Below are 115343 nucleotides of genomic sequence, written 5' to 3'. Positions count from 1 at the left end.
TCGGTTTTACCTGCTTGAATTAATTCATTGATTTGTTCCTTATAAACCTTGTCAAATTTGACATAGTAATTCCCAACCAATTTATCTCCTTTTAAACCTGTACTTTGGGGAGTTTCTCCGTTTCCAAATTTTTCCCAGGCCAACATCGATTTACAGATATGAATTCCTCTGTCGTTTATAATTTGAGTTTTATATACTTTTTTACCAGAAGCTTTAATAATCTCTGCAACTGAATATCCTAACAAATTGTTACGAACATGTCCTAGGTGCAATGGTTTATTTGTATTTGGAGAAGAGTACTCAACAATAATTGCTTTATCTGAAGGATTTGGTTCTACAAAACCATATTTTTTTCCATCTTTTATGCTATTAAAGAAATTCACATAATAAGTATCTGCGATAACAATGTTTAAGAAACCCGAAACCACATTAAAACGAGCTACCTCTGGAAGGTTTTCTACAAGATAGTTCCCTATTTTATTTCCTAATTCAACAGGATTGCTTTTAATCACTTTTAATAAAGGAAAAATAACCATCGTAATATCTCCTTCAAACTCTTTTCTAGTAGTTTGAAATTCGATTTTATCTACAGCTACATCAAATAAGGCTTGTATTGCTTTTTGTATAGAAGGCGTAAGAATTTGTGATAATGACATGTAAACTTAATTTTAAAGACTGCAAATATACTGCTTATTCATCAATTACAGAAAATGTAAAAGATTTAAAATCTAAGAATATCATGCACAATTAATACTGAAACAATTAAAACATCAACAATTTATTCAACTATAAATCATTGAAATACAAAGCACACTTCATATTTTTTCTATTTTTTTCAAAAATCCTGTAACATAAAACCAAAAGAATAGTCTTAATAGAAACTTTAAATAAATTTTAAACGAGAATAATCAACTTGTATTTAAAGATAAATCATCAATCAAAAAACAATTAACCTATTCTAACAAAATCAAATCCTATGAAACTTAAAATTATCATGTTATTGCTTATCGGAGTAATAACATCGGTACAAGCTCAAAATTCTGGAAGTATTTCTGGAAAAGTACTAGAGAAAGCCACTAATTCTCCAATCTCTTATGCTACCATTGCCGTAAAAGAAGAAGGTAAAACAATTGCAAGCGGAGTAACTGATGACAAGGGAGATTTTAACATAAAAAACATTCCTTTAAAAAATTACCTTTTAGAAATTCAATATATTGGTTTTAAATCATACAAAGCCAATCTTTATTTTAATGAATCAAAAAAAGAATACACTTTTAAAGTTGCTCTTGAAGAAGAAGCTACACAACTTAAGGGAGTAAACATCGTTAGCGAACGCTCGACTATTGAACAAAAAATCGATAGAAAAGTAATTACTGTTGGTAAAGACCTTACTACTGCTGGTGCTTCGGCTTCAGATATTATGAATAATATTCCTTCGGTAAATGTAGATCAGGATGGTAAATTATCATTACGTGGAAACTCTAATGTACGTGTATTAATTGACGGAAGACCATCTAACATTGATCCTGCTCAATTACTTAAGCAAATTCCATCTACATCAATCAAAAAAATTGAGTTAATCACTAACCCAAGTGCTAAGTATAACCCAGAAGGAATGTCTGGAATTATAAATATCGTTTTACATAAAAATGCCAATACTGGTTTTAATGGAAATTTCAATGCTGGAATAACTTTTGGTGAAACAGCTAAATACAATAATTCATTAGATTTGAATTACAAAGTAGGAAAGGTAAATTTCTTTGGAACTGCTGGGCGCAACTTTGGAGTTTATGCTAATGGCGGTCAAATTAATAGATTAGACAGAGATTTAACTCAAGGAATTGATGTTACAAGTGATAATGATTCTCACCTTTATAAAATTGGTATGGATTATTACATCAATGACCACAATACTATTTCTTTTTACACGAATCAAAACTCATTTGATGGTTTTACGAATGTAAATACTGATATTAATTATGGTGTAGGTACTACAAATGGTTTTCAAAAATCAAAGTATGACAATAAGAACAATAACAATACCTATAATTTAGCATACAAGCATCTTTTCAAAAAAGAAGGCCATACTCTTGACGTTGAAGGAAATTATAATGATTTCAAGCAACCTCAAACTGCTTATTTCGATTCAAAAAACATTAACAATGTAGAGTCGTCAATTTACAACGATTACATAAAAGATGCTAGAAAAAATAGTACTATAAACGTCGATTATGTTAATCCGTTAAATGAGAAAACAACATTTGAGGCTGGTGCCGAAGCAAGAATCACAAGAACAACAAATGATTACGCTACAGAAAATCCTCTAATTGTTCCTGCACAGCGAGCTTCAAATTATACATATGATATTGATATTTATTCAGCTTATGTAACTTTTGGTCAAAAATTCAAAAAATTCAGCTACCAATTAGGAGCACGTTTTGAAAGTTATAAAGTTCAGGCTAACTTAAATCATAATCAATATAAATTTGACGATGATTATATCACGCTATACCCATCGGCTTATTTCACTTATAACCTTAATGAAAATAACACATTCCAATTTAGTTATAGCCGTCGTGTAGATCGTCCTAGTTTAGAACAAACAAAACCAATCCGTGAATTTTCTACCCCATTGACAACGTCTTTAGGGAATCCAGAATTAAGACCACAATTCACTAATTCGGTTGAAATAAACTACACTAAACTTTTTGGCAAAAGTACTTTTACAGCAGGAGTTTATGTAAGAAGCATCAATGATCAAATTAGCCGTACGCTAAAACCTGATGACAGTGATCCAACAAATCAGAAACAAATTATGACTTATGCCAATTTCGACCGCAATACTGCGTATGGATTCGAAATGTCAGCAAATTACAAAGCTACAAAATGGCTAGACGTTCAACCGTCTATCGATTTCTCAAGTATAAAACAACAAGGAATTGTTTTTATTATTGACCCAGTTACAAACGCTTCAACAGCAATCGATAAAAAAATTGATGCTAACTCATTTAACGCTAGACTTAATGCAAACTTTAAAGCAAATAAACGTTTGAGTTTCTTATTATTTGGATTTTACAGAGGCCCTGTTGATGGAATACAAAACAACAGTCACGATATGTACAAAATGGATGCTGGTACTCGCTACACCTTGCTAGACAACAAAATGACTTTAAGCTTACGTTTTAACGATATCTTCGATACTATGAAATATGCTTTCGATGCTACAAACCCTTACCCTCAAAACGGAGAGTTTACATGGGAAAGCCAAACCGTTTATTTTGGTCTTAGCTACAACTTTGGTGGTGGTAAAAACAAAAGCTTACAACGCAAGCAAAGAGAAGACAACACCAATAAAGGTGGTGGGGGAATGTTTTAATCTATCACCCTAATTTTAATTTTTGAATTATTTTAGTAGTAAAAGCCCAGAGAATTGCCACTCTGGGCTTTTTTATTCAAAGGGTTTACAATTGCGCTTTTAAAGCATTAATCTCAATTGCACTTGCTGTTTCTCCTGAATCAGTAATTGCTGATGAATGAAAAAAAGTATTTCCTAGTTTTTCTTTTAGCAGTCCTATATTTGAAGATCGAAGCCCTCCGCCTGGCATAATTACTATTCTATTATTTGCTTTTTGAACAACGTCGATAAGAACATCAATTCCTTCAACCACATTTTTTCCTTGCCCCGATGTTAAGATTGTTTTAAAACCACAACTAATTACATCTTCAAGAGATTTAGCCACATCTGAAACAACATCAAAAGCACGATGAAATGTACAAGGTAGTGGAGCTGCTAAATTAACTAATTCAATGTTTTGCTCTAAATTGACACTTCCGTCTGCATTAAGATTCCCAAATACAAAACCATCAACCTTATCGTTTTTATATTGGATTATACTTTCTTTCATCTCCTGAAATTCAGCATCACTATAGACAAAATCTCCTCCACGAGGTCTTATAATAACATTCAAATCAATCGCTGCTTTTTCTCTAGCAGCTTGAACTAAACTCAAATCAGGAGTTGTTCCTCCTTCTTTCATATTAACACATAACTCAATTCTGTTTACTCCATTAGCTTGAGCAATTTCGACAGAATCAAGATTAAAACACGCAATCTCTAATTGACTTTTTTCCATTTTAAAATTATACTTAAACAATTATAGTCTTCGACTTGAATACATTTGAACAAAATCAAACAAACTCTATCTGATAATAAAATTATGTTGAACCGAAATTAAACAAAAAAACCTATTCAGTACTGAATAGGTTTTCTTAAAAAACAAAATATTTTAAATTACCATTTGATAATTGCGCTTCCCCATGTAAATCCACTACCAAATGCAGCAAGAACTACAGTATCTCCAGATTTAATCTTTCCTTTTTCCCATGCTTCTGTTAATGCAATAGGAATAGATGCTGCTGTTGTATTACCGTATTTCTGAATATTGTTATATACCTGATCATCATTCAATCCAAATTTCTTTTGAATAAATTGAGAAATTCTCAAGTTTGCCTGATGAGGAATCAACATATCAATATCTGAAACCTGCAAATTATTGGCTACCAAACCTTCATTTATAACTTCTGCAAAACGAACTACCGCATTTTTAAATACAAATTGTCCGTTCATATAAGGAAAATAGCTTTCATCGTTCGGATCATTATCAGCTAAAATATCTGTTACCCAACGTGCGCCCATTCCAGGTGCGGTTAGTGATAATTCTTCAGCATGTTGCCCTTCTGAGTGTAAATGTGTAGATAAGATTCCTTTTGTAGTATCTTCTTCTCTACTTAAAACTGCTGCTCCTGCACCATCTCCAAAAATCACAGAAACACCTCTACCTCTGGTAGTCATATCTAAACCTGTAGAATGCACTTCTGAACCAATTACCAGAACATTTTTATACATCCCAGTTTTAATATATTGATCCGCTACAGAAATAGCATATACAAAACCTGAACATTGATTTCTTACATCTAATGCTCCAACAGTTTTTAATCCTAAATCACGTTGTACCAAAACTCCTGGTCCTGGAAAATAATAATCTGGACTTAATGTTGCAAAAACAACAAAATCGATATCTTCTTTTGCTACTCCAGAACGTTGGATAGCTATTTCAGCAGCTTTTACTCCCATTGAAGTTGTAGTATCTTCTCCACGAATAATATGTCTGCGTTCTTCGATTCCTGTTCGTTCTTGTATCCACTCGTCGTTAGTATCCATTATTTTTGACAAATCGTCATTGGTAACTACATTTGAAGGGACATAATATCCTAATCCCGCTATTTTTGAATGATACATATTTTTTTATTATTCGTTAAAAATTTGGATTGCAAATCTAAACATCTTTTAAAAATCATGTACACAATTTAGTCATTTTTTCGTAATTAACAATTCGATATACTATTCTCACTGACTTCATATTACAACTTCATATTAAATCATAAGAAAAATACCTTTATATTATAAAAAAACATATCTATATTCTCTTTCATTATTATAATGTAACAAGTTTAAACTACTTTAGACAAATTATAACAATCCTTAATTATAAAAGTTTCAATCATGAAATTAAAAATTATCTTACTCCTATTTTTAAATCTTGGCTTAGTAGCTTCCGCCCAAGAAAACCTAACGTATCAAAAGCCTTCAAAATCAATTTTGGATTTAGCTGATTACGAAAGAGCTCCCACTGTATCAATGGATACAAAAAAAGAATACATGCTGTTAAGCTACAGAAACACCTATAAAACCTTAGATGATTTAAGCCAAGAAGAACTTCGTTTAGCTGGTTTAAGAATTAATCCTATAACTAATATTTCGAGTACAATAACGTATGCTAAAAATCTCAAATTGAGAAAAATCAGCGATACTAAAGAAATAGAAATAGCAAATCTGCCAACAAATCCACAAATTAGCTATACTTCATGGTCACCAAATGATAAGAAGATTTTATTTACCAATACCACAAAAACTGGAGTAGAACTTTGGATTATAGATGTTGCTACAGCAAGAGCAACTAAACTAACCGATGCTACATTAAATGCTAATCTTGGAACTCCATTTAGCTGGTTTAATGACAATGAAACTATTTTAGTAAAAATGCTTCCTAAAAACAAACCAGCATTATTAGACTCTAAAAAAGATTTACCTACTGGTCCAATTGTTTCAAATGCCGATGGTTCTAAATCACAAAATAGAACCTATGCTGATATGTTGAAAAACAAAAACGACGAAATCAATTTTGAAAACATCATTACTTCTGAAATCTATAAAGTAAACATCAACAATGGTACAGCTACTTTATTTAAAAATGCAGCAATGTATTCTTCTGAAAGAATTTCTCCTGACGGAAACTACATAATGCTTACAACAATTCAAAAACCGTTCTCTTATATTGTTCCATTAAACAGATTTCCATCAAAGGCAATTGTTTATGACAAAAACGGTACTGAAATAAAAACCGTAAACGAAGTACCTCTTTATGAAATTATGCCAAAAGGTTTTATGGCTGTTCGTAATGGAAAAAGAGAAATGTCATGGAGAAATGACAAACCTGCAACACTTTCTTATGTGGTAGCTTTAGATGAAGGAAATCCAGCTAATAAAGTTGATTTTAGAGATGAAGTATTTCTTTGGAATGCTCCATTTAACACCGAAGCAACTTCATTAGTAAAAACACCTCAACGTTATAATGGAATTATTTGGGGGAATGACAATACAGCAATCCTCTCAGATGAGTGGTATGACACACGCAATACTAAAACTTATTTAATTAATCCAGCTGAACCTACTCAAAAACCAAAACTGCTTTTTGATAGAAACTCACAAGACATCTACGCAGATCCAGGTAATTTTGAGTACAAGAAAAATCAGTACAATAAATATGTTCTTGCTATAGAAAACGACAATGCTTTTCTTCTTGGAGAAGGATTTACAAAAGATGGTCAATTTCCTTTTATTAACGAACTTAATCTTAAAACATTAAAAACAAAACGTCTTTATACTTCATCATTTAAAGATAAAAAAGAAGAAATTTTAAGCATTGAAGATTTTAAAACAGGAAAATTTTTGGTACAAATTCAATCCAAAAATGATTATCCTAATTATTATTTCAGAAACATCAAGAAGCAAAATAGTTTAACTCAAATTACTTTTTTCAAAAATCCATTTGAAAGCATTAAAAATGTAAGCAAAGAGGTTATCAAATACAAACGAAAAGATGGTGTTGAATTATCTGGAACTTTATATTTACCTGCTGGATATGACAAGGTGAAAAAAGAAAAACTACCGTTGTTAATCTGGGCTTATCCTGCAGAATACAAAGATAAAAACAGTGCAGGACAAAGTAGCCAGAACCCAAATGAGTTTACATTTCCTTATTATGGATCATTTATATATTGGGTGACTAAAGGTTACGTTGTTCTTGACGATGCTTCTTTCCCTATTATTGGAGAAGGAACTACTGAGCCTAATGATAATTTTATAACACAACTTGTTGATGATGCTGAAGCAGCTATAGATGCGGTTGATGCTTTAGGATACATAAACAAAAAGAAAGTTGCAATTGGAGGACATTCATACGGAGCTTTTATGACTGCTAACTTACTTACACATTCTAATCTTTTTGCTTGTGGAATTGCAAGAAGTGGAGCTTACAACAGAACATTAACTCCTTTTGGTTTCCAAACAGAGCAACGTAACTATTGGGAAGTTCCAAATGTTTACAATGCAATGTCGCCTTTTATGCATGCTGATAAAATGAAAACACCACTGCTTTTAGTACATGGTGAAGCTGATAATAACCCTGGTACTTTTACTTTACAAACAGAACGTTATTTTCAAGCTATAAAAGGATTAGGTGGACCAACGAGAATGGTTATTTTACCAAAAGAATCTCATAGCTATGTAGCTAGAGAGAATATTTTACATTTGCTTTGGGAGCAAGATCAGTTCTTAGAGAAAAATTTAAAAAACTAAATTTTCATTAGACTATTTATAAAACAAACCCGACAGGTTTTTAAAATCTGTCGGGTTTATTGTTTTATAGGGCTAAAAAAAATTATCTAATTGCCACATTATCTAATTTACAGATAATTTAAACTTAAAAATATTTCCTGCTCCAGAGGCAAATCTATTTCACTTTCAAAAAAGATCAATTGCCTTTTATAAACTGTTTCAATTAAATAGTGATTCCCTCTAAAATAAGTTCTTCTAATCTTTACTGGCAAGTTAGATTCTACCACCATTTTTAATTGATGCGGATATACCAGCGTTTTATGCATTTCATCTTCATAAGAAACCAATAAATGAGTAGGAACTTCATTTACTTCCCCAAAGAGCGACGCTACATATCTAGTTTCAGGGTCTTCGTAAATTTTTGTTGGATTATCTTTAACAAGAACTTCACCGTTTCGCATTACAATTGCTTCATCTGCAAACGACAAAGCATCTGTACTATCGTGGGTAGCTATTATACAAGTAATTCCTTTTTGCTTTAAATATCTAAATAGGTTTCGGCGTAAAGCATTTTTACGAAAAGCGTCGATTTGGCTAAAAGGCTCATCCAATAAAATTACTTCGGGTTCTAAAGCCAGAACTCTTACCAAAGCTACTCTTTGTTTTTGCCCTCCACTCAATAAGTTTGCCTTTACATTAGAAAACTGTTCCATTTCTACCATTTCTAATAGTTCCTGAACACGTAGTTTCTTCATATTAGCAAAACCATTTGAAAGAAACTTACCTACATTTTCAGCAACTGTTTCAAAAGGAGACAGATCAAAATCCTGGGCTAAATATTTCATGTACGGCATCCCAGGAACCAAATTATATTTTGGACCTAAAATTGGCTTTTCATTATAAAAAATCTTGCCTTCATTTAAATCATATAACCCATATATTAATTTAAGAAGTGTACTTTTTCCACAGCCACTCTCACCAATAATAGCAATATTTTCACCTTTATTTATGGTAAAAGAAACGTTTTTTATTACAGGCTTTTCGGTATACGAAAAGGAAATATCTTGAACTTGAAGCATTGGTTGGCATTGAAAAATTGAGGATACAAAGATAGTTCCTTTACCAAAACTAAATCAGAGAAAGTTATTAAATTATCTACAAAAAAAAGCTGCTTTAAAAAGCAACTTTTTTTTATTTATTAAGATACAATGCTTATTTACCAGCTTTTGCGTCATTTACCATTTTGTCATTTGCAGTAATAGCAAATTCTACACGACGGTTCTGAGTTCTTCCTTCTGGAGTATCGTTTGTTGCAATTGGATCAACAATTCCCATACCTGAAGTTTTGAATCTGCTTGCATTTAATCCTTTTGAAATTAAATATGCTTTTACAGATGCAGCTCTTTGTCCAGAAAGTGTTAAGTTATATTCTGGCTTACCTGTATTATCAGTATATCCAAAAATTTCGATATTAGTATCAGCATACTCATTAAATACTGGAACTAATTTATCTAAATTAGCTTTTGCCTGAGGAGTTAAAGTTGATTTATTAGTATCAAAACGTACTGCATTTTCATTTAAAACTAAGTGAATTCCTTCTCCAACACGCTCTACATCTGCACCTGGTAAAGCTTGATCGATCTCTCTAGCTTGCTTGTCCATTTTGTTTCCAATAAGAGCACCAGTTCCACCACCTACGGCAGCTCCAATAGCAGCTCCTAAAGCAGCGTTCCCACCTTTTCCTAAATTGTTCCCTAAAATACCTCCTATAAGAGCACCTGCAGCAACACCTATTCCTGCACCCTTTTGAGTATTATTTGCATTTTTTACCGAATCGCAACTTGTAAAAAAACTTGTTAATACAAGTAAAGTACTCAAACCTAAAACTGTTATCTTTCTCATGTGTTTATATTTTTATATATTTTAATATTAATTAGCTCTTTGAAATTGATATGTTACATCCTTAACTTGTCCACCAACATTAATGTTATCAATTAATTGAAATGAATTTTCAGTTAGACCAGCCACTTTTAGTAAATATCCGTCTCTCACTTTTTTTGCCTTTACACCAGCATCAAGAATCTTAAGCACAAACATACCTTGACTATTGATACTCCACACAATAGGAGAAGAAAAAGCAGTACAACTAGGTGATGCTAAAGCCATCGACCCTTTGTTATTGTTTGAAATAAAATTCCAAGTACTACCAATAAAGCATTTAGAGTCAGCAAGATCAAATGAATTTACTTTAATATACTCTGACCCCGGATAAGAAACATTGGTTAAAATCCAATTTCCTTTAATTGCTACTTGAGAAGGCCTATCAAGTTTTGTAGAAAGTGGTTCAGCTCCGTTAGATGTAGCTGTTGTTGAGGCTGATTTGCATGCAAAAAGCGTTACGGCTATTATGCATATTAAAATAATTTTTCTCATCGTTTTAGCAAATTTAAAATTAATACTCCTACAAAGATACAATGCAAAAAAATTAAATATGTTTAAAAATTTATTTTTTTTATTTCAGAATTAACACTTACGACAATTTGTCACCCCATTTGCAATTGGTATTCTATTTGAAGAATCTGAAATGCATAATGTTAAACTTAAAATTTAAAAAATATGACAACAGGTAAAATTAATGTTTCAGTAGAAAACATATTTCCCTTAATCAAGAAATTCTTATACAGCGATCACGAAATATTCTTGCGTGAGTTGATTTCTAACGGAACCGATGCTACTCTAAAATTAAAACACCTAATAAGTATCGGTGAAGCCAAAGTAGAATATGGCAATCCAACTATTGAAATTAAAATTGACAAAGAAGGAAAAAAAATCCATATAATCGATCAAGGTCTTGGAATGACAGCTGACGAAGTTGAGAAATACATCAACCAAGTTGCTTTTTCTGGAGCTGAAGAATTTTTGGACAAATATAAAGATTCTGCAAAAGATTCAGGAATCATAGGTCATTTTGGTCTTGGTTTTTACTCCGCTTTTATGGTTGCAGAAAAAGTAGAAATTTTCACTAAATCATACAAAGATGAGCCAGCTGCTCATTGGACATGTGATGGTAGCCCAGAATTTACTTTGGAGCCAGCTGACAAAACTACACGTGGAACTGAAATCGTTTTGCATATTGCTGAAGATTCTTTAGAATTTTTGGAAGATTCTAAAATCCATGAATTATTGAATAAGTATAACAAGTTTATGCCTATTCCAATTAAATTCGGAACAAGAACTGAAACACTTCCTAAGCCAGAAGATGCTCCGGAAGATTATATAAATGAAACTATAGAAGTTGACAACATCATCAATAACCCAAATCCAGCTTGGACAAAACAACCAACTGAATTATCTGATGAAGATTATAAAAGCTTCTACCGTGAGTTGTATCCAATGCAATTCGAAGATCCATTATTTAATATTCACTTAAATGTTGACTATCCGTTTAACCTAACAGGAATTTTATATTTCCCAAAATTAGGTTCGGATATGCAAATTCAGAAAGACAAAATCCAATTATACCAAAATCAGGTGTATGTAACTGATAACGTAGAAGGAATTGTTCCTGAATTTTTAACAATGTTAAAAGGTGTTATCGATTCACCAGACATTCCATTAAACGTTTCTCGTTCTGGATTACAAGCTGATGGTGCAGTTAAGAAAATATCAAACTACATTACCCGTAAAGTAGCTGATAAATTGAAAGCATTATTCAACGAGAACCGTGCTGACTTTGAAGAAAAATGGAATGACATTAAAATTGTTTTAGAATACGGAATGCTTTCTGAAGACAAATTTTATGAAAAAGCTGGTGCTTTCTTTTTATATCCAACAGTAGATAATACTTATTTTACGCTAGAAGAATTAAAAGAGAAAATAAAAGAAAACCAAACTGATAAAGACGGAAAATTAGTTGTTTTATACGCTGGAAATAAAGATGCTCAGCACTCATATATTGAAACAGCAAAAGAAAAAGGATACGAAGTATTACTTTTAGATTCTCCGATCATTTCTCACTTGATTCAAAAAATTGAAGGAGATAATAAAGATTTAACATTCGTTCGTGTCGATTCAGACCATATTGATAACTTAATCAAAAAAGACGAAAACACAATTTCTAAATTATCTGACGAAGAAAAAGAAGCTTTAAAAACTTCATTAGAAGCATACATCCCTAAAGCGTACAGTGTACAATTGGAAGCTATGGATAGTCAAGCTGCTCCGTTTATCATTACGCAACCAGAATTCATGCGTAGAATGAAAGAAATGAGTCAGTCTGGTGGTTCTGGAATGTTTGGAATGGGTAATATGCCTGAGATGTACAACTTAGTAGTAAACACAAATTCTGATTTAGCTACTAACATCTTGAATACCGAAGACAAAACACATCAAGAACATTTAGTTAAACAAGCATTAGACTTAGCTAAATTATCTCAAAACTTATTAAAAGGTGAAGCATTAACTGCTTTTGTAAAAAGAAGTTTTGAAATGATTAAATAAGATTAAATTTTGGTTCTATAAACCAAACAATTACAAAGCCCTGCAAGTTATACTTGCAGGGCTTTTTGTTTAAAAGAATAAAAAATAGCTACTTATGTTTTTAGCACAAGCTATTTCCATAACTTTAAATAATCTTATTAAAATTCATCAAATAATGTAAAACATTAATCGAAATTTAATTATGCTGGTTAAAAAAATGAGCATACTAATAATTATGAATAAATCAAAATAACTTCATTTTGAGGTATTTTTAATAAAATATATAACTAGAACAACGTTCCAAATGCAATATCCAAACTAAAAGCGTTTTTTAAATCAATTACTAAAGACTATCTTTGCAGGCTTTATTTTTTAAAACAAAAAGCAGTAAATTATATAAAATGATAAAAAGTAACGTATTAAAAGGAGTATTTCTAGTAGCATTTGGCGCAACAAGTTATGGCATGTTAGCCACTTTTGTAAAAATGGCATACGATGAAGGATTCACTACAGCAGAAGTAACTACTTCTCAATTTATATTAGGAATCATTGGAATCCTAATCATCAACGCTTTTCAAAAAGCAAAACATAAAAATACAGTTGTTAAGGCATCTCCAAAAAACATTGCACAGTTAATGATAGCTGGAACTTCATTAGGTATGACTAGTTTATTTTATTACCTAGCTGTAAAATACATTCCAGTTTCTATCGGAATTGTTTTATTGATGCAAACGGTATGGATGGGAGTTTTACTAGAAATGATTTTAGAGAAAAAACTTCCTTCTAAACAAAAAGTAATCGCTGTAATTATTGTTTTAGGAGGTACAGTCTTGGCTACTAATATTACTCAAAACGAGATTCAGTTAGATTGGCGTGGTCTTATGTGGGGTTGTTTGGCCGCTGCATCATTTACCACAACCATGTTTACTGCAAACCGAGTTGCTACCGAAATTTCGTCAGCACAACGTAGTTTATATATGCTTTTAGGAGGAGCGGTTATTGTCTTTTCATTTGGAATAGCGACACAAGTAACTCCTTTTAACTTCGAAATTTTTACAAAATGGGGTATCATTCTTGCACTTTTTGGTACAATTATACCTCCTATGCTTATGAACGCAGGTTTCCCTCTTACAGGAATTGGACTAGGAAGTATCGTTTCGGCATTAGAACTTCCTGTATCTGTAATGATGGCCTACGTACTATTAAATGAAGAAGTAATATTTCTTCAATGGATTGGTATAATTTTAATCATACTTGCGATTATTATTATGAATCTAAATTTTCAGAAGCAGAAATAAACAATTCATGATACTTGTTAAAAATAATCAATATATCACACTAAATTACCAATTATTTCATAAATTCGTAATAAATAACTATTATGAATTTACCTTGGCATATCTATTTAATGGCTTCGCTTTATATTATTGCTGGGTTAAATCATTTTAGAAGTCCCAGAATGTATCTAAAGATCATTCCATCTTATTTTTCAAATCCAAAATTATTAAATATTTTAAGCGGTGTCGCTGAGATTATATTAGGATCGCTCCTATTAATCTCAGCGACATCCCATTTTGCGGCATGGGGGATTATTGCGTTATTAGTCGCAGTTTTCCCAACACATATATACATGTATCAAAATGAAAAAGCAAGTTTTGGATTACCTAGATGGATTCTACTATTGCGCATACCTTTTCAGTTAGTTTTGATTTATTGGGCTTATCAATATACTTTTTAACCTTTAGACATTAATTTAAAAACTTTTATTATGAAAAAACTTTTTGCAGAATTTTTCGGAACATTCTGGCTTGTATTTGGAGGTTGCGGAAGTGCAATTTTCGCGGCAGGAATTCCAGATCTAGGAATTGGATTTGCTGGAGTAGCTCTAGCTTTTGGATTAACAGTTTTAACAATGGCTTATGCTGTAGGACATATATCTGGTGGCCATTTTAATCCAGCTGTATCATTTGGACTTTGGGCTAGCGGAAGATTCCCCGCAAAAGAATTAGCACCATACATTATTGCACAATGTATTGGGGCAATTGCGGCAGCAGGAACTTTATTTACAATTGCATCTGGCAAAGCAGGTTTCATGATAGACAATACCAAAGCTGGTGCCTTTGCATCAAATGGTTTTGGAGCTTTTTCACCAGACGGATACTCCTTACAATCGGCATTTATAGCAGAGTTTGTACTTACTTTATTTTTCTTATTAATCATTCTTGGCGCTACAGATAAATTTGCAAATGGAAAATTTGCAGGAGTGGCAATTGGTCTAGGATTAACATTAATTCACCTAATAAGCATCCCGATCACAAATACATCTGTAAATCCAGCGAGATCTTTATCGCAAGCAGTTTTCGTTGGAGGTGAACCATTATCTCAAGTTTGGTTATTTTGGGTTGCCCCAATTTTAGGAGCAATTGTAGCAGGAATTATATATAAAACATTGTTACAAAATCATGACGCAGCTTAAATTATTATATTAAAATCGATTATTAATCCTTTAAACTTTTAAAATATGGAATTTTTATATTTCTTACTTATTGGAGCAATTTCTGGTTGGCTAGCTGGCCAAATATGGAAAGGCTCAGGTTTTGGAATCCTTGGCAATATTGTTGTTGGAATAGTTGGTGGACTTATTGGTGGATGGATTGCTGGAAAACTAGGTATCGGTGGTGGCGGTTTACTATGGCAAATTATAATTGCTGTTGGTGGCGCTTGGGTTTTATTATTCATTATTAGTTTAATAAAAAGAACATAAACTCCTTACCTACTTGTTGCATTTACAAAACACCAAACAAGTAATATCCTTTTATACAAAGAGAAGAAAATAAGTCTTACCACTTCATTTCTTCTCTTTTTACTTTATAGCAATCATGCTTTAATTACAATACTGAAAATCAAAATTTTAAGCCCCATTTTAATTTCATATCAACAAAATCATTAATTTTGAGTAAATACTTTCGTAATGGATGAAATTATTTCTTACTTCAGTACTATTCCATCTTCACACAGAAGTTTAATTCTCGTAAGCGGAATAACTTTTTTTTGGCTCATAGAAAACACTTTTCCTCTCTTTAAGTTCAGCTATAAAAAATGGAATCATGCTGGAATCAATTTTTTCTTGACATTAACTACAATCATCATCAACTTTGTTTTAGCTTTTGTCTTATTAAAAACTGCTGATTGGGCAATTAAAAACAATTTCGGCATTTTACAATGGTTACCCGAAATACCATTATGGTTATATACCATTATAGGATTGTTATTATTGGATTTAATAGGAGCGTACTTGGCTCACTTCACCCAGCATAAAATTAAATTTTTATGGCGTTTTCATCTTATTCATCATACTGACACCTGGATTGACACCACAAGTGGCAATCGACATCATCCTGGAGAAAGTATAATTCGGTTTATTTTTACAACTTTTGGTGTTTTAATTGTGGGGAGCCCCATGTGGATGGTTTTTCTATATCAAACATTATCTGTTATATCTACTCAATTTACCCATGCGAATATCTCTCTACCCGATAAAGTCGATTCTTTTTTGAGTTACTTTATTGTTTCTCCAAATATGCACAAAATACATCATCATTATGTATTACCCTATACAGATAGCAATTACGGAAATATTTTTTCTGTTTGGGACCGTCTTTTCGGAACATTTATGACACTACCAAAAGAAAAAATCATCTATGGAGTTGACACCCATATGAACCCTGAAGAACACAATAACTTGAAGAATTTATTACAAATTCCGTTTCAGAAACAACGTTCGCAAAAAAACGGTTAAAATCAACAAAAAAAATCTACCATAAGCGACGAAGTAATTATTTTTTTCATTAATATTGATATCTAAATTGAAAATCAATCTATTATTAATCATTAACCCCTATTTGAATTAATTTTCACGTGATGAAAAAGAGTAACCGTAAAGAATTGAACTGGGAACAAACAGAAAAACTTGTTACATTAGCCCTAGAAGAAAAGAATCCTTTTGAAATTATCAAAAAAGAATTTGGATTGGCTGAAAAAGAGGTTTTAGAAATTATGAAAAAGAAAATGCCCGCAGAGAAATTTGAAATGTGGAAAAAGAAAGCTATTGCTAACAAACCTAAGCCAAAACCAGTCAAAATAGATGATTTTGATGAAGATTTGGATGGTAAATATTACATAAAGAACAAATTAGACTAACTATAAAACTCCTGGAAACAGGAGTTTTTTTTTACACCTATAAATAAAATTAAAATGTTTTTGTAACTTACTTCAATCTATAAAGACCAATAGTAAAAATAAACTCATAAGTTATGAAAAGAATAATAGCCACATTAGCATTAGTAGCTGTATTTATAGGCTGTAAAACAGCTAGCTCAACGAGTAATACAGTTGCAAAACAAGAAATAGGGGTCAGTATAAATCTTACTGATGTAAAAGAAGACAAAGTCCTAGTTACGATTACAACCCCTAAAATCAATACTGATGAAGTAACTTACAGCATCCCTAAAACTGTTCCCGGAACATATTCTGAGGATAATTACGGTAGATTCATTGAGGACCTGAAAGCGTTTGATTCAAAAGGAACACTCCTTCCTGTAAAGAAAACAGATGACAACACTTGGTCAATATCTAATGCAAAAACATTAAAAACGATTACTTATTTAGTCAACGACACTTTCGATACTGAAAAAGGCACAGGATTTGGCAATGACGATATCTTCTCTCCAGCAGGTACAAATATCGATTCTGGAGTTAATTTCATGATAAACACGCATGGTTTTGTAGGCTATTTTCAAGACAAATTAGACATTCCTTACAAAGTAACCGTTACACATCCAGCATCACTTTGGGGAGCAACCTCAATGACTGATGAAGATGCTAGCAATACTAGCGACGTATTTACAACCTCTCATTATGCTGTTTTGGTAGAAAACCCAATCATGTACTCTAAACCCGATTACACCTCATTTGATGTAAACGGAATGGAAATACAAATAGCTGTATATTCACCAACAGGAAAGTACACCGCAGAAAGTATCACTCCTGAAATGAAAACAATAATGACTGCTCAGAAAAACTTTTTAGGAAAAATAAACTCAACTAAAAAATATACTGTTTTATTGTATTTATCAACCATGAAACCTGATGATGCGCATGGATTTGGAGCTTTAGAACATCCTACCGCAACAACCGTTGTTTTACCTGAAATGATGCCTAAAGATGAATTAATAAAATCAATGAAAGATGTGGTTTCTCATGAATTCTTCCACATTGTAACTCCATTAACCATTCACTCAAAAGAAATTCAATATTTCGACTATAATGCACCAAAAATGTCTGAGCATTTATGGATGTACGAAGGCGTTACCGAATATTTTGCAAATCTTTTCCAGATCAATCAAGGCCTAATTGACGAACCTGAATTTTATTCCCGTATTGCTGAGAAAGTAGAGCATGCAAAAAAAATGAACGACACTATGTCCTTTACAAAAATGAGCGCCAATGTCTTAAAGCAACCCTACAAAGACCAATACTTAAATGTATATGAAAAAGGAGCACTTATTGGCATGTGTATCGATATTATTATTAGAGAAAAAAGCAATGGTCAAAGAGGAATTCTAGACTTAATGCATAAGTTATCGGATGAATATGGCATCACTAAACCATTTAACGACAATGAACTCTTTGCTAAAATCACACAATTAACTTATCCTGAAGTTGGATCATTTTTAGACACTTACGTAGCAGGAACAACTCCAATCCCATACGATTTTTACTTAAGTAAAGTTGGAGTAACTAAAGCCACAGAGAAAGTTCCTGGAACAATTTTCTTAAAAGGCCAAGTTCCATACATCACTATAAACCCTGAGACTAAAGAAATTATGGTTATTCCAGAAATCGAATTAAACCCTTTTTTCAAAGCACTTGATCTAAGAGGAGGTGACTATATTTTATCTATAAACGAAAAGCCTTATTCATTGATAAACATATACGACATGATAACCGAAAGCCAATCATGGAAAGAAAACACCCCTATAACCATTAAGATAAAACGCAATGGTAAGGAACAAACTTTAAAAGGAGTAGTTAAACTTCCTTACGAAGAAAAAAATACTTTTAAAGCATCAGACAACTCCAAGCAAACTCTTAGAAACGCTTGGTTAAAAGGATAATAAGAAATAAAAACAAAGAAATCTCAATTTAGAAATAGATTGAGATTTTTTTACAAATTAAAAGTTTAGCTATGTTTATATTAAAACTATTTTCTTTATTTTGCACGAAAATCTATAAACAATGAAAAAAACTATTATTGCATTCGTTACCCTTGTTCTTTTAGCTTCTTGTAGCAAAAACGAATCAAAAACCAATTTGCATATTACAGGAAATATTAAAGGATTAAAAAATGGTACCTTATATATACAACGAATTGTTGACACCTCATTAGTCGCTATTGATAGTATTAAAATCGATGGTAATTCAACTTTCGAAACTAACATTGAATTAAAGTCTCCAGAAATGCTTTATTTATTTCTAGATCGTGGAGTAAGTAATTCACTAGACAACAATATATTATTCTTTGCTGAACCAGGCAATATAAACATCGATACAAATCTAGACACATACATCTCAGGCGCTAAAATTACTGGATCAAAAAACCAAGAATTATATGAGGATTACCGAAAAATAAGCTCACGCTTTAATGATTCTAATCTTGATCTTGTAGCGTTAAGGTTTAAAGCAATGAAAAGCAACAACCAGAAAACATTAGATAGCATCAACGAAAGACAAGAGTCAAATATCAAACGAAAATACTTATATGCTACAAACTTTGCTATCAACAACAAAGATTACGAAATAGCACCATATATTGCTTTATCTGACATATACGACATCAATATTAAATTCTTGGATACAATCCAAAAATCGATGACTCCTAAAGTAGCTCAATCTCTTTATGGAAAAAAACTTACCGAGTATGTTGCCAAAATAAAGAAAGAACAATAACATAGACTCTGATCATTACAACAATATCAATCCTGCTTTAATAAAAGCAGGATTTTTTTTTTGACTTTTTCAAATTACATTCTACAAATCCTATAATTTCATATCTTTCTCAGGAAACCTACAAAACTAGAACTTAATCACATTTAAAAACCAAAGCTTAAACATATCATACCTCTGCTAACGCATTTATCACCTCTTTAAAACACAATGTCAATCCAGTTAATCTTATTCTTACTTCACATTAAAAATAAAGATCTTTAAGCCTTAATTTTAAGAGCTGAGAAACACCAAATTCTTTTTTCTACAAGCTAACTAATAGCTATCAAGTTTTAGTATTGATCCGATAATAACAATAGAAACTCAATACAAGGCAAAAAAAAACCATCATATTTCTATGATGGTTTTAACTCTGAGCCGGCGGAGGGACTCGAACCCACGACCTGCTGATTACAAATCAGCTGCTCTAGCCAACTGAGCTACGCTGGCGACTCATTACGGGTGCAAATGTAAAGTGCTTTTTTGAATTTTCCAAAAAAAATTTTACATTTTTAATACAAATAAAAAACCATCCTTATCGGATGGTTTTATCTTGAGCCGGCGGAGGGACTCGAACCCACGACCTGCTGATTACAAATCAGCTGCTCTAGCCAACTGAGCTACGCTGGCGACTCATTACGGGCGGAAATGCAAGAATAATTTGGTTTACCAAAATAATTTCACACTTTCAATACTAATAAAAAACCACCCTTATCGGATGGTTTTATTTTGAGCCGGCGGAGGGACTCGAACCCACGACCTGCTGATTACAAATCAGCTGCTCTAGCCAACTGAGCTACGCTGGCGACTCATTACGGGTGCAAATATATAGCTGTTTTTTGAATTTCACAACATAAATTTGCACTTTTTTATAGTTTTTTCCGACTACAATTCGTTGATTTTAGCAATCAATTGATTAGCAGTTTCTTCCAATTCAACATTGATTTGTTTGAAGTGTGATTTTTTATTTTCTACGTTCTTTGCGTTCACTTTTGTGATCAAAGCATCAAAAGCAGCAATAGCCTCATCGATTAAAGCATTAGTTTCTGTAGATGGTTTCCCTGTAGTAGAAATTTCAAATAAGTAAACTGCTTCAATAATATCTCCTAAAACGTAGTTGATGTCTTTCTTTAAATTCTTAACGTTTGCCATTTTATTTTAATTTTAATTTGCGTTTGCAAAAATACACATAATCTTTGTATTAGTAGCTATGAAATGTAAATTTCTAAAATTGAAGCTTTTCCATTGAGAATGAATGCATTCATAGTAGCAGGAATTAACACAGTATCTCCTTTTACGTATATAAATTTTTCTCCATTATATTCTATACAAAAAGATCCTTCAACACACATATACACAGTAAAGCTCTCTTTGCTTTTACATACCTCAACCTGACCTTCTAACGGTATAAAATTTGTAGTGAAATAAGAGCAATCAACTACTCCATTAGATTTGTTTAGCTCTTTATCATATTTCTTATACGTATCTACTTTATTATAATTAATAGCATCCAACGCCAAATCTACATGCAATTCTCTTTTATTTCCTTTTGCATCTACTCTATCAAAATCATACAAACGATACGTAACATCCGATGTTTGTTGAATCTCAGCAACTACTAGTCCTGCTCCTATGGCATGAACTGTTCCTGTTTCCAGAAAAAAAACGTCTCCTGATTTAACTTTTACATCATCAAGAATAGAAACTAGCGAATTGTTATTTAGATTTTCAAGATATTCCTCTTTACTTGAATTTTCCTTAAAACCTACAATAATCCTTGCATCGGCATCAGCCTGCATAATATACCACATTTCTGTCTTACCAAAAGAATTATGTCGTTCTTTTGCTAGTTTATCATTAGGATGAACCTGTATCGAAAGATCTTCGCGAGCATCAAGATATTTAAAAAGTAATGGAAATTGTTTTCCAAATCGTTTGTAAACTTTTGTCCCCAAAATTTCATTTGGCAATTCTTCTATTATACCAGTAAGTGTCTTTCCTTTCAAACTTCCGTTTGCAACAATACTTACATCCCCTTCTACAGTAGATAATTCCCAGCTTTCGCCAGTAATCTTAGACGTAATTGGCTTATTTAATACGGTTTTTAATTTTTCTCCGCCCCAAATTCTCTCTTTCAAAATTGGTTCAAACTGAAAAGGATATAATTTTAGATCCATCTATATTATTTATTTTTCATACAAACTCATTCATTTAAGAAATCATGTATGATACTATATTTTTAAACTTATGATACTAATTCTTTAATTGCTTCAAGTGCTTTAGGAATATGCTTGGTAGCAACCATACTATCATAGATCAGGATTATAACTCCATTTTTATCGACAACATAAGTTACTCTTCCTGGTAACAATCCAAGTAGTCCAGAAGGAACTCCAAAAAGAGTTCTTATTCTTTTATCTGCATCTGAAAGAAGTACAAATGGCAAATGGTGTTTATGAGAAAATTTTTGATGAGAATCAACACTATCACTACTGATACCTATTACTTCGGCTCCTAAAGCTACAAAGTCTTCATATTGATCTCTAAAACTACAGGCTTCTGTTGTACAACCTGGCGTATTATCTTTAGGATAAAAATAAATAACCAAAGGTTTACGACCAAGCACATCTTTACTTTCAAACACTTCTCCATTAGCATCTTTAGCTGTAAAATTCGGGATAATATCTCCTACTTTTAATGACATTTTATTCTCCTTTATAGGTTACAAAATTACGAGCAGTTTCATATAACACGATTTCTAAATCAAAATCGGGATTTATTTTTTTTCTAATTTTATTCCATATCACTACTGCAATATGTTCTGCAGTTGGATTTAAATCTTGAAATTCTGGCACATCAAGATTAAGATTCTTATGATCAAATGGTAATTCTACTTCTTGATATATAATATCTGCCAATATTTTCACATCTATCACAAAACCTGTTTCTGGATCAACTTCTCCAGTAACACTAACAGTTAATTCATAATTATGACCATGAAAATTGGGATTATTACATTTCCCAAAAACGGCATCATTTTTCTCTGCAGTCCAATCTTTTCTATACAGTCGATGAGCAGCATTAAAATGTGCTTTCCTTGATATCGTTACTCTCATGTAGGTTTTGGTTTAAATTTTATGGTCTTCTAGAAAATGATAAAACTCGTCAAAAATTATTTTGAACCAAACAGTGTAAATTTCAGGATGTAATTGCATATCTGTTTTTACATCTTCTATTTTCATCCATTTCCAAGCTTCTACTTCTTCTGGGTTTATAGTAGGCATTCCATTATAACGTCCAATCATAACGTGATCCAATTCATGTTCTGTCAATCCGTTATCAAAAGGAGCTTTGTATATAAAATGAAAAAGTTCTTTAAGTGGCGTTTTAAACCCCATTTCTTCAAACAATCTTCGACTTCCTGCTTCGATATTAGTTTCCCCCTCTCGCTGATGACTACAACATGTATTAGTCCAAAGTAACGGAGAATGATATTTATGATGCGCACGTTGCTGTAACATGATTTCATTATTATCATTTAAAACAAAAACTGAAAATGCACGATGCAGAACCGCTTTTTCATGAGCTTCCATTTTTGGCATCAAGCCTATTTGCTCATCATTTTGATTAACTAATATTACGTTTTCTTCTATCATAATTGGTATTAAACACACAAAAATACGAAAAAAGAAATTGCTTTAGAGCCTAGAAAAAGTTTGTGAAAAGTTTAACGAGCCTTGCATTCAGTAAAATTTTAATTTTATATCATGATTATGAGTGTATTAAAGACATCCTGGCAGTAGTCTTTCATTTTAAAACTAAAATTGCTTTTTATACGTAAATAACAATAGTTAAAACTTACTTAAATACATAGTTATTTGTAAAGTGCACGACAATTCACCAATTAAAGACACCTTACTTTTACATCACTAAATCAATTAATTATGAAAACAAGAGCCCGCTTTTTAAGCTTATTATTTTTGCTTCCGCTGTTTATCTTTCAAGCCTGTGGACAAAATAAAAAAGAACAATATACATCAACAAAAAATAATCCTATGGAAAATAAAATCAGTAAACCTGATAATCCATATTACTCGAATACCGACACTACAAAACTAAATCTTACAGATGCTCAATGGAAAAAGGTATTACCTAATGATGTTTACGAAGTAATGAGACATGCCGATACCGAGAGACCTTTTACTGGAAAATACTGGAACACTGATGAAAAAGGAACCTATTATTGCGCAGCCTGCGGAAATAAACTTTTTAGATCTGGCGCCAAATTTTCAAGTAGTTGCGGATGGCCAAGCTTTTTTGAGCAAGAAAACAAAAAAAGTACTATTTACAAACAAGACAACTCACTAGGTATGGAAAGAACTGAGGTTCTTTGTGGTAGATGTGGTGGCCATTTAGGTCATTTATTTGATGATGGACCTGCTCCTACTGGAAAAAGATACTGCATGAATTCAATTGCACTTGACTTTATACCTGATAATAAATAACATTATGAAAAATACAATTTTAATTAGCCTTTTGATTCTATCATTTAATAGCTTTGGACAAACAAAAAAGCAATCCAACTACGACACTATTACACTTGGCGGAGGTTGCTATTGGTGTGTAGAAGCCGTTTATGAAAACTTAAATGGGGTAAAATCTGTTGTATCTGGATTTTCAGGAGGAAAAACTACAAATCCAAGTTATGAAGAAGTCTCAACAGGAAAAACTGGTTTCGCCGAAGTAGTTCAGATCACTTATGACAAAAACATAACAAACCTAGATGAGATTTTTAAAGTTTTTTTTACTGTACATGATCCCACAACATTAAACAGACAAGGTGCAGATGTAGGAAGTCAATATCGCTCTGTTATTTTTTACAAAAATGAAGAACAAAAAAATGCTGCAAATAACATCATAAACGCTTTAAAAAAAGCAAAAGTATATAATGATCCTATTGTTACCGCTGTAGAACCATTTACAAAGTTTTACAAAGCCGAAGACTATCATCAAAATTATTATGATAATAACAAAAACCAACCTTATTGTAAAATGGTTATTCAGCCAAAAATAGAAAAGTTTGAAAAAGTTTTTAAAGACAAATTAAAAAAGAAGTAATTATTAATTCACTAAGCCACTTACAAAAATAAGTGGCTTTTTTATTTTAAGAATCAAAAGGTAAAATTTCGTAATTTGCATCAATCTATAAGACAATGAACCTTTTAACCAAACCAAAAGAAATGAAACACCTATTCCTATCTCTTTTATTCTTATTGTTTTTCAACCAAAATAATGCACAAGAAAACATACCTACAGATTATCTTTCGAAAGAATTTCACAAAGACAGAAGAGAAGCTTTTAGAAATTTGATGCCCTTAAATTCTGTCGCAATAATTTTTTCGTATCCCGAAAGAAAATTCTCAAGAGATATTAATTATAATTTTCATCAAAATCCTGATTTATATTACCTAAGTGGTTACAAAGAACCAGATGCGGTTTTATTATTATTTAAGGAGACACAAGGGAGCGGTGATACTGCTTATAATGAAGTGTTTTTTGTTAGAGAAAAAAATACTGCCCATGAAATGTGGACAGGAAGACGTTTGGGCATAAATGGAACAAAATCTAAATTAGGATTTAAGGCAGTTTACAACGGAAAAGACTTCAAAGATTTTGATATTGATTTAAAAAAATTTGACAAACTCATTTATGATAAAATCCCAACCGACATTAGCAAAGACTCAAGTGGTTTCGACCTTTTTGGATTATTACAAACATTTAAGACAAAAGCTGCAATTACAAATGAAGATGTCAATTCTTTACTATTATTTGAAAACATCACAGCAACACTACGAGAAATAAAGACCCCTGAAGAGATTGATTTAATGCGTAAATCAGTTAAACTTTCCTGCATTGCACATAATGAAGTCATGAAAGCTATTACTGCTGATATGAGTGAAAATGAAGCCGATGGTATTCACGCTTATATTCACAGAAAGTATGGAGCAGAAGGAGAAGGCTACCCACCAATTGTGGGTGCTGGAGCCAATGGATGTATCTTGCATTATGGCGAAAATAATAGCACAAAAATAGACAATCAATTATTATTAATGGATGTAGGTTCAGAATACCATGGTTACTCTGCTGATGTAACCCGAACCATTCCCGCAAACGGAAAATTCACAGAAGAACAGAAAGCCATTTATCAATTGGTATATGATGCCCAAGAAGAAATTTTTAAAATCTGCAAAGAAGGAACCCCACTTGCAGATTTAAACATCAAGGCCAAAGAAGTTTTAGCCAAAGGACTACTTAAACTAGGAATCATCAATGATTTAAAAGAAGTAAACATCTACTACCCTCACGGATGTTCCCATTTTCTTGGCCTAGACGTTCACGATAAAGGAAATTATAAAGGCCCAACAAGCTTACTTAAAGAAAACATGATTATTACAGTAGAACCAGGGATTTACATTCCAGCAAATAGCAAATGCGATAAAAAATGGTGGAATATAGGCGTACGTATAGAAGATGACATTCTCATAAAAAAAGACTCCTACGAAAACCTATCTATCGATTCTCCTAGAAAATGGCAAGATATTGAGAAACTAGCTTCTCAAAAAAGCAAATTCAATGAATTCAATCTACCTAAACTATAAACAAAAATCACCCTCTTCATAAACTTTTACAGCTACAATTAAACAAAAATGAAAGCATTAACTTTTTCCACATTTGGCAATTCCGATGTACTCGAATACATTGATATCCCAGATCCGCAATTAAAACACGACGAAATTTTAGTCGAAATGAAAGCCATTGGATTAAACTTTGCAGATGTATATCGGCGAAAAGGAAACTATCACCTTAAAGGAAACCCTCCTTTTATAGCTGGTTACGAAGGTTCTGGAATCGTAATAAACACAAACAACCATTCCGAGTTCAAAATTGGAGACAGAATTGCCTTTGCTGATGTTCCTTTTGCAAATGCAGAACTCGTTGCCGTTAATGTAAATCATGTAATTCCGCTACCAGAAGCAATCGATTTTGAAACAGGAGCCTCTATTTTACTACAAGGATTAACCGCGCATTACCTTGCAACAGATAGTCACAAAACATTAAAAGGAGAAACTGTTATTATTCATGCTGTTGCCGGAGGAGTAGGACAATTCCTTACACAAATAAGCAAACTTTTGGGCGCAACCATAATTGGGTTAACCTCATCATCAGATAAAGCTAAAATCGCTATCGAGCAAGGAGCCGATTATGTATTCTTATACAATGATAACTGGAAAACATCAATTTTTAAAGTAGCACCAAATGGTGCCGATGTTGTTTACGATAGCATTGGCAGTACCTTAAATGATAGTTTCGAAGTAACCAAAAATTGTGGTCAAGTCGTATTTTTCGGAATGGCTGGTGGTGATCCTGAGCCAGTTGATCCAAGAATGCTTATGGATACTTCTAAAACATTAACTGGTGGCGATTTATGGAGTTATCTAACCACAAGAGAAGAAAGAATTAAAAGAGCTAATCAATTATTTACATGGATTATCGAAGGAAAAATTTCTCTTGCCACACCCACTTCCTTTAAGTTATCCGAAGGAAAACAAGCACATGATTATTTAGAAAGCCGAAAAAGCACAGGGAAAATAATTTTGATTCCGTAAATAATCTGGGCGTGCCACCAATATAAAAAGGGGCTAACTATTGCATCGCTTAGTCGCCCCTTTTTATATTGCTGTCGGGCTTTCACTGCTACTTCGGTAGCTTAGTTCTATCCCTCACGCGTAAACAGTTATCAGTCTCGGTTTTCACTTCTACAGACCTTTGTCAAAGTTTATATAAAACAATTCATGAATTCGTAGCAACAAGTTACAACTGTTCAACCTCAATCTTTGTCAATTCTGATAATTCTATGATTCTGGTAACATCACTTTTATTTGCCACAAAAAACAAATAATTATCTCCGTGCGTATCATAAGTCATTAATTCAAGACCTCTTTTTTCTAAAGCCGATTGAATATAAGGAAACAAATCGTGACTATACGTTTCTTCAGGATATTCAAAATTAAGATCCTCACCTATCATTTCAGAAATAAAATACTCAGCATCTTCAGGATCAAATTTCCAATCGCTGTTCCAACAATCGATACTTTCAAAAAAGGCCCATTGCCCTTCAACTATTGCATGATATTCAGTTACTCCTTTTTTAAAATTCTTTAAAAGTTTTTTCGATTGTTTTTGAACCAATTTTTCATCTACATCTCCTCTAGAAACCAATTCGATAAATTCTTCAAAAGTTTCCTGAGTAACCTCAACATCTTCAGGCAATAAATTTTCTTGCGAAGGAAGCGCGACGCTATCAGGTATTTCAATTTCCATATATTGACAAATCCCCTGCAAGATTCTTTCAAATTCTTTAAACCCTATTTTCTGAATTTCATTTTTAGGATTATTTACATCAATATATTCTGTATCTAAAATCCCTTTTGTATAATCCAAAAAATAACTGTTATTATATAAAATTCTGAAATCATTTGTCTCTAAACTATTAGTACAACAAAAGAAAATGATAAAATTATGCAAGACATGTTTTAGGTGTTTTTTTGATTCTGGAGTTGGCTCAGAATAAAACTGAATATGAATATAATCGTATTCTAATCTCTCTTGTATAACCTCTTCCGAAAGCACTCCGATATCAATCTTTTTATACAATTCATTTAAAACCTCATATGCATTCTTGAAACCATTTTTCTTGATTTCATCCCTTCCTTCTTCATGATCAAATGAACTTGGGAATGAATAAAAATTTACAGAAACAGTATCATGAACCCCTTTCATTTTAAATTCAACACTATTTACCTCGTTATATAAATAAGAGTAGATGGAATATATAACATCAAAAGAAACAATTGATTTTGGATCATTATTTCTGCCAAAAAAATTAGAAAAGAAATTTTTCATTACAATTTATTAAGTGATTTAATTTTTAAACGCTAATAAACGTTAATTATCTGAATACTCAAAACTAGCATCCATTTTATCAAATGGGATAATTTCAACTAATATCTTTTTTAATTCGACATCACTTAATAACCCTCTTTTAGTTTCTTTCGCTTTAGGCAATAAGATTTCATAGTCTATAATTTCTCGATTAAATATAGTCTGCAAAATATCATTTTGCTTATCCGTTAGGTACTTTTTATGAGTTTTAAGAACCTTATCAAGATTATCTTTAAACTCCTTGTCACTTACATCATTATAAATATCTTGATCAGACATATCTGTTAAAAGCATTCTAAAAATAAAATCCTGCATATTCTTTGCTAGATAATTTACTTCATTCGCATCATGCCAAACAAAAACCACAGGATTCTCTCCATTATTTTCTTCATTTAAAAAGAAACAATAATGATCTCCAGCTCCGCTTTGTCCGAATGGTATAAATTTGAATTCTTCTTTTATCTGACGATAATCCTCTGGATCTAATAACTCTTCTATTGCTTCATTTACATTATTGAGATCAAGCAACTCAAAATCATAAGAATGTAAAAGCAACGGAGGGTTTTCTTTTAATTTAGGATAAACAGTCAAATACCAATCAGGACCATATTCCCCAACAGTAAGCATCCCGTCTAGAGAAAGGTTCTTATAAATAATTGGATATGTAAATCCATATTTTTCTTCAATATCTAATAACATCATAATATATATTTAAAAAAAATTGCCTGGTAATTAAACCGTAATCTAAAATTACAATTTAACTACCAAGCAACTAAAATAAGAATATTTTTACCTCTATATAAGCATCCCGCAAATTATTTTAAAGCTTCGGCAATCATCAAAGCACATTTTTCTCCATCGATAGCTGCCGATATAATTCCGCCAGCATATCCAGCTCCTTCACCGCAAGGATACAACCCTTTTATCTGTAAATGCTCATAAGTTAATGGATCTCTCGGAATTCTTACTGGTGAAGATGTTCTGCTTTCTGGCGCATGAAGTATTGCTTCATTGGTTAAATAACCACGCATTGATTTACCAAATTCAGAAAAACCTTCACGTAATATTTGAGATAAGAAACCTGGAAAAACCTGTCCCATTTCTACCGAAGTAGTTCCAGGAACATAAGATGTTTTAGGAATATCCGATGAAACTTTATTTTGAGTAAAATCAACCATACGTTGTGCCGGAACTTTTTGAGTTTCTCCCGCCAAATGCCATGCTTTCTGTTCAATACTTTTTTGAAATTCCATTCCAGCCAAAGCTCCGAATTTAGCAAACGGCTTAAAATCTTCTAATTTTAACTCGATTACAATTCCAGAATTGGCTGTAGCCTGATCTCTTTTAGAAGGAGACCAACCATTGGTAACTACTTCACCAGGACTTGTAGCACAAGGGGCAATTACACCACCTGGACACATACAAAATGAATACATTCCTCTTCCTCCCACTTGTTTCACTATAGAATATGGCGCTGGAGGCAAATGCTCTCCACGGTAATCACAACTATATTGTATACTATCTATTAAAGATTGAGGATGCTCGGCTCTTACACCCAAGGCAAAAGGTTTAGCCTCAATAAAAATTTTCTTTCTATCTAATAATTCAAAAATATCACGAGCAGAATGCCCCGTTGCTAATATTAACTTATTAGCATTTATCATATCTCCTTTTTGAGTTACAACTCCTTGAACTTCGTTATTTTTCAAAAGAATATCAGTCACTCGGGTTTCAAATAAAACCTGGCCTCCATATTCAATAATTTTCTCTCTAATATCCTGAATAATCTTTGGTAACTTATTAGTTCCAATATGCGGATGCGCTTCTATCAAAATATCTTCAGAAGCCCCAAAAGCCACAAATAACTCAAGAATCCTTGTTACATCTCCACGTTTTTTTGAACGAGTATATAATTTACCATCTGAGTATGTTCCTGCCCCGCCTTCTCCAAAACAATAATTAGAATCTTCATTTACAAAATGCTCTGTGTTTATTGCTTTTAAATCTCTTCGGCGACCACGAACATCTTTTCCTCTTTCAAGTACAATTGGTTTCAATCCTAATTCTATTAATTGCAAAGCCGCAAAAAGACCCGCAGGACCTGCTCCCACAACAATTACTTCTTGTGCTCCCGATACATTTTTGTAATCTGGAATTTCAAATTTAACCGGTTTAAAAACTTCATTTTGCAAATAAATCATCACTTTCAGATTGATTTTTATTGCTTTCTGGCGGGCATCAATCGAACGCTTTAAAATAGATACATGTTGAATTTCCTTTGGAGAAACCTTAATTTGTTTCGACAAATGTTCTTTTAGCAACAACTCGTTTGCAGCTATTTCGGGCGATACTTGAAGTAAAAGTTCTCTTGGCATTTTGTTTTATTTATTCAATTAGCTTTTCTATTTATGAAAAGAACGTGCAAAAATAACATTTTGAACTGACTTTATATAATTAACCGCAAAGTGCGCTAAGTTTTTTTTAAAGTTATGTTTTTACAAAACACAAAGTTCGCAAAGCTAGATCAACACAAAGCTTTGCGAACTTTGTGTTTTCTATACATGAAATAAAATTAGCTCTTTGCGCACTTTGCGGTTAATTCCACAATAAGTTTTTCACTCTTCATAAGAAAGACTTTGTACCTTTGCCTCATTGAAACTTTGTACCTATAAATAATGTCAAGAAAAATAAAACTAATATGGGATTTCCGTGGTCCTGCCTCAGCAAAAACTGCAGAACATCATGAGATTCATTTAAAAGAATTCATTGCTATCGAAAAGCTACCTTTAAATATAACTGGATTTACAATCCTAAACGATATGTATGCTATTGCTTATATGGTTGTAACCGATGAAAACATGATTCAGGTACGTGATGCTTTAAAACCGCACCGAGGGGAAGTATTCCCTGAGACCACTTAGTTTTCAGTCACATTTTTCAGTCGCAGTACTGAACTTGATTCAAAACAACAGTTGCGGTTTTCAGTTGCAGTGCAGAACTTGAAACAAGAAAAAACTTGAAACAAAAAACAGTCGCAGTTATAATCTCAGTAAAACTGAAAACTAAAAACTGCGACTGTACACTTTTAATTAGCTACTTCGCTAATAAATTTTATTCGCATTAAGCGTAATTCATCGATATCATATTCTCCATCAAATTCTTTAAGAGCATCTTCTATTTTATCTGATTCTGATTCCATAAAGTATTCGTGAATTTCTTCTTGCTGATCGTCATCAAGCATATCATCTACCCAATATTTTATATTAAGTTTTGTTCCTGAATATACAATTTGCTCCATTTCTTTAATCAAGGCATCCATCGAAAGTCCTTTTGCTGAAGCAATATCATTAAGTGATAATTTTCGGTCGATGTTCTGGATAATGTATAATTTATTTACAGAATTAACTCCTGTAGATTTTACAACCAAGTCATCGGGACGAATAATATCGTTTTCTTCAACATACCTATTTATTAAGGCTACAAAATCTCCTCCATATTTTTTGGCTTTCCCTTCACCTACTCCATGAATATTATACAATTCGGCAATAGAGATTGGATATTTTAAAGCCATATCCTCGAGTGAAGGATCTTGAAAAACCACAAATGGAGGAACACCTAATTTCTTAGCAACTTTTTTTCGTAGTTCTCGTAACATCCCCATCAAAACTTCATCGGCAGTACCTCCTGATTTTGACGCCGTTACTATAGCTTCATCTTCACTTTCATTATATTCATGATCTTCTGACATCATAAACGAAACTGGTTTTTTAATAAAATCCAATCCTGCCTTGGTGATTTTTATGATTCCGTAGGTTTCTATATCTTTTGATAAATAGCCTGCTACTAATACTTGACGAAGTAATGCCATCCAGTATTTTTCGTCATGATCTGAACCTGACCCGAAATAAGATTGCGAATCAGTTCTGTGTGCTTTAATTACTGCATTTACACGTCCTATTAATGTAAATACTATTTCTTTAGATTTATAAATATGTTTTGTATCACGTACAATTTCCAATAATTTCACCACTTGATCTTTGGCTTCGATTTTGGTTTTCGGATTACGAACATTATCGTCCATATCGGCTCCTTCTCCTGTTTCGCTGTCGAATTCTTCTCCAAAATAATGAAGTAGGAACTTTCTTCGTGACATCGATGTTTCGGCGTAAGCCACCACTTCTTGCAACAAGGCAAATCCAATTTCTTGTTCAGCAACTGGTTTTCCTGACATGAATTTCTCTAATTTCTCTACATCTTTATAGGAGTAATATGCCAAGCAATGTCCTTCACCTCCATCTCGTCCAGCACGACCTGTTTCTTGGTAATAACTTTCGAGTGATTTTGGAATATCGTGATGTATTACAAAACGCACATCGGGTTTATCGATTCCCATTCCGAAAGCAATAGTTGCTACTACAACATCTACATCTTCCATAAGGAACATATCCTGATGTTTTGCTCTTGTTTTTGCATCTAGTCCTGCATGGTAAGGAACTGCACTAATTCCATTTACCTGCAAAACCTCTGCAATTGCTTCTACTTTTTTACGGCTTAAACAATATATAATTCCGGATTTTCCTTTGTGTTGTTTTATAAAACGAATAATATCCGATTCTATATTTTTAGTTTTCGTACGAACTTCGTAATATAAGTTTGGTCTGTTAAACGACGCCTTGAAAGTATTAGCGTCGGACATGTCAAGATTTTTTAAAATATCTTCTTGAACTTTCGGTGTAGCAGTTGCAGTAAGACCAATAATTGGTACATCACCCAACTGTTTAATAATATGTTTTAGATTTCTGTATTCAGGTCTAAAATCATGTCCCCATTCTGAAATACAATGCGCTTCATCGATAGCGACAAATGAAATAGGTACATTTTGAAGAAACTGAACATATTCTTCTTTGGTTAATGATTCGGGAGCAACATATAATAATTTTGTCAAACCAGAAGTAATGTCCTTTTTTACTTGAGCAATTTCTGTTTTGGTAAGTGAAGAATTCAGAACGTGAGCGATTCCGTTTTCTGAAGAGAGACTCCGAATAGCGTCTACTTGATTTTTCATCAAAGCAATTAAAGGAGATACAACTATTGCTGTTCCTTCCTGAATTAAAGCGGGCAATTGGTAGCAGAGCGATTTTCCTCCCCCAGTGGGCATAATGACAAAAGTATTTTTTTTATTGAGTATACTTTTTATAACCTCTTCTTGCAATCCCTTAAATTGGCTAAAGCCGAAATACTTCTTTAATTCTTTATGTATTTCAATTTCGTTTGAATTCATTCTTTATTTTATGGTATTTTGTATAAATTTGCATCAATAAAGATACAACTTTCTTTTACACTTACAAATTTTAACTATTCTGTTTTGATAACAAAAGAAAATATATTAGCTATTGCTAAAAAAACAATACTATCTGAAAGTGAAGCAATTGCAAAGCTAATAAATTTTTTAGATGAAAATTTCACTCAAGCTGTTCAACAGATATACGAAACAAAAGGTCGATTAGTAGTCACCGGAATAGGAAAAAGTGCAATAATTGCACAAAAAATGGTTGCCACTTTCAACTCTACTGGAACACCTTCATTATTTCTTCATGCCGCTGAAGCAATTCATGGTGACTTAGGAATGATTCAGAATGAAGATGTAATCATTTGCATCTCTAAAAGCGGTAACAGTCCAGAAATCAAAGTTTTAGTTCCGTTATTAAAACGTTTTGGCAATACACTAATTGCTATTACAGGAAACACAACTTCTTTTTTAGCAAAAGGCAGTGATCATGTCTTAAACACTACTGTTGAGATGGAAGCGTGCCCGATAAACCTAGCTCCAACCAATAGCACTACTGCTCAACTGGTAATGGGAGATGCTCTTGCGGTTTGTTTGATGGAAATGCGTGATTTTAAACCAGAAGACTTTGCTGTTTATCATCCAGGAGGCGCATTAGGGAAAAAACTTTTACTTCGTGTAAAAGACATGATTGAACATTCGTTAAAACCTGCTGTTGCCCCCGATTCTCCAATCAAAAAAGTTATATTTGAAATATCAGAAAAACGACTAGGTGTAACTGCTGTTGTAGAAAATGATAAAATAATCGGAATTATCACTGATGGTGATATCCGAAGAATGCTAAACGACAGAGATACTTTTGCCGATTTAACCGCAATAGACATTATGACTAAAAATCCAAAAATGGTATCATCAGATACAATGGCTGTCGACGCATTGAACATATTAGAAGATTTCTCAATTACGCAACTAATTGTTTCTGACAACGGAGAATACAAAGGCGTATTACACTTACATGACATTTTAAAAGAAGGAATCGTATAATGACAAAGAAAAAAAACCTAGGCGAAATGTCGTTCTTAGACCATCTTGAAGAATTAAGATGGCTATTAGTTAGAAGCACAACTGCCATAATCATAATGGCCTTTTTAACTTACTTTATAAGTGACTACTTATTTGACGTAATTATTTTCGGACCAACAAGACCAACTTTCTTCACCTACCAGTTTTTTTGTGAGTTATCGCATAAACTAGGATTTGCTGAGAACATTTGTATTACCGAAATGCCATTTATCATTCAGAATACGCAAATGGAGGGTCAGGTAAATGTCTTTGTATGGATGTGTATTTTAGCAGGATTCATCTTGAGTTTTCCATATATTTTATACGAAATATGGAAGTTTATTAGTCCAGCACTATACGAGAAAGAGCGTAAAAATGCCAAAGTATTCATTTTTGTTTCCTCATTACTTTTCTTTTTAGGCGTAATATTTGGCTATTTTGTAGTAATACCAATGTCTGTAAATTTCGTAGCGACTTTTACAGTAAGTGATATTGTAAAAAATCAATTCACACTAGAGTCTTATATGGGAATGGTAAAAACAAGTATCCTAGCTGGCGGACTATTTTTTGAGCTACCAATCGTTATTTATTTCCTTACAAAATTAGGATTGGTTACTCCTCGTTTTTTAAGAAAATACTGGAAATATGCTGTGATTATAATTTTAATTGTAGCAGCAATTGTAACTCCTCCAGATGTTGTGAGTCAGACAATTGTAGCTGTACCAATGTTACTAATATATGAATTGAGTATCTTCATTTCGGTACTTGTATATAAAAACCAAAACAAAGAATTAAATGTCTGATATCATTCAAGAATTTAACGATTATCGTTCTAAAATGAACGAGAAATTACTAGCAGATAACAACAAAATTGTAAAGCGAATTTTCAACCTAGACACTAACGCATATGCTGCAGGCGCTCTTGATGTTAAGACAAAAGAACTTTTAGGCTTAGTTGCCTCAGCCGTTTTACGTTGTGATGATTGTGTAAAATACCATCTTGAAACTAGTTTTAAAGAAGGTATCACCAAAGAAGAAATGATGGAAGCAATGGGAATAGCAACCTTAGTCGGTGGCACAATCGTAGTTCCTCATTTGCGAAGAGCATACGAATTTTGGGAAGCACTAGAAGAGCAAGGGAATTAGAAAGTGGGATAATTAGATAATTTTCTTGACAATATGTTAATTCATTTATTCTATTGATTTATTTTCTTTTATTTTGCTCATTGGAGATATAATTATCTCATTATCAAATTGACATATTATCTAATTAAAAAAAATGAAACTAAGAGCCGATAATTTAATCAAAACCTACAAAGGCCGTAGTGTAGTAAAAGGTATTTCTGTCGAGGTAAATCAAGGAGAAATAGTTGGCCTTTTGGGTCCAAATGGTGCTGGAAAAACCACATCATTTTATATGATTGTAGGATTGGTAAAACCCAACTCGGGTAATATTTATCTTGATGATTTAAACATCACCGATTACCCTATGTACAAAAGGGCACAGCACGGAATAGGGTATTTGGCACAAGAAGCATCTGTTTTTAGAAAACTAAGCATTGAAGACAATATATTAAGCGTACTACAATTAACAAAGTTATCCAAAGCAGAACAGGTGGCAAAAATGGAAAGCCTAATTGAAGAATTCAGCTTAGAACACATTCGTACTAACCGAGGGGATTTACTTTCGGGAGGAGAACGTCGTCGTACCGAAATTGCAAGAGCTCTTGCTACTGATCCTAAGTTTATCTTACTAGATGAGCCTTTTGCAGGAGTTGACCCTGTTGCCGTAGAGGACATTCAGCGAATTGTAGCTCAATTAAAAAATAAAAACATCGGAATCCTAATTACTGACCATAACGTACAAGAAACTCTTGCTATCACTGATAAAACATACCTAATGTTTGAAGGAGGTATCCTAAAAGCAGGTGTACCTGAAGAATTGGTAGAAGACGAAATGGTACGTCGTGTATATCTAGGTCAAAATTTTGAACTACGTAAGAAGAAATTGGAATTTTAAAACGAATTCATATTCAGTATCCAGTCGCAGTATTCGGTCTAAAAAAACTTGAATACTGCGATTTTTTTTTACTGAGACTGTAACCTTCAACTAAAAACTAAGACTTAATCGACTGTTATAAATTGTAATTGCTGTAAATCTCCGTTGTAGATATTTACATCTACTGTATGTTTAATTCCTGGCACAGTTGCTTTTTCTGTAAATTGCCAAAATAGCCAATCCTCATCGATTTTTTCTCTGTAAAAATTATAATTGGCTATCCAAAAAAGATAATCACTAAATTCTTCTTTTAAGAAATCATCATAATAACTTTCGCCTGAATAAATTATTGGGCGCACTTTATAATGTGCTTCAACCTTATCCAACCATCTTCTTAATCCCTTTTTCAAACTATCAAGAGATTGATTTTTCGGCAATCTTTCGATATCCAAAACGGGAGGTAAATCGCCTTTCTCTAGTTTAACTGTTTTAATAAACAGGTCTGCCTGCTCAATAGAATTTTCGTTTGGACGATAATAATGATACGCTCCACGAATTGTTTTATTTTTTTTAGCTCCTATCCAATTTCGTTTAAACTGATAATCTTTTCTATCTTTTCCAACAGTTGCTCTAATAAACACAAAATCTATAGGGTATTTTTGCTCTAAGGTATCAACATAAGACCAACTAATTTTTCCTTGATATTCGGACACATCTAATCCAATCGATTTACCTTTGTGATTTGCTAAAACCTGAAAATTTCTAACATCAGAAAGACGTTTATCATCGGTTTCTTTTTCGACAACTTTGTCTGTTTTAAAACTAAAGTAATAAGCTAAACCATTACGATAATGATAAACAGCTCCTAGAAAAAGACCTATAAAAATTGATACTATAAGAAACCGAAAAACGCGACCAAATGAACTACTTGATTTTGATTTACGATTTGAAGTTTGCTTTCTTTTAGTAACTTTTCTTTTCATTCAATAAAAAAACTACTTTTTAGAGAACTTATTGTTTATTACAGACAATAATACATAAGTAATAATTACTAATGGAATTCCTAGATATTTAAAGAAAATCAATAGCAATAATGAGAACACTAAAAACCCAACCTGTAAAGCATTATCTTTTAAATTGAATTTTTTAATTTTCAATGCAAACAAAGGAATTTCAGCATTTAAGATATAAGCACTAAATAATGCTATTGCCAATAAAATCCATTGATTTGTTAGAATTTCAAGAATCATCAATGAATCTGAATATTTCAAAACTAAAGGTAAACTCAAGATAAACAATGCATTTGCAGGAGTTGGCAGACCAATAAAAGAGTCCGTTTGACGTGTATCAATATTAAAATTTGCTAATCGATAGCAAGAGCCTAAAGTAACTATAAATCCTAAAAAGGGAGTAAATACAGGTCCTAATATATCATGAGAGCTTGAACTACTAATAAACAAGCTGTACATTACATAACCAGGCACAACACCACTAGTTACCATATCTGCCAATGAGTCTAATTGTAAACCAAGCGGGCTGGATACTTTGAATAATCTAGCGAAAAAACCATCAAAAAAATCAAAAAATATTCCTAAACAAACAAAATAGAAGGCCATTTCATAATCTAATTTAGAAACAAAAACAACTGCTATACAGCCACAGAAAAGATTAATTAATGTAATAGCGTTAGGAACATGTTTTTTAATATTCATTGCAAATATATTTTAAGTATGATAAACGACAAATTTACTATAATAACTGAATGACTTGTACGTTTTCATTAGAGTTTTTTACACAAAAGTGAGACTTTAGCATTATTTACTAAAAGGGATAAATAAGCTCAGTAAAATATTATATTTTTGATAAAAATTAAACAGACTTCGGTTTATAAAAATTAGCTCTTGAAGAAAATTTTATTGTTTTTACTGTTTTGTGTTTACACAACCAATTACAGCCAATCTGTTCGAAAATACTCTAATGAGTTTATGAATATTGGTGTTGATGCCGCAGCTCTCGCTATGTCGAGCGCAGTTGTTGCTTCTACTAAAGATGTAAATTCAGTTTACTGGAATCCAGCCGGATTAGCCAATTTAGAAGATCATCAAGTTGCTTTAATGCATGCAAATTATTTTGCCAATATTGCGCAATATGATTATATTGGCTATGCGAGTCCAATAGATGATCGAAGTGCATGGGGAATTTCATTAATTCGTTTTGGTGTAGATGACATTTTAAACACGACTGAATTAATCGATAGTCAGGGTAATATTGACTACAATCGAATTAGTCTTTTTTCGACTGCCGATTATGGTTTTACTTTTTCTTATGCTAGGAAATTACCTGTTGCAGGATTTCAATATGGAGTAAATGCTAAAGTTATCCGACGTATTATTGGAAAATTTGCTAACTCTTGGGGCTTTGGATTTGATTTAGGATTGCAATTTGAAAAGAATGACTGGCATTTTGGTTTAATGATACGCGATATCACAACGACTTATAATGTTTGGAATATTGATGAGAAAGAATACAAAAAAATATCGGATGCGATTCCTGGAGAAAATCAAGATTTACCCGAAAGCACCGAAATTACATTACCTAAAGCACAATTAGGTATTGCGAAAAAATTTATAATTAGATACGATTATAGTGTTTTGGTTGCTACAAATATGAATATGCGTTTTGAAAGAACAAAAGACATCGTTTCTAGTAACTTTGTTAGTATTGATCCTGCGTTAGGATTAGAGTTTGGTTATACTGACCTTGTTTTCTTAAGAGCTGGTGTTGGAAATTTTCAAAATGTAACACAATTAGACAATTCTGAAAAAGTTGGTTTTCAACCTAACATCGGACTCGGTTTTAAATACAAAGGTATTCAGGTAGATTATGCCTTAACGGATTTAGGAAATCAGAGTGCAGCTTTATATTCAAATATATTCTCGCTTAAAGTTGATTTAGGCGTATTTAGAAAATAAAAATATCAAAAGAGTATTGATAATTCATTTAAAAAAATATTTATGAAAACATATTCATCGAAAAAAACATTGTTACTACTTTTATTTTTTGTGTTTATCAACCATAGTTTTGGACAAAGTCTTGTATTGTCTAATGATGCCAAAGTTAGCGTTATAACTTGTGGTACTGGTAATGAATCCTATTCTCTTTTTGGTCATACAGCTATTCGAATCGAAGATTCTATCAATGCTATTGACTTAGTTTATAATTATGGAACTTTTGATTTCAGAACGCCAAACTTTGTTGCTAAATTCACAAAAGGGGACTTACAATATTATGCTACCGTACATCCATACATCGATTTTATAAATGAATACGATAATGACAAACGAAGTGTTTACGAACAAGAATTAAATATTCCGGAAAATCTGAAACAAAAGTTATTCGATAATTTAAATAAAACACTCCTATCAGAAGACAGATATTATACTTATAAATTTATTGATAAAAACTGTACTTCGATGGTTGTTGACGTTATCAACAAATCTCTTAACGGAACAGTAATCACAAAAAAGGGGGATAGAGACAAAACCTACCGAACAATTCTTTATCCTTACTTTGACGGACATTTTTATGAAAAATTAGGTATTAGTATCATTTTTGGAAAGAAAGTAGACGAATTAGGAACAAAAATATTCTTGCCTTTTGAGCTAAAAAACAGTTTAGCTAAAACAACTTTTCAGAATCACCCTTTAGTTAAAGAAACTAAAACTATTTTATCTTTTGATAAAGTGCCAAGTCACTCTTGGTGGAATAATTGGTACACTTACATTATTGTATTAGCATTTATCATCTTCATAAATAAAAGAAGTGTTGATAAATTTTATCTTTTAATAATGGGACTATTGGGTCTATTTTTCGTCTTTGTCAGTTTCTATTCTCTACACAAAGAATTAGAATACAATTACAACATCCTATTATTTAGTCCTTTCTTATTAATTCTTTTGGTTCTTAATCTCATGAAAAACAAAAAATGGACGTATCGTTTTTCATTAATACATCTAATTTCACTAATTACGTATGCGTTATTTATGATTAACAAAGCGTCATTCCTAATCGTTTTACCTTTGATTATAACTAGTGGAGTTGTCCTTATACGTATTGCTATTAAGAATAAGAAACCAATACCTATTATTATATAATTATTGTCCTCTATAAAATAAAACTGTAGTGATCGTTTTAAAGGTAATACTCATATCAAGGAAAATGCTTCTGTGCTTGATGTAATATAAATCGTATTGTAGTTTTATTAAACTTTCCTCTAATGATTCTCCATAGGGATAATTTACCTGTGCCCAACCTGTTAAACCTGGCTTTATAATATGTCTTGTTTCATAAAATGGCATGACCTGAGCAATCTCTTTTACAAAAAAAGGACGTTCTGGTCGGGGGCCTATAACTGCCATATCTCCTTTTATGACGTTAATAAACTGAGGTAATTCATCAATTCTCGATCTACGCATCATTTTACCAAAAGGAGTTATTCGGACATCATTTGTTCTAGCAAAAGCAACTCCTTTAGATTCGGAATTCTTTACCATTGTTCGGAACTTGTATATTTTAAAAACTGCCCCGTCTTTCCCTATTCTTTCTTGGGTATAAAAAAGTTCTCCCCTGTTTCCTATACAATTTCCAATAAAGATAAATGGTATTAAAATCAATCCCGTTAAGAGTCCAAACAAAGAAAAAACAAACTCAAAAAGACGTACAGCCACTAAATACAACTTGTTACTGTTGCTACGACTAAATGGAAAAAAGCGATAAAAGTCTCTCGCTATATATTGCAAAGCAATTCGTTGTGTCTTACTTTCGTATACTTGAGTATATTCTCTTATTATTTTACCCGACTCAAGTAAATGTAATAATTGCTTATATAAACCAGCAGTAATTCCGTCTGCCTTTTGTGATGCAATAACAATTTCTGAAACTCCATTTTCAAGAACAAATTCTTTTAACTCTTTCTTTTTAATTTCTTTTATATACCGATACACTATTGGATTCTTACTTAGAGTATCTAAGTTTACAAAGGCAATTATTTTATAATTAGGATCAACATTCTCTAATCCCAAAACTAATTCTTCTAATTGGTCTTGCTCACAAATTAAAACTACATTTTGAAAAAAACGATGTGAGGCAAGAAAGTAAACATAAAAAAAACGCCAAAAAAGGAGAACAAACAGTATCGTAAAATAGAATATAATTATCGAAACTCTTTGTTTTGGTAATTCTGGTGATAAAACTGGGGTTAGCAAATAAACCAAAACTGTAGTGGAAACAGTAATAACAGTACTTCTAAGTATTAGAAACTGATTACTTGCTACTTGCAAATTATACATTTCGAAAATTAGCCCAAAAGTATTGAGATATATTACCAATACAATTGCTCCAAGATAGTTAGTACTTAAAACATTAAAATAATGGTAATCAAAAACATGACCTAGAAAATACAATGCTACTAAGACAAAAAAAGAATCAAAAAATCGAAGAAGGACTTTTCGTTCTGATATATCAAAATGGATTTTATTTTTTTGAGGCATTAAAATTATATCAATTATGTTGTATGATTAAATTTACTAAATTAAATCATACAAGAGAAAATAATCTAAAATTAATCGCTCAGAATGCTTACTATAAATACTAGTCCTTTTTGCGTAATTACCTACTTTTATTCTTAATTACGTTAACAAGAGTTAATGCATAAACAAATGCAGGCGCTGCAGTTCGCATAGCAGCATGATTAATTGTTAAAAGCCAAAAGGCATAAAATGACAAAAAGTATAGGTTACTTGTGTAGGTATAATACAATACAAAAGGCATTATGATAAGTATCAGTAATCCAGTTATTCCAAATACTCCATGCTCACTTAACAGACGCGTTATTTCATTATGTGATGCAACATCTACTCCAAAAGCCTCTTTTCTATATTCTTTACCAAGTCCTGCTCCAACTCCCATTATCGGGTTGTCAAAAAAGGTTTTAATATCTACAGCAATAATTGCTTCCCTACCTCCTAATCTATCTTTTTTGACTCTTCCTGCTGCGTCCTGATTAGCATAGCGCTTCTCTATCAATCCAGAAGTCTGCATAGAAGTATAACTCCAAATTCCTACTCCCATTATAGCAGTAACGATAAATACTAAAGCCAGTTTATAATTTACTTTTGTACTCGAATAATAATACAGTAACAATAATAATATAACAATCATAACTACCCCAGTAATTACACCTCCTCTAGAAAAAGTAACAATTGCTCTATAACTAATAACTAAAAGCAATATCCCGTTGAGAACTTGCATCTTTTTTGATTTGGAAAAGAGAATCAATTGAGTAAAAAACACAAACATTCCTAATCCTAAAATGGTAGAAACCTGGTTAGGTCCAAATCCTCCTGAAGTTTCAAAATTAGACTGAGTTCCTGTAACAACACTTTGTACACTAGGATTATATAAGAATAAATAAGTAGTAATTGATATGATCGGCAATCCCATTGCAATAATTATCTTCTGTAATTGTTGAAAAGTTATCTTTCTATTAAAAGTATATATCGCACAAAAGGCCAAACAAAAAGGACCCGATAAATTAAAAACTAAAACTTTTTTTATATCTACAGATAAAATATCTGCAGTGGCCGTTAATAAAATACCTGGAATTAATAACACCAAGAAAAACCAATATAGAAATGAGTTAATCGTAAAGCTACTATAGGCCATGCCTAATATCATAAAAAAAAGCACACTTAACTTAATGTACTCATTATTAAAATTCCCTCCAGTCATTCTTAAAAAAACCTCAACTCCAACTAAGTAAGCGGCTACTAAAAGCACTTCATTATTTTTGTTCTTTGTTCTAACAACGAAGAACATACCAATGATTGGTATTAAAAGTGCGTAAATTTTAGAAGAAAAAGGCACTACAAAAACCACCAAAGCAATCAATGTGTGGATAAAAACTAATCTGTAATACGAAAAAAATATTTTTTTCATAATTATAATCTGTTATAAGCTAAAATTAATTTCTGAATTACAACATCCTCTACATAATTTTCTAATACAGTTTTTTTTAAATTCAATCCTAGTTCATTTCTTAGTTCCTCATCTAAAATTAACTTAATTATCTGACTTTCTAATTCCAATATTTGTAAAGGATTAAATAATAAACCTGAATTATTGTTATTGATTATTGAAGAACAATACCCTTTATTTGTTGAAACTACTGGCAATGAAGCAAGTCCATATTCTAATAAAGTCAACGGAAAACCTTCATGTGTAGAAGTTAAAACTCCTATTGTTGCTTGAGATAAAATAGAAGTAATATCACTCCTTGAATTATACAAATGGATATCATTTTCTAGAGCATGTTTTTTTATAAATATTTTTATTGATTTCGAATAATCATCTAAATAGTCTTTACCTATTAAATGCAAACTCCATCCTAAATGATTTAATTTCAAATTCTCAAAAGCCTTTAGCATTATACTATGATTTTTGGGCTCCTTTAAATTTGCTAAAAATAGTATCCGTTTACCAGCAACGCCTTTTAAAGATGGATCTTTTTCAACTTTATTTATAATTTTTATAAAATTAGGAATAAAATACACTTTTGAACACAGCATATTTTTTTTATTCCATTGTTCCAATACCGGATTAACCACAAAAACAGATGAAAAAAAAGGAGACAACAGAATTAAATATCTGTTTTTAATTTGAGTTTCATCTATGCGTTTACCATAATGATCGTGCCAAGTAATTTTAATTTTTGGCAATGTCAGTTTTAGCAAAACTGCAATAAAAAAAGAGGAGCTATGAGCATGAATAATAGTAACTTTATTCTTTATTATGAACTTTCTAAGTCTTAAAATTGCTTTAAAATCTATTACTAGTTTTCTATTTAAAAACAAATAAGAAACATCTGAATCAATTTGTGTCTTAAGACTACCTTCTTTACGCGTAGCTACTAATCCTGAAAATTCAATCGTTTTGCCAAGGGCGTTAGCAAAATTTACTGCCATCCGTTCGGCCCCACCAGCCTCTAATGAATCTATGATTTGCAAAACCCTCATGATTGCAGTATTTTTTTTATTTCAGTTTCAAAGATATCTTTTGTGAATTTTTGCGACCATTCTGATGCTTTTATACTTTTATCCACATAACATTTCCTGTCTTCTATAATTGCTTCTAACTGAATTGTATCATTAGACAAATTCATCTCTAATAAAACTCCTCTATCGCCATGATTTAACATAAATGGCACACATGAAACAGCTGTCACTACGGGAACACATCCCCAAAACATTCCCTCTGCAATCGCTTTTGGCCATCCTTCACTTTTAGATGGGAGCAATACGAAATGACTTTTTTGATATGCCTTTTTAATTGTCTCTTGGTTTTGATTTCCTTTTAAAAAGATGTTTTTTTCTAATTGATTATTTTGAATGTATTCTTCTAAAACAGTTCTTTCAATTCCCTCACCATATAAATTTAAATTTACATTTTTTCCTTTTTTAATAAGTTGTTCAACTAGTTGTATTGCATAGAGCGGATTTTTACCTCTAACTAAATTTCCAACAAAAACAAACTCTATAGTTTTATTAAAATCTGTTTTTTGAATAACTTCTTTATCTTTTTCAGAATAGGTAGCCGTAAAAAAAGGTTTACAGTTTTTAGATTGCCTTGGCCATTCTCCATAAACCAAAACCTGTATGTTTTTAGTTAAGAAAGTACTACTTAAAATATATTTCTGCAATTTATAAGACCATGGTTGCTTACTCTTAGGGTCCCAATTTCCTGCGTATTTAGCAGTCTTTTTTTTGTTGGGAAAAAGAATTTGAACAAAACATCCCAATAAACCAATATTTCCTGGACAACGTAAATGAATATGATCTGCATTTTTTATTGCCTGATAAATAATTTTCATGTTTACAAAAACACTATAGAATGAATTCAATACCGCGGCAACTGATTTAATATTAAATTTTATTAATTGAATTGGCGGAAGCATATTGAATGGAATTTCTGAAATTAATAAACCTTCATCTGTTTCCCAAATAGGAGCACAAAATTGTACTTCATCTACATAATGACTCCAAATCTTAATTTCGTTTATATAAGGACTATAGGCATACCATTTATCATGAGAAGCTATTAAGGGAGCAGAAGATATGATAAGTAATTTCATTAAATATAGCCCTCCGAACCTTTATCTGAAATTCTAATAGCTGGTACTCCTAATACAACTCCATTATCTAGGACATTTGAATTCACAAATGTATTTGCTCCAATTAGAACATTATTACCTACAGTAATTTGTCCCACAACAGTCGCATTTGCTCCAATATAAACATTATCACCAATGCTCGGTACTCCTCGTTGCATTGCAAGTCCTGAAACCCCTATTGTGACCCCTTGAGAAAGATTACAATTATCGCCCATTACAGTTTTACTGTTCAATATTATACCTCCAAAATGACCTATGTAAAAAGATCCTCCAATTTTAATTGATGCTGGTAAAGAAATACCAGTTAAGATTTCAATTGTTTTTTGCCATAATAAACAACCAAATAATAGAACCTGTCTTATTCCAATTATCTTTACATTTCTATAAATAAAACTTGCAATACGATATTGAAATATTGCCCAAAAACCTTGGGTAAGAAATAAGATGACAAAAAAATTGCCTCCATATTTTTTATACTTTTTATAATCTGATTCTATCAATTGAAATAAATTCATATAACTTTTGTCTTTACTAATTTAATTCACTAATCAAAAAATATTACTCGTTAATCACTGATTGATAAAAACAAATGTTCTGAGAAACAACAGGACTTAGTCCATATTTCTTAAGTACAAACTCTCTTGCCTTTTCCCCTATTTCTTTTGCTTTGTTCTGGTTTGAAAAAACCCAAATGATTTTCTCAGCTATATCTTCAGGATCATATGGATCGCATAACAATCCTGTTTTATAATCTTCTATTGTTTCTGGTCCAGGTCCTAATTTTGTAAATATAACTGGTCTTTCCATTGCCATGGCTTCTGGTGCTACTAAGCCTTGAGTTTCTATATGGGATGGAAAAACACATATGGAAGCTTTTTCATAAATTTCAGGTAACTGTGTCTGCGAAACAGCTCCATAAAAATGAATATCTTTTGAAATCTCACCTAATTTAGGTAATTCTTTTTCTTTAAGTAACTGAATATAAGAACTTCCATCTAAAAAAAACCAATCTCTACCGTATATTTCTAATATTGCTTCAGGATATATGTCTTTTACGAATGGGAAAGCCTGAATTAATTGACGTATTCCTTTTTTTTCGCAAACGGTACCAACAAAAACAATTTTAGCTTTAGCTAAATACTTTTCAGTGGGTTTAAAAAGTTTACTATTTATCGGATTATTGATATAGCCTAGTGGTTTATCATAATAGCTTAAATACTTCTCGGTATGATTTTTTACATATCGAGAAACTGCTATAAATCCATCACTGTTTTTGAAAGATTTTTTTTCTTGAAATCCTTTCCATTTACTAATTCCTCTGTTTTCGCCTTCTGCAAAAAAGTGATGTCCTCCGTGCAGTCTGATGATATATTTAATATTTTTTATTTTTGATATAAAAGCCAGACCTAATTCAGAAGTTTCAATAATATTAATGGGATGCTCTCTATGAATTTCTTTAATTTTATTATTAATTGCTTTAAAATTAAAATGCCAGGAAATCATTTTTATAGTACTCCTTTTAAGGCGATGAATATGAACTCCATATACAATTTCGGTTTCATTATTCGAAGTATAATTCAATCCTATTACCGAAACTCTGATTCCCTTGTCAATTAATGCTACAGCCAATGTTTTTGTAAAGCTTCCTATTCCCCCATGCGGGAAGCCTTCTTTTGGATATTCATTTGTTAGGAAACAGATGTGCATTTTAGTCTGTATTAATAATTTCTTTTATTTTAACCGAAGAGTTTTTATAATCTTCTAGAACAATAGCTCTCCATATAACCATAACTGGGCTACAGTTCGTATCTAAAGTTAATTTTTCTACAATTTCATCTTTACTATCGAGCCAAATCACTGCATTTTTATTCGGCATGCTTCTAAAATGTTGAAATTGATAAATTGTTTTAATTGACCAATCTTTTACTTTTTTATTTTGTTGCTCATAATTAATAAACACACACGGTTTATTAAACATTGAAAAATCAAAAGCCATTGTAGATCCTACATTTACAACTATATCAGAATAAAAAGCAGTACTGACAAGTAGTTTCACATCTTCGGCAGAAGGATAAATAGCATTCCATTCTTTTGATGAATTAAAGTGCCACAAAGGAGTTGCTTCTTTGATAAAGTTACTATAATTTTTTACTACCGAGTCAAATCTTCCTGAAAAATCTACAGGACATCTTCTTAACAGAATTTGATATTTATTCTGCAAGTTGGCTTTCGTTAATTCTGTAGCGATGTCTGCTAAATAACTCGGATCATCAGGAGACGTTTTAGTATCATCACCCGAGAAACAAATAATTCTTTTATTTGGGTCTAAATTATATCTTCTATAAAAAACTTCTTTATCAATTATATTTTCATCATTTTCATAGAACTCAAATTGAGGGGTTCCAGTAATATGAATATTACTCAAAGGAATTTCAGGATAATACAACCTCAATTCTTTTTTCATATAATCTGACCATACTAAATAAGTATCTGCTCTTAAGGCCATACGCGCTTTCGGTAAATTATCCCAAGAATAAATTACTGTTGTCGTTTTGATTCCAAGATCTGAAGCAACTGCAAAAATTGTAGCCGCTTTTAGAGCTCGTTGGTGTGAACAAAAAATAGTCTTTGGTTTATTTTTTATTAAGATCTCTTTTACCTCATCATAGAAACTATTTTGACGAATAGCTTTTTGATATTTCTCTTCTAATTTTAAAATGCTAGAATACATCTTAAAAAAAGGAGCTAGTCTCTCAATTATCTTGTAAAATATTTTTTTGGAAATACTTCTTTGACTCCAGTTCCAATTAGTTAATAAGGATTCATTGTTAACTAATTGGGTATTATAACGTAATCTCGAAAGACAAATTAATTCTCTTAAAAACTTCTCTTTAGCAGACTCTCTATAAGTAGGAATTGTGATTTCGTATTCAATTACTGCATTGCTTTGTATTGCATTTACAGTTTCGGAGTCGAAGTTATGAAACAACACTAAATCCTTGTCAGTATCCTTAAATACATTAGAATAAAGGTAATTCTTAATTCCGACCCCATCTGGGAAGAGTAAAAAAATCTTGTCTTTTTTCATTCAAAAAATCAATAAATACTATTAATTTAATAAACCTACATACCAAGTATTCCTCTTTAAAACTATATCTCGCTAGTTTTTAACAAAAAAATCTTTCAAGATTCTAGCTGTAAAAATTTTAGCACCAGCATCATTCATATGTCCGCAGGACGAAAAATACTTATCCTCAACAACTACGTTTTCATAATTATGAATTTCTGGATACGCTTTTTTAACTTTATCAAAATATTCCATTCCTTTAACATTTTCGCACATAGGTGTCATTACAGCTATAAAGTTGATGTTATTGGTTTTACAAATATTTTTAATTTCTTCATAATATTTATTACGAGGCAAAGGGTTTAGATTAACAATATTGTTTTTCATATTCCCATTTTTATATTTTCCCAATGGATAATATCCCAGATTGTCTAACGCATTTGTTTTAGCGCCAATAGTTGTAAAGAAAATTTCTCTAAATCCAATCTTACCATCGTACTTTACATATCTATAAAATGGGATATAATATAACTCCTTAAAATTTTCTTGTGATGAGAAATGTTCTTTTATAACTTCTGAATTACGAATATAAGGCAAAAACTTAGTTGCAACACCTTCTGCTTCCTCATCATTTGACAAATTCAAATCAGCTTCTAAAATTACATTCTTAATAACATATTTTCTTTCAATCATTAATTTCAGCATTAATGAAGCCTCAAACAAATGCCCTCCACTCATTCCATAATTAAATGCCTTTAGTCCTTTATCCTCAAACATTTGTGTTACAAAATGATTATTGGCACGAGAAGAACCTAAAATAACTACGTCATATTTTTTAGCTTTAGAATTAAAAACGGTCTCGATCTTTCCTCTATTCTTAGACTGTAAAAAAACATACGTATAAAGTCCATCTAAAATTACTGAAACCAAAATTATTATGGCCAATATTTTTGCTGTATAAACTAAAAAATTCTTCATTAAAACTGAAAATATATAAATTCTTTATAATCTGAGTAGGTCCCGAAAGCAATTATTGCTGTTATCGCTAAAGCTAATTTTAACATGTTCCTTTTCCCCGATAAGGGCTCTATCTTATCACGATTGTTCCATTCGACTAAAACGAATATTCCAATCAGTGCTAGCAATTCATAATTATATCGTTCATTCGATAAATATTGAGCTTTAAAACTCCCATCTGTAATTATTCTTTTCAGATATAAAACTGCATCAGAAATAGATCTCGCTCTAAAAAATACCCACGCAACACAAGTGAGTAAAAAAGTATATAGAATACTCATAATTACTCTGACAGAATCAAAATTAAATTTTAACTCAATAGCACCCATATTGTTTCTGTTACTGCTTGATAATAGTAAAGGCAAGAAGTAAATTGCATTAATAAGTCCCCAAACAACATAAGTCCAATTTGCTCCATGCCAAAATCCGCTTACTATAAAAATGATAAAAGTATTTCGGATTTTCATCCAAATTCCTCCTTTGCTTCCTCCCAATGGAATGTACAAATAGTCCCGAAACCAAGAAGAAAGCGAAATGTGCCAACGACGCCAAAACTCGGCAATATCTCTAGAAAAATAAGGATAATTAAAGTTTCGCAATAAATCTAAACCGAAGAGTTTAGAAACCCCAAGTGCAATATCTGAATATCCTGAAAAGTCACCATAAATTTGAAATGCAAAATATACTGCGCCTAAAACAAGCGAGAAAGAATTCATTGAAGGATAATTATCAAAAATCGCATTAGCATAAGTGGCACAAGTATCTGCAATAACAACTTTTTTGACTAATCCCCAAATGATTTGATATACTCCTTCTTTAGCCAACTCAGAGTTAAATTCTCGTTTTACTTTTACTTGAGGTAATAAGTGAGTGGCTCGCTCTATTGGTCCTGCAACCAATAACGGAAAATAACTCACAAACAAAGAGTAATCTACAAAGTTATATTCGGCTTTTATTCTTTTATAATAGATATCAATCACATAGGACAATCCATGAAAAGTATAGAACGAAATTCCTACTGGCAGAATTACATCTAATAAAATAGGGCTTGCCTTAACTCCTACCGAATTTAATAAATCGGAGAAAGAAGCTGCAAAGAAATTGTAATATTTAAAAATTCCTAAAAAACCTAAATTGATTATAATACTCAACCAAAACCAGAATTTTCTACTCTTTTCTGATTTTCCTTTTTCTATTTGAATTCCTGTATAATAATCCAAAAAGGTAGAAAAAACCAAAAGAAATAGAAATCTCCAATCCCAACAAGAGTAGAAATAATAACTCGCAACAATTAATAAAGCATTTTGTGAACTTTTTGTTTTATTGAAAACAAACCAATACAAGAAGAAAACGATTGGCAAAAAAACAGTAAACGCTAAGGAATTAAAAAACATAAATTATTATAATGATATTAATGAACATCAGGCTTTGCAACATAGATTTCGATTTTTTTTAATTCTAGAAAACTTGAATTTTATTCCGTTAAATATCTTTAAATTTCTTCTGATGATTGAGCTGCCAAATATCGTTTTTCTTTAGCGAATCTAAAAACATTTTTTTGCTATTTCCTTGACCAAAATCAGTAGTTGTTACTTTAACTTTATGCAAATTTATAATAGAAAGCGCCTCTTTTATACTTACCATAGAATAGTCTGTATTTACAATATCTGCATTTATTGCTCTATTTTGCTGGCGTGTACCTACATTAATAATTGGAATTCCGTAATATGGGGCTTCACGAATTCCAGCGCTACTATTACCTATAATAAACTGACTGTTTTTTAATAAAGTCAAAAAATACTCAAAACGAAGCGATGGAAAAATTCTGAATCTTGTGTTTTGTCCCAATCTTTTAAATTCATCAAGAATAAATTGACTCCCTAAATCATTATTTGGAAAAATAACCACATAATTACGATAATCTTGTAACAGACAATCAACAAAAACTTTAGCAGCCTGTTGCATTACTTGAAATTCTGTAGTTACAGGATGAAACATAACTAGTGCATAATTTTCAAACGAAATTTGATAATATTCCTTAACCGTTTCTAATCTTGGAAGCGTATTTGAAAACATAACATCGATATCTGGAGATCCAATTGTAAAAACAGATTCCGAAATTTCTCCCATTTGAATAAGTCTTTTCGCTGCTTCTCTATTCGACACAAAATGTATATGGCTTAGTTTACTAACACTATGCCTAATTAATTCATCTACAGTTCCCGAAACTTCTCCGCCTTCAATATGAGCTACAAGAATATTATTTAGAGATCCTACAATAGCACCGGCTAGTGTCTCTACACGATCACCATGCACAACAATCATGTCAGGTTTTATGCTTTTACAATAATTAGACAAGCCTTCAATCGTTTTGGCTAATGTTAAATCCATTGTTGTTTCATGAGTATGATTTTCGAATATAAAAACATTTTTGAAATTACAACGCTCAATTTCAATCAGTGTATATCCATAAATTTCTTGTAGATGCATTCCGGTAACAAAGACAAAAACTTCAAATTCTGGTTGGTCTTCCAGAATTGAAATTAATGGTTTTATTTTACCAAAATCAGCTCGCGTCCCAGTTAGGAAAAGTATTTTTTTTATTGAACTACTCAAAATCTCTAAAATCTAATTGCTCATCATTATCAATATCTCTCGTAGCTATTTTTCCGATTAAATCATTAAAATATGTTGCTAAGATTTTACCTGTTCCCGGTCGTTTTACCCAAATATTTTCTTTTGATAATTTTTCTCCTTTTTTTATTGGAGCTATTGTGCAGACTGTCGCAAAAGCAAAATCAATTGTTACTTGTTCTTCTGTTGCTGGTTTTTTTGTACCTCCACGCATTAAAGCGATCTCTGCAGATGAAACAATTAATTCCTGACAACTTTTTTCATCCATACTACAAATAATATCTGGACCGACACGTTGCATATGATCTGTAAAATGTCTTTCTAAAACACTTGCACCTAATGCCACAGCACCTAAACAAGCATTATTATTTAACGTATGGTCGCTTAAACCAAATACTTTATCTGGAAAAGCCTGATTTAATTCTAACATTCCACCAAATCGAACTAAATGGGCTGGCGTTGGGTATAAATTTGTAGTATGTAATAACACTACAGGAATACTATGTTTATCAAAAATTGCTACAGCTTTTTGAACACTTTCTATCGTATTCATACCAGTACTTAATATAACTGGTTTTCCAAATGAAGCAATGTGCTCTAATAATGGATAGTTATTACATTCACCAGAGCCTATCTTATAAGCTGGAACATCAAATTTTTTCAATCGTTCGGCTGCCGCTCGTGAAAAAGGCGTTGATATAAAAATCATTCCTTTATGTTCAACATAATTTTTAAGTTCTAGCTCATCAGCTTCATTCAATGAACATCGTTCCATAATTTCATAAATAGAAACAGTGGCATTGCCTGGAATCACTTTTTTTGCTGCACCACTCATTTCATCTTCTACAATATGAGTTTGATGCTTTACTATTTCAACTCCAGCTCTGCAGGCTGCATCAACCATTTCTTTGGCAACTTGTAGAGAGCCTTCGTGATTAATTCCAATTTCTGCAATAACTAAAGGTGGGAAATCTGGTCCTATTTTCCTTCCAGCAATTTCTATATATGGTTTCATAAATATGGGGCGTTTTTTTGAAAAAGATATTCTGCATAATCTAGATCTTCTGGCAGATCAATATCAACATTGGCAAAAGCATGATTTACTACATACGGACAAGCATTTTCTGAGATAATAGTATTTTCAAAAATTAAAGAAGCTTTTGTAATATATAATAATCCATTTTCTGAAAAAATAGGAACTAAATCCTGACTTCGCTGTCCGATTGTATAATTAAATGGAATAAATTTATTTTCTGATATTTTTCCAAATTTTTGATAATTTCTTGAAACAGTAAATAAACTATCTAGATTTTCATTTTGATAAAGGCTAAATGTTTCCTTCAATAAATTTTCTGGTCGCAATGGATTTGTTGGTTGTAATAAAATAATATTTTCTATCTCATCATTATCTATATACTCCAAAGCATGAATTAATGCAGTAATAGTAGGCTCTAAATCACCCGAAAGTGATGCTGGTCTATCAATAACTTTAGCCCCATACTGCAGTGCAATAATTTTTATCTCATCGTTATCTGTTGAAACATAAATATCATCAATGATGTCACTATTCTTTTGCGCATATAAAATTGAATGTACCATTAGTGGCAACCCACCAAAGATTTGAATATTCTTCTCGGGTATTCGTTTTGAGCCTCCTCGTGCTGGTATTATAGCTATTGTTTTACTCATAGATACTATTTGCATTTGTGAATTTCTTAAAAAACAATGGCTTCAATTTTTCTATTTCACCCTCGTTTTTATCCCACCATTTCAAATCCTCAATTTCTTTAATTATTGTATCAGAAAAACGTTTGTGCAATAATTTAGCAGGTACCCCTCCCACTACAGAATAAGGCTCAACATTTTTTGTTACAACACTACCAGCTGCTAGAACCGCACCGTTTCCGATAATCACATTTCCAACTATAATTACCCCATGTCCAATCCAAACGTCGTTGCCTATTATTACTTTATTCTCCTCTCGTAACTGTTTTAATTCACCGTTAAAAAGATTCTTACCAATATATATTGACATATTATTAGTTGGGTGATTTTTTGTAAAAATAGCTACATCGGCTCCTATTTGACAATATTTACCAATACTCACTTCACCATGTATATAATTATTATAACCTAAAGTAGTAGCATATCCGATATGTATTCTGCCAGAAAAATTACATCTATCAGGTATCCCATTTTTGCCCTCAAATACAACATTTTGAATACCTCTTGAATAACCAAAAGACTCAAACTTATCGTTTGACTCGACTGAGTTTAAAATCTTATATATTATTTTCTTTAGAAACTTCTTCATTACTGTACAAAATATAGTCCTTTACCAATAATTTTAAACGAAAAATAACCTACCATCAACTTTAAAACCCATTTTAAATAATCGGATCTAAAAACAAATGTCTTTTTTATTAAGCTCAAATACAAACAAATACTTCTAGGATGCTTGTGTAATATAACTAAATTTTGCACTTGATGTTTGAATAAATAAAATTTAATATTTTTGGAAAGTTTTCCTTTTTCATTCAAAGCAATAACAATTTTAACAATTGCATTATGCCGTGATTCTGCTACATTAATATTATTATTAGATGAATTAGAATTTTCATGAATTCGATATAAGGATAAATACTCATTAACAAACGCTAATGCAGGATTCTCAGATAACCTTCTTATATGAAAATCTCTGTCTAACATTTTCAGTAACTGTTCGTCGTATAAAACCTTATTCTCAAAAAAAGACCTCCTCCACATTATATCATGCATATACCAAGAAACTCTCAACGAAATAAAATCTTCTAAGATATTTTTAGTCAAACGAGTACGCTCTTCTTTTTTTATAATGAATTTGTTGCTATCAACCATTATTGTTTTAGACAATACCCCATCGATTGCAGGATCTTTTTTTAAAACCTCAACTTTTAATTCCAAATGTTCAGGCAAAATCCAATCATCTGAATCTAAAGATAAAACATAATCGCCAGTAGAATTCTCAATACCAAAATTTCGAGCTGCATTAGGTCCTTTAGGTCTTTCTGATGGCCTATTCAAAAATATAAACCTACTGTCTTTAGAGACTAAATCATTTACAATTTTTTCTGTATTGTCTGTAGAACCATCATCTACAATTATACATTCCCAATTGGTATACGTTTGGGCATAAACACTTTCTAGAGTGTCGAGAATAAGATGAGCTCGGTTATAAGTGGCGATAATTATTGAAACTTTATTTGCCATATAAAATTAAATAAGAGAACATTTTCTTATCAGCCTAACAAAATATCCCTTTAAGAAATAGGGAATTACATTTATAGGATTTCGTTTTTCAGAATTTCTTTTACTAATTAATCTATCATTTTTTAAAATACTAAGATCTAAATTTTGATCAATAGTATTTCCCATATGATATGCAAATGCTTTGGGCAAGGAAACTCTATAATATCCTAATTTATCTATTGGAATATCCAAAAAATCTAATTCACCTCCAGGAAAAACATAAATTGGTTTTTGAAATGGTAATTTTTTAAATATTTTTTTTCTGTAAGTAGATGCAAAGTGATTTGCTCCTACGATAACTCTGACATCCTCTTTTTCAAGATAATATTGTTTCTCTTTCCAATTTGTTTTTAGGGTTACAAATAAATTTGCATTACCAATACTATTCTCAAATAATTCTAAATCGGTATCGGCTACAATTTTTCCTTTTTTAATTTTAAAATATTCTGAATAGAAAATAGAATTATTACAGTAAAAAGCCATATTGGGATCAGGTGTTAAACCTACAACTCCAACCTCTTTAAATTTTTCAAAAACGTCTTGAACTTTTGATTGCCAATTATTTAAAAAAAACACATCTGCATCTGCAATGGTTAAAAAATCTTCATAAGAAGCTCTTGCTTCTTGTAAAACAGCATATACTTTACCTTTATTCTCAGCGTATTTTACATACTTATCAATTATTTTTTTATCAAAATAACTTTCAATTAAACATTGAACATCATAATTTGAATTATTGTTTAATATAGTAATTGCAGTGTTGTCTGTATCTATTGTTCTAATTAAAGACTCAATACAAAATTTAAAAACATCCAAAGATTCTTTATAATAATCATCTTCACTTTTCGGTATAAAAACGGGGATAATTATCCTGTGTTTTTTATACACTAATTTTCTAGATTCTTTTTTCTCTGGATTTTGACCTACTCGCATCTTTATTAATTCTTTTAAGAATGAAAAGCATCTATTTTATCTAAAATTACCTCACTGATATTACTATCAAATTTTCTAGCAAACAATTTATAATCAGATTGGGAGATTAACTCTTCAAAATCTGCTGTACTGAATGTAACTGGTAAATCGCAATTTTTCTTCTCCCAATTAACATAAGTGAGAAATGGCATAATTTTAATTTTGTTATTCTCCTCTATCAAGTACATAATAATCGATTGAAAAAACATCTCATCTGGAATTAATGAATAAGTATGATATTTAACAAAATCAGGATATTCATCAACAAACTGGATTATTTTTTCAGCTGTTTGTGTTGTCAAAGCCCACCATTGGCTTCCTCCGTAGGGTTTAATATAATTAGGATATTTTCTTCTTTTTAAAACTTTTAAAATAAAATCGTAGCGCCCAACTCTAATTAATCGATAGATTTTTTTTAGTGTCTCTTTTGTAAAAAAATCTGCTTCTAGAATCGACCCAATCTGGATAAAATCCTCTTTTCTAGAAGATAAATTAAATTTATACTTTTCAATTCTATCTATCGACAAATGTTTTGTTGGTAACGGAACAATGTCAATAAATTCATTTCCTAAATTTGATGCAAAATAAAATTTAATATCATCATTTGACTTAATCGGGTAATCTTGACCACTCAGCAGTACACAATAACCATCTTTCTTATCTCTTACTATTTGTTTTAAAGCATTCATCGTAGCATTAACAATTCCTATATCTCCCCATATTCCTTGCTTACGATCCCCAACAAAACTTATATTTGACAAATCAGCTAGTTCTTTTACAAATAAATCTATTGAAGTATTTTTATCTATATGAACATAAAAAAATGCTTCAGGAGTGGTTAATTTCTGAATTAAACGTCTTAATTGTTTTGGATATCTATGAGCTAATATGATATAGTTTATTTGCATATATTAGGCGTTCATTCCATTAACTTGCTTTTTAATTTTTCATTAATTCCAATAGTCAATTCTCCTTCATTAACGATTGTAAATCCATAATTATCCAGAACTGCATAAATTTCTTGTCTACAATCAAACTCGTCATGAATCTCCATAGCAATACATTTTGTTTTACTTAAGAATTCCAAATTCGAGACAGAAGATACAAAAATTTGTTTTTCGGCACCTTCAATATCTATCTTAAGTATATCAATATACTGAAAATGATTCACTTCTGCCAAATGATTTATTGTATATGCCTGCAAAGCATTACTTTCATCAGACTCTTCAACTCTAAATGACCAATCTGACCTGTCTCTAAAATCATTTATAACTTTTATTTTTGAGTTTGAAGACCATACTGCTCCATTAACTTTAATAAACTCAAAATTTGTTTTTTCTTTTAAATTATAATTCAACATTTGGAAATTTTTAGTATCAGGCTCAACAGCTATTATTCTTGCACTTTCAAAATGTTCTGTAAAAAAAAGAGACGTTAATCCTATATTAGATCCCGCATCTATTATATTGAGAGAGTAGCTTTCTTCATTTGTAAAATTATTTTTATAATACGTTACTACCGAAAGATATTCACTACATTCATTAACTTGATAAAAAACATCAAAATCACTTGATGGACGTTTTCTAAGCTTTACTAAATTAGAAAACTTAGTTTTAAAATCTGTTATATAATATTTTTTAGTTTCCTCAACTAAAAAGCCATCATACTTTACTAAATAAGAGTAATAAAGATATAAATCTGACTCTTCTTTTGAAGGTTTAATCTTTATCTTTTTTTTAAATTTATATATAACTAGTTTCAATAAATTTTTAAAATCAAATCTTTTCAGATTCTTAATCATTTTATTTATCTTCATTTTTAAAGGTATATATAGAATTTAATATTGATCAATTAAAGTTAGATTCTGAAATAAACTAAATGCTTATAGTTTATTTCATTGCAACATAATCATCCAAAATAACGATTCAAGAAATAGTCTGGTCGTAAATAAATATGTATTCTAGAAATATTTATTTTTGCTTCTGGATATATAAAATTATTATTTTTGATAGCTTTTTTCAAAAGTTTAACTGCGATTAAATGTAAAATAAATGGATTTTTAATTCCCATTTTCTTTAAATTCAAAAACATTTTATTTTCAATTCCAATGTATTTTTTAAGCTGAAGCGAAAGTCTTTCTGTATTATTATGTTCTCTATAAAATGCTAAAGGTTCATTTATGTAATGTAACTTATGTCTGTAAAACATTCGTTGGTAAAAATCGATATCCTCCCCTACTTTGATCGTTTCATCAAATAATAAGTCAGATTGAAAAACATTTTTTCTGATTAAAGGTGTTGGTGACTTGACTACCCAGCATCCTAAAGCATTCCAAAAAACATATCCTGAGCGTTTATCTATTTTATTTTGAGCGGCTCCAAAATAGCTTCCTGTTAATTCTCCCTTTTCATTCACCACAGCAACAGAAGAATGCACACAATCAACAGAATGATTTTCAAGTAGTATCTTTACTTGTTTTTCTATTTTTGAACTTTCCCAAAAATCATCATCATCTAAAAAGGCTATAAATTCACCTTCCGACAAATTAATTCCATAATTTCTGGCTGATGATAAGCCTCCATTCTCTTTATAAAAATAAGTACAATTTGAAAATTTATCACAAATTGATACTGCATAATTATCTGTAGAACCATCATCAATTACTATTATTTCAATATTTTTATAAGACTGATCTACTACCGATTGAATAGCAGTTTCTAAATATTCCTTTCGATTATAAGTTGGTATAATTACAGTTACTAAAGGAGTCATCATTTTCTGAAAATTTTAGAAACAAAAAAACAGATCAATTTATAAAAATATAATGCTTTGATTTTCTTGCCTGATTGAATTTCCTGAATACTGGATGTGTTCAAAAAATCATTCTTATGCGTCCAAATGTAATATTTTATGTAATACTCTATAAATTGACCGTACTTATCCGTTTGTTTAAAATAATTTAAATATTGTGCTTTCTCATGATAAACTTCTTCTAATTTATTTTTGTTTAAATAGGATGAAGTTGATCCTTCATGCCTTCTAAAAAAATTCAAATTTTTATTAAGAAAAACAAAGGAGCTATTTTGTAATAAATGAGACCATAAAAAAATATCCGAACATAATCTATTACTAAACACTTCAGACGGAATTCCTGTCTTAGGCTTTCTAAAAACTACAGCACTCCCATTCGTTATATAGGTATTAAAAGGCATTCTGCCTAAAAAAACACTACTATCTAGAACTTTATAATCATTTATTTGAACATTTAAATCTTTTGTTCTATTGACTGAATCATAAATTATTCTATTATTTTCAATATAATTGCTTCCCGAAAAAGCCAAAGAAACTTCTTTATTTATATCTAAAATAGAAACCAATTCTTCTAAGAAAGTCGATTCTGAATAATCGTCTGTTTCGGCAATCCAGATGTATTCAGTTGTTGCTAGTTCAATTCCTTTTTGCCAAGAGAAATAACCGCTTCCAGAATTCACATCGTTTATAATAAAGCGCTTTAAATTAAAATTTGGATTCTCTACAAGAAAACTTCTAATTATCTGAACACTATTGTCTGACGATTGATCATCAATTATAATAGCTTCCCAATTTTTATAGGTTTGATTAGAAATACTTTTTAATCGATCTAATAAAAATTTACTATGGTTGTAGCTTGGAATTATTATAGTGACATTAATCATCTATTTAGTTTTCGTTATTCTTTTAATATATCTTAAAACTTTTTTCTTGTTAAGGTTAACTACTTTTTCTTTGATTATGTATGTTTTCCAGAAGACTTTAAATAAAAATGATTTCTCGAATGTATTCTTTCTACTATAGGCAGATTGATAAAAATTAAGTTTATTCTGTAAACTTAAAATATTGTTAGCTTGCCCTATATTATGTTGTCTGTACTCCAAATTTGTATTTTTAACTTTCTCGGCTCTCCATCCTTTTTCTACTATTCTTCTAAATAAATTATAATCTTCGGGAGTACCCGTTTTATGATACCCTCCAACTTCATTAAATGCAGTTCTTTTGAACATGGAAGACCCATGAATAAAATTTTCTTTTGAAAGATTTTCTAATGACTCTTCTCGATTATTAAAATCGGGGAAACAAATCTGATAGAATGTATTTTCAATAATTCCTGCTCTTCTATCTTCAGAAAATTTAGAATAAGCTAGTCTTGCTCTCGGACCAAAAAAAGTATAGTCCGTGTATGCAATTGCAGTATTTATATTCGCATCTAATTTTCTAGCACACTCTTCAACATAGTTACTCAAAAGTCTATTATCTGCTCCTAAAAAAAATACATATTCTGATTTTGTCAAAGAAATTGCTTTGTTAAAATGAGCTACAATTCCCATGTTAACATCGTTCCGATTATACGCTATCAGTTGTGGGTATTTTTTAACATATTCATTTGCAATTATTCCTGTTTCATCGTCAGAACAGTCATCAGAAATAAGAATTTCATCTGGAAGTATTGTTTGTCTTAATGCTGATTCAATAGCTTCTATAAGATAATCTCCATAATTATAGGAAGCAATAATACATGCAATTTTATTAGCTCGCAGTTTTGTGTCATTAACAACTGTAAGTCTATTGTAAACAAATTTATCTTCATTGTTTCCTTGTATGCAGGAAACAGCACCTTCAAATCGCTTTCGCACTTCTTGAATAACCAATTCATTAAATTCTCCATGCGGATAAGCAAACCAAGTAAATCCACTAACATCTAATTGCTTCACTTTTTCTGGAACAGTAAGTTCTGCAATTATAACATCCAAATCCTGAATATTTTTTAAATTAAGATGACTTTTAGTGTGCCATTGTAATCTTCCTTTATTCGCAACCAACAATTGCAATTCTTCATAATTTACAAATGGAGCAATTGGTTCTATCGAATCGAACTCATTATCTAAACCTATATAATCAGAAGTCAAAAACAACTCAAATGGATAATCAAAATGTCTTAAAATAGGTAGTCCATATTCTAGAACATTTTTGTAAATACCATCAAAAGTAATTACAACATGATTTGGATTTTTTGAATCATAGTCCTTTAAATACACAACCTCTTTACTTGAAATTTCAGACATTTGTCTATAAAAATCATTTACTGTAACCCACCACATTGATGGACTACTAAGATGTATTTTATGATACATTAAAATCATTTCGAGTACGTTTCTAAGTTGTGAGTATATTTTCTATAATTATAAAAAAGTTGTTTTGTTTTTAAGTACGGAAATTGAGCATTATACCAATCATTTATATGTACAGACACAAGAACACCTTTATCTTCTATTATTTTATCAATTAGTAAATAAATTAAACTCGAAGATTTTCCTATATATTGAGGATAAAGAACTCCTGTAATAATTATCAAATCAAACTTAATATCAAATAATTTGTCAATATCATATATTGACCCTTGTTTAAAAATTAAATTGTCTCTTCTTATTTTATTTGCAAAATCTATTGCTGCTTGTGATATATCAATTCCGTATACCATCTCACCAGGTAAATTTTCAGTAATAAACCCTTGTCCACATCCGATGTCTAATACGTTTTTATACTTTTTGTCTGGAATTTCAGCAAGCAAAATTTCTTTTCTTAATACGTCTTCCTTATTTTCATTATATCCCCAAGGATCTTCTGTTTCATACCATTTCTCTAACGCTTCTTTTTCTTGTATCATAATGCGTAATTATTGAATCCAATTATGTTCCACTGCAATCATTCCCCATTCTGGATTTACTGTTTTTCCATTTCCATAAATATCATTATCCTCTACGTCAAAACTTAATACATCAAGAATATAATCTTCTAATCCAAAAATTGAACTGACAAAGCAATTAATAACATAACTACCTTTTACTAATGGAAGATTCGGCAGCTCACAAATTACTTTACCTTTATTAGAGATGTCTTTTAATTGATTTTTAAAAGTAGAAGAAATGCTTATTATTTTATCCTCTCTAGTGTTCCAAATACTCATTCCAAATTCATTAATTTCTATTTCTTCATCAATATTATTATATTCAATCTGAACTGAAAATTTAGATCCTGTCATCACCTTAAAATTATTAAGAATAATAACATCTGAAATTCTTATTCTACCTCTCCCAACCCTATCTTTTCTTTCTTTAATATTTACATTCGAAATGTTATTTTTATCAGATAAATATTTCTCTATTGCAGGTAACACCTCTCCTTCAAAAACCACTTTGCCGTATTCCAAAACAATTGCTTTAGTACACAAACTTTTAACAGCAGCCATATTGTGACTAACAAATAAAACGGTGCGTCCTTCGCCTTTTGAAATATCTTGCATTTTACCGATTGCTTTTTTTTGAAATTCGGCATCGCCAACAGCTAAGACCTCATCTACAACCAATATTTCTGGCTCTAAAAAAGCGGCAACAGCAAAAGCTAACCTAACAGTCATACCGCTACTATATCTTTTAACTGGTGTATCAATATAACGCTCACAGCCTGAGAAATCAATAATTTCATCTAATTTTGATGTAATTTCTTTTTTGGTCATTCCTAAAATAGCTCCGTTGAGATAAACATTTTCTCTTCCTGTAAGTTCAGGATTAAATCCTGTACCGACTTCAAGTAAAGATGCAATACGACCTCGAGACTTAATACTCCCCGTAGTTGGTGCCGTAACCTTCGATAAAATTTTTAGCAACGTAGATTTCCCTGCTCCATTTTTTCCTATTATACCTAGAACTTCTCCACGTTGAACTTCAAAATTAACATCTTGCAAAGCCCAAACGTAATCACTAGTCCCTTTTGTACTACAATCATTTGCTTCACCAATTTTTAAATATGGATTTTCTTTTCCGCGTATGCGATGCCACCACCGATTTAAATCATGACTTAAAGTTCCTGTACCCACTTGTCCTAAACGATATTGTTTAGAAATATTTTCAACCTTTAATATAATATCTGTATCCATTTTATTAAAAATTATTTTAAACCAAATAGTAAGGATTCTTATAAAGAATATTATAGACTATACCGTATCAATAAAACTTTTTTCTGTTTTATTGAAGACTAATAATCCTGAAAAAAAAATAATAACTGTTATAATAAAAGTATAAAGAAGACCATAGAAAGAAATATCACCTATACTCAAAAGCATATATCTTGATGTCTCAATTATATAGGCTAACGGATTGTATTGTACTATCCACCCATAATTGGGTAATTTATCTTTAATTAATGCCATTGGATATACAACTGCAGAAAGATACATTAGTAGTTGTACTCCAAAATTAATTAAATTACTAAAATCTCTATATTTAGTAACGAGCGAAGATATCAGCATACCTAAACCTAACGCAAGAACCCCCATTAAAACAACCAATAGAGGAAAAAAAACTGTTACAGCATTTAAACTAATAACAGCTCCTTGAGAATAATAGTAAATATAGGAAGTGATAAAAATCAAAAACTGAATTCCAAATTTTATCAAATTTGAAATTACAATGGATAAAGGTGTAATTATTCTTGGGAAATATACTTTTCCAAAGATTCCAGCATTAGCTCTAAAAGTGTCGGAGGTTGCTGTAAGACAAGATGTGAAGTAGTTCCAAACAGTAATTCCTGCAAGGTTGAATAAAAAAGGAGGTACAGATCCGGTATCGATTCCGGCAATGTTATTAAATAGTATAGTAAATATTATAGATGTAAGTAAAGGCTGGATTAAATACCAAAGTGGCCCTAAAACTGTTTGTTTATAAACCGTTACGATATCTCTTTTAACAAAAAGAAACAACAAGTCACGGTATTGCCAAACTTCTTTTATATGTAGCGAAAAAAAATTATTCTTAGGTGTTATTTCAAACAACCAAGGAGCCGAAACATCTTTTGATTTGTTCATGAATAGCTTTAAAATTCAGTATTAAAAGCGAGCAACCAATATTTTTTAATAACCTAAATTATGGAATATTTTCACAACAAAATAATAATTAGATACAATCATACATTTTTACTGTATCTTTTTATTTTCACAGAAACAAAAAAAGGTGTTTTTATTCAAAAAAACACCTTAAATATTTAAACATAAATAAACTTAAATTAAAGAATTATTTATCAAGAATTTCAAAACTAGAGTTCATACTTTTAAACTCTGGCACTATTTTTTTCATTTTGGCAACAATATCATCGTTATCAAAAAATTTAGATATCCCTATTAACTCATCGATTTCCACGTGTAGGGTCTCATATTCATCTTGAATTTCTTCAGCAATCATAATTTTGTTATGATATGTTGGTAGCGTTTTTGATGTATCATTTAATAATTCTTCAAAAAGTTTTTCTCCAGGTCTTAGTCCAACAATTTGAATCTTAATTTCTTTATCTGGAATAAACCCTGCTAATTTTATCATTTTTCTAGCCAAATCAATAATTCGAACTGGTTTACCCATATCAAATATATAAATTTCACCTCCATTACCCATTGCTCCAGCCTCAAGAACTAATTGACATGCCTCCGGAATGGTCATGAAATATCTAATAATATCAGGATGTGTTATAGTAAGAGGACCACCTTCTACAATTTGTTTGGTAAATAAAGGCACTACCGATCCATTGGAACCTAATACATTTCCGAAGCGTGTTGTAATAAATTTTGTAGTATCGTTCCCTTTTTCTTTTTGATTTTTTAAATGTAGTGACTGCACATATTTCTCAGCAATTCGCTTGCTTGCTCCCATAACATTGCTAGGGTTAACAGCTTTGTCTGTAGAAACCATAACAAACTTCTTTACTTTATATTTACAAGATAGATCTGCTAAATTTTTAGTACCTTCTATATTTGTCAATATAGCCTGAGATGGATTTTCTTCCATTAAAGGCACATGTTTATAAGCAGCAGCATGAAAAACGACTTGTGGCCCGTAAACTTTGAATACTCTCTCCATTGCTTCTTTACTTTTAACATCAGCAATTACAGCATGAATTCTACAACTCGAGATTATATTTTGAGTTTCCAAACAAAGACTATGTAATGGAGTTTCTGCTTGATCTAATAAAATTATATTTTTAGGGTTAAAACCTATTACCTGTCTTACAATTTCACTTCCTATTGACCCTGCAGCTCCTGTAATTAAAATAGTTTTATCTTTTAATTGCTTAGATATAGATTTGCTATCTAATACTATGGGTTTTCTTTCAAGTAAATCTTCAATTTGAATATTCTTTACCTTTTGAGAAATTTCTTTTTGGTTTTCCCAATCCGAAATTAAAGGCACGGTGTACACTCGATAATTAAATTCTAAGCACTGATCTACAATAATCAATTGCTCATCCTTAGACAAACTTTTATCTGCGATAATAATCCCCTCTGCAGCAACCGACCGCATCAATGCAGGCAATCTTTTCTTTTGAATCAATATGGGTAAATCCAACATTCTCTTTGAAGCATTCTGATTGTTTTTATCCACAAAACCTACAATTTTGAAACGAGATGGTGTTTCAAATTTTAATGCATTAGCAACCGATATCGCATTGGCGTCAGTCCCATAAATAATAGTCCTTATCAACTTAGCATTAGTCTTTTCAGCAAAATAAAGTTCAAATGTTTGTTTAACAACAACTCTATATAAAAACAAACCACAGAATGAAAGCACTATATTTATAAAAAGCGCTGTATTTAAAAATGCTTTATCACCATGATATAGTTCAAATAAAAAATTAAAGAACAAGAAAACAATCAGCACTGACATTTGTGAAAACAACAGTTTAACAGCATCAATATATGATGAATGCCTAATTATACCAGAATATGTCCTAAATAGCCAGAAGAAAAAAACATTAACGCCCAAAAGTGAACCAACAAAGTAAAACTCATGATGTGTTATAATGTAACCTAAACCTGTACCTTTAAATAATAAATAAGTAAAAGTAAAAGAGAAAATCAATACCATAACATCCATAAAAACTATAATCCACCTCGGCAAATAACTCAGATTATGTATATTAAGTCTCAAGTTGGCTATAGAAAAATACTTTGCAAATAAAATTGCAAGATTGGTTGGTTTATTATCCAAATTAGTTGGTCTTAGAATTAGTAAGTAACATAGTACTTACAAAAATACAAAATAATAGATTTAAAAATTAAATTTTAACTCCAGCTCTCTTCTGTTTTAAAAAATCCATTAAATAAGCTCCATATCCAGACTTAACCAAGGGTAATGCTAGTTGTTCAAGTTGAGTATCATCAATGAAACCTTGCCTCCAAGCAATTTCCTCAATACAACCAACTTTTAAACCTTGTCTTTCTTCTAAAACCTGTACAAACTGTCCCGCTTGCATCAAACTATTAAAAGTCCCCGTATCAAGCCAAGCTGTTCCTCTGCTTAAAATTCCAACTTTTAATGCTTCTTTTAGTAAGTATACTTTATTTACATCGGTAATTTCGTATTCTCCACGGGCACTTGGCTGAATATTTTTGGCAATTTCAACAACTGAATTATCATAAAAATATAAACCTGGAACTGCATAATGAGATTTAGGATTCTCTGGTTTTTCTTCTATCGAAATGGCTTTTAAATCATGATCAAATTCTACAACCCCATAACGTTCTGGGTCCGAAACATGATATGCAAAAACGACCCCTCCATTTGGCTTAGTATTTGAACGCAAGAGCTCTTGCATATTGGCTCCAAAAAATATATTATCTCCTAATATCAAAGCGACATCATCATCTCCAATAAATTCTTCTCCAATTACAAAAGCCTGTGCTAAACCGTTTGGAATAGCTTGTTCGGCATAACTAAATTTACAACCCAAATTCTCCCCATTCCCTAATAATTTTTTAAAATTTGGTAAATCATGAGGTGTTGAAATAATCAAAATTTCATTTATTCCTGCCATCATCAAAGTTGACAATGGGTAATAAATCATTGGTTTATCATATACAGGCATCATTTGCTTGCTCATTGCAAGTGTCAACGGATGCAATCTTGTACCAGAACCTCCTGCTAAAATAATTCCTTTCATTTTTTTAAATTAAATCAATTTATATTAACAAAAAAATCAACGACTATAACTGTGTCATCATTTTTTTTAAACTCTCTTTATAATTTGGAACGTCTGTGCCATACACTTTCTTTATTTTATTTTTATCTAATAAAGAAAAAGAAGGACGTTTTGCCGGAGTAGGATATGCCGAAGAAGGAATCCCATTGACTTCACAATTGTATCCTCCAATATCTTTTATAGCCAATGCAAACTCATACCAACTAATTTCTCCTTCATTCGAATAATTATAAATTCCAGGAATCCACTTTTCTGAAAGAACAATTTTAATCATAGCTTGTGCTAAATCAGTTGCGTAAGTTGGCGATCCGATTTGGTCATTAACTACACTTATTGAATCTCTTTCCTGCATTAATCGCTGCATAGTTTTTACAAAATTATTACCAAACTTACTATAAACCCACGAAGTTCTTATGATAATAGCATTTGGATTCTCTTGTAAACAAACTATCTCCCCCGCTCTTTTAGTAGCTCCGTAAACATTTATAGGTTTTGTTGGAGCTTCTTCATCAAGAGCCATAGAAGATGTTCCATCAAAAACATAATCTGTAGAAACATGAATTAATTTAACTGCATTTTTAGCTACATATTTAGCCAATACTTCTACTGCTAAGTGATTAATTACATTAGCTAATTCCTTTTCTGTTTCTGCTTTATCAACAGCTGTATAAGCACCACAATTTAAAATAATTGAGGGTTTTATATCACTTAATTGTACTTTAAGTAAATCTAGATTGTCTAAAGTAATTATGGTTCTATCTGCAAAAACCCATTGAAATTGAGGGTAATTTGAGGACAACAAAGAAAGCTCAGATCCTAGCTGTCCATTGGCTCCTGTTACAAGTATCTTTTCCATTAAAACAAACTATTGCAATTGTCAATAAAAGGGAGAATTTGATCTTTTTCAGAAACTATCGCCTCCTCTAGATTCATTCCCCAATCAATATTTAACGATGGGTCGTCATATTTTATTCCACCTTCTGAAGCTTTATTATAAAACTCATCACATTTATACATTACCGAAGCCGTTTCGCTGATGACTGAGAAACCGTGAGCAAAACCTTGAGGTACTAACAATTGTTTTTTATTTTCTGCAGATAGCAAAGTACTGAATGATTTCCCATAAGTAGGAGGGTCTTTTATAAATATTTTTTTAGTTCTCATAAATGATTTAAAAATCACATAAAATTCACTCTAAAATTATATAATGTGAAATATTATCTTGTTTAAATTAAATTGTAATCATCAAATTAGAAGTAATAAAACTCAAAATTATAAAAATGAAAAGAACCCTATAGACATTTTAATATCATGCGTTTTTAACATAGCATAAACAAAAATAGGAAAAAATAAAATAGTCGATAGATTAATTAATTGCAGGTTTTTTTTACTAATAATAGAATCAAAAGGATAAAACAATAATGCAAAAATAACATAAGGCGAAAATCGAAACGCTACAACTGGATTTATATAATAACTTATCATATATATAAAAATGGTTGTCATTAAAATAGGATGCAACATTCTCTTTTTATAAAACAAAAAACCTGCAATAATCAAAAAAGATATAAACATAAAAAATATTTTGTGCATGATACCAATAGAAGGAATACCCTTTGAATAAATACTTATTTTGTCTAATATTGATTCAAAAGCTCCAATATGTGATAGAAAAGGACTTATAAAAAAGAATAAAAATATGAATAAAAAAACAAATACCAACACACTAAAATAAAATTTAGATTTATATAAAAAAGTAACTAGAAGTAAACTGGAACTTATATGCATAAATGGAGTCAGTAAAACCCAATTAAATTTTTTATTTCTAAAACTATAATAAAAAAACAATGCAAATAGAATATAAGCAGGCCCATTTCTAAGAACAACAAAAGTCAATATAAAATAATAACAAACAAACAAAATCATTTTTTTCCAAGTTTCAACATCTATTCGCTTTATTAACCAACAAAAAAAACAACTAGCAATCAACCAATTAAACCAATACACTCCCAAAAAAACACTTTCTTTTGAATTTAAAAAAAAAGAAAAGAAAACATAAACTGAATACAGATAAGGTTCATTTAACAGAAAAGAAACGAAACCATGAGGTTTGTGAAAAATTTGAAAGTTATAATATAGTAAGTAATCATTATTTAAACTGACATGTATTATTAATCTTAAAACAACAGAACTTATAATAAAACATAAAATAAATAGCCTATTTTTCTTTGAATCTAAACATGTAAGACATGCAAAATAATAAGATAAGAATGTTAAAAATAAAGCGATAAAAACCGATATCATTGAATATAAAAGAGGATTAAAACTAAAGTAATATGAGCCAAAATCCGACTTGTAGTTAATATTTTTATTTCTTTATATCCTTTACCATCATCAATTGCCCCCATTATTTTAGGATCGATAAGAAGTATTAATAATACTGAGCCGAACATATTTATAACCTGTGTCATCGAACTTAACATTAAAGCTTTTTGCGGATATGAAAAATTGATATAATATAAAAAAGTTATACTAATAGAGAATAGAAAACCAGCAATATAATTAATTGCAAACAAAATCCAATCTGTCAAGAAAATTTCCCCTTGTCTTTTGGATTGCTTTTCTATTTTTTTTAATGTAAAAGACTTTGACTTTCCAAAAAAACGATTTAAAATCATAATAACTTTCAAAGCAAAAAAATACGTAAATTTATATGAATAGAGAGGCAACAAAAACAAAACAACTAAAAAATGAGCTACAACAGTAATGTACCATACTTCGTTTTTATCTTTAACAGATTCAGTGACATAAGCCATAATCGGAATAAAAATTAAAATAAAACCACGAGAGCAATATTGAAAAATATTTATTAACGACAGTAAATGTCGGACATTCTTACTGTCCTGTATGTAATATTTAAAATGATAAACAGAAACATCGACAAAGATTGAAAAAGCATATGCTATCGCAGCAATAATAAACATATTTTATCATTTTTAGTATTCATGAAATCACCCTGATTATTGAAAAATAAATTTATTTATTGAAATGCTAGTTTTCTAAAGATAAAATTAATAAAAAAACACAGCAATTATAATTGCGCTAACATTTTTTTTAAACTCTCTTTATAATTTGGAACCTCTATTCCGTAGATTCTCTTAATTTTATTTTTATTTAATAAAGAAAAAGAAGGACGTTTTGCCGGGGTAGGATATGCCGAAGAAGGAATCCCATTTACTTCACAATTGTATCCTCCAATATCTTTTATAACCAATGCAAACTCATACCAACTAATTTCTCCTTCATTAGAATAATTATAAATTCCTGAAATCCATTTTTCTGATGAAATGATTTGAATCATTGCTTGTGCTAAATCAGCTGCGTAAGTTGGCGATCCGATTTGATCATTAACTACACTTATCGAATCTCTTTCCTGCATCAAACGTTGCATAGTTTTTACAAAATTATTACCAAACTTACTATAAACCCAAGATGTTCTTATGATAATAGCATTTGAATTCTCTTGCAAACAAACTATCTCCCCCGCTCTTTTAGTAGTTCCATAAACATTTATAGGTTTTGTTGGAGCTTCTTCATCAAGAGCCACAGAAGATATCCCATCAAAAACATAATCTGTAGAAACATGAATTAATTTAACTGCATATTTAGCTGCATATTTAGCCAACACTTCTACTGCTAAGTGGTTAATTACATTAGCTAATTCCTTCTCTGTTTCTGCTTTATCAACAGCTGTATAAGCACCACAATTTAAAATAATTGAAGGTTTTATATCATTTAATTGTACTTTAAGTAAATCTAGACTGTCTAAAGTAATTATGGTTCTATCTGCAAAAAACCATTGAAATTGAGGGTAATTTGAGGACAACAAAGAAAGTTCAGATCCTAGCTGTCCATTTGCTCCTGTTACAAGTATTTTCTCCATTAAAATAAGCTATTACAATTTTCTATAAAAGGAAGAATTTGATCTTTTTCAGAAACGATTGCTTCTTTCAAATCCATTCCCCAATCAATGTTTAATGACGGATCATCAAATTTAATTCCACCTTCAGAAGCTTTATTGTAAAATTGATCACATTTATACATAACTGAAGCTGTTTCGCTAATAACCGAAAATCCATGCGCAAAACCCTGAGGAACGAATAGTTGCTTTTTGTTCTCTGCAGATAATAAAATACTAAAGGATTTTCCATAAGTTGGAGAATCTTTTCTTAAATCAACAGCTACATCAATAATTTCTCCTTCTAAAACACGTACCAATTTAGTTTGTGCAAATGGAGGATTCTGATAATGCAAACCTCTTAAAGTTCCTTTTTTAGAAAAAGACTGATTGTCTTGTACAAAATCTATATTAATTCCTAAATCTTCAAATTTAGTTTTACTGTATGATTCAAAGAAATAGCCTCTTTCATCACCAAAAACTGTTGGCTCTACTATTACTAAATCTTTAATAAATGTCTTTTCAATTTTCATATTAAAATATAATTCTTATTTTTCTTAATAAAAAAAAGTCTTGATTACTTCTTCAATTCTATTTTTATCTTCTCTTGTTAAATTTGCCCCTGACGTCAAACACAATCCTTTTTCAAATAAACCTTTACTTACTTTTTTCTCCATAGTACGGATAGTTAGCAAACAATGGTTGCAAATGCATTAGTTTCTAAAGTGGACGCATTTCAATGTTTTTTTTCGAAAGCTAGCCTCAGAGCTTCACTGTTGACTTTTTTATTACAATCTGATTCTATCAAAATTGTACTTAGCCAAAAATTAGAGAAGTAATCTTCGTTTGGTTCTTCGAAGACTGTCACTTCATCCATATCTTTGAATAATTTTTTATAAAAATCATGCATTGCTCTACGCGCAGTAATATTTTTATTTAAAACTTCTAATTGCTCACATCCAATGCCTGCACAAATATTGCTCATCCTATAATTATAACCAATCTAGCTATGCTCATAATGTGGAGCATTATCTCTTGATTGAGTAGCATAGAAAATAGCTTTTTCTTTCAATTTATCCGAGTGGGTAACTAATGTGCCACACTTCTTTCCTTTGTAATTACTCTCTAAGGCTTCTGCACTATCTTCGATTATCGGAATTTCATATCGATTAGCAATCGCATGAATCTCATCTATTTTATAAGGCATCCCATATAAATGTACTGTAATAATAGCTTTAGGCTTTTTTCCATTTGTAATTCTATCTTTAATAGCAGCTTGAAGAAATTCTCTAATTTATTTTCAAATTCATTAACATTAGGTCCTCCAGAAATAATCCAAGAATCGTTAAGTGCTTTTTGAATATATTTTTCTTCAAATCCGCCTTGTTGTGGCAGTGATAAAAAATTCTGTTGTTATTCATCAATTTTCCAATAATTTGAATCATAACGTACATCGTCTTCACTAACATTTGCCAATGGCAAAGTAGAAAATGAGATGAGTTTTGAATCTTTCTCTAAAGATTGGATTACATTTGCATAACCGGCAGGAATATGAACGATTTTACTTTCTAAAGCTGAAATAGTAACTGTTTCAATTGTTAAATCTTTCGAAGGGCTTTCCCAATTGTCGATTTTTACAAAATGAACTTTAAAAGCCCCTGTCAGACAATAAAAATTTTTACCATCTAGTTTATGCCCTTGCCAAGCACGTATAGGATTTTCTTCAGAATTACTAATAATGTAGAATCTTTCGATATCCTTAAAACTAAAATCATTGACATACGAAATAGTTCCACGATAATCTGAGAAATCCCCTCCTTGAATTATTTTAGGATTCATATATTTAATTTTAAATTGCTCTTATTCAACAAATAAAATTTCAAAGTATAAAGTAAAAGTAATGGTGCAATAATAATTATAAATAATAGTATATCCTGAACTTTTTGGTATAAACATATAACTAAAACTGAAACTATAATCTGAGCTATTGCATAATATGCAGCAACCAATCTATGTTGAATTTTATATTCATTACTTAAAACTTGATATAAATGTAGACGGTGCGCTTCAAAAATATTTTGTTTTAAATATAGCCTATGTATTATTGTACATATAGCATCAACTCCATAAACTGCTAAAAACAATAACCAAATTACTGAAGTTGTGATTAAAATAAGTTTTAAAACCAGATAAATTACCCAAAAAGCAATAGCTATACTCCCAATATCTCCAGCAAAGCATTTTGCTCTTTTTCTATAATTAAAAAATAAAAAGACTAAACAAGCTATCATCGCATACTTTATAAAAGCCGCATCAATAAATAATTGAATCTTCGTGTTTACATATAGCAACGAACCCATTACGACTAAAGTATACAAACCTGTTATTCCATTAATACCATCCATAAAATTATAGGCATTAATAAGTCCTATAGCCAAAATATAGGCTACTATAACTCCCCAAATTGGAACTAAATTAAATAATTCCAAATCGTAAAAAAGTAATGTGATGGATAGAAAATGAATAGAAATTCTAATTTTATTTGATAAGCCCTGAATGTCATCCCAAAAACTGACCAAGCTAACTAAAGTTATTCCTGTAAAGAAAAAGTAGTTACTCCCAATATGCTGAGCAAAATAAAGCAAAGAAGCAAACCAAAAAATAATTCCACCTCCTCTTAAAGTAATTTCTGTATGAGAGCTTCTCTCATTGGGCTTATCTATTATATTAAAATGATTAGCTACCTTAAAATAGAGTAACATTATAATCATTAAAAAAATTCCGAGTATTGTATATTGCATTATTTATTAAAGCTTTTAACTGTTTACTTTATTATTAAACTAAATTTTCTCTCTTTAAATAATCTAAAACTGATTCAGGTTTCCAATTTAACAATCCTCTAGCTTTAGAATCATCAAAAACTAAATCAGAAGTTATCTTTTTTAATTTCAAAGAATTAATCGGCGCTTTAGTACCTAAAAAATCTCCGATTTTCGCAATCAATTTAGCTATTGGAAGTGGTAAACTAAATTGCTCTTTTTTACTTTTAGAAATTTCCAAACTTAACTCACTAAAACTTGGATGAACCCCATCTGTAAGATTATAAATCCCTCCAATTGGAGCGACTATTGGAATAAAAGAAGCTACATCCTTAGCTAAAACCATACTTTTTTTAGCCACTCCTCCTCCAATATTAAAATAATATCCTCTATTAATAGCTTTTACCATAGCCCCTAAATTACCCGGAGGATTTTCACCTACTAATAACGGTAATCTTAATATTGTACATACAACTTGATTATCACCGCACCATTTTTTTACGACTCGCTCTGCTTCTATTTTACTTAATCCATAAGAATCCCTAGCTAATAATGAGTGCTCTTCAGAAATATTATTTCCTATTTCTAAACCATATACTGAAACTGAACTTATAAAGACAAACTCCTTTGGCAAACCACATTTTTCTAATCCTTTTAATAAGTTTAATGTTCCTAAAACATTGACATCATAAAACTCTTTTTTTTCAGCTCCTGTTTTCGGAATACTATGTGCTTTTCCTGCTGCATGAATTACCAACTTAAAATTTTGTTTAAAATTTGGTATCTCTTTTTCTAATGAGACTTTATAGTCTCCACTAGACCTAGATAATGTTAGAAATTCAGATTTATCTCTTAATCCTTTTAAAATGGATTTTCCTAAAAAACCATTATACCCTGTCAACAATATTAGCATATTAATAAAAACTTTTTAACCAACCCCATTTATGAAAATAAATAAAAGCACTCTGAATTGTTATCCACTTAAATTTAATATTTTTATGTGTTAACTTTGCAAAATGATGGTAAACATGAGCATTTGGAAAATAAGCTGTCCTTGAAACTTCTAGAAATCTTCTTGTCAAATCAGCATCCTCTAGATACATAAATATTTTATCATCAAAAAAACCAACTTCTTTTAAAACACTTGTTCTGAAGAACATAAAACATCCCGATAAATATGGAATATCATAAATTAAATCATTATAATTTTGATCTTTATACTCATATTTGTCCATTCTCTTCTGAAATATTTTTTTTAGAAAACTAGGCAAAAAACCTCTAGCAAATAAATCAAAAAAAGTTGGATTTAGTTTGCATAAATATTGAAGTTCTCCATTTGGATAAATTACTTTTGGCATAACATGTCCAACATCTGTATTATCGTTCATAAAACCATAAAGTTTTTCTAATGTCCCTTTGCTAAAAAAGATATCAGGATTTAATATTAAATGATAATAGGAATTAGTATTAAAAGCTTTGATAATGGCTATATTATGTGCTGCGCCAAAACCAGGATTTGATGGATTATGATAGTATTCTATCCTAGATTCTACTTGCAATATTTTCAAATCATCAGTTGGAGAGTTATCAATTAAAAACAACTTAACATTAAGATTTGTATTCAAAAATGAATTAATTGCCTCTTTAAGCATATTAACATCATTTTTAAATAAAACAATAGATGCCGTAATATTATTAGATAAAGACATTAAAAAATATTTTTTTTAAATAAAGTGTTTAACATCATTTCTTCTTGAAATGAATAAGTTTTTTTTATCAATTTAGCCATATCATCATGCAAACAATCATCTACAAACCAAGAATTGACATTACCAATTAGATTAATTATTTTGATTAATTTATCTTTTATAAAAGTAGATTCATCAAAAATAAAATCTAGCAAATCTTTTTTAGCTAATTTCATAATTATATTTTCACCCATTTATTAATTTCAAAATCATACTTTTTAATAACTTTTGCAGGACTACCTACAGCTATAGAAAAAGATGGGATATCTTTTGTAACAACAGATAATGCACCAATTATGCAACCCTTGCCAATAGTTACTCCTGGTAATACACAAACAGACTCACCTATCCATACATTATCTTCTATAACAACAGGCTTACATACGGGTTTTCTTAACATTGGGATACTCATTGGATGATCACTAACAAAATTATCATAACTTCCGTGATTATGATCTGATATATATATTTTACTTGCCATCAGAACATTATCTCCAATGGTTATTGAACCAACTGCCCCAATATGAACGTAATCATTTATTTGAACATTTTCTCCTATTGTAATACATATATCATTTCCATCAATCAAAGGAATTGCTTCGATTCTACATCCAAAACCACTTGTAAAATTTTCACCAATCTTTATGTTTCTTTTATTTCTGATATCAAATGGAAGTCGTATTAATCTAGCTTGCCTAAAAAAAATCTTAGTGTAAAGCAATGATACTAAAATCCTTAAACCTCCAAAAAAACCATATCTTCTTAGCATAATTATTTTTTTAAAAGTAAAAATCCATCTAAGCGTCCTTTTATAGCAAGTAAATACTTTTTACTATCATTAGCTGACGTAATACTGAAAAAAAATCTAGCAAATTGATAAATCAAGGAGCTCATAAATACTCCAAACAAAATACCATTGCAATTTTTCCTCATTATAGCAGCATAACCATATGCATAATTATAAATTTTTTTGTTATCCATTGATAATACATCTAGTTTAGGATGCCATACTTGAACTACTGGAGAATACATCACATTATATTTTTTAATAGCACGTATAACATAGTCTAATTCTTCTCCCGAAGAAATTTTGGCCCCCACTCCGTAATTTTCATTAAATTTAATTTTAATTTTTGTAAAACATGTAATAGCTGAATATCTCATGCTAAAATTAAATAAATTTAATTTTTTTTGCTCTTTTGGCCAATTTCGCATAACATTTGTATTCGTACTACGTTCAACAACACTTCCATAAACAACATCAACTTTGGGGTTTATTTCAAAAAAATTAAGTGCCCGAGAAATTGTATCTGGATAAAAAGTGCAATCATCGTCAGGAAAAGTAATTATAGATCCTTTAGCTAAATCAATTCCTTTATTTTTGGCCTTAGATAACCCTTTTACATCCGTTTTATAATGCACAATATTTAACATATGCTCAAATTTTGCAACTAAAGTATATAAATCAATCACATCATTTTGATCAATAATAATAACTTCAAAATCTTCTAAATTGCAATCTTGTACTACCAGACTATCTAGTAATAATTTTACTTCATTATATCTCCCATATGTAGAGATGATTAGGCTAATTTTTAAGCTCATTATATTTTATATTTCTTATGAATTCTCTTCTAATAAAAACAAACATTTTTAATACCAATACTGTTAAGATACCAGTATATATTTGAGTAAAAACCATTACCCAATCAAAAAAATAAATCACATTATAAAATGCAGATAATAGCACAACTACTAAAAGCGGATAACTTTTTAATAAAGAAGTAAGTTTATAGAAGCCAATTACATATAAGATAGTTAATAAAAATGTAAAATATCCATATTTTAGATATAAATAAGTTGGCAGACATAAATTGACAGACATATAGTTTTCAAGTACAAATGATTGACTATATTCCATAAAAATAGCTCTATAGTAATTATTTGGCATTATATCAAAATCAAATAACTGACCAGGTACGATACTGTCTAAAGCAAGAAAAAACTGATGCGATACACTATATTTATCGTAAAATAATTCCATTTCTATATTATTATCATAATAATAAATTGGCATCATTGAAGTTTCTAAAACTGACATTCTGCCGACAATTTGGTTAAAAATAAAGTCTATACCTACAAAATCATCTATTCCTCTTAACTTGGTTGCAAAAATGAATAATATGGGTGCTATTATGATACCGCATTTTAAAAAAATTGAAAGCTTACCTTTATAAAATTTAAATGTTTCGAAAGCTAATCCAATAAAAAAAACAAAAAAAATTGTAATAATACCACTTCGACTACCTGACAATGTTACTGATATCACATAAAATAAAATTGCGAGCAAGACATTTGACTTTTTTTTCTGTACAAATAGTAATGTTAGTAATAAAGTAAATGGATTAAGAAATAAAGTTATATAATTTACTAACGTACCATTCTTTTCACCGGTTATAGTTGCTTCAAATCCGCCCATTGTCATTAATAATCCTAATTTTAATAATATAGAAAAATAAAATAAAATTGTAATTGGCTTCCCATCTATATTTGCTTTAATTTTATCGTTTTTTGTTGGAATAAAAAATAAAATTATTATCGCCAGCACAAGCGGAATAAAAAGCAAAACAAAAGATTTAATTAAAGCAGGAAAATCTACAAGGTCACTATAAACTGGAGTAAAACCATATATTATATAGTATATAGCCGGTAAAAAAACATGCAACACAAGAAAATAGATTAAAATTGCAATAATAGCTTTTTTCATTTATAATTATAAAATTTTTGCTTTTAACTATTTTGGTTCAAAAACTGTCGATAACCAATTAAGCAGAGTGTATTTTGTTTTATTTAAGGTATCTTTTTTTTCAAGAAATTGCGCTATGTGGTCAAAATTTTCATTATTTAAAATCAAAATTTGTTCGTCTGAATAAAAAAACTCCTTTTCAAGCTGGCTATTATTAGTAATTAGCTTTTTGCCACCTTCAATAGTCTCTATACACCTTTGAGACAGACCTGTTTGTTTTATACTGCTTATATCTAAAATTGCCTTAGATTGAGCCCATAATTTCAAATATTCGTGTCTTTTTAAAGGAGAAAAAATAAAATACTTTAACTTCATTCTGTTTCCAGTCAAAAATTCTTTAATATATGTTTTAAAAGATATATACAGAACACCTTTTAATTTAAGTCCCCGATTTTCACAATATTCATTTAAATTGACTAAAATATTGTAACGCTCTGGTAAATAAGATGCAACAAAAAAAACATCATTTTTAATAATTCTTTTTTGCTCCTCAACCTCAGGGCTAAAGATATCATCCAAGTAAAAATTAGGTAGGTATTTTAATGTTTTATATACTTCTATATCTTTGCGTTCAAATGAAAAAGATAAATCAAATTTTTTTATTAGATGAGAAAAAGGGTTATTGATATGGGAATCCCATTGACACATAATCAAGGTTGCTTTAGGATTAGATTCTCGAAACATATCTAGAAATTCTATGCTCATCTTAAATCCTTTTATTACTAGGAGATAATCAAAATCAATATAAGAAGTTTTATTAAATATTTTTAAATAATGTTTAGCCTGAAATTGTTCTATACTGTTTTTGAAAAAATTATTTACAATTGAGAATTTAAGACCATAATTTCTTTCCGGATAAAAGTAAACTTCTGCACCTAAATCGAGCATCCCTTTTTCGATAATTTTATGATAATCATAAAATATTGGGGCTATAAATAATATTTTTTTTTCTTTTAGGTTAAGATCAGACATGATTTAATATCTAAAAATTTAGATTGATATAAAAAATTTAATACTCTTGTTTTAATTTTTAAAACTTCTTATAATTTTAGAAACTTGAACTCTCCATTTATTGGAAAACATGTATTGGATTCCAAATGAAATTATAATTAAAGCCCCTGCAACGCATGCTACGATTGCTAAATTTAACTTTGCTTTTTGATGTGGCAAAAAATCATTAATACTTAAACATGTTATAATCACAAAACAAATAGGAACCAACATAGGTTTAAAAATGTTCGCTAGTGAATCAATAAAAGTAACTTTAGTATATTTTAACATTAGGTAATAATATGAGAGAGCTGATAATACAAAGGCAGTCATTTTAAAAATCGCAAAAGCTTTTAATCCCCAAATATTAAAAGTTCCTAAAATCCCAATCCAAAAAACAAAAGGTAATAATGCACTAATTAAATACATGTCTTTGATTTTTTCTTTAGCCATCAATAAAATTCCTGTTGGATACGTAATAAATGCAAAGAGATTGCATAAAACTAAAAATCTCGCAATAACAACGGATTCTAAATAGTCAGAACCAACCCAAGACAATAGCAGTGGTTGCACCAGCATAGAAATAGTTACAATTGGTAAAACAATTAATGGAGCTAATATCGTAACAATTTGCAGAAAGAAAGATTCTAATCCGTCCTTGTCATTATTACCTATAAAATGATTGAATCTAGCGTTGAAAGGAGAAAAAAGAATACCCAGAATACTTCTAAAAAAAGATAAAATGGTTAAGCCTATAGCGTAAATAGCAACTTGTTTGGGACCTAATAATCTACCAATAACTATAGGATCTAACTCGTAATATAGTATCCACGCCAATGTCAAAAAAAAACTTGTAAACGCTAGATTTTTGACTCTAAAAAAAACCTCTTTTCTAAATCTTATAGATTTTAAAAGAAGTATAAAATTATAATTATATCGTTTTTTTATTATACAAATGGTAATTATTGAAGCTACTAAATTTACAATTTGTGTAAATCCAAAATATCCAACAATATCATATTTGTCACGACCAAAAAACCATAATACAGATAAAATTTTAAGAATACTTGCTATAATATTTGAACGTTGAATAATAAAATCCTCTAATCTGACGCCGCAAATCATTTGTAATATTCGCTGTAACAACGTTATTGGTGTAAATAGCGCTAAAATAAAGAATAATGATGAAGCAATAGATTTTGCCGGTCCGTCTATAAGTCCTTGTACTATTAATTCTGGATAGCAACTAAGGACAAAGAAACAAATAGTAAAGAAAATGAGGATTAGTAATAAAATAAAATTAGAAAAACCTATAACTTTAATTTCCTCCTCAATTTTTCCCCTTGCAAAACTTTCCGACGCGTACTTTTGTCCAGCACTGATAAAACCTAAATCAGCATAAGATAAAAAAATTGAAATTGAAATACATATGGTGTAGACTCCATAAATTACTGGATTAGCAGTAAGATAAGGGATGACTATAAACATCGAAAAAAAATTTAATATTAACGAAATTCCCTGCCAAAAATAAATTTTAATGTAATTCTTTGTATAAGAATCTTGTAGTATCATTCTGTTATGGTTTTAATAAACACATCCGAAGTTATTTTCGTTTCGCTTTCTTTGGATGTCAAATACTTATATTTATAATTTTCATATTTCTGAATATTAACGGTTGAACAATTAATATCTTCTAAAGCAAATTCATCTAAATTTATATAACTACTACCTAAAGTTTGAGAAAAAAAGGAAATAAAACGATCTCTTTGCGGCATAATTTTTTTCAAGATATTACTAGTCAATGAAATTATTGGTTTATCGTTTAAAATTGAAAAGCTTTGAGAAGTTGATAGATGGGCGATTGTAAATTCAGAAAATTTTGTCAATCTGGCTGTTTCATTAAAAATAATTTTCCTCCCATTAAAAGGATTCTCAATTGTATAGTTCTTCGCTTTCGGATGTGCAGCAATAACAACTTCTATTTTAAATTTCTCCTCTATAAAATCAAAAAAATCATTAATCCCCGTGTAATACAAAAAAGAATCAATAGTTTCCATTCCTATTAACTTATAATCTGGATGATGGGGTAAGTACTCATCCAAAAACAAACAGTATTTATTTCCTATTATGTTCTTAAAATTATTAGCCTCAATAAAAGCGTCATAATCATGCGAATTTACATTGATAACTTTAGAATTCATTTTATCGATATTAGCACCGCACCCAATTGACAACCATCCTAATTCACCAGCACTGAAAACAAAATCATAGCATTTAATCTTTTTTCTTTTCTTTTGAAAACCAGCGTATCGATTTTTAATAAAATTACAAAGGACTATTGGGTTCAATGCTTTTAAAATTTTTATTCTTAAAGGAGTAATGTCACCAGAAACTGGCAGTGCTCCTCTTGCAAAAAAAGAAATTTTACAGTTATACTTAGTAAGCAGACTAAACAACTTTATAACTCTGTATTCATAAGTTATATGAAGTACATATAAACAATCTATTTTTTTCTGATTTATTAATCTTAATTCTAATTCTTTAAAATCATTTACCTTTATAATATATTCTTCGTCTAAATGATCTACTAAAATATTTGGGAAATAAATATTTGACAAATCCCAATATTCAACTTCAAGACCACTTTCTATAACTTTACTAAAATAAAAATCTTGCTGTACTTTAACTGTTAATGGCTGATATCCAATATAAATTACTTTTCTTATCATTTAATTATTTTTTAGTCATACTGTTTAATTACATTGAATAATAATTAAACAGTATTATTATTCAACTTTTTTTATTATAACTTGAATACAAAAATTAATATTTTTTTTCTTTTATATAATTAGTTTTAAACAAGAATAGTTAATTATAAATAAACAAATTAAATAAAATTCTAAATACCTACCCTCGTAAAAAATCACCAAATAGACTAACCTTAATAAAATAAAAAAGTTAAGAAATATCTTTGTTTATAATGAACTCACATAATTTCCAATCAAACATAGTATCAATATCTATGCTGTCCATTTCAGTCATCACATATTTTATAGTTTTTTTGAATGAATCTAATCTCCCGTTCTTAAGAGATTTTATATTTATAATATATAAAGCTCCGTTAAATTCCCAAACAGGAGGACAATCCTGTCTCCTAGCAAAATTAGACTCCTTAGATTTAGATAAAAATCCATCTTGATCTTCTTCAAATAGAAGATAATATGGATTTGATTTAGTTTCTTTTACAGAAACTACCATGTCAACATTTTCAGAAAACAACTCCATTGCCTCTTCAATATGCTTATTTGTTCGAAAAGGTGAAGTCGGTTGTAATAATATTAAAGTATCTGCAAAATACCCTTGTCTTTCATAAAAATCTATTGCGTGCAACAAAACTTCATATGTACCTGCATTATCTGTAGCAAGATTTTCAGGGCGAAGAAAAGGGACCTTTAATCCTGTAGTATTTTCTACAACTTTTTTTATTTCCTGACTATCTGTTGTTACACAAATTATGGCGTTATCAAAAACTTTCTGTGCAACTTCAATTGTATAATTAATTAGAGGTTTTCCGTTTAAAAGTTTAATATTCTTTTTTGGAACTCCTTTACTTCCACCTCTAGCAGGAATTACGACTAATGGATTCATTTCTAAAATTTAACATTTTTGACATCTATATGTGCCTTTTCAAAATCTTCATGTTTTCCAATATCAAGCCAATATCCCGAAAATGGGAAGGAAATAACTTTTAATTTATTTTTAATTAATGACTCCATTAAATCAGTTGCATTGAAAAAAGTGTCTTTAGGAATATAATTAAGCATTTCTTTTTTTATTAAATAAATGCCGCCATTTGAGTAGTAGGTATAAATAGGTTTTTCTTTGAAACTTTTTACATTACCATTATCAGTTTCTAAAACAGCATATGGAATGTTTACCTGATAGGGAATTGTCAAAACCGCTAAATCCGCATCTTGTTTTATAAATTCGAGAAAAAATTGTTCATAATCTATATTCGTTAATAAATCGGAATTTGTTACAAGAATATAATTGTGCTCAAAATTTTTTATTCGCGATACTGCCCCTATAGTCCCTAAGGGTTCGTTTTCCCAAACGTACTCGATCTTAATGTTTTTGCTTTCTCCATTCCCAAAATGATTTTCAATCTGTTCTCCTAAATATTTTACCGATACCCAAAAATCATCAATTCCAAACAAAGACAACCTGTCTAAATTATGCTCCATTATAGGCTTATCTCCAACTTTTAAAAGTGGTTTTGGAGTTATGTCTGTGAGAGGCTGTAATCGCTGCCCTCTCCCACCTGCCATAATAACAGCATCAATTGGCAGATATGATTTTATAATTCTGAAGTTAATGACGTTCACTACTCTGTGATTTTCATCTAAAACTGGTACAATTCTAAAATGTCCTTCCCGATAAGCTATAATTTTATCTAAATTATTTTCACCTTTCGTAATGTATTTTGGATTTTTTTGTATGATTTCATCTACCAAATTTTCGATCGTTAAATCTTTAAGCAATCCCCTGCGCACATCTCCATCCGTAAGTGCCCCGATCAACTTATCATCTCTATCTACCACAAATAGAATAGCATCTTGTCCTAACCCATTTAACTGTAATAATGCCTCTTTTATTTTACTTCCAGAAAAAATCAAATGATCTTTATATATTCTCATAACGCTTATTCTTTTTTAAATTTATGAAATAGTTTTATGCGTTGTCTGATGATCATTACTAATCTTTTTTAAAACCTCATAAATTTTTATACGGGCATTACCGTCACCATATATATTTTTATTATTTAACTTAGGTAATTTTTGAATTTCTTCAATTGCCATAGAAATTTCTTTTTTGTCTATTTTACAATTTATCACATTATCACCCACTTCTCTTCCTAATTGTCTATTTCCAAGATTTATAACATATTTCGAAAAAGAAGCTGCCTCAACAATACCGCTGGAAGAATTCCCCAAAACTAAAATGCTATTTTTTAATGCAGTATAATAGCCCTTCGATCCCAATGATTCAATAAGACATATATTCTTATTCTTATCTGCAGCTCTGTGTAATGCTTTTCGAATTACCCCTCCCATTGTATCTGCATTTGGCATTGTTACTAAAACATTATACTTAATATCAATTAGTAAACTTTCAATAATTTGGGCATATCCTTTATTCATTTCATAGTCAACCGTTTCAGGATGAAATGTAAACAAGATAAAAGGTTGATCTAATTGAAAGTTAAATAACTCTTTAAACTCTTTTGAATTATAAAGCTTTGTGTCATTTACATTATCTATTGCTAAAGATCCTGTGTGGTAAATGTTTTTTGTTGAACCTATAATTTGCTTTACTCTTTCGGCATTTTTCAGAGTATTTGTAAAGTGAAATTTAGACATTACTGAGAGAGAGTGCCTATATACATTGTCGATGGCGCCTAAAGTTTCTTCCCCACCACTAATATGTGCGATTGGTATATTGAAAGGAATTGATGCTGAAATGGCTGCAAACATTTCGTATCTATCGCCTAGACAAAGAATCAAATCAAAATGATTATTAGACCAAAAATCTGCAAACTTTAAATGTGCATTCCCTATTGTTTTAACAATGTCAGCTGGTGTATCACCTTTTGGGATAACATCGATCTCTTTGAAAACATTATATCCTGAATCAATTATATCAGATATTGTATACCCATGTGCTTTTGAAAGATGAGTTCCAAATACAACTAAATTAGGATGAACATCCTTTTTTTTATCAAGTAAATTCAAGAGAGGTCTGTAAAATCCAAAATCAGCTCTTGAACTGGTTAATACTGCTACTTCCATTCAATATTATTAAAGTGCAGCTGTTGATCTTCTAAAAGATTTTCTTTTGTTAGACAACCAACAATTTCATAAATAAACTTTGGATCTATACCATTACCTGGCCTTTTAACTACTAAATCTTCCAGTGTAAGGATCTCACCTATACTAATATCTCTCGACAAATGAATACTTTTTCTTGCTATATTGATATTCTTCTTTTCTGAGTGTGTGGGCAATTTTATTCCAGTTCCCATTGCTTGCTCAATATTACGAATTGAAGCTACTAAATTTTTCAATTCATTAGGTTCAAGAGAAGCTTTATGATCTGGCCCATCTAATAAATTACTTATCGTAAAATGTTTCTCTATAACCCTTGCGCCCATCGCAACTGCTGCGACAGAAACCTCTATTCCCAAGGTATGATCTGAATAACCAATATTAACTCCAAAGGCATGTTTTATTGTTAGCATGGCATTTAAATTTACATCAGTCATTGGAGTAGGATATTCAGTATTGCAATGAAGTATTGTAATATTTTCTTTTTGTGTACCAGAATCTATCAAAATTGCCAAAGCATTTTCTATATCTCCCAAAGTTGACATTCCTGTAGAAAAAATTATCTCTTCATTAAATGAGCCAATCTTTTGAAGATATGGAACATTTGTAATTTCACCAGAAGGGACTTTCCATAATCCCATCTGCATAGTCCTCAAAAAATCGATGCTTTGCATGTCAAAAGGCGTAGAAAGAAACATAATAGCCTTCTCTTCACAATACAATTTTAATTCATCAAACTGATCAAAGCTTAACTGCAGTTTCTTGACCATCTCTAATTGACTCTCATTTTTACCTGTAGTTGATTTTTGATAATCAGCTTTTTCTGCATGTTTGGAAATTACATTTTCCGCAATAAAAGTCTGAAATTTAACTGCATCAACTTTGGCAACAACAGCAGCATCGATTAGTTCTTTAGCCAGTTTCATACTTCCATTATGATTAACACCTGCCTCAGCAATTATGAAAACCTTTTCTTTATTTACTACCATCTATTCTTTTTATTATTTTAGCAGGACAACCTCCAACGACTGTAAAATCAGGCACATCCTTGTTAACAACTGAATTCGCCGCAACTACACTATTTTTTCCTATCGTAACTCCAGGTAAAATAACCGAATTGATTCCTATCCAGCAACCACTCTTCAATCTTGTACTCGCAACGTTATAGCCTTGATTCTTTATTGGCTTATTGACATCCTGAAAATTATGTGTACTACTGTAAATGGCGACATTGGGACCAAGCAAAACATTATCCTCAATATAAATAATTGATCCTTTATCTCCGGGTAAGTTTCCTAATGTAGTTCCATTCGGTATAATTACGTTATTACCTATCATTACATTTTTTGTTCCAATAATAGTACAATAAGGTCTAATTTCAGAGTTCTCCCCTATTTTCCCCATTTTACGTTTTTGAAACCAAAGTCTAGACGTTTTAAAAAACAATAGCCAATGTGTTAAATACATATCTGGGCCTATCTTGGGATAAAAGAGAATGAATTTAAGATGCTTAATCATTTAAATAATATTAATATCAATTACTGATTTAATTTTTGTTGTATCTAAAACAAATTGATTCATATTTCCAACATCCTTCAAAACAATTTTACTGTTAGAATTTCCTTTTTCCAAAATTATTCTTTCAGCCAATGTTAAAACTGAAATACATTCGTCAGCTAAATTAAATGTATCTGAGAAGGGATTTTGAATAAAAAAATGGAAATATTTTATTAAATTTTCTATTTTAATTAAATTTAATAAACGTATTCCGTTACCATATAAAGTAATTGAGTTTTTCTCTATCAGCTCTTTTTCTAATACAGGTATTAACCTTGTACTGTCCATATCTTCACCATATATTATTCCGGCTCTTAAATGAAGAATTGAAGTACTGACATTTGAAAGCATGAAATTCAAAATTACTTCACTGTTAAACTTAGATAGTCCATAAAAGCAATCGTTATTTTTTGATGGATCAGGAATAGCTAATTCGTTAAAAACACCATCAACATTTGGATATACCGAAGAACTGGATAAATTCACTAGAAATTTTACATTAATACTTTTTATGGCCAGTGCTATGCTTTTCGCGATTTGTGTATTAGTATTTAATACTTCATTATTATGTAAGTTATGTGCACTAGCTGTTTGCGATGCTAAATGAATTACCATAATCTCATCTCCTTGAGCAGCTTCTTGAAAGGCGTTAATTGTTGCTCCCTCATTTTTTAAATCAACTTTTACACAATTTTCAAATGAAGAATCACCACTATTATAAAATCCAATGACATTATATTTATGAGTCAAAGACTTAAATAAATTTTTACCAACAAAACCGTTCACTCCAGTAATAAAAATTTTCATTTTTTATTTTTTTGCTATAAAAAATTCATCGTAATAACGTACAACTGTTCCTTCATTTAAATTAAATTCAATTTCCTTATTAAACAGCAGTAAATTAATAATATATTCAATTTCTTTGTAGCCGAACAAAGAACGTATATATGTTGTCCCAGAATGACGGGAATTAATCTCAAATATTTTAGGTAAGCCATTTTCATCTAATCTTAGTTGAAAATTACATGCACCAAAAGGCTTAAGGCACTCTGTAACTTCTTTTAAATATGTTGTTATTATCTCCGGAAAATCATTCATATAATGAGATATAAATGTATTTCCTTCTTTTAGACTTCGTCGTAATACTATTATTTTTTTTAGTTCATTGTTTAAATAAATAGTACCGCATGTAAATTCATCTGAGTCATTACCAACGCATTCCTGAATAACTGGACTCCTTACTTCATCTATAACGTTTAATAAATGATTTTTGTCTTTCACTTTATGAACTCCTACGCTTCTTGCCCCTTTTCTTGGTTTAACTATTACTGGGTAGGTTAGCTTATCGTAATCTAATTCTTCAGGTAAATAAGATTGCGGATGAAGAAGGCCATGATTCTTTAAAAATTCATATGTAAGGAATTTGTCATCTGCAATTTCAACTACCTCAGGTGAGCTAACCAAAACAACAGCTCCGGTTGCTCTTTCAATTTCTTCTTTATGATTGGCGAAAATAGGTAATTCAAAATCAACGCCTACAAATAGAAGTTTAATTTCTCTTTCAATGATTACTTTAACAATAACATCAAGCCATTCCCGATGCGTTACTCCATGTTTTAAAATATCCGGTAGCAAATACTTCTCTTCTATCCAAAAACTTCCTACAGTATCTTTAAAATAGTCAAATCCAATTATATTAATTTCATCGTTTAAATCTGATCTCTGAATTGATTTAATAACAGCTTGCCCGATTAAACTTCCAATTCCGGTAACTGCGATATTTATTTTATTTGTCATATATAATTAATTTCTTTTAGACAATATGTATTCAATACATATATCTGGATACTTTTTGGCTTGCATTTCGTTTATTAATTTGTCAGCAGAATATGCTTTTTTAATTAATTCTATTACATCACTTTCCGTATCCCACACAACATAGTTAATTTCATCAATGTTTAATCTGTTTTGACCAACACTACCGACATTCACTAAACGATAATTCTGAGCCATCTTACTAAACATGCGATGTGAATGACCTATAAATGTATTACTACCTATTTCTACTTCTGTATCAGGGAATATATAACTATCATTTAAAGTATGTGTAAATTCAAAACCATCAAAAGAAAAATTTTTAAGGTAAGTACTAATTTTTTCTTTTCTGTCAAACGATGGATAACAATGTTCAAAAAAAGTTTTAGCGACTATATTCTTGCCAGGATAAATTCCGGAAATAAAAGCTTCCTCATGATTTCCTATAATTTGCACTTTATTTTCAATACTATCTAATAAATCTACGCATTCATTACTCCATGGTCCATAATTGACTACATCACCCAATGAAACAACTAAATCTGCTGTTTTTTCTTGTCCTAATACATATTCTAAGGATGGAAGGTTGCCGTGAACATCACTTAATATTAATACTCTCATTTAACTGATCTAACACTACTAGGTATATTTACAATTCGTTCTTCTAAAAATTCGGCATTAATCTGTTTGTCTCTTTGACAATTTGCATACATAGGTAAACGATACATTAATTGCCATATAGGTCGAGTCATTACTCCACTAGCATTAGTACTTTCTAAAAACAAATCTCGTTCAACTTTATTTTCTAACTCTACACACATCAGCCAATAATTTGCTTTAGTTTCTGGTGTTTCTGTTCTAAATTTTATCCCGTTAGTCGCAAAAAAAGATTTATATTCTTTTGCTAATATCCTTTTGTTTTCTATAAAGTAATTCAGCTGTTCCAATTGTGCACAAGCTAAGGCAGCATTCAGATTTGGCATTCTAAAATTATACCCCATTTCATCATGAACATACTCATAAGGGTGCGGAATTTTGGCAGTAGTAGTTAGATACTTCCCTTTCTCTCCTAATTTAAAATCATTAGTAACTATAGCACCTCCTCCTCCGCTTGTTACTATTTTATTTCCATTAAATGAAAAAGCCCCCAATTTTCCAAAACTACCTGTTGGTTTGCCTTTATATTCGCTTCCTAATGATTCAGCGGCATCTTCAAGCACAGGAATTTTCCAAGTATCACAAATTGCGATTAACTCATCTACATGTACTGGAAATCCAAATGTATGCATTGGTAAACAAGCACTTATTCTTTTTCCAGTCTTTTTATTATAACAACCATCTTCCCTTAAATCTCCAAATTCTTCGAGAAATAAAGCAACTGCTTTAGGCGATAAGCCCATTGTATCTAAATCAATATCCAGAAAAATAGGGGTTGCATTTTGATATGCAATAGCGTTGGCTGTTGCAACAAATGTCAAAGCTTGCGTAAGTACTTCATCTCCTTCTTTCACGCCTATTAAACGTAGAGCTACTTGAATTGCAGCTGTTCCGTTAACAACTGCTACAGCTTTTTGCGTTTGAGTGATGCTTTGCATCATTATTTCAAATTGATCTACATAAGCACCTACAGAAGATACAAACGTAGAATCAATTGTTTCTATTAAATATTTTTTTTCGTTTCCACCAAAATGAGGGACATGCAACGGAATAAAATTATCCGTTTTATATTGTGCTTTAATAAATGAAATAACTGAATTAAAATCTGACATAATTACATTTTTGAATCTAAATATTTTCCTGTTTCTTTATGCCCAAAGTTAGGTATCATATCATGGAATAAACTAACTATTTCATCTTTACTCCAAAGTAAATTTTCTTTCATTTCATTTATCCGTTTAGTAAAACTCTCTAACTTTATGTTATTAAAATTAGCATCATTTTTGATAATCCCAAGATTATCAAAACGATCCATATCTAAAATTTCCTTAGCTGTAAAAAATTCTTCAAAATCTTTCTCACCAGTTGTATCACTTCCAGTAAATAAGCATGGCCATTTTTTTTGTTTAATCAATTCTTCTACTCTATTTCTAGCTTCTTCTTCAGAATCACATAAATAAGGTTCATATCCAATTTCGGCTAAATACTTTACTGCAATATCTGCAAAGGAAATCAAATCCAAATTCTCATTTAATTTAGGAAAAAATATATCTCTATTATCTCCAAAAATACAAGACATTAAACAAAGCTCTCCTGATTCTTTAGGAGTCACGAAATAACGTTTAATATCATTCGGCGCTACAATAGGTTGCCTTTTAATTATTCTTTGATTAAAGCCATGTAGTAAAGAACCATCTGAAAAAGCAACATTAGCAAATCGAGCAGTGGAAATCTCTATTTCAAGACTTTTACGCATTAAATACATTTCCATGATTCTCTTAGAGGCTCCCATCATGTTTACAGGGTTTGCAGCTTTGTCTGTTGAAACACAAAAATACTTTTTAGTACCTTTTTTGATTGATTGTTGTAATGTTTTCTCAGTATTAAAAACATTTACATCTATCATTCTCATTAATGTAAAGGGATCTTTTTCACTTCTTACATGCTTCAACGCAGATAAATTTAACACATAATCATAGTTTCCATCAGATTCTATAAAGGCATCATACTCTATTGATCCAATATCCAAAGCAAAAGTTTGAAAATCACCTTCTATATAACCATAAGAACTTCTTAAATCTCTTACAAGCTCTACCATATTGTTTTCACTAATATCAACAACATGTAATTTTAATGGATTGCGTTTAAAAATCTCTTTAGTAACAGCTTGACCAATTGAACCTGCTCCTCCTATAACTAAAAAACTCGAACCTTGAACCCTATCTTTTAATTCATTTTCATAAGCTAAAATATCATTGTTAAATATTTCTGTATCTCTACCAATCAGTTTAAGAATATTCATTATTAATGTGCTTAAAATATTATTACTTTCAAAATAATTAAATGGATAATTCTTTTATAATTTTTCTGGCTATTAACCCAAAAACCATTAATAAACTAGCTAAAAAACCACCAATTATGACCCCTTTCCCTTTGCCGAAATAATCTTTAGATAAAGGCAAAATAGGCCTGTCAATTATTTGAATTAAAGGGGTTTCCTTACGTAATGTTACTTTAGCTAATTCAGATTGTTTAACCAGTTCTGTTAATATAGCTGTATTAGCCTGTACATCTACTTGCCTTCTTGCAGAAGGCGCTCTACGAACGTTCATCGCTGGATTTAAATTAAAAGTGTTATCATTTGCAACTGCAACACCAGTAATTGCACCATTAAGTTCCCTACGAATAGAGTCAGTTTGCCTTTGCAAAATAGCCATATTCATTCTCGCCTTTTTACTCTTAGTATCTATATAAAAATCAGACACTTCTTTTGCCAATGCTTCACAAAAATATTTAGCAAATAGTTCATTCCTAGAGGACATATCTATTGAAATGATTGATATTTTTTTATCTTTCTGACCAACAACTAATCCTCCTTTTGATACGTCTTGATAAATTGATCCTAAGAGACTGTCATGAACCCGTGTGAAATATTTACGATTTGCATTAGACAAAAAATGAATATTAGCTAGTTTCGGTTTTTCTTTCCAGTTGTCTCTAAACTTATTAATATCAATATACATTTCAGCCAAAGAAATTTCTTTGCCTTTATAATTTACAGAAGTTAATAAAGTTTGCTCTACCATTCTACGAGATTTAAGCAACTCTTTCAAATTTGACCCTGTAAAAATGCTTCCACCTCCACCTCCAAGATCTAAACCTAAAGAGCCTGCTAAACCTAAGGCACTGCCTAAACCTCCTCCTGATTTTTCTTCTTCTAAAGCAAATGTCAAAGTAGCTGTATAAATAGGTTTTTTTATCAAAGAATATACGATACCCAAAGATGCTCCAATTATCCCTGCTAAGACAATAATTTTCCACTGTGATAACAGATAAAAATACCACTCCTTTGCTTTTACTACTAATTCTTTTAACGAAATTTCATCGTCTTGAATTGATGTTTTATCCATTTTTAAAACTTATTATTATTTAAAAGCAGTAATAATTAATAATGCTAAACTGGAAATGACACTACCAATACCAACCCATTCTCCCGTTGTCATCTTTTTTACTACTGGTCTTTCAGGAACTACAATCTGAGAATCTGGAGTTACCTTGGGATATGATCTAAAGAATAAGAAAGAACTTGCTACAGCCGCTTTACCATTTGGATAAATTATATAGGCTTTTTTCTTCCATCCCATATTATCAACACCTCCAACAGCATTTAAGTAATATTTAAAACTTTTTCCACTTCTATAGGGTATTTCCGAAGTCAACAGAACATTTCCTGTTACTTTTACACCTTCGTTGTAAGTAGCAACTTCTATTTCATCCCCAGGGAATAAAGTAACATTTGAATAGTGATTTTTATCTTTTACAATTCTTTCCCAATCCACAGGAATAGTTGCATATTTCAGTTCGTCTTTTAATTTTTTGACTAATTGTTTCTCCTTTAAAGAATCACCATTTCTCAAATTTAAATCAATACTTTCTAATTTCTCTATTTGTTCTTCTTTAATAGGTCTTTTTATTTTCATCCCATCCAAGTTAGCAATAGAAGTTAATCCTCCGGCACGCATTACAATATTATATACAGTTTCTTTTTTGTTAGCTAAAACATACTTACCAGGATAGGAAATTGCACCACTTATTTTAACCATTTCAGGCTTTTCATAAACAGCCATTCTTCGTATGTTAATAACATCAAAAGGCATTAATGCGAAATTTTTAATTTGTTCATTATTACCACCATTAATTTCTAACTCAAATATTTCTATTCGTTTTGGGTCTGCATCATTAATCGCATCAGATTTTTTCATTCTTGCAATCTCTACCCGTTTTGATGCTGAACCTGTTAAACCACCAACTTCAACAACCAAATCATTTAATGTTAAATTTTCATAAAACTCGTACTCACCTGGGTTTTTAACTTCTCCATCAATCGTAACTTTGTATTCTTCTCTAAAATCCAAAATAGAATATACTGTTACAATATCTTCTCTTTTCAATAACACATCAGAGTTTAAATCACCTGATAGCGCTTTTGCTAAATCAACATTTACAATTTCCGTAGTTAAATCAGACTTTAAACGAATAATCCTGGCTCGTTTTGTATAAGCATCCTCTTTTAAACCTTCTGCTCTTGTTATTAACTCAGATATACGCATTCCTTCTGTAAAAGAATAAAAATTTGGTCTAAAGACTGCTCCTTCAACTTGAATACGATTTTCAAATCGATTTAATATTTTTGCCACTTTTACAACATCCCCTGATTGTGGTTGGTATATGTTAAATTCACTTTCATTAACATCATGAACTTTCAACTCTTTACCCGTTTTCTGTAAAATATTTACAGAAGCCGTATAAGCAAATTCATTAAAACCTGATGCAAAAGATAATAAATCGGTAAAAGTCTCCCCTTTTTTCATCTCAAAAATCCCGGGACGTTTTACCTCTCCTGTTACCGTTACTCGCATGCTGTAAGCTGGAATTCGAATAACATCATTTTCTTTCAAGCCAACATTATCTGATTGATCTCCTTTTACTAAAAACTTATATATATCTATATTTTTATAAACTCTGTTATTACGAATCAATTCAATATTCCTATAGCTACCATTTTTTCCTGGTCCACCTGCTGAATGCAAAGCATTATATACTGTCGCCAAAGAAGACACCGAATAATTACCAGGTTGTTTTCCTCCAACAATAGTAATTTTGATTGTTCGTATCTGAGCTAAACTAACACTTACCTGCGATTGACCTGATCGAACTGTACTATATACCTTTGCAATAGCTGCTTTAATTTTTTGTGTAGCTACTTCGATCGTCATTCCCGATACTGCAATTTGACCGACATATTGTATCGTAATCTTTCCTTCAACACTTACAGGAACATTCGCGTCAAATTCCTGAACACCATAAACACTAATTTGTAATTCATCCCCAGGCCCTAAAATATAATTCATTGGCGTTGCCAATTTCAAATCAGGCTCAAAATTCAATTTAGGATTATCAAATAACTCGGAACCAAAGATTAAAGCATTTATAGAATCTTTTATTTTATCATTAACAATCTCTTCTTGCTTCCTTCCAAACTCAATCTTTTTATTTTTATCCTTAGAATCTTCATCCTTTGAATCCTTCTTTTTGGTATCTTTTCTAGAAGCTTCTTCCAATCTTGTTTTCAATTTAGAAAACTCCGATTTACTCATTCCTTTTGATAGAATTGCTTCCTCTGCATCGTCTATAGTAAGATCTTTAGCTTCTAATTGATTTTTGATTTTGTTAATATCACTATCAGATAAATAATCGACCTTAACAGTACTTAAGTCTTTAGACTTTAAAATATCCTGAGCTGTCATATTTAATGACACCAAAAGAGTAAAAAATAATATGAGTACTGCCGTTATCTTTTTCATATAGTTTATTTTAATAAAATTCATTTAGACAATTCCTAATTCAATATGCTGAATTAAAAATTACAAATATTTAAGAATATTGTTTTTTATAATAATCTTTATAAGTTCCAGAAGTCACATTTTGCAGCCACTGTTCGTTATTCAAATACCAATTTATAGTTTTTTCTAATCCCTCTTCAAAAGTTACCGAAGGCTTCCAACCTAATTCGGTATTAATTTTTGAAGCATCAATTGCGTAACGCAAATCATGTCCTGGTCTATCTTTTACGTAAGTTATTAACTCTTGAGAAGTCCCTTTATCTCTTCCTAATTTCTCATCCATGATTTGACACAATAATTTAACCAAATCAATATTCTTCCATTCATTAAAACCTCCAATATTGTACGTTTCATGATTTTTCCCCTCATGAAACACTAAATCAATTGCAATAGCATGATCCTCTACAAATAACCAATCACGCGTATAATTACCATCTCCATATACTGGCAATGGCTTATTATTGATGATATTATTAATAAAAAGTGGTATTAATTTTTCAGGAAAGTGATAGGATCCATAGTTATTAGAACAATTCGTTAAGACATAAGGCAAGCCATATGTTTCACCATATGCACGTACAAAATGATCAGAACTTGCTTTTGAAGCTGAATAAGGGGAATTAGGATCATACGCTGTTTTTTCAGTAAATAATCCTTCGGCTCCAAGTGATCCATAAACCTCATCGGTACTAATATGATAAAATCTCTTCCCTTCTTGATTATTCTTCCATTGATTTTTTGCAGCATTAAGCAAATTCATCGTTCCAATGACATTCGTCTTAACAAATGAAAGTGGATCTTCTATTGAGCGATCTACATGAGATTCAGCTGCCAAATGCAAAACTCCTTCAAAATCATTTTCAGAAAAAAGTTTATCTATAAAAGATTCATCAACTATATCTCCTTTAACAAAGGTATAATTTGGTTTATCTTCAATATCTTTTATATTTTCTAGGTTACCCGCATAAGTTAATGCATCTAGATTAAAAATATGATATTCTGGATATTTATTCACAAAACGTCTTACTACGTGCGATCCAATAAATCCAGCTCCTCCTGTTATAAGTATTTTTTTCATTTTAATCATTAATTCAATAATTCCGAATTTTGGCGCTCTAATTCGACATACAAATCTTTTACATCTTGTGAATTTTCCTTTTGCAAAATCAAATTAGCTGTATCTGTGTGCACAAAAATAGTGTTTTTTAATCCCAAAAATGTTGTATGTTTATCAGAACCAATTACCATATTCCCACTTTTATCAACATGGTGTCCTTTTGATATTAAATAATCATACACCGATTCAAAAGATCCTAAATCAGACCAAGTAAAAGATGCTGGAACTACTTTGATCTTTTTACTACGTTCCATAACGGCATAATCAATACTTATTGAAGGAATATCTAGTGATAAGTCTAAATCTAAATTACCATTTTTATTATTCTCCCAAACTCTTTTAGCGTTCTCGTATACTTCTGGCTGATATGCTTTTAATTCATCTAATAAAACACCCGATTTGAAACAGAACATGCCACTGTTCCATAAAAAGTTACCTTGTGCAATAAAACTTTTCGCTGTAACACTATTAGGCTTTTCTCGAAAAGAAATCACATCATCACCTCTCGATTCTATATATCCATAACCTGTTTCTGGCTTCGTTGGTACGATTCCAAATGTTACAATGTATCCTTCTTCTGCCTTAGTAATAGCTTTTTTTATTGCTTGATTATACTGCCCCATTTCGTCAATAATATGATCAGAAGGTGTTACAATCAATATATCTTCAGGTTGAGAAGCAAACGCTGCAAATGCAATAGCCGCGGCTGTATTTCGGGGAGTTGATTCAACTATACTAATATAATCTTTCTCTAACTTTTTCATTACCTTTTCACTAAGGTGACAATTATCCACATTACCGACAACCATGACTTTATCAGCCAAATTGGCATTTCTTTCCACTGTCATTTCAAACAATGATTTTTCTTCAAATATTTCTAAATACTGTTTAGGCATACTTTTACGGGAAAGTGGCCATAATCTGCTACCTACCCCACCTGTTAAAACAACATGTATTATTGAATTCTCTTTATTCATATTCTATTTTTTACTGCAGTGAAGCACAAAAACACTTCATTTTACAGTCTATTATCTGCAATATCTCCTAATATTCCTTTTACATCATACAACAAGCTATTCTCTTTTTGTAGTTCTGAAAAATTTAAATTCAAAAAATCCGCATGTGCTACTCCTAGAACAACTGCATCAAATTTTTGATTAGGTATTATGTTGATGATATCTAATTTATATTCTTTATATACTTCTTCTAAACTTGCTAATGGGTCAAATATTGTAACTGTAATACCATATTCTTTCAAAGCATTTATTAAATCTACAATTTTGGTATTACGCACATCAGGACAATTTTCTTTAAATGTGATTCCGAGCATTAAAATATTAGCTCCATTTACATAAATTCCTTTTTTTAGCATAAGCTTGACCACTTGAGAAGCAATATACTCTCCCATGCTGTCATTTAAACGACGTCCTGCCAAAATAATTTCAGGGTGATATCCAAATTCCTGAGCTCTTTGTGCTAAATAATAAGGATCAACACCAATGCAATGGCCTCCAACTAATCCTGGCTTGAACGGCAGAAAATTCCATTTTGTTCCTGCAGCCTCTAAAACAGCCTGAGTATCAATGTCCATTAAATTGAATATTTTAGCTAACTCATTTACAAATGCAATATTAATATCTCTCTGTGAATTCTCAATAACCTTAGCTGCCTCTGCAATTTTTATTGTCGGTGCTAAATGTGTTCCTGCAGTAATAACCGTTTTATATAATTCATCAACTTTCTTTCCTATTTCAGGTGTTGAACCTGAGGTAACTTTCAGAATTTTCTCAACCGTATGCTCTTTATCTCCTGGATTAATTCGCTCCGGTGAATATCCTGCGTAAAAATCAACATTATATTTCAATCCAGATATTCTTTCCAGAACGGGAACACACTCTTCTTCAGTGACTCCAGGATAAACAGTAGATTCATAAATAACTATATCCCCTTTTTTTAAAACCGAAGCAATACTCTCACTTGATTTATATAAAGGAGTTAAATCTGGTCTATTATTCTTATCAACTGGAGTTGGAACTGTTACTATATAATAATTACAATCTTTTATATCCTCCATTTTTGAAGTACAAAACAAGCCAACTGCATCCCCTGTTTTGTCAAGTAAAACTTTTTGCAAAGTTTCATCATCTACTTCAAATGTTGTATCGGAACCTGATCGCAATGAACTTACCCTTGACTGATTAATATCAAAACCAACAACAGAATATTTTGTAGCAAATAATCTCGCTAACGGCAATCCAACATAACCCAAGCCTATAATTGCTATTTTTACGTTTTTTTCCATATATTTCTAGTTGTATTTCATCTTTATAATCATTTATTCCCACAGCTTCGCTTATCCAAGTCACATTTTGACCTAGATAACCGAACATACACTTTTGGCAAATATACCATAATAAGACTATTAATTCAACAGCAAAAACTACTGAAACAATAAAAAATAAATTATTAAGTAGCTAAAAAAACACAATCGACTAAAAGTCAACATAAAAATATTCCTAACTCAAACACAAGGCATAAAAAAATCACTAAAACTAGTGATTCTTTTTTATGCAAATTATTACAGATACCTCGCACTTATCTTGTTAATTTATTTATATTTTATTTTTAACACACAACCTAATGACTCCAAAACTAATGTATAATGAGTATTAGATATTTCCCGAACTATTGCATCCTGGCTACTAAAAGCTCCTGAATCCAACTTTATTTTATCTCCTATCTTAAATGGAGCTACTGAAATTTCGCTAATCACAGGAGATTCTATGCTACTTTTAATAATCCTGATTTCTTCATCACGAACAATTGCCGGTTTACCCAACCAAAATAAATAACGAATAACTCCAGGAGTTTGAAACACTAAATTTCTATCCAAGTCTTCTAATTGAACAAAAACATAAGAATTAAACAAAGGCATTTCTACCTTTTTTTTCCTATCCGACCATTGTCTTATTTGAATAATCAACGGGCAATAACACTTTATCCCTATTTTATTTAATTGATCCGCAACTTTTTTTTCCCATCTGGGTTTCGTATAAACTACATACCAATTCATTATTATTTATTTTGTTATGAATTTTATCTACTAACATCAATACAACAGCACCTGATTCATTACAATATCATGACCCAATACCCAGATATACAAATCCAATTTTCTTTAGCTCTTCTTTATCTAATATATTTCTTCCATCAAAAACAAAAGCTGGTTTTTGCATTGAATTATAGATTCTCTCCCAATCATATTTTACAAACTCATCCCACTCAGTCAAAATAGCAATCGCATGAGCTCCATTACAAGCTTCATAAGCATTTTCAAAAGTAGTAACTGCTTTAGTATTCTCTTCTAAGTTTCTAGTTTCTAAATAATTTAAGTCATTTAGCATCTTTTCCCTAGAGACTTTAGGATCGTAAACAGCAATTTTAGCTTGTTCATTAATCAAATCATCAGCTACATAAATCGCTGCTGACTCACGCGTATCATTTGTATCTTTTTTAAAAGCCCAACCTAAGAATGTTATTTTTTTACCTGAAACAGTATTATATAGTGTCTGAACAATTTTATTAGAGAACCTTCTCTTCTGATGGTCATTCATAATAATCACTTGCTCCCAATAATCGGCTACTTCATTTAATCCATATGATTTTGCAATATAAACTAGATTTAAAATATCTTTTTGAAAACATGATCCTCCAAATCCAACAGAAGCTTTAAGAAATTTAGAACCAATTCTTGTATCCATTCCAATTGCTCTTGCCACTTCATCAACATCAGCTCCAGTCTTCTCACACAATTCAGACATGGCATTGATTGAAGATATTCTTTGAGCCAAAAATGCATTTGCAGTCAACTTTGATAGCTCTGATGACCAAACATTTGTCGTTAGAATTCTATCTGACGGCACCCAATTCGAATACACTTCTACAAGAGCATCTATTGCTTCTTTACCTTCTGATGTAGCATCGCCACCAATTAATATTCGATCTGGATTTAACAAATCTGTTACTGCCGTACCTTCGGCTAAAAACTCAGGATTTGATAAAATTTGAAATTGAACTCCATTTCCTGTATTGTCCAAAATACTTTTAATAGCTTCGGCTGTACGTACTGGCAATGTCGATTTTTCGACTACAATTTTATTATCTTTTGCAATCTTGGCAATTTGTCTTGCACACAATTCTATATACTTTAAATCTGCTGCCATTCCTTTCCCTTTTCCATAGGTCTTGGTAGGCGTATTTACAGATATAAAGATAATTTGAGCCTCATCTATAGCTTTTTCAACATCTGTAGAAAAGAATAAGTTTCGCCCCCTAGCTTCAGCTACAATTTTATCTAGACCAGGTTCATAAATTGGTATATTATCGGTATTCTCATCATTCCATGCCTTGATTCTTTCTTCATTTAAATCAACTACTGTAACTTGTATATGCGGACATTTTTGTGCTATAACTGCCATAGTTGGTCCGCCTACATAACCTGCACCAATACAACAAATCTTTGTGATTTTCATCTAACTAAATTTACAAATATTTTTATTCTATTTTTTATTCTATTTTAAAGAAAACTATTCCTTTAAGTTAGTCCAATACCAACTTACAGCTTCTTTCAATCCTTCTTGTAATGAATATTTAGGATCATATTCTAATAATCTTTTTGCCTTATCTATACTTGCTAAAGAATGCGGGATGTCTCCTGCTCTAGTTGGCCCATAGGTTATTTCTATAGACGCAATTTTAGCATCATTTTCGGATAAATATTTTTTTAAATAACCAACTAAGTCATTTAGGGTATTTCTATCTCCATATGCAGTATTATAAACTGTATTAACCGCTTCTGGATTCTTAGTCGTAATGGCCAAAGCATTCATTTGAATCACATTATCAATATAAGTAAAATCACGCGAAAAATTCCCATCCCCATTAATAACTGGGCTTTCGTAATTCATTAATTGCATTACAAATTTAGGAATCACCGCTGCATAAGCTCCTTTCGGATCTTGTTTTCTTCCAAAAACATTAAAATAACGCAATCCAATTGTTTCCAACCCATAAGTTCTGCTAAAGATCTCAGCATATAACTCATTTACATATTTTGTAATAGCATAAGGTGACAATGGTTTCCCTATTACTTCTTCTACCTTTGGCAATCCTTCTGAATCACCGTAAGTAGAGGAGCTTGCTGCATAAATAAATCGTTTTACTTTAGCATCTCTTGAAGCTACAAGCATGTTTAAAAATCCCGAAACATTAACGTCATTCGTTGTAATTGGGTCATTTATGGATCTTGGAACTGAACCCAAAGCTGCCTCATGTAAAACATAATCAACTCCTTGAACCGCTAAGATACAATCAGCTATATTTCGAATATCTCCTTCTATTAATTTGAAATTTTTATTCGCAACAAAATCTTTTAAATTATGTCGATGACCTGTCGAAAAATTATCCAAACAAATAACTTTATGCCCTTGTCCTAAAAAATATTCACAGAGATTAGAGCCTATAAACCCAGCTCCTCCAGTAATTAATATCGTGTTTTGTGATTCCATAATTAATACTTTATAATGACTCGATATTATTTTTTATTGAATTTATTAAAAATCGTTTTTAATAAACTTACTTTTTTTGATTCCTCATGATATCCATTAGAATAACTTCCGTAACCGTATCCATATCCATAAGTTGCTCCGTATTTGGCTTTATTCTCAAATCCATTCAAAACAATACTTGCATTTGTGAGTTCTCCTCTTTTAATTCTATTATTCAACAACGTTATCATATCTTTTTTGGTATAATTTTGTCTCACAATATACAAAGTTACATCACTATATTGTACCAATTCTAAAGAATCTGAAACAAGTCCAACTGGAGGTGTATCTAAAATTATATAGTCGTATTTTTCCTTTAACTGACTCATGAATTCTTTCATTGTTTCTCCTAAAATCAATTCAGAGGGATTTGGAGGAATTGGTCCTGAAAAAATAACATCCAAATACGGAATTTTAGTTGTATTTGTAATTTCTGCTAAGTTTTTCTCCTTAATCAAATAATTAACTACTCCCACTTCATTAGTCAATTCAAATTCTTCTGCTAGCCTAGGCTTTCTTAAATCTAAACCAACAATAACTGTTCTTTTTTCACTTAATGCAAATACGGTAGCTATATTAATAGAACAAAACGTTTTGCCTTCACCACTTATCGATGAAGTTATCATTAATGTCTTTGCTCCATCAACTTGCTGTTTTTTATATAAAAACTGTAAAGAAGATCGAATTGATCTAAACGACTCAGACAAAGCAGATTTAGGCTTATCAAACACAGCTAAATTCGTAGCCTCATTATTTACTCCCACCACTCCAATTAATGGAATTTGTGTTTGCCTACTAACATCTTCTATATTCTGGATCGAGTTATTAACGAATAAAATAATACAAATTAATAATAACGGAATTAGTATCCCTAAGAACAATGCTAAAACATAATTAACTGATGTCTTAGGCCCAATCAATCCACCTCCGACATCTTTGGCTGGATCTATAAAATGAATATCCGACAAATTAGCAGCTTTAACTATATCAGCCTCGCTTCTTTTTTGGAGAAATGTACTATAAACATTATCGCTTAAATCATATTTTCTCTTAATTTTTAACAATTCTTGTTGCTCTTCTGGTAATTTTTTTATTGTACTTTCTGTCTGTCCAATTTTACTATTTACCATTGCCAAATCATATTGTAGAGAAGACTTTGCCGAAGCAATATTTTCTAACAATACATTCTTGACAGCCATCATTTGATTATCGAAATCTTTAAAAATCTTATCACTTTTTACTGCATACGCCATTTCTGATCTTTGTGCAGAAAGCGATATTAATTTAGAAACATTTACAACAATATTTGGATCTTCAATTCCAGCAACTGATGGCGCAGGCAACCTAGAATAATCAACACTGTTTTTCAAATATGCATTTAACGAATTATAATATGCTATTTTACGAGTAACCTTATCTTTTTCGACATCAAAGTCCATAATTTTGTCCGAAAACTTACTTCCTCCTTCTTCTATATTATAAACATTTTTGCCTTTTCTAAATGTCTTTAATTCATCTCCTGTCTGCTTTAACTGAGCCTCCATTGCTACAAGTGTACTATCGATGAAATTAATTGTATTTGTTGCAAATTGATTTTTACTATCAAGTTGAATCTTTATTAGCATTTTTACAGTCGAATTTAAATATTCAACCATTCGTGCTTTATTGGTTCCTTGCATTCCTAATGTAATTATCGAACTTCCTCCTTCGTCAGATCTTACACTTATACCACGGTATTGCGCAACCGTTCCATCAAAATCATTAAATCGCACAAAATATTCTTTGCCTTTATAAAAACCAGGATTATCATTTATTTGCAATTTCCAGTTTAAGAAGGGCAACGAAACTTGTTCTCCAACTTTATACTTCTTTACAAAATCTCCTATCTCTACAGCCGTGCTACTATATGAATTATTAGCATAAGTGATTAATGAAACTGAATTATTCTCAAAAGGAATTCTAATTTCATATTCATTAGCATCTAAAAACTTAATACTAATTAATGCCGCTGCTAATTGTCCTTTCGATTTATCTATAGCAACAAAAAAAGGGACAACTCCATAAGAGTCTACCATATTATACTTGCCTTGTTCTAGATAATCGATATAATATTGCAACTTATCAACAACTCGCTCATTGTGAGATCTTGATTGTAACACTGTGATTGTATTACTTATTTGATCGGAAGTTCCTCCCCAATTAAATACTAAACTTGTATTTGAAGTAAAGAATGGATTATTTTCTTCTTTTATGGAAATCAAAGTTTCCATTCCATATATTTTTTCTTTACGAATATTTACCTGATAAGCAATTGCAAAGGAAATTATTAAACTCAATAAAAACCATTTCCAGTATCCCCCAATTTTCAACAAAAAACCTTTAAAATCAAAATCTGATTGATTGTCAAAAATCGAAAAATCTTTTATGTCTAACATTTTGTAGGTTTTTAAAGTTTTAAAAGTAAAAATGTAGTTGTTGCCAAAGAAATTATAGTGATTATTGTTCCAATAGATTCTATTCCTGTTTTACCTGTCCCCCAAGTTTTTTGCTTAAGTGGTTTTACATATATATAATCATTTGGTTGTAAAAAATAATATGGAGATTTAATTGCATTAAGATCCGTAAGATCTATATCATGCATTTCAACTCCTGTAGGTGATTGACGAATAATAGTAACTGCTTTTCTATTACCTGTAATTGTAATATCACCAGAATTTGCAATGGCCTCCATTATATTTACCTGTTGCTGAAAAAGTGTTTTGGTGCCTGGAGATGCTACTTCTCCATTTATTGTATATCTAAAACCTCCAAGCTTTACTGTTACAAATATGTTTGCTTCTGGCTTGAAATGTTCGTCTAATAATTGTTTTTCTATTTTAACACGTACTTCTTCAAGTGTGTATCCCATAACATTTATTTCCCCCAGAACTGGCATTCTTATATTTCCATGATCATCAACTGTAAAGCCATCAAAATATAATCCTGCTTCTGAGTTAGATAAATTTTGTCCTACGGTTTTATCTGTAGTATTAAAAATAGCTACCAACTTTGGATCAATGGCTTTTATATTAATACTTAAGATATCATTAGTCTGTAATCGATAGGGTTTTGATTCTACAGCAGCAACAATATTACTTTCAGTACTTGTTGTTCCTTTATCTTGTAAATAAACTAAATCATTTAGCGGAATGCATGATGCAAAAAGAGTGCTAATAAGCAACAACAGATAAAGAGAGTTTTTATTCATTTACAGAATTTTAATAGCAAATATAGCTTTTCATTTATTATTTAGAAAACATCAATTTTCTCGACTGACTCTGTTAACTATTTTTAAACGTTTTCTCAAACGGAACCCTATGCAATATACTTCGTCCAAGGGTTACTTCGTCTGCATATTCTAATTCATCTCCTACAGCAATTCCGCGTGCTATTGTTGAAATTATAATTTCAGCATCAGCTATTTGTTTGTAGATATAAAAGTTGGTTGTATCACCTTCCATTGTTGAGCTTAAAGCAAAAATGATTTCGTTTACTCCACCTAACCTTACCTTTTCTACTAAGGTAGTTATATTCAACTGACTTGGTCCAACTCCTTCAATAGGAGAAATTTTCCCTCCTAAAACATGATAAATCCCTTTATATTGCCCTGTGTTTTCTATAGCCATTACATCGCGAATATCCTCAACTACACATATTGTTTGATGATTTCTTGCAGTGTTAGCACAAATTTCACATACTGCAATATCAGAAATATTATGACAGCTTTCGCAAAATTTAATATCGGCACGCATTGTCATTAATGCTTCGGCTAAAAAACCTGTTTGTTCTTTGGGCTGTTTTAATAAATGTAAAACTAATCTCAAGGCTGTACGCTTACCAATACCTGGCAATTGTGACATTTCGCTGACTGCTTTCTCTATTAATTTTGAAGAAAATTCCATGAAGACAAAAATACTAAATTTGTGGGTTTACTCGACTTTTGTTTTATGGAAAATAGAAGTTTCAAATAACTGAGATTTTACATTTCATAAAACTTCTTATTATAATTGTTCTTATTAGGAACTAGCCCAGATAGAAGCGACATCCTTTTTCTGTTCGCCACAGCGAACAGAAAAAGATATAGCGGATAGCTGGAAATAGCTACTAAAAAAACAATAAATTAATTATTTTACAGAACTAATACTGATTTGTTGTAAGCAAAACTAATGTACAGGCAACTTGAGCCTTAATGTTATTAAGTTCTAACAACTGATACAACTCTGGATTTTCAGTTCCTGGATTAAAAATCACTCTCTTAGGCTTAGCTTCTACAATATAATTATAATAATCTCGCTGACGCGATGGATTCAAATATAAAGTAATTGTATCGATATTTTTAAGCGGAATTGCCTTTGTATGAATTTTTACTCCAGCAACTTCTCCAGCATTTTGTCCAATTGCCAAAACGGTATGTCCTTTTTCTACTAATTTATTTATAGCTAAAAAAGCATATCTATCTGGCTTGGTAGTTGCTCCAAGCACTACTGTTTTTTTATTTTTCATTGTCTTTAATATATACTACAAAAGTAATCAAAAAGGTTTAGCTCTTGGATGATTTAAAAAGTTTAGTTATTTTTCAACAAAATCAATTACCTATTAATTAAACTACAATCATATCTTTTAAAAAAGACTATTTTTACAAGACTAAACAAGACTTTATGGATCTATTTATTTACTTATTTGCTGCTCTTTTCTCGGTATTAAACCCAATTGGAACAGTTCCAATCTTTGTAGGATTAACACAACACGACTCCAAGAAAGAGCGTTCCAGAATTTCTTTATGGACTGCAATAAATGTTTTCCTAATCTTAATCGTTTCTTTTTTTGTGGGACAATATATGCTAACTTTCTTCGGAATTAGTATCGATGCTCTCCGTATTGCTGGAGGAATTATAATTGTAAATTCAGGATTCTCTCTACTTTCAGGAAAATTCAACAAGAAAAGAGGGATAAACAAAAAGATAGAAACAGATGCACAACAAAGAAATGATATTGCTCTTACCCCACTTGCAATCCCGATGCTTGCAGGCCCTGGATCAATATCTTTATTAATTGCTTTTTATCAAGAACACCACCAAACTAGCGAAGTTATAATAGGCTCATTTGCTATTTTAGCAATTGCTGTTGTAATTTTTATTATTCTTAGAAGCGCACATTATCTTGCTAAGATACTTGGAGCATCAGGAATTGTTGCAATATCTAGGATAGTTGGCTTTATTGTAATTGCAATTGGAATACAATATATAGTGAGCGCTATTATCAATATAATTAAAGTGAATTTAATGTAATTTTGATTTCGCTAAAAATAAAAAAAGGGATAAATACTTAAAATTTATCCCTTTTTTTATAATTCTGTTTTAACTTATGCTCTTGGTAAAAATACTTCTGCCATCATACATCTTGCACTTCCTCCACCGCAAGCTTCGATAGTATCTAAACTTGAACTTAAAATTTCCGCATGGTTTTCTAATTGCGAAATTTGCTTTGGCGTTAAACTTTGATGAGCTGAAGCACTCATTACAATATATTTTTTATCATTTGTACCACGAACTTCAAGCATATTTCCTGCGAAATTATTTACTTGAGCTTCTGTAATTAAAATAACTTCTTTTTTATCCGCTTTTAGATTTTCAAGAACCATTTTACGCTCTTTTTTATCATCAATACAATCTGTACAAATCACAGCAAAAGCCTCTCCTAAACACATCATAACATTAGTATGATAAATTAGTTTTCGTTCTCCATTAACAGTTTGAAATGCTTCAAAAATAACTGGTGCATAATCAAAATCTTCACAGAATTCTATAAATAATTCTTCATCAGCTCTTGGTGACAAGGCGCAATATGCTTTTCCATTTGCTCTATCCAAAAGTAAGCTCCCTGTTCCTTCTAAGAAAAAACCATCCTCTTCTGCCGATGTATAATCTACGATATTATTGATTTCGAATCCTTTTTCTTCTAAAATATCTAAGATATCTTCACGACGCTCCTGACGACGGTTTTCGGCAAACATAGGATATAATGCTACATCCCCATTTTCATGAAAAGAAACCCAGTTGTTTGGGAATATACTATCTGGCGTATCTGGATTTAGAGTATCTTCTACTACGGTTACATCTACTCCAACTGCTCTTAATTTCTCAACGAAAGCATCAAACTCTTGTTGTGCTTTTGCATTTACTGTAGCTGGCAAAAGCCCATCTAACACTTTTTGATAATAATTGTTTACTGCCGTTTGTTCATTCATACGGAATGCCACTGGGCGAATCATTACTATTGCGTTTGTAGTTTGTTTCATTTTATTTATTTTTTTGTTTCAAACTTCAGGTTTCATGTTTGCAATAAACTTGAAAACTAAAACTTAAAAACTATTTTTAGTCTCTAATTAACGGCAATGTCGAACATCTTAACAACCCTTCTTGTTTAGCTATTTCAGCATAAGGAATTTCTTCTACAACAAACCCATTACCTCTTAACCAATTATTTAGTCTAGTGAAATTTTTCTCTGATACAACAACATTTGTATCGATTGAAAAAACATTAGAATTCATATAATACATTTCCTCTCTCTCGATATGAAATAAATTCTCTTTACCAAAAAGATTCACTAGATACATATAATCAGCTTCTTCACGAAATCCTCTTCTATAAATAATTCCTTTATCTTTCCCTACTGGTTGAAAGCAACAATCAAGATGCAAAGCATTATCGCGAGCTTCAATTTTAGATTTAACTAAATCAAACTCTTTAACTATTTTATTTGGAAACAAATTTTTAATGAATTCAACTCCCTCCATGTTTGTTCTTGCGGTAATATAATCCTTATAGTCACTTCCTTTATAAGTCCCTATAAAAATATAATCATTCCAAAGCATAACATCTCCTCCTTCAATATGCACTTCTACAGGTGGACGAACAACTTTGTTAGGATCCATTTGATCTATTATATATTGGATTGCATCCAACTCACGTTCTCTATCAGGTAAAATATTTGATTTCACAAAAACGTCATCTATTACGAAACCAATATCTCTAGCGAAAATCTGATTGTAATTTTCAATCATTTCAGGACGAAAAACTGTCACATTGTATTTTTGAAGTACTGCATTAAAAGCTTCCATTTCGGCAACCATATCAGACTCTACTGGATAAGTTCCTGCCTTAATATGCTCCAATGATTTCGGATCATACGCTTCCTCTATAGTTGGCGTAGGTCCGTTATGAACTGCAGATCCCAAAACTACAGCCCGTAATCTTGATGTTTCGTTCTTTACATTTAATTGTAACATATTCTATTATTTGATTTCAACAAAGATAAAAAAAAGCTTCACAGTTAAGTGAAGCTTTAAATTGAATTTTATTTATTCGATTTGAATTCTCTTAAAGGATGACCAGTATATATTTGTCTAGGTCGACCGATTGGTTCTTTATTTTCACGCATTTCTTTCCATTGCGCAATCCATCCTGGTAATCTTCCGATAGCAAACATTACTGTAAACATATCAGTAGGAATTCCTAATGCTCTGTAAATGATTCCTGAGTAAAAATCTACGTTAGGATATAAGCTTCTTGATTTAAAGTATTCATCTTCAAGAGCTGCTGCTTCTAATTTTTTAGCTATCGCTAAAATTGGATCATCAACACCTAATGTATTTAAAACTTCATCTGCAGCTTTCTTAATAATTCTAGCTCTCGGATCAAAGTTTTTATAAACTCTATGACCAAATCCCATTAAACGGAATGGATCATTTTTATCTTTGGCTTTCGCCATAAATTTATCTGTATCTCCACCGTCTTTATTAATCTCTTCTAGCATCTCAAGAACAGCTTGGTTTGCACCTCCATGAAGTGGTCCCCAAAGTGCAGAAACTCCAGCAGAAATCGAAGCAAATAAACCTGCATGAGAAGATCCAACCATTCTTACTGTAGATGTAGAACAGTTTTGTTCATGGTCACCATGTAAAATGAACAATTTATCTAATGCATTAACTATAATAGGGTTTGCTGCATAAGGCCCAGTAGGCAATTTAAACATCAATTGCATGAAGTTCTCTACATATCCTATCGTATTGTCATAATAGTTTAATGGATACCCCATAGTTTTTCTATACGTCCATGTAGCAATAACAAGAAACTTAGCTATTGTTTTACAAACAGCCTCATACATTTCTTTTTCATTTTCTACATTTACCGACTTAGGATTAAAAGCTGTCAAGGCACTTGTCAATGCAGACAAAACCCCCATAGGATGAGCAGTTTTTGGAAAACCATCAATGATGTTTTTCATTTCTTCGTTTACCAAAGTATGCTTTTTAATATCAGCATCAAATTGTGCTAATTGTTGAGCAGTTGGTAATTCTCCAAAAATTAATAGATAAGATACTTCAGGAAAACTTGCTCGTTCGGCTAAATCTTCGATTGAGTATCCTCTGTAACGTAAAATTCCTAATTCACCATCAAGAAAAGTAATTTCACTTGTACAAGAACCAGAGTTTTTATATCCTGGATCAAGAGTAATGAAACCAGTTAAATCACGTAATTTGTTAATATCGACAGCAGATTCATTTTCGCTTCCAGTTATAACAGGAAGTTCAATTTTCTTACCATCTACTTCTAGGGTAGCTATTTTTGACATAATATAATCGGAAATAAATCTTTTAAATAATAATTTATCAAATCTAAGGAATTTAAGACTAACTAAAAAAGGAATCTTGCTATGAATTTGTTAAAACTCCAAAAAAAACCATTCGTTTTCACGAATGGTTTTTTTTTTAAATATATAACTCTTACAATTATTTAATCTTGAAAGCATTTAATCCAGGAAAATAAGCAGTACTACCTAGCTCTTCTTCAATTCTAAGTAATTGATTGTATTTTGCCATACGATCTGAACGTGAAGCCGAACCAGTTTTAATTTGACCACAGTTTAATGCTACTGCTAAATCTGCAATGGTATTATCTTCAGTTTCTCCTGAACGGTGAGACATTACTGAAGTATAACCTGCATTTTTAGCCATATTTACTGCTGCAATAGTTTCTGTTAATGTACCAATTTGATTTACTTTAATAAGAATAGAATTTGCAATTCCTTTTTCAATTCCAGTAGACAAACGCTCCACATTAGTTACAAACAAATCATCACCTACTAATTGTACTTTATTTCCAATTTTCTCCGTAAGCAATTTCCATCCATCCCAGTCATTTTCATCCATTCCATCTTCAATAGATATAATTGGGTATTTAGCTACTAATTCAGCTAAGTAATCAACTTGCTCAGCAGAAGTCCTTACTTTACCTGTTTCTCCTTCAAATTTAGAGTAATCGTATTTACCGTTTACATAAAACTCAGCAGCTGCACAATCAAGAGCAATCATAATTTCGTCACCGAAAGTATATCCTGCATTTTCAACAGCTTTTTTAATAGTATCTAAAGCATCTTCAGTACCACCTGGTAAATTTGGAGCAAAACCTCCTTCATCACCTACAGCTGTACTTAATCCTCTGTCATGCAAAACTTTTTTCAAGCTATGGAAAATTTCAGTTCCCATTTGCATAGAGTGAGAAAAAGAAGTTGCTTTTACAGGGAAAATCATAAATTCTTGGAAAGCAATCGGAGCATCAGAGTGCGAACCCCCGTTAATAATGTTCATCATTGGTACTGGCAATGTATTTGCCGAAACACCACCTACATATCTATATAAAGGCAATCCTAACTCATTAGCTGCTGCTTTTGCTACAGCAAGAGAAACACCTAAAATAGCGTTTGCTCCTAATTTAGATTTATTTGGAGTTCCATCTAAATCGATCATAGCTTGATCAATTACATTTTGTTCAAAAACTGAAACACCAACTAATTCTTCTGCAATAATAGTATTTACATTATTCACTGCATTCAAAACTCCTTTACCTAAAAAAGCTTTACCTCCATCACGTAATTCAACCGCTTCATGTTCTCCAGTAGACGCTCCAGACGGAACAGCTGCTCTTCCTAAAACTCCATTATCTGTAATTACATCAACTTCAATAGTAGGATTACCTCTAGAATCAAAAATTTGTCTTGCGTGAATTTTTATTATAATACTCATTATTTTTATTTTTTATTATTAAATTATAAATATTTTTCGAAATTATAAAAATATTTAACACCAATTAAGTTCCTTAGCAATAAAATACTTTTATTTATTAACTCAATCGTTTTAGTTTAATTCCCCTTTATGTTCTCAATAAACTGATCAAACAAATAAGATGAATCATGTGGCCCTGGACTAGCTTCTGGATGGTATTGTACAGAAAAACAATTCTTATTTTTCATACGCATACCCGCAACAGTTTCGTCATTAAGGTGCAAATGTGTAATTTCTAAATCCGGATGATTATCTAGTTGTTCTTTATTAACAGCAAAACCATGATTTTGCGATGTAATCTCACCTTTACCTGTAATTATATTCTTAACTGGATGATTTATTCCTCTATGTCCGTTAAACATTTTATAAGTAGAAACTCCATTTGCTAAAGCAATAACTTGGTGTCCTAAACAAATACCGAATAATGGCTTATCATTTGCCAAGATCTCTTTAGCAACTTCGATTGCACCAAATAATGGATCTGGATCACCTGGGCCATTTGACAAGAAATATCCATCTGGATTGAATGCAGATAAATCTTTAAATGTCGAATCATATGGAAACACTTTGATATAACAATCTCTTTTTGCCAAATTACGCAAAATATTCGTCTTAATCCCTAAATCTAATGCTGAGATTTTATAAGTTGCGTTTTCATCTCCATAAAAGTACGGTTCTTTTGTTGATACTTTAGAAGCAAGTTCCAATCCTTCCATATTGGGAACATTTGCTAATGCGATCTTTAAATCCTCTATAGATGTCCCATCAGTACAAATAACAGCATTCATTGCTCCGTTATCACGTATATAACTAACTAATGCTCTTGTATCAACATCAGAGATGCAAATAAGATTTTCTTTTATAAAATAAGACTCTAAACTCTCTGAAGCACCTTCTCGAGAATAGTTAAAGCTAAAGTTTTTACAAACCAATCCTGATATCTTGATACTATCAGACTCTATTTCAGAATCATTTACGCCATAATTTCCTATATGAGCATTGGTAGCAACCATAATCTGACCAAAATAAGAAGGATCTGTAAAGATTTCTTGATACCCTGTCATTCCTGTATTAAAGCAAACTTCGCCAAAAGTTGTACCACTAATTCCGATTGATTTTCCGTGAAAAATTGTTCCGTCGCTTAATAAAAGAATGGCGCTTTGTCGTGTTGTGTATTTCATTTGTAATTAGATATTTTGCAAATTTAATTTTTTAAAAGAGCGAGTGCAAGGTTTTTTAAAAAATTCATCTCTAAAAATAAAACCCTAAGAGGGGAAAGTGTTAGATTATTGTGTTTTAGTTTCAAAAAAAACAAAAAAAAAGGATAAACTAGTAACTAGTTTATCCTTAATTCTTATTGAATGATTATTTTCATAATTATTCAGAAGCTTCAGTTGTCGTTTCTGTATCAGCAGCAGGAGCTTCAGAAGTCTCTTCAGCTTTCTTTGCTTTTCCACCACGACGGCTTTTTGCTTTTTTAACTTCTTTTTTACCTCCGTTGTAAAGTTCATTGAAATCAACAAGTTCGATCATCGCCATATCAGCGTTATCTCCTAAACGATTTCCAACTTTAATGATACGAGTGTATCCACCTGGACGGTCTCCTACTTTAGCAGCTACATCTCTGAACAAGTCAGTTACAGCATATTTGCTACGTAAGTATGCAAAAACAATACGACGATTGTGAGTCGTATCTTCTTTTGATTTTGTGATTAAAGGCTCAACGAATTGTTTAAGCGCTTTAGCTTTAGCAACAGTAGTGTTAATACGTTTGTGCTCAATAAGAGAACAAGCCATATTAGCCAACATAGCTTTTCTATGTCCAGTCTGTCTGCTTAAGTGATTGAATTTTTTTCCGTGTCTCATTGCTATGTTAAATTTAACTCGCCTAAGCGAATTAGATTATTCTTTATCTAGTTTGTATTTAGCTAAATCCATTCCGAAAGTTAAATTCTTAACTGCAACAAGTTCATCAAGTTCAGTTAAAGATTTTTTACCAAAATTACGGAATTTCATTAGGTCATTTTTATTGAACGATACTAAATCACCAAGTGTATCAACTTCAGCCGCTTTCAAGCAATTTAATGCTCTCACAGATAAATCCATATCAACAAGCTTAGTTTTAAGCAATTGTCTCATATGTAATGACTCTTCATCATACGATTCTGTTTGTGCAATTTCGTCAGCCTCGAGTGTAATTCTTTCGTCAGAGAATAACATGAAGTG

110 protein-coding genes, 3 tRNA genes and 2 pseudogenes (2 of these 115 cut by a window edge) are annotated in these 115343 nt (G+C 30.9%); 23 read left to right on the top strand and 92 right to left on the bottom strand.

Going from position 1 to position 115343, the window contains the following annotated elements; all coding sequences use genetic code 11:
- Nucleotides 1-656 carry the 5' end (the start) of an arginine--tRNA ligase gene (gene argS / locus LPB87_RS04985; RefSeq protein ID WP_230605144.1) on the bottom strand. Its footprint begins 1126 nt before the window's first position, so 656 of the gene's 1782 nt are visible here — the first part of the coding sequence; it begins with the start codon at nt 654-656; the stop codon falls past the left edge of the window.
- Between the two features lie 320 nt (nt 657-976).
- Between argS and LPB87_RS04980 the strand changes: the two genes are divergently transcribed.
- Nucleotides 977-3376 (top strand): outer membrane beta-barrel family protein, encoded by a 2400-nt coding sequence (locus LPB87_RS04980; RefSeq protein WP_230605143.1) that lies wholly within the window; start codon nt 977-979, stop codon nt 3374-3376.
- A gap of 85 nt (nt 3377-3461) precedes the next feature.
- On the opposite strand, the gene LPB87_RS04975 is transcribed toward LPB87_RS04980, so the two are convergent.
- Together LPB87_RS04975 and LPB87_RS04970 are read right to left on the bottom strand one after the other, a co-directional pair.
- Nucleotides 3462-4133: a copper homeostasis protein CutC gene (locus tag LPB87_RS04975; RefSeq protein ID WP_129539697.1), complete on the bottom strand. Its 672-nt coding sequence runs from the start codon at nt 4131-4133 to the stop codon at nt 3462-3464.
- A 158-nt stretch (nt 4134-4291) separates the two neighbouring features.
- A complete protein-coding gene (locus LPB87_RS04970; protein ID WP_129539698.1) occupies nt 4292-5299 on the bottom strand; it encodes a beta-ketoacyl-ACP synthase III in 1008 nt (335 codons plus the stop codon).
- A 264-nt stretch (nt 5300-5563) separates the two neighbouring features.
- On the opposite strand from LPB87_RS04970, the gene LPB87_RS04965 reads away from it, so the two are divergent.
- A complete protein-coding gene (locus LPB87_RS04965; protein WP_230605142.1) occupies nt 5564-7978 on the top strand; it encodes a prolyl oligopeptidase family serine peptidase in 2415 nt (804 codons plus the stop codon).
- A 107-nt stretch (nt 7979-8085) separates the two neighbouring features.
- On the opposite strand, the gene LPB87_RS04960 is transcribed toward LPB87_RS04965, so the two are convergent.
- The 3 genes from LPB87_RS04960 to LPB87_RS04950 form a co-directional block, all read right to left on the bottom strand.
- Complete coding sequence (locus LPB87_RS04960) at nt 8086-9036, bottom strand: ABC transporter ATP-binding protein (protein ID WP_129539700.1); 951 nt, start codon at nt 9034-9036, stop codon at nt 8086-8088.
- Nucleotides 9037-9169: 133 nt separating this feature from the next.
- Nucleotides 9170-9859 (bottom strand): OmpA family protein, encoded by a 690-nt coding sequence (locus tag LPB87_RS04955; protein ID WP_129539701.1) that lies wholly within the window; start codon nt 9857-9859, stop codon nt 9170-9172.
- A 27-nt stretch (nt 9860-9886) separates the two neighbouring features.
- Nucleotides 9887-10390: a lipocalin family protein gene (locus LPB87_RS04950; protein ID WP_129539702.1), complete on the bottom strand. Its 504-nt coding sequence runs from the start codon at nt 10388-10390 to the stop codon at nt 9887-9889.
- A gap of 183 nt (nt 10391-10573) precedes the next feature.
- Between LPB87_RS04950 and htpG the strand changes: the two genes are divergently transcribed.
- The 9 genes from htpG (at nt 10574) to LPB87_RS04905 (ending at nt 19444) form a co-directional block, all read left to right on the top strand.
- Entirely contained in the window at nt 10574-12457 is a 1884-nt protein-coding gene (htpG, locus tag LPB87_RS04945; RefSeq protein ID WP_129539703.1) for a molecular chaperone HtpG, read from the top strand.
- A gap of 380 nt (nt 12458-12837) precedes the next feature.
- The gene (locus LPB87_RS04940; RefSeq protein WP_129539709.1) at nt 12838-13734 is read left to right on the top strand and encodes a DMT family transporter; all 897 of its coding nucleotides are present in this window, start codon (nt 12838-12840) and stop codon (nt 13732-13734) included.
- An 83-nt stretch (nt 13735-13817) separates the two neighbouring features.
- On the top strand, nt 13818-14174 hold the full coding sequence (locus LPB87_RS04935) for a DoxX family protein (protein WP_230605141.1): 357 nt from the start codon (nt 13818-13820) through the stop codon (nt 14172-14174).
- A gap of 30 nt (nt 14175-14204) precedes the next feature.
- A complete protein-coding gene (aqpZ, locus tag LPB87_RS04930; RefSeq protein ID WP_230605140.1) occupies nt 14205-14912 on the top strand; it encodes an aquaporin Z in 708 nt (235 codons plus the stop codon).
- Nucleotides 14913-14957: 45 nt separating this feature from the next.
- Nucleotides 14958-15200: a GlsB/YeaQ/YmgE family stress response membrane protein gene (locus LPB87_RS04925; RefSeq protein ID WP_129539712.1), complete on the top strand. Its 243-nt coding sequence runs from the start codon at nt 14958-14960 to the stop codon at nt 15198-15200.
- A 207-nt stretch (nt 15201-15407) separates the two neighbouring features.
- Nucleotides 15408-16235, top strand: coding sequence for a sterol desaturase family protein (locus tag LPB87_RS04920; protein ID WP_230605139.1), 828 nt, complete (start codon nt 15408-15410; stop codon nt 16233-16235).
- Between the two features lie 122 nt (nt 16236-16357).
- The gene (locus tag LPB87_RS04915; protein ID WP_039111648.1) at nt 16358-16636 is read left to right on the top strand and encodes a DUF2805 domain-containing protein; all 279 of its coding nucleotides are present in this window, start codon (nt 16358-16360) and stop codon (nt 16634-16636) included.
- A 113-nt stretch (nt 16637-16749) separates the two neighbouring features.
- A complete protein-coding gene (locus LPB87_RS04910; protein ID WP_230605138.1) occupies nt 16750-18612 on the top strand; it encodes a peptidase M61 in 1863 nt (620 codons plus the stop codon).
- A gap of 121 nt (nt 18613-18733) precedes the next feature.
- Complete coding sequence (locus LPB87_RS04905) at nt 18734-19444, top strand: DUF4369 domain-containing protein (RefSeq protein ID WP_129539715.1); 711 nt, start codon at nt 18734-18736, stop codon at nt 19442-19444.
- 412 nt (nt 19445-19856) lie between these two features.
- Here LPB87_RS04905 and LPB87_RS04900 read toward each other — a convergent pair.
- From LPB87_RS04900 to idi, 8 genes are all read right to left on the bottom strand, one after another.
- Nucleotides 19857-19930, bottom strand: a tRNA-Thr gene (locus LPB87_RS04900).
- 106 nt (nt 19931-20036) lie between these two features.
- A tRNA-Thr gene (locus LPB87_RS04895) sits at nt 20037-20110 on the bottom strand.
- A gap of 102 nt (nt 20111-20212) precedes the next feature.
- Nucleotides 20213-20286: transfer RNA gene (locus LPB87_RS04890), tRNA-Thr, on the bottom strand.
- A gap of 79 nt (nt 20287-20365) precedes the next feature.
- Complete coding sequence (locus LPB87_RS04885; protein ID WP_129539716.1) at nt 20366-20632, bottom strand: hypothetical protein; 267 nt, start codon at nt 20630-20632, stop codon at nt 20366-20368.
- A 56-nt stretch (nt 20633-20688) separates the two neighbouring features.
- On the bottom strand, nt 20689-21657 hold the full coding sequence (locus LPB87_RS04880) for a type I phosphomannose isomerase catalytic subunit (protein WP_230605137.1): 969 nt from the start codon (nt 21655-21657) through the stop codon (nt 20689-20691).
- 68 nt (nt 21658-21725) lie between these two features.
- The gene (locus tag LPB87_RS04875; protein WP_230605136.1) at nt 21726-22184 is read right to left on the bottom strand and encodes a peroxiredoxin; all 459 of its coding nucleotides are present in this window, start codon (nt 22182-22184) and stop codon (nt 21726-21728) included.
- 1 nt (nt 22185) lies between these two features.
- Nucleotides 22186-22596: a 6-carboxytetrahydropterin synthase gene (locus tag LPB87_RS04870; protein WP_230605135.1), complete on the bottom strand. Its 411-nt coding sequence runs from the start codon at nt 22594-22596 to the stop codon at nt 22186-22188.
- A gap of 12 nt (nt 22597-22608) precedes the next feature.
- Complete coding sequence (gene idi, locus LPB87_RS04865; protein WP_230605134.1) at nt 22609-23136, bottom strand: isopentenyl-diphosphate Delta-isomerase; 528 nt, start codon at nt 23134-23136, stop codon at nt 22609-22611.
- A gap of 288 nt (nt 23137-23424) precedes the next feature.
- Between idi and msrB the strand changes: the two genes are divergently transcribed.
- The 4 genes from msrB (at nt 23425) to LPB87_RS04845 (ending at nt 27147) form a co-directional block, all read left to right on the top strand.
- Complete coding sequence (msrB, locus tag LPB87_RS04860; RefSeq protein ID WP_230605133.1) at nt 23425-23985, top strand: peptide-methionine (R)-S-oxide reductase MsrB; 561 nt, start codon at nt 23425-23427, stop codon at nt 23983-23985.
- A gap of 4 nt (nt 23986-23989) precedes the next feature.
- On the top strand, nt 23990-24598 hold the full coding sequence (gene msrA, locus LPB87_RS04855; RefSeq protein WP_129539721.1) for a peptide-methionine (S)-S-oxide reductase MsrA: 609 nt from the start codon (nt 23990-23992) through the stop codon (nt 24596-24598).
- 122 nt (nt 24599-24720) lie between these two features.
- Nucleotides 24721-26139 carry an aminopeptidase P family protein gene (locus tag LPB87_RS04850; protein WP_230605132.1) on the top strand — a complete coding sequence of 473 codons (1419 nt, stop codon included), beginning with the start codon at nt 24721-24723 and terminating at the stop codon, nt 26137-26139.
- A gap of 48 nt (nt 26140-26187) precedes the next feature.
- The gene (locus LPB87_RS04845; RefSeq protein ID WP_230605131.1) at nt 26188-27147 is read left to right on the top strand and encodes a quinone oxidoreductase; all 960 of its coding nucleotides are present in this window, start codon (nt 26188-26190) and stop codon (nt 27145-27147) included.
- A 205-nt stretch (nt 27148-27352) separates the two neighbouring features.
- On the opposite strand, the gene LPB87_RS04840 is transcribed toward LPB87_RS04845, so the two are convergent.
- From LPB87_RS04840 to LPB87_RS04830, 3 genes are all read right to left on the bottom strand, one after another.
- The gene (locus LPB87_RS04840) at nt 27353-28444 is read right to left on the bottom strand and encodes a hypothetical protein (protein WP_230605130.1); all 1092 of its coding nucleotides are present in this window, start codon (nt 28442-28444) and stop codon (nt 27353-27355) included.
- A gap of 42 nt (nt 28445-28486) precedes the next feature.
- Nucleotides 28487-29185, bottom strand: a complete 699-nt coding sequence (locus tag LPB87_RS04835) for an SMI1/KNR4 family protein (RefSeq protein ID WP_230605129.1) — start codon at nt 29183-29185, stop codon at nt 28487-28489.
- A 113-nt stretch (nt 29186-29298) separates the two neighbouring features.
- Entirely contained in the window at nt 29299-30858 is a 1560-nt protein-coding gene (locus LPB87_RS04830) for an FAD-dependent protein (RefSeq protein ID WP_230605128.1), read from the bottom strand.
- Nucleotides 30859-31158: 300 nt separating this feature from the next.
- Here LPB87_RS04830 and LPB87_RS04825 point away from each other — a divergent pair, with 300 nt between their 5' ends.
- On the top strand, nt 31159-31404 hold the full coding sequence (locus LPB87_RS04825) for a hypothetical protein (RefSeq protein WP_230605127.1): 246 nt from the start codon (nt 31159-31161) through the stop codon (nt 31402-31404).
- Between the two features lie 164 nt (nt 31405-31568).
- On the opposite strand, the gene recQ is transcribed toward LPB87_RS04825, so the two are convergent.
- Nucleotides 31569-33764 (bottom strand): DNA helicase RecQ, encoded by a 2196-nt coding sequence (recQ, locus tag LPB87_RS04820; RefSeq protein ID WP_129539727.1) that lies wholly within the window; start codon nt 33762-33764, stop codon nt 31569-31571.
- Nucleotides 33765-33848: 84 nt separating this feature from the next.
- Between recQ and LPB87_RS04815 the strand changes: the two genes are divergently transcribed.
- From LPB87_RS04815 to lptB, 4 genes are all read left to right on the top strand, one after another.
- On the top strand, nt 33849-34814 hold the full coding sequence (locus LPB87_RS04815) for a KpsF/GutQ family sugar-phosphate isomerase (protein ID WP_230605126.1): 966 nt from the start codon (nt 33849-33851) through the stop codon (nt 34812-34814).
- The gene (gene tatC, locus LPB87_RS04810; protein ID WP_129539728.1) at nt 34814-35635 is read left to right on the top strand and encodes a twin-arginine translocase subunit TatC; all 822 of its coding nucleotides are present in this window, start codon (nt 34814-34816) and stop codon (nt 35633-35635) included. The genes LPB87_RS04815 and tatC overlap by 1 nt, the downstream gene beginning before the upstream one ends.
- On the top strand, nt 35628-35978 hold the full coding sequence (locus LPB87_RS04805) for a carboxymuconolactone decarboxylase family protein (protein WP_230605125.1): 351 nt from the start codon (nt 35628-35630) through the stop codon (nt 35976-35978). The genes tatC and LPB87_RS04805 overlap by 8 nt, the downstream gene beginning before the upstream one ends.
- 133 nt (nt 35979-36111) lie before the next feature.
- Nucleotides 36112-36852 (top strand): LPS export ABC transporter ATP-binding protein, encoded by a 741-nt coding sequence (gene lptB / locus LPB87_RS04800; RefSeq protein ID WP_129539730.1) that lies wholly within the window; start codon nt 36112-36114, stop codon nt 36850-36852.
- A 104-nt stretch (nt 36853-36956) separates the two neighbouring features.
- Here lptB and LPB87_RS04795 read toward each other — a convergent pair whose 3' ends face one another.
- Nucleotides 36957-37814, bottom strand: a complete 858-nt coding sequence (locus tag LPB87_RS04795) for a glycoside hydrolase family 25 protein (protein WP_129539731.1) — start codon at nt 37812-37814, stop codon at nt 36957-36959.
- 12 nt (nt 37815-37826) lie between these two features.
- The gene (locus tag LPB87_RS04790; protein ID WP_129539732.1) at nt 37827-38543 is read right to left on the bottom strand and encodes a CDP-alcohol phosphatidyltransferase family protein; all 717 of its coding nucleotides are present in this window, start codon (nt 38541-38543) and stop codon (nt 37827-37829) included.
- 273 nt (nt 38544-38816) lie between these two features.
- On the opposite strand from LPB87_RS04790, the gene LPB87_RS04785 reads away from it, so the two are divergent.
- Both LPB87_RS04785 and LPB87_RS04780 read left to right on the top strand, forming a co-directional pair.
- Nucleotides 38817-39803 carry a PorV/PorQ family protein gene (locus LPB87_RS04785; RefSeq protein ID WP_129541107.1) on the top strand — a complete coding sequence of 329 codons (987 nt, stop codon included), beginning with the start codon at nt 38817-38819 and terminating at the stop codon, nt 39801-39803.
- A 42-nt stretch (nt 39804-39845) separates the two neighbouring features.
- A complete protein-coding gene (locus LPB87_RS04780) occupies nt 39846-40985 on the top strand; it encodes a DUF4105 domain-containing protein (protein ID WP_230605124.1) in 1140 nt (379 codons plus the stop codon).
- On the opposite strand, the gene LPB87_RS04775 is transcribed toward LPB87_RS04780, so the two are convergent.
- The 65 genes and pseudogenes from LPB87_RS04775 to LPB87_RS04455 all read right to left on the bottom strand — a co-directional run bounded on the left by LPB87_RS04775 (nt 40986) and on the right by LPB87_RS04455 (nt 107496).
- On the bottom strand, nt 40986-42380 hold the full coding sequence (locus LPB87_RS04775) for an exopolysaccharide biosynthesis polyprenyl glycosylphosphotransferase (protein WP_230605123.1): 1395 nt from the start codon (nt 42378-42380) through the stop codon (nt 40986-40988).
- Nucleotides 42381-42498: 118 nt separating this feature from the next.
- Entirely contained in the window at nt 42499-43827 is a 1329-nt protein-coding gene (locus LPB87_RS04770) for an O-antigen ligase family protein (RefSeq protein WP_230605122.1), read from the bottom strand.
- A 2-nt stretch (nt 43828-43829) separates the two neighbouring features.
- Nucleotides 43830-44903, bottom strand: a complete 1074-nt coding sequence (locus LPB87_RS04765) for a glycosyltransferase (RefSeq protein ID WP_230605121.1) — start codon at nt 44901-44903, stop codon at nt 43830-43832.
- Nucleotides 44900-46018, bottom strand: coding sequence for a glycosyltransferase (locus LPB87_RS04760; RefSeq protein WP_230605120.1), 1119 nt, complete (start codon nt 46016-46018; stop codon nt 44900-44902). The genes LPB87_RS04765 and LPB87_RS04760 overlap by 4 nt, the downstream gene beginning before the upstream one ends.
- A complete protein-coding gene (locus tag LPB87_RS04755; protein WP_230605119.1) occupies nt 46018-46572 on the bottom strand; it encodes a DapH/DapD/GlmU-related protein in 555 nt (184 codons plus the stop codon). The genes LPB87_RS04760 and LPB87_RS04755 overlap by 1 nt, the downstream gene beginning before the upstream one ends.
- 43 nt (nt 46573-46615) lie before the next feature.
- Complete coding sequence (locus LPB87_RS04750) at nt 46616-47764, bottom strand: glycosyltransferase family 4 protein (RefSeq protein ID WP_129539737.1); 1149 nt, start codon at nt 47762-47764, stop codon at nt 46616-46618.
- Nucleotide 47765: 1 nt separating this feature from the next.
- Entirely contained in the window at nt 47766-49145 is a 1380-nt protein-coding gene (locus LPB87_RS04745) for a hypothetical protein (RefSeq protein WP_230605118.1), read from the bottom strand.
- Nucleotides 49146-49217: 72 nt separating this feature from the next.
- Nucleotides 49218-50102 (bottom strand): hypothetical protein, encoded by an 885-nt coding sequence (locus LPB87_RS04740; protein WP_230605117.1) that lies wholly within the window; start codon nt 50100-50102, stop codon nt 49218-49220.
- Nucleotides 50102-51535: an MBOAT family O-acyltransferase gene (locus tag LPB87_RS04735; RefSeq protein ID WP_230605116.1), complete on the bottom strand. Its 1434-nt coding sequence runs from the start codon at nt 51533-51535 to the stop codon at nt 50102-50104. Before LPB87_RS04735 ends, LPB87_RS04740 begins: the two co-directional genes overlap by 1 nt.
- Before the next feature lie 88 nt (nt 51536-51623).
- Complete coding sequence (gene neuC / locus LPB87_RS04730) at nt 51624-52757, bottom strand: UDP-N-acetylglucosamine 2-epimerase (protein WP_230605115.1); 1134 nt, start codon at nt 52755-52757, stop codon at nt 51624-51626.
- Nucleotides 52750-53790 carry an N-acetylneuraminate synthase family protein gene (locus LPB87_RS04725; RefSeq protein ID WP_230605114.1) on the bottom strand — a complete coding sequence of 347 codons (1041 nt, stop codon included), beginning with the start codon at nt 53788-53790 and terminating at the stop codon, nt 52750-52752. Before LPB87_RS04725 ends, neuC (LPB87_RS04730) begins: the two co-directional genes overlap by 8 nt.
- On the bottom strand, nt 53787-54464 hold the full coding sequence (locus tag LPB87_RS04720; protein ID WP_230605113.1) for an acylneuraminate cytidylyltransferase family protein: 678 nt from the start codon (nt 54462-54464) through the stop codon (nt 53787-53789). The genes LPB87_RS04725 and LPB87_RS04720 overlap by 4 nt, the downstream gene beginning before the upstream one ends.
- A complete protein-coding gene (locus LPB87_RS04715; protein WP_230605112.1) occupies nt 54457-55089 on the bottom strand; it encodes a CatB-related O-acetyltransferase in 633 nt (210 codons plus the stop codon). Before LPB87_RS04715 ends, LPB87_RS04720 begins: the two co-directional genes overlap by 8 nt.
- Entirely contained in the window at nt 55089-56024 is a 936-nt protein-coding gene (locus LPB87_RS04710; RefSeq protein ID WP_230605111.1) for a glycosyltransferase family 2 protein, read from the bottom strand. Before LPB87_RS04710 ends, LPB87_RS04715 begins: the two co-directional genes overlap by 1 nt.
- A gap of 6 nt (nt 56025-56030) precedes the next feature.
- On the bottom strand, nt 56031-56996 hold the full coding sequence (locus LPB87_RS04705) for a glycosyltransferase family A protein (protein WP_230605110.1): 966 nt from the start codon (nt 56994-56996) through the stop codon (nt 56031-56033).
- A gap of 14 nt (nt 56997-57010) precedes the next feature.
- The gene (locus LPB87_RS04700; protein ID WP_230605109.1) at nt 57011-57943 is read right to left on the bottom strand and encodes a beta-1,6-N-acetylglucosaminyltransferase; all 933 of its coding nucleotides are present in this window, start codon (nt 57941-57943) and stop codon (nt 57011-57013) included.
- 11 nt (nt 57944-57954) lie between these two features.
- A complete protein-coding gene (locus LPB87_RS04695; protein WP_230605108.1) occupies nt 57955-58851 on the bottom strand; it encodes an FkbM family methyltransferase in 897 nt (298 codons plus the stop codon).
- A 92-nt stretch (nt 58852-58943) separates the two neighbouring features.
- Complete coding sequence (locus LPB87_RS04690) at nt 58944-59810, bottom strand: glycosyltransferase (protein WP_230605107.1); 867 nt, start codon at nt 59808-59810, stop codon at nt 58944-58946.
- On the bottom strand, nt 59807-60730 hold the full coding sequence (locus LPB87_RS04685) for a glycosyltransferase family 2 protein (RefSeq protein ID WP_230605106.1): 924 nt from the start codon (nt 60728-60730) through the stop codon (nt 59807-59809). Before LPB87_RS04685 ends, LPB87_RS04690 begins: the two co-directional genes overlap by 4 nt.
- On the bottom strand, nt 60731-62203 hold the full coding sequence (locus tag LPB87_RS04680; RefSeq protein WP_230605105.1) for a glycosyltransferase: 1473 nt from the start codon (nt 62201-62203) through the stop codon (nt 60731-60733).
- 5 nt (nt 62204-62208) lie between these two features.
- Nucleotides 62209-62736 (bottom strand): methyltransferase domain-containing protein, encoded by a 528-nt coding sequence (locus tag LPB87_RS04675; protein WP_230605104.1) that lies wholly within the window; start codon nt 62734-62736, stop codon nt 62209-62211.
- Nucleotides 62737-62745: 9 nt separating this feature from the next.
- Nucleotides 62746-64005, bottom strand: coding sequence for an ABC transporter ATP-binding protein (locus LPB87_RS04670; RefSeq protein ID WP_129539752.1), 1260 nt, complete (start codon nt 64003-64005; stop codon nt 62746-62748).
- Between the two features lie 57 nt (nt 64006-64062).
- A complete protein-coding gene (locus tag LPB87_RS04665) occupies nt 64063-64932 on the bottom strand; it encodes an ABC transporter permease (RefSeq protein WP_230605103.1) in 870 nt (289 codons plus the stop codon).
- 205 nt (nt 64933-65137) lie between these two features.
- The gene (locus LPB87_RS04660; protein WP_230605207.1) at nt 65138-66979 is read right to left on the bottom strand and encodes a nucleoside-diphosphate sugar epimerase/dehydratase; all 1842 of its coding nucleotides are present in this window, start codon (nt 66977-66979) and stop codon (nt 65138-65140) included.
- Nucleotides 66980-67169: 190 nt separating this feature from the next.
- Entirely contained in the window at nt 67170-68054 is an 885-nt protein-coding gene (rfbA, locus tag LPB87_RS04655) for a glucose-1-phosphate thymidylyltransferase RfbA (RefSeq protein WP_230605102.1), read from the bottom strand.
- A 43-nt stretch (nt 68055-68097) separates the two neighbouring features.
- Nucleotides 68098-68949 (bottom strand): dTDP-4-dehydrorhamnose reductase, encoded by an 852-nt coding sequence (gene rfbD / locus LPB87_RS04650; protein ID WP_230605101.1) that lies wholly within the window; start codon nt 68947-68949, stop codon nt 68098-68100.
- A pseudogene (gene rfbC, locus LPB87_RS04645) lies at nt 68949-69224 on the bottom strand (dTDP-4-dehydrorhamnose 3,5-epimerase); the annotation flags it as partial. The pseudogene rfbC (LPB87_RS04645) and the gene rfbD (LPB87_RS04650), both read right to left, overlap by 1 nt.
- 141 nt (nt 69225-69365) lie before the next feature.
- A complete protein-coding gene (locus LPB87_RS04640) occupies nt 69366-69668 on the bottom strand; it encodes a hypothetical protein (RefSeq protein ID WP_230605100.1) in 303 nt (100 codons plus the stop codon).
- 725 nt (nt 69669-70393) lie between these two features.
- Entirely contained in the window at nt 70394-71077 is a 684-nt protein-coding gene (locus LPB87_RS04635; protein WP_230605099.1) for a DUF2837 family protein, read from the bottom strand.
- A 107-nt stretch (nt 71078-71184) separates the two neighbouring features.
- Entirely contained in the window at nt 71185-72036 is an 852-nt protein-coding gene (gene rfbD / locus LPB87_RS04630; RefSeq protein WP_230605098.1) for a dTDP-4-dehydrorhamnose reductase, read from the bottom strand.
- Nucleotides 72036-72584: a dTDP-4-dehydrorhamnose 3,5-epimerase gene (gene rfbC / locus LPB87_RS04625; protein WP_230605097.1), complete on the bottom strand. Its 549-nt coding sequence runs from the start codon at nt 72582-72584 to the stop codon at nt 72036-72038. Before rfbC (LPB87_RS04625) ends, rfbD (LPB87_RS04630) begins: the two co-directional genes overlap by 1 nt.
- A gap of 24 nt (nt 72585-72608) precedes the next feature.
- Nucleotides 72609-73446 (bottom strand): annotated as a pseudogene (locus LPB87_RS04620) (DegT/DnrJ/EryC1/StrS family aminotransferase).
- Nucleotides 73447-73464: 18 nt separating this feature from the next.
- On the bottom strand, nt 73465-73890 hold the full coding sequence (locus tag LPB87_RS04615) for a hypothetical protein (RefSeq protein WP_230605096.1): 426 nt from the start codon (nt 73888-73890) through the stop codon (nt 73465-73467).
- Entirely contained in the window at nt 73887-74852 is a 966-nt protein-coding gene (locus LPB87_RS04610) for a glycosyltransferase family 4 protein (protein WP_230605095.1), read from the bottom strand. The genes LPB87_RS04615 and LPB87_RS04610 overlap by 4 nt, the downstream gene beginning before the upstream one ends.
- A gap of 34 nt (nt 74853-74886) precedes the next feature.
- A complete protein-coding gene (locus LPB87_RS04605) occupies nt 74887-75771 on the bottom strand; it encodes an NAD-dependent epimerase/dehydratase family protein (protein ID WP_230605094.1) in 885 nt (294 codons plus the stop codon).
- 13 nt (nt 75772-75784) lie between these two features.
- A complete protein-coding gene (locus LPB87_RS04600) occupies nt 75785-76579 on the bottom strand; it encodes a glycosyltransferase (RefSeq protein ID WP_230605093.1) in 795 nt (264 codons plus the stop codon).
- Nucleotides 76579-76794 carry a hypothetical protein gene (locus tag LPB87_RS04595; protein ID WP_230605092.1) on the bottom strand — a complete coding sequence of 72 codons (216 nt, stop codon included), beginning with the start codon at nt 76792-76794 and terminating at the stop codon, nt 76579-76581. The genes LPB87_RS04600 and LPB87_RS04595 overlap by 1 nt, the downstream gene beginning before the upstream one ends.
- Nucleotides 76795-76796: 2 nt before the next feature.
- Nucleotides 76797-77387, bottom strand: a complete 591-nt coding sequence (locus tag LPB87_RS04590) for a DapH/DapD/GlmU-related protein (protein WP_230605091.1) — start codon at nt 77385-77387, stop codon at nt 76797-76799.
- Nucleotides 77388-77389: 2 nt separating this feature from the next.
- Nucleotides 77390-78223 (bottom strand): glycosyltransferase family 2 protein, encoded by an 834-nt coding sequence (locus LPB87_RS04585; RefSeq protein ID WP_230605090.1) that lies wholly within the window; start codon nt 78221-78223, stop codon nt 77390-77392.
- On the bottom strand, nt 78207-79385 hold the full coding sequence (locus LPB87_RS04580; RefSeq protein ID WP_230605089.1) for a hypothetical protein: 1179 nt from the start codon (nt 79383-79385) through the stop codon (nt 78207-78209). The genes LPB87_RS04585 and LPB87_RS04580 overlap by 17 nt, the downstream gene beginning before the upstream one ends.
- Nucleotides 79386-79412: 27 nt before the next feature.
- Nucleotides 79413-80396, bottom strand: coding sequence for a hypothetical protein (locus LPB87_RS04575; protein ID WP_230605088.1), 984 nt, complete (start codon nt 80394-80396; stop codon nt 79413-79415).
- Between the two features lie 51 nt (nt 80397-80447).
- Nucleotides 80448-81986, bottom strand: coding sequence for a lipopolysaccharide biosynthesis protein (locus LPB87_RS04570; protein WP_230605087.1), 1539 nt, complete (start codon nt 81984-81986; stop codon nt 80448-80450).
- On the bottom strand, nt 81983-83143 hold the full coding sequence (locus LPB87_RS04565) for a hypothetical protein (protein WP_230605086.1): 1161 nt from the start codon (nt 83141-83143) through the stop codon (nt 81983-81985). Before LPB87_RS04565 ends, LPB87_RS04570 begins: the two co-directional genes overlap by 4 nt.
- 229 nt (nt 83144-83372) lie before the next feature.
- The gene (locus LPB87_RS04560; protein ID WP_230605085.1) at nt 83373-84062 is read right to left on the bottom strand and encodes an acylneuraminate cytidylyltransferase family protein; all 690 of its coding nucleotides are present in this window, start codon (nt 84060-84062) and stop codon (nt 83373-83375) included.
- Nucleotides 84063-84064: 2 nt separating this feature from the next.
- On the bottom strand, nt 84065-85111 hold the full coding sequence (locus LPB87_RS04555) for a nucleotidyltransferase family protein (protein WP_230605084.1): 1047 nt from the start codon (nt 85109-85111) through the stop codon (nt 84065-84067).
- 21 nt (nt 85112-85132) lie between these two features.
- Nucleotides 85133-86263, bottom strand: a complete 1131-nt coding sequence (neuC, locus tag LPB87_RS04550) for a UDP-N-acetylglucosamine 2-epimerase (protein WP_230605083.1) — start codon at nt 86261-86263, stop codon at nt 85133-85135.
- Nucleotides 86254-87288: an N-acetylneuraminate synthase gene (gene neuB / locus LPB87_RS04545; protein ID WP_230605082.1), complete on the bottom strand. Its 1035-nt coding sequence runs from the start codon at nt 87286-87288 to the stop codon at nt 86254-86256. Before neuB ends, neuC (LPB87_RS04550) begins: the two co-directional genes overlap by 10 nt.
- Nucleotides 87275-87817: an acyltransferase gene (locus LPB87_RS04540; RefSeq protein ID WP_230605081.1), complete on the bottom strand. Its 543-nt coding sequence runs from the start codon at nt 87815-87817 to the stop codon at nt 87275-87277. Before LPB87_RS04540 ends, neuB begins: the two co-directional genes overlap by 14 nt.
- Nucleotides 87818-88663: an NAD(P)-dependent oxidoreductase gene (locus LPB87_RS04535; protein WP_230605080.1), complete on the bottom strand. Its 846-nt coding sequence runs from the start codon at nt 88661-88663 to the stop codon at nt 87818-87820.
- 3 nt (nt 88664-88666) lie between these two features.
- Entirely contained in the window at nt 88667-89653 is a 987-nt protein-coding gene (locus LPB87_RS04530) for an ATP-grasp domain-containing protein (RefSeq protein ID WP_230605079.1), read from the bottom strand.
- Nucleotides 89654-89659: 6 nt separating this feature from the next.
- Entirely contained in the window at nt 89660-90292 is a 633-nt protein-coding gene (locus LPB87_RS04525) for a metallophosphoesterase family protein (RefSeq protein WP_230605078.1), read from the bottom strand.
- A complete protein-coding gene (locus tag LPB87_RS04520) occupies nt 90289-91440 on the bottom strand; it encodes a LegC family aminotransferase (protein ID WP_230605077.1) in 1152 nt (383 codons plus the stop codon). The genes LPB87_RS04525 and LPB87_RS04520 overlap by 4 nt, the downstream gene beginning before the upstream one ends.
- Before the next feature lie 2 nt (nt 91441-91442).
- On the bottom strand, nt 91443-92630 hold the full coding sequence (locus tag LPB87_RS04515; RefSeq protein WP_230605076.1) for a UDP-N-acetylglucosamine 4,6-dehydratase: 1188 nt from the start codon (nt 92628-92630) through the stop codon (nt 91443-91445).
- Between the two features lie 37 nt (nt 92631-92667).
- Complete coding sequence (locus LPB87_RS04510) at nt 92668-93738, bottom strand: Wzz/FepE/Etk N-terminal domain-containing protein (RefSeq protein ID WP_230605075.1); 1071 nt, start codon at nt 93736-93738, stop codon at nt 92668-92670.
- A gap of 15 nt (nt 93739-93753) precedes the next feature.
- Entirely contained in the window at nt 93754-96192 is a 2439-nt protein-coding gene (locus LPB87_RS04505; protein WP_230605074.1) for an SLBB domain-containing protein, read from the bottom strand.
- Between the two features lie 70 nt (nt 96193-96262).
- Nucleotides 96263-97309 carry a dTDP-glucose 4,6-dehydratase gene (gene rfbB, locus LPB87_RS04500; protein ID WP_230605073.1) on the bottom strand — a complete coding sequence of 349 codons (1047 nt, stop codon included), beginning with the start codon at nt 97307-97309 and terminating at the stop codon, nt 96263-96265.
- Between the two features lie 8 nt (nt 97310-97317).
- Nucleotides 97318-98325 (bottom strand): sugar phosphate nucleotidyltransferase, encoded by a 1008-nt coding sequence (locus LPB87_RS04495; RefSeq protein ID WP_230605072.1) that lies wholly within the window; start codon nt 98323-98325, stop codon nt 97318-97320.
- Between the two features lie 41 nt (nt 98326-98366).
- Complete coding sequence (locus LPB87_RS04490; RefSeq protein ID WP_230605071.1) at nt 98367-99650, bottom strand: nucleotide sugar dehydrogenase; 1284 nt, start codon at nt 99648-99650, stop codon at nt 98367-98369.
- A 306-nt stretch (nt 99651-99956) separates the two neighbouring features.
- A complete protein-coding gene (locus LPB87_RS04485) occupies nt 99957-100421 on the bottom strand; it encodes a UpxY family transcription antiterminator (RefSeq protein WP_230605070.1) in 465 nt (154 codons plus the stop codon).
- Between the two features lie 67 nt (nt 100422-100488).
- Entirely contained in the window at nt 100489-101880 is a 1392-nt protein-coding gene (locus LPB87_RS04480) for a UDP-glucose 6-dehydrogenase (protein WP_230605069.1), read from the bottom strand.
- A 54-nt stretch (nt 101881-101934) separates the two neighbouring features.
- Nucleotides 101935-102915: an SDR family oxidoreductase gene (locus LPB87_RS04475; RefSeq protein WP_230605068.1), complete on the bottom strand. Its 981-nt coding sequence runs from the start codon at nt 102913-102915 to the stop codon at nt 101935-101937.
- Between the two features lie 26 nt (nt 102916-102941).
- A complete protein-coding gene (locus LPB87_RS04470; protein WP_230605067.1) occupies nt 102942-105389 on the bottom strand; it encodes a polysaccharide biosynthesis tyrosine autokinase in 2448 nt (815 codons plus the stop codon).
- 11 nt (nt 105390-105400) lie between these two features.
- A complete protein-coding gene (locus tag LPB87_RS04465) occupies nt 105401-106201 on the bottom strand; it encodes a polysaccharide biosynthesis/export family protein (RefSeq protein ID WP_230605066.1) in 801 nt (266 codons plus the stop codon).
- Between the two features lie 73 nt (nt 106202-106274).
- Nucleotides 106275-106895, bottom strand: a complete 621-nt coding sequence (gene recR, locus LPB87_RS04460; RefSeq protein WP_230605065.1) for a recombination mediator RecR — start codon at nt 106893-106895, stop codon at nt 106275-106277.
- Nucleotides 106896-107130: 235 nt separating this feature from the next.
- Nucleotides 107131-107496, bottom strand: a complete 366-nt coding sequence (locus tag LPB87_RS04455) for a CoA-binding protein (RefSeq protein ID WP_129539778.1) — start codon at nt 107494-107496, stop codon at nt 107131-107133.
- Nucleotides 107497-107651: 155 nt separating this feature from the next.
- On the opposite strand from LPB87_RS04455, the gene LPB87_RS04450 reads away from it, so the two are divergent.
- Complete coding sequence (locus LPB87_RS04450; protein ID WP_129539779.1) at nt 107652-108281, top strand: MarC family NAAT transporter; 630 nt, start codon at nt 107652-107654, stop codon at nt 108279-108281.
- 74 nt (nt 108282-108355) lie between these two features.
- On the opposite strand, the gene LPB87_RS04445 is transcribed toward LPB87_RS04450, so the two are convergent.
- The 7 genes from LPB87_RS04445 to LPB87_RS04415 all read right to left on the bottom strand — a co-directional run.
- Entirely contained in the window at nt 108356-109291 is a 936-nt protein-coding gene (locus tag LPB87_RS04445) for an arginine deiminase-related protein (RefSeq protein ID WP_230605064.1), read from the bottom strand.
- 76 nt (nt 109292-109367) lie between these two features.
- Nucleotides 109368-110282: an arginine deiminase family protein gene (locus LPB87_RS04440; protein WP_230605063.1), complete on the bottom strand. Its 915-nt coding sequence runs from the start codon at nt 110280-110282 to the stop codon at nt 109368-109370.
- 68 nt (nt 110283-110350) lie between these two features.
- Complete coding sequence (locus tag LPB87_RS04435) at nt 110351-111628, bottom strand: citrate synthase (protein ID WP_129539782.1); 1278 nt, start codon at nt 111626-111628, stop codon at nt 110351-110353.
- 157 nt (nt 111629-111785) lie between these two features.
- The gene (eno, locus tag LPB87_RS04430; protein WP_129539783.1) at nt 111786-113078 is read right to left on the bottom strand and encodes a phosphopyruvate hydratase; all 1293 of its coding nucleotides are present in this window, start codon (nt 113076-113078) and stop codon (nt 111786-111788) included.
- A 116-nt stretch (nt 113079-113194) separates the two neighbouring features.
- The gene (gene carA, locus LPB87_RS04425; protein ID WP_129539784.1) at nt 113195-114298 is read right to left on the bottom strand and encodes a glutamine-hydrolyzing carbamoyl-phosphate synthase small subunit; all 1104 of its coding nucleotides are present in this window, start codon (nt 114296-114298) and stop codon (nt 113195-113197) included.
- Nucleotides 114299-114494: 196 nt separating this feature from the next.
- Nucleotides 114495-114983 (bottom strand): 50S ribosomal protein L17, encoded by a 489-nt coding sequence (gene rplQ / locus LPB87_RS04420; protein WP_035619618.1) that lies wholly within the window; start codon nt 114981-114983, stop codon nt 114495-114497.
- Nucleotides 114984-115019: 36 nt separating this feature from the next.
- Nucleotides 115020-115343, bottom strand: partial view of a DNA-directed RNA polymerase subunit alpha gene (locus tag LPB87_RS04415; RefSeq protein ID WP_008464329.1) — the 3' portion only. It continues 669 nt past the right edge of the window; only the last 324 of its 993 coding nucleotides appear in the window; its start codon lies off the right edge, out of view — the gene reads right to left on this strand; its stop codon occupies nt 115020-115022.

The sequence above is a fragment of the Flavobacterium sp. EDS genome (genome assembly GCF_020991525.1).
GTDB lineage: Bacteria > Bacteroidota > Bacteroidia > Flavobacteriales > Flavobacteriaceae > Flavobacterium.
The sequence above is the reverse complement of the archived record's forward strand: the minus strand, read 5'-3'. Positions and strand labels throughout refer to the sequence as shown.

Excerpts from the sequence above, each read along its gene's own strand:
- LPB87_RS04980 (WP_230605143.1), top strand. The coding sequence starts at position 977 with ATGAAACTTAAAATTATCATGTTATTGCTTATCGGAGTAATAACATCG.
- LPB87_RS04975 (WP_129539697.1), bottom strand. The coding sequence starts at position 4,133 with ATGGAAAAAAGTCAATTAGAGATTGCGTGTTTTAATCTTGATTCTGTC.
- LPB87_RS04970 (WP_129539698.1), bottom strand. The coding sequence starts at position 5,299 with ATGTATCATTCAAAAATAGCGGGATTAGGATATTATGTCCCTTCAAAT.
- LPB87_RS04965 (WP_230605142.1), top strand. The coding sequence starts at position 5,564 with ATGAAATTAAAAATTATCTTACTCCTATTTTTAAATCTTGGCTTAGTA.
- LPB87_RS04960 (WP_129539700.1), bottom strand. The coding sequence starts at position 9,036 with ATGCTTCAAGTTCAAGATATTTCCTTTTCGTATACCGAAAAGCCTGTA.
- LPB87_RS04955 (WP_129539701.1), bottom strand. The coding sequence starts at position 9,859 with ATGAGAAAGATAACAGTTTTAGGTTTGAGTACTTTACTTGTATTAACA.
- LPB87_RS04950 (WP_129539702.1), bottom strand. The coding sequence starts at position 10,390 with ATGAGAAAAATTATTTTAATATGCATAATAGCCGTAACGCTTTTTGCA.
- htpG (WP_129539703.1), top strand. The coding sequence starts at position 10,574 with ATGACAACAGGTAAAATTAATGTTTCAGTAGAAAACATATTTCCCTTA.
- LPB87_RS04940 (WP_129539709.1), top strand. The coding sequence starts at position 12,838 with ATGATAAAAAGTAACGTATTAAAAGGAGTATTTCTAGTAGCATTTGGC.
- LPB87_RS04935 (WP_230605141.1), top strand. The coding sequence starts at position 13,818 with ATGAATTTACCTTGGCATATCTATTTAATGGCTTCGCTTTATATTATT.
- aqpZ (WP_230605140.1), top strand. The coding sequence starts at position 14,205 with ATGAAAAAACTTTTTGCAGAATTTTTCGGAACATTCTGGCTTGTATTT.
- LPB87_RS04925 (WP_129539712.1), top strand. The coding sequence starts at position 14,958 with ATGGAATTTTTATATTTCTTACTTATTGGAGCAATTTCTGGTTGGCTA.
- LPB87_RS04920 (WP_230605139.1), top strand. The coding sequence starts at position 15,408 with ATGGATGAAATTATTTCTTACTTCAGTACTATTCCATCTTCACACAGA.
- LPB87_RS04915 (WP_039111648.1), top strand. The coding sequence starts at position 16,358 with ATGAAAAAGAGTAACCGTAAAGAATTGAACTGGGAACAAACAGAAAAA.
- LPB87_RS04910 (WP_230605138.1), top strand. The coding sequence starts at position 16,750 with ATGAAAAGAATAATAGCCACATTAGCATTAGTAGCTGTATTTATAGGC.
- LPB87_RS04905 (WP_129539715.1), top strand. The coding sequence starts at position 18,734 with ATGAAAAAAACTATTATTGCATTCGTTACCCTTGTTCTTTTAGCTTCT.
- LPB87_RS04885 (WP_129539716.1), bottom strand. The coding sequence starts at position 20,632 with ATGGCAAACGTTAAGAATTTAAAGAAAGACATCAACTACGTTTTAGGA.
- LPB87_RS04880 (WP_230605137.1), bottom strand. The coding sequence starts at position 21,657 with ATGGATCTAAAATTATATCCTTTTCAGTTTGAACCAATTTTGAAAGAG.
- LPB87_RS04875 (WP_230605136.1), bottom strand. The coding sequence starts at position 22,184 with ATGTCATTAAAAGTAGGAGATATTATCCCGAATTTTACAGCTAAAGAT.
- LPB87_RS04870 (WP_230605135.1), bottom strand. The coding sequence starts at position 22,596 with ATGAGAGTAACGATATCAAGGAAAGCACATTTTAATGCTGCTCATCGA.
- idi (WP_230605134.1), bottom strand. The coding sequence starts at position 23,136 with ATGATAGAAGAAAACGTAATATTAGTTAATCAAAATGATGAGCAAATA.
- msrB (WP_230605133.1), top strand. The coding sequence starts at position 23,425 with ATGAAAACAAGAGCCCGCTTTTTAAGCTTATTATTTTTGCTTCCGCTG.
- msrA (WP_129539721.1), top strand. The coding sequence starts at position 23,990 with ATGAAAAATACAATTTTAATTAGCCTTTTGATTCTATCATTTAATAGC.
- LPB87_RS04850 (WP_230605132.1), top strand. The coding sequence starts at position 24,721 with ATGAAACACCTATTCCTATCTCTTTTATTCTTATTGTTTTTCAACCAA.
- LPB87_RS04845 (WP_230605131.1), top strand. The coding sequence starts at position 26,188 with ATGAAAGCATTAACTTTTTCCACATTTGGCAATTCCGATGTACTCGAA.
- LPB87_RS04840 (WP_230605130.1), bottom strand. The coding sequence starts at position 28,444 with ATGAAAAATTTCTTTTCTAATTTTTTTGGCAGAAATAATGATCCAAAA.
- LPB87_RS04835 (WP_230605129.1), bottom strand. The coding sequence starts at position 29,185 with ATGATGTTATTAGATATTGAAGAAAAATATGGATTTACATATCCAATT.
- LPB87_RS04830 (WP_230605128.1), bottom strand. The coding sequence starts at position 30,858 with ATGCCAAGAGAACTTTTACTTCAAGTATCGCCCGAAATAGCTGCAAAC.
- LPB87_RS04825 (WP_230605127.1), top strand. The coding sequence starts at position 31,159 with ATGTCAAGAAAAATAAAACTAATATGGGATTTCCGTGGTCCTGCCTCA.
- recQ (WP_129539727.1), bottom strand. The coding sequence starts at position 33,764 with ATGAATTCAAACGAAATTGAAATACATAAAGAATTAAAGAAGTATTTC.
- tatC (WP_129539728.1), top strand. The coding sequence starts at position 34,814 with ATGACAAAGAAAAAAAACCTAGGCGAAATGTCGTTCTTAGACCATCTT.
- LPB87_RS04805 (WP_230605125.1), top strand. The coding sequence starts at position 35,628 with ATGTCTGATATCATTCAAGAATTTAACGATTATCGTTCTAAAATGAAC.
- lptB (WP_129539730.1), top strand. The coding sequence starts at position 36,112 with ATGAAACTAAGAGCCGATAATTTAATCAAAACCTACAAAGGCCGTAGT.
- LPB87_RS04795 (WP_129539731.1), bottom strand. The coding sequence starts at position 37,814 with ATGAAAAGAAAAGTTACTAAAAGAAAGCAAACTTCAAATCGTAAATCA.
- LPB87_RS04790 (WP_129539732.1), bottom strand. The coding sequence starts at position 38,543 with ATGAATATTAAAAAACATGTTCCTAACGCTATTACATTAATTAATCTT.
- LPB87_RS04785 (WP_129541107.1), top strand. The coding sequence starts at position 38,817 with ATGAATATTGGTGTTGATGCCGCAGCTCTCGCTATGTCGAGCGCAGTT.
- LPB87_RS04780 (WP_230605124.1), top strand. The coding sequence starts at position 39,846 with ATGAAAACATATTCATCGAAAAAAACATTGTTACTACTTTTATTTTTT.
- LPB87_RS04775 (WP_230605123.1), bottom strand. The coding sequence starts at position 42,380 with ATGCCTCAAAAAAATAAAATCCATTTTGATATATCAGAACGAAAAGTC.
- LPB87_RS04770 (WP_230605122.1), bottom strand. The coding sequence starts at position 43,827 with ATGAAAAAAATATTTTTTTCGTATTACAGATTAGTTTTTATCCACACA.
- LPB87_RS04765 (WP_230605121.1), bottom strand. The coding sequence starts at position 44,903 with ATGAGGGTTTTGCAAATCATAGATTCATTAGAGGCTGGTGGGGCCGAA.
- LPB87_RS04760 (WP_230605120.1), bottom strand. The coding sequence starts at position 46,018 with ATGAAATTACTTATCATATCTTCTGCTCCCTTAATAGCTTCTCATGAT.
- LPB87_RS04755 (WP_230605119.1), bottom strand. The coding sequence starts at position 46,572 with ATGAATTTATTTCAATTGATAGAATCAGATTATAAAAAGTATAAAAAA.
- LPB87_RS04750 (WP_129539737.1), bottom strand. The coding sequence starts at position 47,764 with ATGCACATCTGTTTCCTAACAAATGAATATCCAAAAGAAGGCTTCCCG.
- LPB87_RS04745 (WP_230605118.1), bottom strand. The coding sequence starts at position 49,145 with ATGAAAAAAGACAAGATTTTTTTACTCTTCCCAGATGGGGTCGGAATT.
- LPB87_RS04740 (WP_230605117.1), bottom strand. The coding sequence starts at position 50,102 with ATGAAGAATTTTTTAGTTTATACAGCAAAAATATTGGCCATAATAATT.
- LPB87_RS04735 (WP_230605116.1), bottom strand. The coding sequence starts at position 51,535 with ATGTTTTTTAATTCCTTAGCGTTTACTGTTTTTTTGCCAATCGTTTTC.
- LPB87_RS04725 (WP_230605114.1), bottom strand. The coding sequence starts at position 53,790 with ATGAAACCATATATAGAAATTGCTGGAAGGAAAATAGGACCAGATTTC.
- LPB87_RS04720 (WP_230605113.1), bottom strand. The coding sequence starts at position 54,464 with ATGAGTAAAACAATAGCTATAATACCAGCACGAGGAGGCTCAAAACGA.
- LPB87_RS04715 (WP_230605112.1), bottom strand. The coding sequence starts at position 55,089 with ATGAAGAAGTTTCTAAAGAAAATAATATATAAGATTTTAAACTCAGTC.
- LPB87_RS04710 (WP_230605111.1), bottom strand. The coding sequence starts at position 56,024 with ATGGCAAATAAAGTTTCAATAATTATCGCCACTTATAACCGAGCTCAT.
- LPB87_RS04705 (WP_230605110.1), bottom strand. The coding sequence starts at position 56,996 with ATGCGAGTAGGTCAAAATCCAGAGAAAAAAGAATCTAGAAAATTAGTG.
- LPB87_RS04700 (WP_230605109.1), bottom strand. The coding sequence starts at position 57,943 with ATGCAAATAAACTATATCATATTAGCTCATAGATATCCAAAACAATTA.
- LPB87_RS04695 (WP_230605108.1), bottom strand. The coding sequence starts at position 58,851 with ATGAAGATAAATAAAATGATTAAGAATCTGAAAAGATTTGATTTTAAA.
- LPB87_RS04690 (WP_230605107.1), bottom strand. The coding sequence starts at position 59,810 with ATGATGACTCCTTTAGTAACTGTAATTATACCAACTTATAATCGAAAG.
- LPB87_RS04685 (WP_230605106.1), bottom strand. The coding sequence starts at position 60,730 with ATGATTAATGTCACTATAATAATTCCAAGCTACAACCATAGTAAATTT.
- LPB87_RS04680 (WP_230605105.1), bottom strand. The coding sequence starts at position 62,203 with ATGTATCATAAAATACATCTTAGTAGTCCATCAATGTGGTGGGTTACA.
- LPB87_RS04675 (WP_230605104.1), bottom strand. The coding sequence starts at position 62,736 with ATGATACAAGAAAAAGAAGCGTTAGAGAAATGGTATGAAACAGAAGAT.
- LPB87_RS04670 (WP_129539752.1), bottom strand. The coding sequence starts at position 64,005 with ATGGATACAGATATTATATTAAAGGTTGAAAATATTTCTAAACAATAT.
- LPB87_RS04665 (WP_230605103.1), bottom strand. The coding sequence starts at position 64,932 with ATGAACAAATCAAAAGATGTTTCGGCTCCTTGGTTGTTTGAAATAACA.
- LPB87_RS04660 (WP_230605207.1), bottom strand. The coding sequence starts at position 66,979 with ATGGTATTGATTTTCTCTTTTACTTTTACTTATTTATTATTTAAAGGT.
- rfbA (WP_230605102.1), bottom strand. The coding sequence starts at position 68,054 with ATGAAAGGAATTATTTTAGCAGGAGGTTCTGGTACAAGATTGCATCCG.
- rfbD (WP_230605101.1), bottom strand. The coding sequence starts at position 68,949 with ATGGAAAAGATACTTGTAACAGGAGCCAATGGACAGCTAGGATCTGAG.
- LPB87_RS04640 (WP_230605100.1), bottom strand. The coding sequence starts at position 69,668 with ATGTTTATATCTTTTTTGATTATTGCAGGTTTTTTGTTTTATAAAAAG.
- LPB87_RS04635 (WP_230605099.1), bottom strand. The coding sequence starts at position 71,077 with ATGTTTATTATTGCTGCGATAGCATATGCTTTTTCAATCTTTGTCGAT.
- rfbD (WP_230605098.1), bottom strand. The coding sequence starts at position 72,036 with ATGGAGAAAATACTTGTAACAGGAGCAAATGGACAGCTAGGATCTGAA.
- rfbC (WP_230605097.1), bottom strand. The coding sequence starts at position 72,584 with ATGAAAATTGAAAAGACATTTATTAAAGATTTAGTAATAGTAGAGCCA.
- LPB87_RS04615 (WP_230605096.1), bottom strand. The coding sequence starts at position 73,890 with ATGAATCCTAAAATAATTCAAGGAGGGGATTTCTCAGATTATCGTGGA.
- LPB87_RS04610 (WP_230605095.1), bottom strand. The coding sequence starts at position 74,852 with ATGCAATATACAATACTCGGAATTTTTTTAATGATTATAATGTTACTC.
- LPB87_RS04600 (WP_230605093.1), bottom strand. The coding sequence starts at position 76,579 with ATGTCTTTATCTAATAATATTACGGCATCTATTGTTTTATTTAAAAAT.
- LPB87_RS04595 (WP_230605092.1), bottom strand. The coding sequence starts at position 76,794 with ATGAAATTAGCTAAAAAAGATTTGCTAGATTTTATTTTTGATGAATCT.
- LPB87_RS04590 (WP_230605091.1), bottom strand. The coding sequence starts at position 77,387 with ATGCTAAGAAGATATGGTTTTTTTGGAGGTTTAAGGATTTTAGTATCA.
- LPB87_RS04585 (WP_230605090.1), bottom strand. The coding sequence starts at position 78,223 with ATGAGCTTAAAAATTAGCCTAATCATCTCTACATATGGGAGATATAAT.
- LPB87_RS04580 (WP_230605089.1), bottom strand. The coding sequence starts at position 79,385 with ATGAAAAAAGCTATTATTGCAATTTTAATCTATTTTCTTGTGTTGCAT.
- LPB87_RS04575 (WP_230605088.1), bottom strand. The coding sequence starts at position 80,396 with ATGTCTGATCTTAACCTAAAAGAAAAAAAAATATTATTTATAGCCCCA.
- LPB87_RS04570 (WP_230605087.1), bottom strand. The coding sequence starts at position 81,986 with ATGATACTACAAGATTCTTATACAAAGAATTACATTAAAATTTATTTT.
- LPB87_RS04565 (WP_230605086.1), bottom strand. The coding sequence starts at position 83,143 with ATGATAAGAAAAGTAATTTATATTGGATATCAGCCATTAACAGTTAAA.
- LPB87_RS04560 (WP_230605085.1), bottom strand. The coding sequence starts at position 84,062 with ATGAATCCATTAGTCGTAATTCCTGCTAGAGGTGGAAGTAAAGGAGTT.
- LPB87_RS04555 (WP_230605084.1), bottom strand. The coding sequence starts at position 85,111 with ATGAGAATATATAAAGATCATTTGATTTTTTCTGGAAGTAAAATAAAA.
- neuC (WP_230605083.1), bottom strand. The coding sequence starts at position 86,263 with ATGGAAGTAGCAGTATTAACCAGTTCAAGAGCTGATTTTGGATTTTAC.
- neuB (WP_230605082.1), bottom strand. The coding sequence starts at position 87,288 with ATGGTAGTAAATAAAGAAAAGGTTTTCATAATTGCTGAGGCAGGTGTT.
- LPB87_RS04540 (WP_230605081.1), bottom strand. The coding sequence starts at position 87,817 with ATGATTAAGCATCTTAAATTCATTCTCTTTTATCCCAAGATAGGCCCA.
- LPB87_RS04535 (WP_230605080.1), bottom strand. The coding sequence starts at position 88,663 with ATGAAAATTTTTATTACTGGAGTGAACGGTTTTGTTGGTAAAAATTTA.
- LPB87_RS04530 (WP_230605079.1), bottom strand. The coding sequence starts at position 89,653 with ATGACAAATAAAATAAATATCGCAGTTACCGGAATTGGAAGTTTAATC.
- LPB87_RS04525 (WP_230605078.1), bottom strand. The coding sequence starts at position 90,292 with ATGAGAGTATTAATATTAAGTGATGTTCACGGCAACCTTCCATCCTTA.
- LPB87_RS04520 (WP_230605077.1), bottom strand. The coding sequence starts at position 91,440 with ATGTCAGATTTTAATTCAGTTATTTCATTTATTAAAGCACAATATAAA.
- LPB87_RS04515 (WP_230605076.1), bottom strand. The coding sequence starts at position 92,630 with ATGAATATTCTTAAACTGATTGGTAGAGATACAGAAATATTTAACAAT.
- LPB87_RS04510 (WP_230605075.1), bottom strand. The coding sequence starts at position 93,738 with ATGGATAAAACATCAATTCAAGACGATGAAATTTCGTTAAAAGAATTA.
- LPB87_RS04505 (WP_230605074.1), bottom strand. The coding sequence starts at position 96,192 with ATGAAAAAGATAACGGCAGTACTCATATTATTTTTTACTCTTTTGGTG.
- rfbB (WP_230605073.1), bottom strand. The coding sequence starts at position 97,309 with ATGAAAAAAATACTTATAACAGGAGGAGCTGGATTTATTGGATCGCAC.
- LPB87_RS04495 (WP_230605072.1), bottom strand. The coding sequence starts at position 98,325 with ATGAATAAAGAGAATTCAATAATACATGTTGTTTTAACAGGTGGGGTA.
- LPB87_RS04490 (WP_230605071.1), bottom strand. The coding sequence starts at position 99,650 with ATGGAAAAAAACGTAAAAATAGCAATTATAGGCTTGGGTTATGTTGGA.
- LPB87_RS04485 (WP_230605070.1), bottom strand. The coding sequence starts at position 100,421 with ATGAATTGGTATGTAGTTTATACGAAACCCAGATGGGAAAAAAAAGTT.
- LPB87_RS04480 (WP_230605069.1), bottom strand. The coding sequence starts at position 101,880 with ATGAAAATCACAAAGATTTGTTGTATTGGTGCAGGTTATGTAGGCGGA.
- LPB87_RS04475 (WP_230605068.1), bottom strand. The coding sequence starts at position 102,915 with ATGGAATCACAAAACACGATATTAATTACTGGAGGAGCTGGGTTTATA.
- LPB87_RS04470 (WP_230605067.1), bottom strand. The coding sequence starts at position 105,389 with ATGTTAGACATAAAAGATTTTTCGATTTTTGACAATCAATCAGATTTT.
- LPB87_RS04465 (WP_230605066.1), bottom strand. The coding sequence starts at position 106,201 with ATGAATAAAAACTCTCTTTATCTGTTGTTGCTTATTAGCACTCTTTTT.
- recR (WP_230605065.1), bottom strand. The coding sequence starts at position 106,895 with ATGGAATTTTCTTCAAAATTAATAGAGAAAGCAGTCAGCGAAATGTCA.
- LPB87_RS04455 (WP_129539778.1), bottom strand. The coding sequence starts at position 107,496 with ATGAAAAATAAAAAAACAGTAGTGCTTGGAGCAACTACCAAGCCAGAT.
- LPB87_RS04450 (WP_129539779.1), top strand. The coding sequence starts at position 107,652 with ATGGATCTATTTATTTACTTATTTGCTGCTCTTTTCTCGGTATTAAAC.
- LPB87_RS04445 (WP_230605064.1), bottom strand. The coding sequence starts at position 109,291 with ATGAAACAAACTACAAACGCAATAGTAATGATTCGCCCAGTGGCATTC.
- LPB87_RS04440 (WP_230605063.1), bottom strand. The coding sequence starts at position 110,282 with ATGTTACAATTAAATGTAAAGAACGAAACATCAAGATTACGGGCTGTA.
- LPB87_RS04435 (WP_129539782.1), bottom strand. The coding sequence starts at position 111,628 with ATGTCAAAAATAGCTACCCTAGAAGTAGATGGTAAGAAAATTGAACTT.
- eno (WP_129539783.1), bottom strand. The coding sequence starts at position 113,078 with ATGAGTATTATAATAAAAATTCACGCAAGACAAATTTTTGATTCTAGA.
- carA (WP_129539784.1), bottom strand. The coding sequence starts at position 114,298 with ATGAAATACACAACACGACAAAGCGCCATTCTTTTATTAAGCGACGGA.
- rplQ (WP_035619618.1), bottom strand. The coding sequence starts at position 114,983 with ATGAGACACGGAAAAAAATTCAATCACTTAAGCAGACAGACTGGACAT.